We start from the raw sequence: 86,601 nt of genomic DNA, 5'->3' as shown, positions 1-86,601 counted from the left end.
CGGACATCAGTGTCGATTTTGATGGTTTTGGTGATGAGTATTACAACTTAGCCGAAATTACTAATGGTGCCTTGGTTGGCACGGTTGAGGATGTTGAAGACGGTCAAACGATCACTATTACCCTTACCGATAGCCTTAATGTCTCCCAAGTTTATACGACCACAGTAGTTGGCGGAAATTGGACGCTGACAGGTCAAGACTATTCGGGGTTTGCAGAAGGAATCTTAACCGTAGAGGCTAGCGTTACGGATGTTGCGGGCAATACTGTTACTTCTAGCGATATAATCGTTAAGGATACTCTGGCAAGTATCACAGCAAAATTCGATGATGCCGACAACATACTCAACACTGAAGAGGTTCAATCTGTTCGTCTACAAGGTGTTGTTCAAAATGTAGAAAATGGACAGCCTATTACCGTCACAGTTTCGGATAGCAATAATCAGTCTATCACGTTACAAACCGTAATTGTTGCAGGGGCTTGGAGCATCGATGATGTCGATCTGTCTGCATTTGCGGATGGTAACATTACCGTAGAAGCAGTTACCGTTGATATTGCAGGTAATGAAACAACGGGCACAGACTCGACAGGACAAATTAATACCGTACCGCCTGTTATTGATATTGATACCTTGTCTGGTTTCAACATCTTGGATTTCCGTAGCGGCGATTTAACCACCATGCAGGGGACAACCGATGTCTCCGAAGGCTTACCTGTTTACATCGAGATCAATGATGGTACTCAAACGCTGACTTTTGTTGGAATCGTGGATGCGTCAGGTGGCTGGCTAGTCGAGAATATTGATGTCTCTAGCTTAGACCCATCTACTGAGTGGATTATAGATGCGAGAGTGGCCAATTCGATTGGCAATGAAGTCAGCGATGACATGCCAAGTATTATACTGCCAGGTTCAGTCTCATTTTCTGAAAGCACGGTCGGGATCTTCGGAGATCAAACCCAAGTTGCTGACATCAATATTCAGTTTGCTGACGAGTTTGCTTTTAGTGCAAACCAAGTCTCTGCCGAGGGAGTGACGTCTCAAGGTCAATCTATCGCTATTGCATTAGAGTCTGACGGCCAAGTGCTCAAAGCAACACGAACCGATGGAACACTGGTTTTCGAAGCTAAGATTGTTGGAGATACCGTTGAGATCACCTTTTACCAAGCGGTTGACCAACAAGCTGGTGAAGAGTTACTTCAAACGGCGATCATTATCGAAGGTCTTCAGATTGATGACGATGGAACCACTGAGCTCGTTTTAGGCGAATTACCGATCACGATTCTAGATTCCGAACCTTTGCTGTTCGGCGAGTCTTACTCGATGGTTGAAGGTGAAATATCGTCAGGCAACGTTCTTAGCAATGACATTGACCTTGATACTGCTCTAACCATTAGTAGCGTCGAAGTTGGTGGAGTCAGCAAGGACATTTCAGGTGCAACTCCTGCGGTGTTCAATACCGGGGATGGTGTATTGACCGTATTTGCCAATGGCCAGTGGACCTTTGAAGCAAATCGAAATCTAGATCATAACCAAGACCATACCGTTATCTTCAATTACGTTGCCGCTGACTCTAGTGGTGATTTTGGCTCTGCAACGGCGACCATTGATATCACTGATGGTGCGGCAGGACAGATATTGGATGATTCGAAAACGGTGACGGAAGTCGACGTTACCTCCGGTTCGCAAACCATCAATGCTCAATTTACTATATTAGGTGGTTCGGATAACCCAGACCCAGATTCTATACAATTTAGCCCTGAGACTGTCGCGCAACTAGAAGTATTAGGTATCACTTCGGGAGGCGACGCTACAGCACTTACTTATACTCTCAGCGCAGATGGTCTCATTATTACAGCTAAGCAAGGTGATGATGATGTGTTCTCGTTTTCAATGACGACAACGGTCGACGGGAACAATGTACTTGCCGATATTGTATTAGTGATTGAACGCCCACTCGATCATGTTATCACCAGCGATTTACTCACGATTCCGTTGAATATTATTGGTACAGATACTGATGGCACTGCTTTAGAAAACGGCCAAATATCATGGGTGATAGAAGACGGTAATGATCCGAGTTTAGTTCTTGATTCAAATGCTTCAGTCAACGAGTCTGATTTAAGCAATGCTCCTGTCGGTGAAGTCAGTAGCACCGGAACCTTCAGTATCGGGATTGGCAGTGATTACTTAGACAGTGTGTTCTTTGATCTAGCAGACCAACCTCTGCTCTTCAGCGGCGGTGAACAGATTTATTACACGGTTTCTGAGGATGGAACATTATTGACTGGCTACGCAGGGCCAGTAGCTGGTGGTGACGTTGCCTTTACTGTGAGTTTTTCCGCGCCCGTATCCGGTGATGTAGACAGCAGTGTGGATTATGTCTTCACACTGTACAAAGGTTTGGATCAAGCCAATGGCACAGATACCATACCGTTTACTGTTACAGCCCGTGATTCCGATAACGACCAAACTAAACTAGATTTAATCGTTTCTATTACCGACGGTGGTGAGCCAACGATTGGCAGCGGTACGGTTGAATTGTCTGAAACCCCAATTGCGGATACTACTCCTGATGGCGTAAAACAGAGTGCAGTGGTTAATTTGGATATCACGGCATCGCATGATCCTATCGTTTATCTTGGTATTGATGTGACAAACGGTCAAGCCGTTTTGGATAGCGACGGTGAAGCAATCACCCATAATGGCGAGGCTTTATCTTGGAGAGATAATGGTGATGGCAGTTTTGATGCGATATTAAGTAATGGCGATGTCATTATGCAGATTCGTCTGCCATCTGATTATTTCTTAGAAGCTAATATCTCAGGTACCGTTGCCGTTGAGATTGATTTATATCGCTCTATTGATCATGGTGCTGGGTTAAAAGATACCGAATTGAGCATACCGGCCACGGTTGTCGTTATTGATTCAGATGGTTCGCGTTCCACCCAAAAATCAGACATTAAAATATACGATGGTAAGGATCCTGCATTCTCGATTGTAGGCAGCATATCTGTCGATGAAGATGGACTCATTGGTGACAACGAACAAACTGGGACTGAAGAACCAAGCCCATCGATCGCTATTATCCAAGGCTCGGACGATATCGCATCAGTTTCAGTTAATACCGATGCTTTTGACGCATTAGCTTATACCAGTGGTGGGCAAGCCATTTCATTGCAGGCAGTGAATGCCGATGGTTGGTATTACGCTCAAGATACGTCGGGTAACGATATCTTCCGAATTCGTTTTAACAACGATGGCACAACAGAGTTCAATCTATATGCGCCGCTTGATCATGCTACGGGTGATGGTGAAAATAATCTTGCTGTGAATTTTGAATTGGTCGTTACTGATGCCGATGGTGATAGTTCTGATCCGGCTATTTATGTTGTTAATGTTACGGATGCAGTGCCAACTTCTCGTTCTGGTTCCATTGAAATGGTGGAAGGCGATAATCTCAGCGGACAGTTCTTAACAGAAGAATTTGCTGGTGCGGATGGCGCCGTCATTGTTAGTTTTGACTATCGCGGTGATACCTACACTTTTACCGATGTAATTACGTCAATCGAGATTGATCTCATTAATGATTTTGATAATAGCGTCTACGGTCAGTTTACGCTTAACTCTGATGGCAGCTACCAACTGACTACTAATGCCAATGTATCAACTGACCCTACCGATCCTCGATTAATCGATGACATTGATTATTTGGTTCGCGATGCCGATGGTGATGAGGTCACGAGTACTGCTGAGCTTATTCTGGATGATAACGAAGGTTTTATTCGTTATGAAGATTCTGAAACCACAGAAGACAATGACGCGATTATCGTTGTAAGTGTGGCAACCGGCGATGTCGACCAAAGCGAAACCGTTACTGCTATCGAGTTCTCAGAAGCATCGCTAAACGGTGGTAGCTTGTACCTTGATGGGGTGTTGCTTCAAGTTGTAGACGGCAAGGTCACCTTGTCTGGAAGTCAATTGGCAGCGATTGATAGTCAGTTCACTGGGCCTAATGGACAGTTGACTTATCGTCCCGCGCTTCATGAATCCAATACCACCTCAACGGTTATCCTAGCGATCAACGCAATCATTAGCACTGATACGGATCCTAAAGAACTGACGGCTGATGTTGCAGTGTCTGTTTTACCGGTGGCTGATGCACCGGATTGGTCGGCTTCCGTATTCTCCTATCATTCAGTAGAAGATGACTCAGACCCAGTCAGTTTGGACATAACAGCTCAGCTGGTGGATCAAGATACGTCAGAAACATTGAGCTACCAGATTAGTGGGATTCCTGACGGCTTGAATTTGACGTTAAATGGCAACGCAGTCAAAGAAGGGAAATCTTACACACAGGCTCAGATTGATAAAATGGAAATCAGGGCTGACGACAACCTAGCGGGTCGCTTTGAGTTTGAGATTACTGCGGTTGCAACAGAGTCTGGCAATTCATTCGCTGACCCAGATGATAAAACGGCAAGTATTGTACATACCGTTACTGTCGATATTTCACCTGATGCTGATACTCCTCATGTGTCTGTTAAAGACTACAAGGGACTAGAGGATGAAGCTATTTACCTCAAAGACGTTATTGAAGGCGCTTTGGCGGACACCGATGGTTCTGAATCGTTAAGTTATATTATCCAAGTTCAAGATGGCTGGTCTGTTGAAGGTGATGGTACCGCAAAGATAGGCAATAACTCCTATTCAGTCACTGCCGAAGCTATCGCCAATGGTGTTGCTTATATTCAGCCTAAAGAAGACATCAGTTCCTTTACTGAAGATCTGTCAATAGACGTAACAGCAATAGCGACTGAGTCGACGATCGATTCACTTATTCCTATCAATGGGCAAGCGTCAAGTGATACAAAAACCATCAATATCTTTTTGAAAGGTGTTGTGGATGAACCTATCGCGGTAGACGGTGGTAATGGTCATTGGCAATACGACAGTGACAGTAAAGTCATCAGCAACCAATCGGTCTTGAATGAAGATGGGTTAATACAGCTCGACTTCCTCATACAAACGACGGATGACGATGTTTCAGAAGAGATCAACATACTGCTTACTAACATTCCTGAAGGCACTTTGCTGGTGGATGCGTTGGGTGAACCAGGCTCGCTGACGATTGCGTATGTTGATGATGTGACAGGGCCCGTATTCCAAGTTTCTAACGCTCAACTGGATGATCTGTATCTCAAGCCAGTTCTTGATTTTAGTGGTGAATTAGAACTCACCGTTATTGCTATCTCAACTGAGCCCGATGGTGATTCGGGCGAGTTTCCTATGACACTTAAAGTAGAGCTAGCGCCGGTCGTTGATCAAGAAGACGGTCAAGTGGTCAGTACTCAAGGCATCGAAGACAGTCAAATCGGCCTGAACCTTGAACCTTCAGTGAATCAGGATATTGATGGCAGCGAATCCTTGACGGGATATGTCATTGATAGCCTACCTGCAGATCTCACTCTTTATTTTGATGGGAGTGTTATTCAGGTCCCAGCTTCAGGCTTAGATTTGGATACTCTAGTGGACTCAACAACGCCAACGCTTTCGGATCTTCTAAGCAGCGGCAGGCTTTCTGTTACAGCGACAGAAGATTTAAGCGGAACATTCTCAATTCCTATCACCTATGAAGTCACGGATACCTCTCCAACTGGTGCAACGGATATTAAAGATATTACTGGTTCTATTAGCGTGACTGTAGATGCTCGTGTCGAGCTAGATACTCGATTAGAAGGCTCTACAGAGCTGTTACAGAGTACAGACGGCTCGCCTGTTGATATCTCTAACGCCGTGACGTTCGTCGACGCGGATATCGATGGGTCAGAGTACCTCGATTATATTTTGATCGAGATTCCCGACGGCTATTCGTTGATTGTTGAGCACCCTAATGGTGCCGCTCAAGATAGCTCTGGGAATTGGATCATATCTGCGGATGGGTTAACGAGTGACTCTTTCCAAGAACTCGCAGCGTACATTTTAGATAATGCGACGATTTCCAGCCCAAGTGATACTCCGGTACTGGATATTGTGGTTCGTGCTCGTGTGATTGATGGTGATGATGCGAGATATATTGATGCGACTTTCCCGCTGCAAATTACTGGTCATGACGGCGGTGGCGGTTCTTGTGACCCTGTTGGCCCACCAAGCCCGATTCAACCCGATGGCGAAATTAAAACACCTGAAGGGGAAGATATTGATCTCACTGGCTTGCTAAACACCGATGTTGGCAGTGATCCAGACAATGAAATCTCTTTCTATATTCCTGCCGATTCACTTCCTGAAGGCGTTGAGATCTCCGGTGATGGTGTGATTGCTGAATACGATGCTTCTGGTGAGATCGTCGGTTATTCAATCACTGCAGATGGACTTTCGAAACTAACGTTAACGGGCTTGGATGAAGATTTTGCAGGGTGTATTGATTTCACCATAGAGACAATTGAGACCTCACCATGTAGCGGTGATACGGTGACGACGGCCCAAACCATTAGTATCCAAGTTCTGCCTGTGGTCGATGACATTACGGTTGAAGCCGACTCCACAACCATTCAAGAAGACATCGCGACAGACCTTAACCTTGAACTGGTTCTTGGTGATAGCGTTGAAGATGGACAATTAATCACTGGTGAAGGCAATAGCGCTACCGGTAAAGAAACCGTTAACTCTCTAACGGTGAGCATTTCGAATGGAGCGACCTTGTCTGAAACTCCAACTGACACCGGGTTGTTAGTTGATAATGGCAATGGTACTTGGACGGTAACGGATCCTAGCCGCTTGAGTGATGTGTTAGTTACGCCACCTGAGCATTACAGTGGTGAAATTACCCTCACTGTGACAGCAAATATTACCGATGAAGCGGATTGCGTGACAGAAACGGATACGCAAGATAAAACGACGGTCGTGACTATTACTGTTGAGCCAGTCGCTGATGCGGCGAACTTGATAACAGAGGATATTATCGGAGATGAAGATAATTACATTTCGTTGTCATCACTTAGCGCAGAGCTGATTGACCAAGATGGTTCTGAAAACATGTCGCTTTCGTTGAAGGGAGTTCCTGAAGGCGCAGTTGTCGCGATTAAAATCGGAGACAACTATGAGTTGGTTCCAAACAATGGTGCTGATGGCGGTACCTTCGATGGAAACCCTACCTATGAGTGGCAGTTAGATCCAAGTCAGTTATCTAATCTAGTCATTCTGCCACCAAGAGACTTTAGTGGTGACATTAATCTGTCTCTAGAGGCGATTACTCAAGAAATTGGTACGACGGATATCCGTTATACACAATCTGAATTTACTGTAGGTGTTAACCCTATAGGTGACAAAGTTGAGTTCTTCGATTTACCTGAACAGCTCACTGGAAGTGAAGATGATGGCATCGTGATTCCTCTTGATGCCAATAGCTTTGAAACTAACAGTGATGAGTTTTTAGCAATTACGGTAACAGTGAATGGAACTTCGGACCCATCAGGGTTAGTTGGGTTAGACCGAATTCGAATTGGATCAGAAACCAGTTCTTTCACCAGTGTTGGTGGCATCATACAGGCGACGCTCCTCGTTAAAGCAAGTTCTGTTGATGAGCTCGAATTCTTTGCAGGCGATGCGTTTGGTAACCTCGATATTACGATTACCGGCCGAACGGTTGATCAAAATACGGTACTCGGTGAGTTAGTGGTCGACACGGGTGACCCGAGCTCGCAAGACATGACGCTTATTATCACACCAGAGCCTGATGCACCGTTATTGAGCGTTGAATATTCTTCGATCGTGGCAGAAGCAAGTGGCACGATTCCTCTTGGTTTAGACCTTTCTCTTGTAAACCCTGCTGATTCAGAAGTGGGCTTCATTACAATTCATGATATTCCCGCAGGTTTGACGTTCTCACACGGCTCTATGGTCGATGGTCAATATGTGGTGGACTTGGCAGATGTGCCTAACCTAGCGATTACCGGGGGCTACAACAGTGGTGATCAATTTGACCTAACGATAGAGCCGTCTGCAGAGATAGGCAATAACCAAGCGGTCGGGTTACCCCAAACCGTATCGATTGAGTTTGTCGCTGAAGGGGATTCTACGATTACCGCGACAGATGATAACGATCTGTTGATTGGCGGTACAGGCTCTGACAATTTTGTGTTCGCATCTTCAGGCTTAGGGAGTGCAGAAGCACCAAGCTACGATGTGATTCAAGATTTTGATGCGTCTCCAGACACTGATGCAATTGACCTCTCGGGTATTTTGGGAAGCCTAGGGCTTAATACAGGGCTAGGGGCAACACAATATCTAGATTTAGAAGAATCTGGTGAAGGTGTGACCATTTCTATTAAACCTAATGGTGACGAAGACGTTCAACAAAACATCTTGCTAGCTGATGTCACGTACGACGATCTGTATCAAGGTGACAGTAGTAGTGCATTAGAAGCACAAATTTTACAAAAAATGATAGAAGACAATAATTTAACGCTGTAAGTTAGATGTACAGTCTATAAAAGGAAGTTTAGATTGGTAGAACAAAAAGACAGCTGGCTAGCTTGTGTTGAGTGGTTGTGTGAGCATTTTAATGTTCGCAGTCACCCTTCCAAAATAGTGTCTGGCCTACCTTTAAATGAAGGCAGGCTCAATGAATCCCTTTTTCCAAGAGCGATTGAGAAATCGGGGTTAACGCTGAGCCACGTTAAAAAAGAATTATTGAATCAATGTCAGTTCCCTGTTGTTGCTGTTAATTCCGCGACAGGGAGTCCCGTTGTCGTCACTCAAGGCTCCGGTGGCGACTTTCAAGTATTGGATTGTGAAAACAACTCAAGCCAAGAAACATCGTTAAAAGACTTGGTTGCTCAAGTGGAATCGTATGTGTGGCAAGTGGGTGCTCAAGCGCTTGATGATGCGCGTGTTCAATCCCATGAACGTAGCGAGAATAAGTCCAACACCCGTTGGTTATGGCGTGTCGTCAAGGAAGTGAAACCTTGGTATCGAGACCTGTTTATCGCTTCATTCTTGATCAACTTGCTCGCGCTAGTAGTTCCTCTTTTTACCATGAATGTGTACGACCGTGTTGTACCAAACCAAGCGTTTAACACGCTTTGGGTGTTGGCGGCAGGCGTTGGTATTGTCGTTATTTTTGATTGGGTGTTGAGAAGCTCACGAAGCTCTGTGACTGACATGGCTGGGCGCTATATTGATAACAAGTTGTCTTCTCAACTGTTCTCTAAAGTCCTTGGTATGAAGCTGGAAAATCGACCTCAGTCGGTAGGCGCATTTGCCAGACAGCTTCAAGATTTCGATAGTGTTAAAGATTTCTTCACTTCTATTTCTTTGGTTACTTTAGTCGACCTGCCATTTACCTTGCTGTTCCTGTTCCTTATCGGTTGGCTTGGTGGTGCAATGATGTTTGTCCCAGTCGCAATTATGCTGGTATTGATTGTGCTGAGCATTGCGATGAAAGGTAAAGTCGAGAAAACATTCGATGAAACCGCACGTTTGTCGACACAAAGACAAGCCCAGCTGTTTGATTGCTTAACAACCCTTCCGGATATCAAGCAAAACAATGCTGAGGGTATTACCCAGAAGCGTTGGGAACAGACGATTTCGTCGCTCTCTCAATGGCAGACTCAATCTCGTCATTACTCCAATATCGTGACGCACTCTATTCAGTCCAGCCAGCAGATCGTTACCATCACTCTGATCATCTTCGGCGTGTATCAGATCTCTGAAGGCTTGCTGAGTATGGGTGGTTTGATAGCCGTTGTGATGTTGAGTGGGCGCGCTGCAAGTTCGGTGAACCAGCTTTCTCTTCTATTGCTGAGGTTCCAGCAAACACGTTCGGCCGTTGAAGGGCTGAATCAGATTATGGAGCTACCTCAGGAAGAGTCCAAACACCAAGTTATCGACAAAGGAGACTTTGATGGTGGGGTTAGGTTAGATGAAGTGACGTTTACTTATCCAGAGACTCAAAGCCCTGCATTAAAGGAGATTTCCCTAGAGATCAAACTGGGTGAGCGAGTTGGTCTTGTCGGTGCGGCAGGCGCGGGTAAAACAACTCTACTATCGATTGTTGCGCGCCAGTATTTGCCAACAACAGGACAAGCTTTCTATCAAGAAATCGATGGGCAATTATGGCCAACCAGCGTTCTGCGTAGTGGCATGGGTTGGGTAGGGCAAACCACTAATCTTATTTTTGGCAGTGTTTACGACAACGTTACGCTTGGTGCGACCAACGTTGATGAAGAAAAGCTAAGACAAGCTCTTCAACAGTCGGGTTTGAATGGTTACATGGGGCGCCTAAGCAATGGCCTTGAAACACCTGTCGGTGAGGGTGGTCGGTTACTTTCTGGTGGTCAGCGTCAAGCCGTTGCCATCGCGAGAGCTCTGTATCGTTGTCCAAAGTTGTTGATTATGGATGAGCCAACCAGTGCATTAGATAGTCAAGCTGAGATTCAATTCTTCAATGCGCTGCAAAGTATGCCGAGAGAAACCTCAATGCTAATCAGCTCCCATAAGTCTTCATTCTTGATGATGTGTGATCGAGTGATTGTATTGGATAAAGGTCAAATCGTGGCAGAAGGTGAACCTAAAGAAATTCTCTCTTTACAGAAGAAAAGTGTACCTAAAGGTACGAGCCGGTTTAAGACGGTATCTGTGGTGAAGGGAGGTCGTCATGAGTAATGATATTCAATGGACCAACAACCACTTAGCATTCCGCTCTCGAAAGCTGATTTGGTTGAGTGCTCTACTCATTGTATCAATTATCGGTTGGGCTACGTGGGCAACATTAGAAGAAGTCGTGATCGGTGAAGGTAAAGTCGTTCCAAGTCTTTCGGTGCAAACCATTCAGAGCTTAGAAGGTGGACTGGTTCAAGAGATCATGGTGCGACAAGGCCAATCTGTAGTGAAGGGGCAACCTCTAGCTAAGTTAGAAGACACACGTTTTAAGGCGGCGTTTTTAGAGTCGGCTCAACAAGCGGATACCTTGCTTGCTCAGCAATTAAGATTAAAGGCTGAGCTGTCGACGGTCGTTTTAAATAACGATGCGAAAGAGTGGTATGAGCGAGTGGTCTTGGTGCCTCAAGATATTGCGGTTGATGTATCAAGCCACCCTGCGTTAATGAATGCCAAGGCGAACTACCGAGAACGTTTAGGACAGTTGAAGTCTGAACTGGAAGAGGCGGCACTTCGTATCGAGCAACAAGACCAAGCTCGTGTCGATACGTTTAACAATATCCAGACTCTTGAAAGCAGCCTCGAGATTGTGATTCGTGAGCGCAACATGCTGAAAGACGTGGTAGCGAGCGGTGCTGTTGCGGAAGTTGAGCTACTTAAACTCAACCGTGATGTAGTCAAACTCAAAGGTGATATTGCTAGCTCAAAAGTAGCAGCGCAGAAGCAGATAGCTGCCTACTCGGAGTCGATAGCGGATCATCGAAGTATCGCTTTAGATTTTCGTACCAAAGTGCAAGGCCAGTTGAATGAAGTGGCGAGCAAGATAGCGCAGCTGAACGAAAGCCAGCAGGCGATTGCCGACCAACTCAAGCGTACTGAAATTGTCGCGCCCGTTGATGGCACAGTCAAAGAGATCTTTGTGCGTACCATTGGTGGTGTAGTTCGTCCCGGCGAGCCGATCATTGAGATCATTCCATCAAACAGTGACCTGATTGTTGAAGCGAGAATCTCTCCGCAAGATATTGCGTTTGTTCATAACGGGTTAGGTGCAACAGTGAAATTCACGGCCTACGATTTCGTCATTTATGGCGGACTTAAAGGCGAGGTGATTTACGTGAGTGCCGACGCCTTACAAACGGAAGACGGAAACGCCTATTATCGTGCCCATATTCAGTTAAACGAAGACCAGCAACAAAACTCTGCCTTTAGCATTATCCCAGGGATGCAAGTCGCGGTCGATATATTAACCGGAGAGAAAACAGTATTGAGTTATTGGTTAAAACCTATTTTACGAGCTAAGGAAAACTCACTTCGTGAACGATGAAGTGGGTTAAAGCATAAATATAAAAGGAAGTGTAATGCATTCAAAATTCTTACTCTCTTCTTGCTTGCTAATGAGTGGGCTGTCTCAAGCCGCTTCATTAGAAGAGTCCGTGGCCTTTGCCATCGACTATAGCCCAGAGATATTGGCGCAATACTCCCGATACCAATCGGTGGTCAGAGACGGAGACGCGGCGAGTGGTTTGTATATGCCGCAAGTGAACTTGTACGCGGCAGCAGGTTATGAAGAAACGCGCTACAACAGTGGTATCAAACTTGATAGCGATGATAGAGGCCTAACGAGAACGGAAATTGGCGTTAAAGTATCCCAGTTACTATTTGATGGTTTTAAAACCACATCGAATGTCGATCGACTGACGTTCGAAGCAGAAGCTGAGCGTCTAACTCTGATTTCGCGAGCTGAAAACGTATCGTTAGATGTGGTGAGAAATTACCTCGATATCCTAAAAGCAGAGACGCTACTTGAATTGTCTAAGCGTAATGTAAAAGAGCACCAAGAGATCTATCAAGATATCCAAGATAAAAAGAGCAAAGGCTTGAGTAGCAACTCGGATCTGGCTCAAATCTCCGCCCGTGTCGCGACCGCGCAGTCTTCACTTATCGCCGCTCAGAACAACCTGTTTGATTTGCAAACTCAGTATCTACGCTTGGTTGGCAAACCTGCGGTGAACTTGGTTTACCCCCGGTTTGATTACGCTCTATTACCAAGCTCAGCACAGGTCGCACTTGAACAAGCTGTCGAGAATCACCCTGAAATCAAAGCCTCTTTGCTTGATATCGACGCGGCTCGTAAAGAGATGCGCCGCGAGAAAGGGGATTACTACCCAGAACTAAAACTTGAGCTTCATGCCAATAAGAATGACAACGTATCTAACCCGCCAGGCGGTGTCGATGAAGATGCACGTATCATGTTGACGATGGATTATGACCTGTTTAATGGCTTCTCTACCGACTCCAGGGTTGAATCGTCAGCTTGGCGAGTGGAAGAGGCAAGGGCGATCCGATTACGAACAGAGCGTGAGGTTCGAGAAGGTACACAACTGGCTTGGAACGCTTACAAAATGCTTGAGCAGCAAAAATCCTTACTTCAACAGAATGTTGATGCAGCGAAAATTGCAGAGCTTGGCTATATCCAGCAATTCAATGTTGGCAGACGAAGCCTTCTTGATGTACTGGATGCAAAAGTAGAAGTGTTTTTGGCTCGAAGAAACTTCATCAGCACTGAATATGATCAAACGTTAGCGGCTTATCGAGTGTTAAATGCGATGGGTATGTTGACGTATGCGTTGAGGATTGAACATCCAGAAGAGTGGCAAGGGGAGAATAAGTAATGAGATATTTTAAACTAGCGCTACTTAGCTCTATCTTGCTAATGGGATGTGCAGAAACGCCTGATACGACAATGACACGCCACCAAATTGATGACTTAGCGGATAATGACCGAGATGGTGTGATTAACCAGCGAGATCTATGTGCCGATACGCCAGAAGGTGTAACGGTAGACATTAAAGGGTGTGCTAATTGGAAAATTGTCGAAGATATTGAAGTATTAAGTGTGGCATTTGATTTTGATAAGTATGACCTTAAACCTGATCATACCGCTGTATTAAATGAGTTGGTGCGTTTACTAGGAGAGCAGCCTGATGCTTCGGTTACCTTGGTCGGAGATACCAGTGCTGAAGGTACAAACGTTTATAACAAAGCATTGGCCAAGAAAAGAACTGGCGTGATTCGAGACGCATTGATTGATAGAGGCATCAATGGTGAGCGTATCTTCGAACAAGAGTTTACTCAGATAACCAGCTTAACTCAGCACCTTCACAAGCGTAAGCGCAGAACGATTGCGGTGATTAAGACAGAAAGCATGGAAGTGAATCCATCTTGGAACATCTTCACTTCAGAAATGCAGCTCGATAGTAATAGCGATGTTGAGTCTAAAACGTCGATTGATCCAGTAGGAGGCCAGTAATGAAACGTCTATCGAATAAATCGGGCTTACTGCTTGCTGCTGTACCTATGTTGTTCTCTGCATCGACGTTCGCGAATGATGCCAGTGACATTGGTTTGGTCGCGATTGAGCCGAATATGCAGGGGCTTGTAGAAGATCTGCTTAAGAGCCAAGAGATCGACTTAGAAATCTTGTTGAGTGACAGCGTCCCAGAACAGATGATCATGCAGCGCTCGCGTGTTGGTATCACTTCCAAAAAGTGGACTGACAAAGAGATGGCTAGGTTTGATATGCGTTACGGTTATAGGCCAACAGAGCTGATGTTTACCGCTGACGTGATTGCGATTCTAGCCAATGAAAATAACCCTGCGACATCAATCACCGTCGCTGAATTAATTGATGTGTTTGGTTGTTCTAACGATCCTAAACATCCAAAATGGTCAGCAAGTAGTGATATTCGTAACGGTGAAAGCCTAGATACTCATATGTTGCCCTTTGCCATTGATCACAACCTGAAAGGCCATACTACCTTTTCAAGTTGGGTCGAATGTGGAACAGAAGGAGAATATGCCCATACTCAGTTCTTAGCGGATTTACCTGATCTGATTAATAAGATTGAAGACGAAGATGCCGCCATTGGTTACACCGTTTACTCAGATCAGATCTCTGATGTGAAATGGTTGAGCGTGGTTGATAACCTAGGTGTGAACTACGACCTAAACAAAGAAACGATCCTCTCTGGTCGTTACCCGTTAGCAACGGTTTATTACATGTACTTGAATATTCCAGCGCATCGCAAAGGCTTTACGGAACAAGAGGAGTTCTTTGTTGGGCTTACCTTGTCACAAGATCATCAAGTCGTTTTGAACCAATACGGCTTCATCAGCTTGCCGCCAGAAGCTATTCAACGTAACAAAGTCAGATTGTCGCTTGAAGAGCCTGCTATTGAAGGTGGCTACAAGTAATGGGTATGTCATGTTGTAACTGTTGTGGGAGAGTGATATTCTCTCTTTCGTAATGGTTCTCAACGTGACGGATTACGTTATTCGGTGATGAAATTATCTAGCGGGCATGTATGCCCGTTTTTTTTCGCCTAAAATTTGCGACTCGAGCAGTTGTTTGTCGTTTGGTCACGTATAATGGACACTTCATATAGCGCTAAATAAGCCCAGTCGATGAAAATCTTTCAAGTTCTAATCTTGCCTCTAATGCTGTCCCTCAATGCTATTTCATTTTCAGCGCAAGCAACCGAAAGCTGGTGGCTAAGAACAGTATTTAACAGCAGCCCAAGTCTGCCGAATTCTCAAAACTATATTAATGATATCGAGTTGATGGATTGTGGTGAGATCGAAGGTACTTTGTTGTGCAGTGACTTAACCCAATATTACGACCTGGATGTGTATGTTGAACTGGAGTTGGGGGACTCAAGTGTCGAAACGGTTCGCTTAAACCTGCCATATTCGGACCTAAGTTACACAAAGCTTCAGGCATACCTTCGCCAAGATGGCTTTGCTCTCAGTTCAATTCGTATTGGTGAAGATGAATTCGATGTTACAGCTCAACTCGAACAAGCTCGAAATGAAGGTGTTGGTTTCGATAAGGTGGATAAACAGCTGGTCGAATTCATCAACGCGCCTCACGGTTCAGCAGAGCAACTGAGTGTGTGGAATGTGCCTAGCTTATCTTCTTCTAGCTCTACTTCTCCTTGGATTCAGTTACAGAGTGATGGTGACAACTTAACGGTTGAACTTAATCGTTTTTAATTGCTCAAATTTATAGATAGTTTCGTTATTTATTAGGCTAAACAAGCCTTTCAGGAGAACGGCTCGCGGGCAGACAGCAAGTTATAATTCATTTAAGTGTTCGTTTTTCTGCGGCTCTCACATTTTTAATAAGCGTTTAGCTTTGCCATTTGTTATACGTTGAGCCTTCGGTAAAACGAGCTTAGGATACGTTCAGTATTGATAAAGGAGACAACCCATGGTTGCAAGAGTAACGATAGCGCCACAAGGCCCAGAACTTTCTGAGTTGGTGCAAGGATACTGGCGTACAGCAGAGTGGGGCATGACCCCGCAACAACGCCTGACTTTCCTGAAGCAACATATTGATCTTGGCATCACAACTGTTGATCACGCGGATATTTACGGTAACTACCAATGTGAAAAGTTGTTTGGTGAGGCTTTAGCGCTTGAACCAAGCCTTCGTGATGATATTCAAATCGTCACCAAGTGCGATATCAACCTATGTGGTGACCACACTCCAGATCGTAAGATCAATCACTATGACACCAGCGCGCAGCATATTTACCAATCAGTAAATAACTCATTAGAGCACTTAGGTGTTAACGATATCGATGTATTGTTGATTCACCGCCCTGACGTGTTAATGGATGCCGATGAAGTAGCAGAAGCGTTCGCAGAGCTACACAAAGTAGGTAAAGTTAAGCACTTCGGTGTTTCTAACTTTTCACCGCGTCAGTTCGAACTGCTTCAATCTCGACTCGGTAAGCCGTTAGTGACCAACCAAGTTGAAATCAACCCATTGAACTTCGAAGTGGCTCATGATGGCACGCTAGATCAACTGCAGATGAACCGCATTCGCCCGATGGCGTGGTCTTGTCTCGGTGGTGGTAGCATCTTCAGTGGTGATTCAGCGCAAGCGGTTCGCGTTCGTGATGAGCTAGAGGCGATTCGTCAAGAAGTCGGTGCAGACAGCATTGATCAAGTGATTTACGCTTGGGTTCGTCGTTTACCATCTAGTCCAATTGCAATTATTGGTTCTGGTAAGATTGAGCGTGTGAAGACGGCCGTTGATGCACTGAAAATCGAGCTGACGCGCGAACAGTGGTATCGCGTATGGGTGGCATCTAAAGGTCACGGTGTGCCATAGAAAGCAATTCGTATAGAAGTCAAAGCCAGCTAAGTAAGCTGGCTTTTTTGTGTTCGCCTAACATGTTTCTCCAAAACTGTGATTAAGGTGGAATAATTTTCAAAAACACTCATAATGCACTCTGTTTTTCACCAGTTGGATATTTCCATTGAGCACTTCAAAATTCTCTTCAATCGCCCTTAAACCAGAGCTTCTAAATACGTTAGATTCTCTTGGTTATACTGAAATGACGCCGATCCAAGCGTTAAGTCTTCCTACTATCCTAAATGGCAAGGACGTTATCGGTCAGGGTAAAACGGGTTCAGGTAAAACAGCTGCTTTCGGTTTAGGCGTGCTGCAGAACCTACGCGTTAAGCGTTTCCGTGTTCAGTCTTTAGTGTTATGTCCGACTCGTGAGCTTGCAGACCAAGTAGCAAAAGAGATTCGTACTCTTGCTCGTGGTATTCACAACATTAAAGTGCTGACACTATGTGGCGGTATGCCAATGGGCCCACAGATTGGTTCACTAGAGCATGGCGCACACATTCTTGTGGGCACACCTGGTCGTATTCTTGATCACCTAGAGAAAGGCCGCATTGACCTGTCTGAGCTGAACACACTTGTGTTAGATGAAGCGGATCGCATGCTAGAGATGGGTTTCCAAGACGCTTTGGATGCTGTGATTGAAGCGGCGCCAAAAGAACGCCAAACTCTGCTATTCAGTGCGACTTTCCCTAAACAGATCAAATCTGTTGCAGACCGCATTATGCGCAATCCAGAAATGGTGAAGGTTGAATCAACACACGATCACTCAAGCATCCAACAACACTTCTACAAGTTAGAAGGTTCTGAAGCTCGTGATGACGCTCTAGAGCTGCTGTTACTTCATCACCAACCGGAGTCTGCGGTTGTGTTCTGTAACACTAAGAAAGAAGTGCAGAACGTAAACGATGAGCTAAGCCACCGCGGTTTCAGTGTTATCGAACTTCATGGTGACATGGAACAGCGTGAACGTGACCAAGCTTTGGTTCAGTTCTCAAACAAAACCATCTCGATTCTAGTGGCGACAGACGTTGCGGCTCGCGGTCTTGATGTTGATAACCTAGATGCTGTGTTCAACTTTGAATTGTCTCGCGACCCTGAAGTTCACGTACACCGTATTGGTCGTACTGGCCGTGCAGGAAGCAAAGGCGTAGCGATCAGCTTCTTTAGCGAAAAAGAGATGTACCGTGTTGCTCAAATTGATGAGTACATGGACATGCCAATCGAGCCATCTGAACTGCCAGCAAAACCAATTGCTAAGCCGTACTACTCAAACATGGTTACCATCCAAATTGATGGCGGTAAGAAAGCTAAGCTTCGTGCTGGTGATATTCTTGGCGCACTGACGAGCCAAGGCGGCATTGATGGTAAATCAGTAGGTAAGATCAATCTGTTTGCAATGCGTGCTTACGTAGCGGTAGAAAGATCTGTGGCTAAAAAAGCACTGAACAAAATCGAATCAGGTAAAATGAAGGGTCGTCAATTCCGCGCCCGAATCCTGAAGTAATTCGAGACTGAATCCCTTTGCTGCGATATGTCTAATTAACGACATTGCTAATTAATGGCATTGCAGTAAAGGGTGTTCCACAAAATGCCACTTAAGTTTCTTATCTTAGGTTTATCGACCTAGTCCTCTATACCAAAGCATTATTCATCGGGTCTTATCGAATAAAGATCGTTGATATGTTTTCCTTCGCTAAGATACCAAGTCATCGCTTCCTGTCGATTGTCAACCAATATCGTGATTGTGGTTATTGAACCATCATCAAAATAACAAAGCTCATATTCTAAATCGCTTGGATGATCAGGAATAGCGGCCATAGCTTCCCTCCCAAATATCAATCATTTTAAATACGTCAACCCAACTCATTTATAGGGCTCGTATCACGTCAAATGAGTAATAAAATCAAGTTACATCACTGCCATTAATTATTTTTAGTTTAATCATTTGCCTAAATAGCTAGATTAGCAAGTTTGGGTCTCAATTTATCTCAAAGTTTTTACGACCACTGTTTATTAAGACTACTTTTATAAGAGCTAGAATTAGCGTTATAAAAACTGGGCTAACCTTAAAGGGATGAGTTAATCGGTTTGTGGCTTTGTTGAATGTCGTGAGAGGGTAGAATGAGAAAGTGCCGGTGGTTAGTTTTAGTGATCTGTTTTCTATTTACTGGGTGCGGGACCAAGTTCGCCTATAACAATATAGGTTGGTTTGTCGTTAGCTATATAGAAGATTTTGTTTCCCTCTCAAATAGCCAAGAATCAGAGCTTGAAGAGCGATTAGATATATTACAAAAATGGCATAAAGAAACTCAGCTACCTCTGTACATCTCGCAATTAGAAGCGATTCAAAACGTAGATCGGTCGGATATGAATCCCGCTTTTATTGTGGGCCAAAGTGAACAAACGAAAGAGCATATTCGCACAATCGTCAATAAGTTCGCTCCAGATATTTACGCCTTGAGTATGCAGCTTAGCCCTAAGCAAGACAGGGAGTTTTTAAAGAACTTTCGTGAAAAGCAGCAAGACTATTATGAAGAAAGGTTGTCGTTGAACGATGCCGATTCGAGAGAGCGATACCGAAGCAGAATAGAAGAGCGCGCAGAACGGTGGTTAGGTTCAGTATCGAAAGAACAAAAACAGATTATTTTGGCTTGGTCTAAAGAGTGGGTAAATACCAATAGCAGTTGGCGACAATATCAAAACAACACCTATCAAGAGCTAACGACGCTGATGGCAAAGAAGAGCGATCTGCATATTGCTCAGCCGATTATCATGAAGTTGCTTTTAAACAATGAAGCTTATTATCCTGATGAACTTGAGTCACAACTCAACCAAAATATGGAAACATCAGCCAAGTTTTTAGTAGATATGGCCGCGACCAGCAGTAACAAGCAGTGGGCGTATTTTATGAATGAGTTAGAAAGCCTCAAAGGAACGTTGGAGTCATTGCAAGAGTAGAGCGTTCTTTTTAAAGGCTAGCGGTCATTATCGAGCTAGCCTTTCATCACACTTTAAGGTGAATTTCGGAACCTAACCCCTGTTACTCATCAGTAGTTTTGGAATCGAACTTTTGGCTGTCTTCGATATTTTCTGCATTAATTGGAAGCTCGGTTGTTGAATACCGTGGTCACTCTTCAGCTCATCGATCATTAATAACCACAACCTTGCTGTCATTTCTGAATCGGCTAATGCTCTGTGGAAAGTGCCGTCGTTGTCTATGCGCTTGAATCGAACTAGGTCGCCCAATTTATGGGTTGGAGCGTCTTGGATTAGCCGACGAGCAATCAACATTGAGCATACAAACTGTCCGTTGTAATCACGCCCTATATCGTCTAATTCTGCGTCGAGAAAGCGTTTATCAAACGATGCATTATGAGCAACAAGCTGACTGTCTTGAATAAAGTCTGCAAACTCATCCATCACTTCACTGCAACTGGCCGCGGTGTTCAGCATGCGGTTAGTAATGCCGGTGTAGCTTTCAATGAAGCCACTCACACGAACCCCTGGATTCATGAGTTGTTGGAAGGTGTCGACGACTTCGCCGTTAACGAGTTTAACCGCACCGATCTCAATCGCTCGGTCACCCATGTTTGGTGATAAGCCTGTGGTTTCGAAATCGAGAACGATAACGGAATCTGCGGAGTTTGAAGCCATCGTGTTTCCTAATTGCTGTTTGGTAGTATCGCTTTATATGGGGCGTTTGGTGTTGCTATGGGTCAATCAGTTATTTGCTAGTGCCGATAGTAAGTTCAGTGTAACCCGTCGAATCGTCGTGCTCTCTGCTGAAGGTCAAAGTATCGTAGCGGTGAACGATAAGTTCAGTGGTGGTTGCGATAATCGTCCCTTCAAGCAAATGCCCACCAATCACGTTGCCATTCTCATCAGCAACGGATATATGAACATGCTGGTGGTTTGGGGTTAGCGTTGCCATCACCGAGACTATTTCGAACGGAGCTTGAACTAGCTTGGTGTTGTTGGCATTAGCTAAGCGAATATTGAGTTGAGAAACACATCCGACACAAGACGCAATAGAGCCCGCGGAGATATTGTGCGCTGTCACTAGCCTCTGGATCTCTAGCTTTAGGTCTTGGCCGCGGGTTAATCTCGTTGCGATAGGAGTGATCATCTTATTGCCTCAACGTTATATGTATTTCAAAGAACAAAACGAAGCCACATAGGGCTTCGTTTTATTTTCATTTTGGCTAACGCGACTTTTCTTTTGGTTAATGCAACTTTGCATTTTCTGTCGCTGAAATTACTTAGCCTTGTTGCTGTTCTCTTTTCTTCTTAGGAACGAAGTTCAATACTGAAATGGGTACTTCTTTGCGTGGTTCGAAACCTTCAACAACGCGACGTTCAATCAAGTGACCAAGACGCTTTTCAATAATGCACAGGTTTTTGAAGTTATCTTTTGATAGGAAAGAGATCGCTTCGCCAGATGCATCAGCACGGCCTGTACGACCAATACGGTGAACATAATCATCTGCTGGGAATGGCATGTCGTAGTTCACTACGCGGCTTAGGTTGTCGATATCGATACCACGAGCAGCAACACCCGTCGCGACTAAGTATTTTAGGCGACCTTTCTTAAAGTCAGCCAAGATTTTTTCACGAATCGCTTGGCTACGTCCACTGTGGAAAGCTTCCGCTTGAATACCACGTTTCTCAAGTTGAGCAACCAACTTAGCCGCGCCGTGCTTGGTTTCGATAAAGATAAGCGCTTGGTCCCAGTTACCTTCGGTAATCATGTGGCTCAATAGTGCTGACTTACGGTCTTTATCTACCGTTACCAACCATTGCTCAATGTTCGCTTTAGACGCATCAGTCTTGGCAATCGAAATCTCTTCCGCTTCACTGATTGCACTTTTCGCTAGTGCACGCACTGGCGTTGAAAGCGTTGCCGAGAACAGCAGGTTTTGGATGTCTTGTGGTAGACGCGCGATGATCTTGTTGATGTCTTCAATGAAACCCATGTCTAGCATGCGGTCAGCTTCATCTAGAACCAGTACTTCCACTTCATCAAAGTGAACGGCACGTTGTCCGTACATGTCGATCAAACGACCTGGTGTTGCCACAAGAATATCCACGCCTTCAATAAGACGATCTTTCTGGTGTTGGTAAGACACGCCACCGTACATCGCTAGTGATGTTAGGTTTAGGAACTTCGCGTACTTAGTGATGTTCTGTTCAACCTGAACTGCCAGCTCACGCGTTGGTGTCAGGATAACTGCGCGGATACGTTTTTTACGCTGCGTTTCACCTTTGCTTAGCATTTCTAAGATAGGGAGAACAAAGCTCGCAGTTTTACCTGTACCTGTTTGTGCTGCAGCAATAAGGTTCTTACCAGAAAGAACAATCGGAATTGCTTTTTCTTGAATAGAGGTTGGCTTTTCATAGCCTTGTTTTGCAACGGCTTTAACAATAGGTGAGCTTAATCCAAGCTTGGAAAATGGCATAAGTTTCTCGGTATGATTTGGCTAAATAGCGATGGAAAGGTTTAACAATCTTATACAAGGATAAGATTAATGGCGGCATTCTACCATGTTGCTTGCTCACCGCTAGTCACATGCACATAAAAAAATCCAGTGTCGACAAGACACTGGATTTTCAGTTTTGGGTGTTCGCTATTTAGCTTGGGTTTATCGAAAGCGTTTAAGCGATCTCAATCTTCTCTGCTTGGTTCTGTTCTACCATTGACAGAGCAAGTGCTTCCGCAACCTTAATACCATCGATACCAGCAGAAAGGATACCGCCTGCGTAGCCTGCACCTTCACCAGCCGGGAAGAAGCCCTTAAGGTTGATGCTTTGGAAGTCTTTGCCACGTTTGATGCATACAGGAGAAGACGTACGTGTCTCAACACCGGTAAGTAGGCCGTCTGGCGTAGAGAAACCTTTGATCTTCTTCTCGAACGCTGGGATTGCTTCACGAATCGCTTCGATAGCAAAATCAGGCAGCGCTTTTGAAATATCAGTCAGGTGGATACCCGGCGTGAATGACGGTTGTACTTCACCGATTGCACTTGGATCGCGACCTTTCAAGAAGTCACCGATTTTTTGAGCTGGTGCATCGTAGTTTTCACCACCAAGAACATAAGCGCCGCTTTCTAGTTCACGTTGTAAACGGATACCAGCCAGTGCGTCACCTGGGTAATCACGCTCTGGGTCGATACCTACAACGATCGCGCTGTTTGCGTTACGTTCTGCACGAGAGTATTGGCTCATGCCGTTCGTTACTACGCGGCCTTCTTCAGACGTTGCAGCAACCACAGTACCACCTGGGCACATACAGAAGCTGTATACAGTGCGGCCATTCTTACAGTGGTGAACGAGTTTGTAGTCCGCAGCACCTAGGATTGGGTTGCCTGCGTTCTTACCGAAACGAGCTTCATCGATCATCGATTGCTTGTGTTCGATACGGAAACCAACAGAGAAAGGCTTCGCTTCCATGTAAACGCCACGATCGTACAGCATTTCAAACGTGTCACGAGCACTGTGGCCAACAGCCAATACCACGTGACGAGATTTGATCTCTTCACCGTTAGAAAGCGTTAGGCCAGTGATTTGACCATCTTCCATATGAACGTCGTCAACACGAGTGCTGAAACGGATTTCGCCACCAAGTTCAATGATAGAAGCGCGCATCTTTTCGATCATGGTAACCAGTTTAAAGGTACCGATGTGCGGCTTACTTACGTATAGAATTTCTTCTGGTGCACCCGCAGCAACGAACTCTTCAATTACTTTACGGCCGTAGTGCTTTGGATCTTTAACTTGGCTGTACAGCTTACCGTCAGAGAAAGTACCTGCGCCGCCTTCACCAAACTGTACGTTTGATTCTGTGTTCAGCGTACGCTTACGCCAGAAACCAAAGGTATCTTTCGTACGCTCACGAACTTCTTTACCACGCTCAACGATGATTGGGTTGAAACCCATTTGAGCAAGCACTAGGCCAGCGAATAGACCACATGGGCCAAAACCGATAACCACAGGGCGCTCAGTTTGGTTCTCAACCGCTTTAGCAACAAACTTGTACTCCATATCAGGAGTCACTTTTACGTGCGGGTCGCTAATGAATTGTTCTAACAACTCAGCTTCGTTTTCAACGAGAACGTCAAGCGTGTAGATAAGTAAGATCTTTGATTTCTTACGAGCATCGTAGCCACGTTTAAAGATATTAAAAGAGAGTACCTGATCAGAGTTAATACCAAGTTTCGCTTCAATAGCGTCTTGAATAGCAGACTCTTCATGGTCTAGTGGGAGTTTAATTTCGGTTAAACGTATCATTTCGATGTCTCGTTTTTATAGGTGTCTTAGCTAGTTCGTTTCTTTATACAGAGTTTGATGAAAACGCTGATGTTGAAAGAAGCGATAAGCTCACAATGGCGCGCATTTTACGAGAAATTGATTTATCTGTCATACTAATTTGGAAACATGGAGCAAATAGACACGATATTAGAGCCGTATGATGTTGAATTTTGCTTTGGGATGAGTATTATCCCCATTCTTCAATTTTGACTAACTTATAGAGCAGAGCATCATGGCATTTGTCGTAGGCGATAATTGTATTCAATGTAAATACACAGACTGTGTGGCAGTGTGCCCCGCAGATGCGTTCCATGAAGGCCCAAATTTCATGGTAATCAACCCAATCGAATGTATTGATTGTGGTTTATGTGTACCTGAATGTGATGCTCAAGCGATCTTCCAAGAAGATGAGCTACCAGAAGATCAAAAAATCTTTATCGAAGTGAACGCAGAGCTTGCCGAAATCTGGCCGGTACAAACGGAAGTAAAAGCACCAATGGATGACGCTGAGAAGTGGAATGGTGTCGCTGATAAGTTGGCAATGCTAGAAAAGTAATTGTTGAAAAGAACTTAGATAAAAAGGCGTACTGATTTAATCAATACGCCTTTTTTAATATTTGAACATTGTCGACTGGATCGTTAGCTTATGAGACCTAGCTGTGCTGACGACGCATGTTGTCGAGAATGATGCCAGTCGCCATTGCAACGTTCAAAGACTCTGCGCCACCGAATGCTGGAATCGTAATCTTATCTGTCACGTATTTAGCGGCGTGTTCACGAATACCGTGAGACTCGCTGCCCATCAGCAAAATGCCATTTGCAGTGAAGTCAGTCTTATGAACACTTTCGCCTTCCAAAAATGCACCGTAAACCGGTAGATTCGCTTGCTCTAAGTAAGCTGGTAAGTCAGTTTGACTTACGTGTACTCGGCCAAAGCTGCCCATAGTCGCGCTGATAGTTTTAGGGTTGTATGGGTCTGCGCAATCACTGCTCGCAACGATATGCTTGATGCCATACCAGTCTGCTACGCGAATAATCGTACCTAGGTTGCCAGGGTCTGAAACGCCATCAAGTGCAATCATCAGTCCTGTCGCTTCTGGTAGTTCAAACGTTGGGATCTCAACAACCGCAATCGCTGCATTGTTACTTACCAAAGTGCTCGCTTTGGTTAGGTCATCCAGTGAGGCTTCAACACAATCAAACTCAATCAGTGATGCGTGATTTTCAGATAAGAAATCAGCGGTAGCAAAGACGTTCTTCACGACTAAGTCACTATTGAACAGCTCAAGAACGTTCTTTTCACCTTGAACTAGAAACAGGCCGTGGGCTTTACGTTGTTTCTTTTGGCCCAAAGCACGAAGGAGTTTTAATTGGTTTTTTGAAATCATGTTTTTATCCTAGATATAAGCCCGCGCATTATAGAGCAAAGGTTAGCGAACCAAAAGCGTGATGACTCAATGCGATCTACATAAAAAGCAAAAGCAACTCACTTAAAAAAGAAAAGCGCACTAAATAGCGCGCTCTTATGGGATTTACTCACCTAAGTTAAGCTGAACTGACAGCCTAATACGGAGCAGGATAGCGTTTAAATACTGTGTTGATATCAGTCAGGATTTCTTCTGATAGCGGTTTACTAAAAGCGGCTACGTTCTCTTTTAATTGCTCCATGGTCGTTGCACCGATGATGGTGGACGTCACCCCATCAACTTGATTACACCATGCCAATGCCAGTTGGCTCGGAGTAAATCCATGAGCGTTTGCTACTTCAACATAGCCTTTAACCGCTTCGTTGGCAGATTCAGTGTCACGGAAAATGCCTTTACGTTGCATGTAAGTCCAACGGCTGCCTTCCGGTCTTGCGCCATCGATGTACTTTCCACTCAACATGCCTGCAGCTAAAGGTGACCATGGCAGGTAAGCTACATCTTCATGCACACAGTTCTCAATCAGATATGGCCAGTCTTTTGCGTGCAGTAGGCTAAATTCATTCTGAATCGAAACCATACGTGGCAAATCGTGTTTTTCACTCAGCTTGAGGTAAGTGTTAATGCCCCAAGTAGAATCATCTGAAAGCCCGACATGGCGAATTTTCCCCGCCTTAATGCAGCTTGCCAGTGCTTGTAGGATTTCCAACATCTCAGCTTCATGCTGCTTTCGGTCAATATCACTGAATCGAATGTGATTCGGGAAATGCTTACCAAAGTGAGGCGTTGTACGATTTGGCCAATGAAGTTGGTAAAGGTCGATATAGTCTGTTTGTAGGCGTTTTAATGATGCGTCAACGGCTGCGATCACCGCTTCACCCGTTATCGGGCCGCCATCTCGAACCCAAGGAAGCCCTGGCCCGGCAATTTTGCTCGCAATGATCAACTCTTGTCGACGCTGTGGGTTACGCGATAACCAGTTACCAATGATCGCTTCTGTTTTTCCGTAGGTATCTGGAGAAGGTGGAACCGCGTACATCTCTGCAGTATCGATAAAGTTAATACCTTGGCTTAATGCGTATTCGATCTGTTGGTCGGCTTGCTGCTGCGTATTTTGTAGCCCCCAAGTCATGCTGCCAAGACAGATACGGGAAACGGGAATTTGACTACTTCCTAGCTTTGAATATTCCATTGAATTCGGGGTTCCTGTGGTTAGGTTCTCTGGTACTCGCATTATAGTTTTGAAAAGAGGGCGAGTGAGGAATGAAAACGAATATGAATTATTAGCACAAAATGACACGACAAGGTATGGCATCGGGGAGTTTAGTGAGTCATTTCTCAGCGCTGCAAGCTAGTGTGTGCAATGCGTGAAAATACATTCGCGAGAAACTATGAGCCAATTGGTGATCGAGAAGTGAAGAACAACAAGCAATGAGCGAAGGTTTAATGTTCAGCTTGTTTGGGAGTGGGGGAGAGGAGAACAGATCAAAAATAAAAAAAGCTCTACCGGATAGAGCGTAGAGCTTTTTTATAGGGGTCTTAATAGTGCTAGGTATTCATTGAGTTACGAGGTCGCGTTTGTGTCTAATCCACCCTGGATCTGCGCCTGTCTTAGAGCTTCCTGCCTTTGAACTTCTTTCTCAGTTAATACTGGTCGAAGAGTTTCCTCAGAGGCTTGAGGAGAGAAAATGAAATATTTATTAATCGTCATAACTGTGTCTCCGTGTAACGTATGACAGATTCTGCATCAAGGATAAATTGTGATCATCATCCACTTTGTACTTTTGTTAGGCTGAGAGCGGAGGGCGTAGAATGCGTACAAAGCGATCTCTTATCATCCGTATGCAATGTTGAACTGACGAAACCCTCTGTTTTCAAGTATAGGAAGCGCATCTAATTTCGCACAATAATGATTTAGAGCAATTACATACATGGTCAGGGGCGTAAGATGAAAACCCTCGCTACTGACTCTGTGCTCGTATTTATTTAACGATGTATCACTTATCGACATAATAATTAAGTCAGTAAATCAATTACTTAATCCATGGTGAGATGAATTATGGAAAAGCTTGTAGAACGTTTTCTGAATTACGTTACTTTTGATACCAAATCCGATCCTTCTAATCAGCAATGCCCAAGTTCACCGGGTCAAATTACCTTTGCTGAAGCCTTAAAGTTAGAATTGGTGGCATTAGACTTAGTTGATGTGTCTTTAGATGACAATGGATACTTGATGGCGAAACTGCCGTCGAATGTCGATTACGATGTGCCTGCGATTGGCTTTGTGGCGCACATGGATACCGCTCCTGACGCATCAGGCGCCAACGTGAAACCACAAGTGATTAAAGATTACCGAGGTGGAACGATTGAATTAGGGGAAAGTGGCGAGAGTTTGAACCCAAGCCAGTATCCAGATCTTGATTCTTTACATGGTCACGACCTGATTACGACTGACGGCACAACTCTGCTTGGTGCCGACAACAAAGCGGGCATCGCTGAAATCATCAGTGCAATTGCTTACCTGAAAGCGAATCCAGACATCAAACACGGCGACATCTGCATTGGTTTCACGCCGGATGAAGAGATTGGTCGCGGTGCGAACCTGTTTGACGTTGAAAAATTTGGCGCCGAGTGGGCGTACACCATCGATGGTGGCCCAGTAGGGGAGTTGGAATTTGAGAACTTCAATGCCACGAGCGCCGATGTTATCTGTCATGGCGTGAACGTTCACCCGGGCACCGCAAAAGATAAAATGGTGAACTCGATGAACATTGCAGCGCAATTCCAATTGATGATGCCTGCGCAAGAAACACCAGAGTGCACAGAAGGTTATGAAGGCTTCTACCACCTGAAATCGGCGGAAATGGGTGTGGCTCGCTCTGAACTGGGATACATCATCCGTGATTTTGAACGTGAGGGTGTAGAAGCGCGTAAAGCATTCATGCAGCAGAAAGTCGATGAGCTGAATGAGCGCCTTGAGAAAGGCCGTGTTGAGCTGGTGCTAACCGATAGCTACTTCAACATGAAAGAGATGGTTGAACCGCATCAACATATTATTGAATTGGCCAAGCAGGCGATGATTGAGTGCAATGTCGAGCCAATGGTTAAACCAATCCGAGGTGGTACAGACGGTGCTCGTTTATCTTTCATGGGGCTACCATGTCCGAATATCTTTACTGGTGGCTACAACTTCCACGGTATTCATGAGTTCATTACCATTCAAGGCATGGAACAGGCGGTTAAAGTGATTGTTGAACTGTCACAACGCACAGCCGTTCACTACCAAAAATAGCGGCCTTTAGCACGATATCTCTTTGTTTTTTTTGAGAGTATTCAATAATACTCTCTTTAAGCATAAGGGAGTACGCAATGAAAAAGTTAGTTTTACTTTGCACCCACTTAGCCGTGGGTGCTTTTGGTTTTGGGCTGGGTGTTTACGCATTACCTATCTTGATTGAGCCTGATTCTCCTTCCTCAAGTTCTGTTGAAGCGATCAGTGAGCAGGCTATCTACACGGGTGAGTTCACTAAAGATCGACAAGACAGTGACTTCTTGCACTGGGGAGAAGGTATCGTTTCTGTGTCTGAAAGTGCGATCGCTTTTGAAGGTGAATTGGCGCCGGGGCCTGATTACAAGGTCTACCTCTCACCTAAGTTCATTGAAACCGAGCAAGCTTTCAATGACAGCAAGAGCGAGTTACTGAGAGTCGGAGATGTGAAAACATTCGACCGTTTTATGGTTGAGCTTCCCGAAGGTACTGATCTTAATCGATTTAATACGGTTGTGATTTGGTGTGAAACTTTTGGTCAATTTATTACTTCTGCCAAGATAAAATGATAGCCTTAGCTAGGCTAATACCAGATTGTAAACGAGCGCTCAGGAGTTGAGCGCTTTTTCATAGCGAAGTCTCCGCTAATCGTTGTAAAGCTCGTCGTTGTAATGCTAAGGAATAAGTAATGGAAAAAGTGTGGCAAGTAATTGATTTTCTACTCGCTCATAAGTTTATTTTTAGTGCGTTGATTATCACTATTATTTTAATCATTCGCCGAATCACCTTATCTCAAATAAGAGGTGATGTTGCTTTGCTTAGTGAAGACCAACGTAACTGGATGTCACGAACCAAAAACGGCACATTCGCGATTATTGTTGTAACGTTATTTGTGTTGTGGAAATCCGAAATCAGCGAGTTTGCGCTATCTGTCACGGCCATTGCTGTTGCGATAGTAGTGGCTTCAAAAGAGATCATTTTGTGTTTCACCGGTTCTATTCAGCGTGCGAGTTCTCGCTCATTTAGAATCGGCGACTGGATCGAAGTGGGTAAAATAAGCGGTGAGGTGATTGAGCACAATTTGATGGCGACTGTGATTCAAGAAATCGATTTGTATCATGGGCAATATCACTTCACTGGTAAGACAGCCACGCTGCCTAATAGTATGTTCTTCACCTATCCGGTAAAGAACCTCAACTTTATGAAGCGCTATGTTTATCATAACTTTTTTGTGACGGTGAAAGACTTTGTAAACCTATACCCTATGGTGCCGGGTCTTATTGTGAAAATTGAAGAGCATTGCGAAGAGTTTATCGATGTTGCTCGCCGTTACAACGGTGTGATCGAAAAGCACGCTGGTGTTGACCTTCCGGGTTCTGAGCCTCACATCCATATCACAAGCAGTTCGACAGGTGAGCAAGAAGTGCACTTTATGATCTTCTGTCCGACCGAAAAAGCGATTCATTTAGAGCAAGATATTCGTAAAGACTTTATGGAAGCGTACGCGGAAGCATTCCCAACGAGCGCTTAGTTTGCTCATCAGTTTACAGTGACCAAGCTATAGTCTCTAAACTATAAGTCCAAACTATAAGTCCAAACAAAAGAAAGCCGAGAGCGATTAGATCGACTCTCGGCTTTTTTGTTCTTGCTATCTGTTCGTTTAATCTAGGTCAGCCAGTGGCAACCAATCGACTTTTACGCCTGCTTGTTCAAACATATCTTGGCTCACTTTGATTTTATCGCCCCAACGCGAAAGAAAGTCTTCACTTTGCTCTGGGCAGTGTACTGCTGAAATTCCTGTTTGGATGATCTTGGCTGCACAGTTTGGACAAGGAAAGTGAGTCACCCAGATTTCACAGCTGTCCAAATCACGCTTGGCGAATAAGATCGCATTTTCTTCAGCGTGAAGTGTCTTGAGGTACTTCATCTCTCTGTCATCAGTATCCGCACTATCAGACACGCCATGTGGGTAGCCATTAAAACCAACAGAAACAATGCGGTTGTGCTTAGTGATTACGGCGCCGACTTGAGTTGAAGGATCTTTACTCCAAGAACCGACCAATTCCGCCATTTGATAGAAACGTTTAGCCCATTTTGAAATCATGAGAATTCCTTAACAATTAAATGTGAATGCTTATCTGTCTGACAATACATTATGTTAGACAATATCCATAGAGAACAAAAGCTGAGAGATTGATTTACTTAGGAATTGTAGCGTGTTTGTAATTACTTTATAAGCACTTGGTTTCAATTAACATATTGATACACTTTGGCCAGTTATAATTGATATTCCTCGGACAATGGTAACAGAGGTGTTACGTAAATTTTATGCTGTTCAAATACTAATAAGTGACGGTATAACCATGCGTAAAAAGTTGATCCTTACTGCTCTTGCAAGCTCTCTTATTCTTGCTGGATGTGGGCAAGATGCTCAGAATGCCAAGCAAGCGCCTTTACCTCTCGTAGCTGTACAGGATGTTAGCGTCGTTTCTCACCAACAAAGTAAGTCGTACATCGGTCGTATTGAAGCCGTTGAAGACACGGCAATTACTGCACAAGTTTCTGGCTACCTGCAAAGCCGCCATTTCAAAGAAGGCCAAATGGTCGAGAAGGGGCAATTGCTTTACTCAATTGAGCCTTCATCATTTGAAGCAGAAGTAGCAAGCGCGAAAGCGGCTGTTGCTCAAGCGAATGCCAACCTTAAAAAAGCCGAACTTGATTTCAATCGTGGTAAGAACCTACTTCCTAAGGGCAGTATTTCTCAATCTGAATTTGATGCATTAACGGCAAACCTATTAGGTTCTCAAGCACAGTTAGAAGCAAGCCAAGCTCAGTTAAACGCCGCGAATGTCCAACTTTCTCACACCAAAATTATCGCGCCTTTCTCTGGAAGAATCAGTGACACTAAAGTAAGTAAAGGTGACCTAGTTTCACCGTCTTCAGGTGTTCTGACAACTTTGGTTAGCCTAGACCCAATCCATGCATCGTTCAGCATCAGTGAGCGTGAGCGTATTGAGCTGGGTATGGACCGCATCGAAGGCGATGGCAGCAGCGACTCTGCAGGTGTTGAAGTTCAGATCATGCTTGAGAACGGTGAAGCGTTCGAACATCTAGGTCAGCTTGACTTCTTGGGCAACCGTATCAACCTTAATACTGGTACGATCGCGATGCGTGCGATTGCTGATAACCCGAATCAGCAACTACTTCCAGGCCAACACGTTCGCGTTGATCTACGTGAAAAACAACCTATTGATGTTGTGACTATTCCTCGTCGTGCAGTGCAAACCGACCTCGAAGGCGACTTCGTGATGGTATTAGTTGAAGGAGAAGCCGAACCCGTTGCTGAGCGCAGAAACATCGAAATGGGTCGTCAGGTTGAAGGTGGTGTGATTGTTCATTCTGGATTAGAGAAAAACGACGCAGTCATCACTCAAGGCCTACAGCGTGTACGTAATGGTATGTCTGTTCGTATTCAAGCTTCTGCTGAACAAGCTGAGTAAGGGGACTATTTATGTTAAGTCGTTTCTTTATTCAAAGGCCTAAGTTCGCCCTTGTTATATCCATAATCTTAACGCTGGCGGGTGCGATTTCTCTCGCTATCTTGCCAGTGGCTGAATATCCAAAAATTAGTCCACCGTCGGTCAGTGTGTCGGCATTCTACACGGGCGCAAGTGCTGAAGTGGTGGAACAGGCGATAGCCGACCCCATAGAAACGTCGGTTAACGGCGTTGAAGATATGATCTACATGTCTTCTAAAAGCGCTAACGATGGTTCATACAACCTTAATGTGACCTTTGATGTTGGTACTGACCCAGATATGGCTCAGGTCAACGTTCAGAACCGAGTTGCTCAAATCGAATCGAAGCTTCCGCAAGAAGTTCGAATGGTGGGTGTCACCGTTAAAAAGCGTTCACCAGACCTTTTGATGGTATTGAACTTCTATTCGCCAAACGGTGAGTACGACGATCAATTCTTGATCAACTACGTTAACCTAAACATTAAAGACCAACTGGCTCGTGTGAAGGGCATCAGTGAAGTTAACGTGTTGGGTGGTGGTGAATACGCGATGCGTGTTTGGTTAGATCCTGAGAAAATGGCTAACCTCAATATCACCACTTCAGACGTGAATCGCGCGTTGGCAGAGCAGAACGTTCAAGTTGCTGCAGGCCGTATTGGTGCTGCACCTTATAACAACGCACAAGAAGTGCAGTTCAACTTGGTAACAAAAGGCCGATTAGAAACAGCTGATGAGTTTGAAAATGTTGTTCTTCGTGCAACTCAAGACGGTTCAACGGTTTACTTAAAAGACATTGCACGTGTTGAGCTTGGTAAAAAGTTCTACGACGGTAATGGTAAATACCGTGGTCAAGATGCGTCGATCGTAACGCTGTCACTTCAATCAGACGCTAACGCGCTGGAAAGTGGCAAAGCTGTGATGGCGATGCTGGAAAACTTAAGCAAGAACTTCCCAGAAGGCGTGGCGTATGAAGCAAGTTACGACACTACACTGTTTGTTGCTGAGTCGATCAAAGGGGTAGTAAAGACCTTAATCGAAGCCATCTTGCTGGTTATTGCGGTAACGTACCTGTTCTTGGGTAGTGCGCGTGCAACCTTGATTCCTGTAGTTGCGATTCCGGTATCTTTGATTGGTACGTTTGCCATCATGCAGATGACGGGTTTCACCATCAACACGGTAACCCTGTTTGGTTTGATACTAGCGATTGGTATCGTAGTAGATGATGCGATCTTGGTTATCGAGAACGTTGATACCACAATGGCTAAAGACCCAACCATTTCACCGCGTAAAGCCACGCTTATTGCGATGAAAGAAGTAACGGGGCCGATCATTACGTCGACCTTGGTTCTACTTGCGGTATTCATCCCTGTTGCAATGCTTCCTGGTATTACTGGCATCATGTACCGTCAGTTCGCTCTGACTATCTGTATCGCGGTTGTTATCTCTTCAATTAACGCATTAACGCTATCACCTGCATTGTGTTCACTGGTTCTTAAGCAGGGTGGTGGTAACACGGCGCGTTGGTACCAAGCATTTAACCGTGGTCTAGAGTCTGTTACTAACAAATACGGTCAAGTGGCTGGCTTCTTAGTTAAGAAAGGCGTTCTGCTGTTCACTTTCTTCTTTGTGGCTTTGGCGGCTGTGACTTATTTTGCGAAGACAACGTCTACGGCGTTTGTACCTCAAGAAGATAAAGGCATTTTGCTGGTTAACGTTCAGCTTCCTGACGCGGCATCCTTGTCTCGAACCGAAGAAGTGACTAAGCAGCTGCTTGAAATGGTTGAACAAGAGCCGGGTGTTGATGGCGTAACACTGGTTAACGGCTACGCATTTATGACAGGCGCTTCTGCGTCGAATGGTGCGTCAATGTTCATCAAGCTTCACGATTGGGACATGCGTAATGCACTGGATGGTCAACACTCTGCTCAGGCTATCTCACAGCGTATTAATGGTCGTGCTGCGACTGAACTTCCTCAAGCTGTCGTGTTTGCGATGGGGCCTCCTGCAGTTCCGGGCATGGGGGCCGCGTCTGGTTTCGAGTTTGTACTTGAAGATACGCTAGGCCGAAGCCGTACTGATCTTGCTATGGTGATGAATGACGTGATAGCTGAGGCGAGCAAACAGCCTGAGATTTCACACACATTCAGTACTTTCCGTGCGAACGTACCTCACTACTATGTCGATATTGACCGTGAGAAAGCGCAGCAATTAGGTATTCCGTTGTCGGAAATTTTCCAAACACTACAAGGTAACCTTGGTTCGTTGTACGTGAACGACTTCACCATGTTTGGTAAGAACTTCCGCGTAACCATGCAAGCTGACAGTGAACACCGTAGCAGCATGGACGACCTACAACGATTCCACGTTCGTTCGTCTAATGGCGAGATGATCCCGTTAAGCACATTGGTGACTTACGATCAGATCTTCGAACCAGATGTAGCATGGCGTTACAACATGTACCGCAGTGCCGTGATTCAAGGTCAACCTGCAGAAGGTTACTCAAGTGGTGATGCGATTGCGGCAATGGAACGTGTAGCTGCAGAAGTATTGCCTCAGGGGTATCAGTACGAATGGACAGGCATGGCTTACCAAGAAGTACTAGCAGGTAACCAAGCGATCTTTGCTTTCGCACTGGCTCTGATCTTCATCTACCTGTTTATGGTGGCTCAATACGAGAGTTGGACAATTCCGATTGCGATTATCCTCGTGGTACCTGTCGCAACCTTAGGCTCCTTCTTGGCATTGAATCTAACGGGCACTCCGCTGAACCTTTATGCACAAATAGGTTTGGTTCTCTTGATAGCCTTGGCCGCGAAGAACGCAATCTTGATTGTGGAATTCGCAAAGGTAGAGCGTGAAGAGAAAGACGCACCGATTGAAGATGCAGCGGTGAAGGGCGGTACACTGCGTTTCCGTGCTGTGAACATGACGTCTTGGTCGTTCATCTTAGGTATCTTCCCGCTTATCTTTGCTGCGGGCGCAGGTCACGTGAGTCAGAACTCTTTGGGTATTTCACTGATCGGCGGCCTGTTATGTGTGTTACTGGCGGGTACGTTCCTAATCCCTGGCTTCTACGCATTCGTGCAACGTAAGCGTGAGAAAGCACACGGTGGTAATACCAAGCTGGTTCCGCTTGATGACGAATAGGGGATTGAGTGTCTTGTAAGATTCGTCTCTTACAAGACCAACCCTCGGAAAACTAATTCCTTGTAAAAACTAAGGTTTAGCATTGCGCTAAGCCTTTTTTTATTCCACTTATGAATAAAAACGCCTTTTATATAAACAAATGTTTGTCATGTGATAGAGCTAACACTCTAATTTGGGTTTTGTAATAAAATGATGTTTTATTGGTAAGTATATGTTTAATATGATTTTAACAAGGTTCAGCTAACGGTTGTATGCTCGAAAACATTTGCACAATAGTGTGAAGTGTTTCAAAATTACGAAGTTATATTGAAATTTTTTGTGCATTGAGGTTCTTATGAAAGTCATTGATTTATTTAAACACCGAGGCGATAGCATGTCTTCGCAACACTCAGAGTTTATGCAATGGATGTCTCCAGCTCTTAGAGATTACTGGGGCGACTTTCTTAATCGTACGCAAAATAGCCATTTCTTTGCGTGGGTTCGTGATCACCATAAACCTGCTGTCAATGAAGATGCACCAGAGATGCCGATGGAACAGCCGATCGTACTTAAGCCAGAAGCACAACTTGTGTTTGATGAGCTTAATCAACAGATCGGTGAAGTCATCCATACTGGCGACTGGATCAATGTAAGTCAAGACCGTATTAACCAGTTCGGCCTTGTTACTGAAGATATGCAGTGGATTCACACTGAGCCTGAAAAAGCGGAAACAGACTCTCCGTTCAAAACAACCATCGCACATGGTTTTTTAACTTTATCTCTGCTTCCTCGATTGACTGACAGTGTTGACCCTGACAAGTCTCAATTCCCAACAGCGAAGATGGTCGTAAACATTGGTCTTAACCAAGTACGTTTCCCATACCCTGTTAAATCGGGCAGTAATGTTCGTGCTAAAAGTACGCTAACAAAAGTAACGCCAATTAAGAAAGGCCTAGAGATTGAACGCGAAATTCGCGTCGAAATCGAAGGTATTCGTCGTCCTGGCGCTGTGATCGTTTCAGTGATTCAACTTCACTTCTAAACGAACCATATAGATTCCAAAAAAAAAGAGAGAGCTTAATGCTCTCTCTTTTTTTTCATAAGATAAAACTCACTCACTTATTTAATGCGAGTGTAGCCGTACTCTTCGATAAGGTCTTGCCCTTGCTTTGACTTCACGAACTTGATGAAGTCTTTGCTCTCGTCAGAAACTGAGTCTGTCTTGTGCAGCAACAAGAATGGGCGAGCCAATTCATAGCTGTGGTTAGCAATGTTCTTAGATGTTGGCTCTACGCCTTCAAATGTAATTGCTTTAATCGAACGGTCGATTGAACCAACAGAGATAAAACCAATCGCGTGTGGGTTATGGTTAACAATCGTTTTAACCATGCTGTTGCTGTTTACAACCAAGTTATTTGGGTTGATGTCAGACACTAGACGGTCATTAATGATCTTCGTTAAACCAAGCAAGCTTTCGAAGCTATAGCGTGAGCCAGAAGACGCTTCGCGAGTGACAACTGCGATAGGCTGATCTGCGCCACCCACAGCTTTCCAGTTCGTGATTTTGCCTTTGTAGATATCGAACAGCTGCTCACGTGTAACGTTGCTTACAGCGTTTGAGCGGTTAGTTACTACAGCTAGGCCGTCAAAGGCAATTGGAAATACCTTCAACTTCTCGTCTTGTTCGCGGTCGGTTAAATAACGCGAGCTCATACCGATGTCAGAGACACCTTTATTAACCATGGTAATACCTGCTGTAGAACCAATGCCCTGAACCGCAATATAGTTATCAGGGTGAGTCTTGTTGTACTCCTCAGCTAATACATCCATCACTCGTGATACTGAAGTGGAGCCCGAAATAGTGGTTTCTTGTGCTAAAGCAGCATGAGAAGACAGGGCTAAGGATAAAAGAGAGGCAAGCGCGACTCGTAACATAAACAACTCCTAGTTAATAACATTTGTCGCATATGATAGGTCGGTTATATGACACTTTTGTGAAATTCCATACTCTCGATGTATAGCTGTTCGCTTGATGAGTCGTAGCTTTCTGGGTTTCCGAAAGCAAGATTCGTTTCTGGGAGCAGGGCCGGTATTTTGATTACGCTTGTTCGCTAAAATGTTTGTTGAGTCCTAAGCTAAGTAGAGGAATTCACTACTTAGAAGTTTCTATGAAGTTACAAGGGGTGTTATGTCCGTCATTCATATCGAGCTGAATCGTCTTTTAATTGGGGCCGAGAGGCTCTGTACATCTCGAAATCGAAGTTTACCTGTCGAGCTAGGCAAATCCCTATATGAAGAGTGTGAGGGTGGTGTGCTGTTTTCTCAGGCGCATTATCTACTCGACTCATCTCACAGTGATTATACAAACGAGATCGTCTGCGTGACTTTTGATGAGTCGCTGTCTTGTTGGTTAGTGATGGTGCCGCTTGAAGGGGATGTCGAAACCGACTCTGTGAATTGGGGGCCGTATCCGTACCTTCCTAAATCGAAGGATCTTGATGCTATTTTGGCGGAAATAGAAAAAGACCCTAAATCGTACTTCTGGTCATAGTCACTCTGTTTTCACGTTTGCTGGTGGCCTGCTCGCAAAGCTGAATCAATGAGTATCAAAACTCAACCACTGAATCCCAAAGCCAAATCATCTCATCCCACACCCAAGTGGCTTAATATTGAAGCCACTTGGTTTACACCAGTTCCCAACTAAGACGTCCACATCAATCTATCGCTTTGTTTCTTTAAACTTGCGGCTTTACGCTCTGCAGTTGTGCTTGTGCCACTAGCGATCGGAAGTCTTTTGGTGTTTTTCCGTGATACGTTTTAAAGGCCGTGCTGAAGTGAGCGGCACTTTTAAAGCCTGACTCATACGCGATTTGAGTGATCGACTTATCCGATGTTCTTAGCTGAGTGGCTGCATGAGCAATACGTTTTATCTTTAATAAGTTTGAGAACGACAGATCTTCAGCCGATAAGCGACGTTTAAGTGTAGCCGGTGACATTCCCATGTAACTGGCGAGCGTATCCAAAGAGATATTGTTTTCAATGTTTTGCTCGATGTAATGAATGACTCTTTGGGTCACGGTTAACCTTGAAGCTCGAGCAATAATAGCCAATAGAGCTGGGTACTGTTCCACCATCAAAGACAGCAAACTTAAGCCTAATTGAGTGAGTGCGTAGTCATTCTGAGAAGAAGAGTTGGCCAGTGACATGATGAGATCTTTCAACTGACAGAGCTCAGTATCCGTTTGATTGAACTTAATGTACTTGTCTGGGATTCGAGCGGACTCTAAATCGCTGAACTGATTAATGAACTTTTGAAAGATAGCCAAATCAAAATCTAAGCAGGTTGCGCTGAATTCGCCATTTTCAGTGTTAACCGTGATGTCTTTAATCTGACCAGAATTGTAAAGGGTGAAATCTCCCGCTTGCAACGAGGCTTGAGTACCATTGGGCAACACAAAAGAAATGCTGCCTTTCGACACTATAAAGATACCGTTTTTAGAGGCAGGATAACGTTCTCGTCTCCTGGGAATGAAGTTTCTGAACTGAGTAACTGTGATTGATGACATAGTGAGCTTCTTTGACGTTGTAAATTGATTGCTTATTGATTGTTTTTTTTAAGTATTGTTTAAGCATGAGACATTTACAAAAAAGGCGCTAATAATTAGCGCCTTTAGAAGTGAACCTTTGAAGCTTTTGACCTTGATAGCTTTGACCTTGAAAGCCGTAACCTTGAAAGCTGTAGCTGTTAAAGCCTTTAAGCTTCGGTTTCGTTTGTCGTTTCAGGCTCGCTAGGCAAGTCCGCAAATACTTGAGTAGGTTTTGCTACTAAGTTACGGTTTTCCTGATTAACTTCAGAGAGAACTACTTCTAAAACGTCTCCCAGTTTGTATACCATTTCTTTATCGATAGATACAGTACCCATATCACCGTTGCACTCTATTCTTTCTTTATTATTAAGAATGAGAGATCCAGGGATAAATGCAGCAGCACCATTTTCAAGTAAACGTACACGCATACCTGCACGGTTAATATCGAAAATCTCAGCTTGGAAACGAGTTTCTTCTGCTGGAGCATTGGCTAGAGTGCGAGCATACAACCAATCGCCAACATTACGCTCAGCCATGCCGTGGTGACGGCGGTGCAGGGCAAGTTCATCACCGATAGTTTCATCTGGTGTTTGAATTGGCGCTTTACCTAAGATGTGTGCTTTAAGCATACGGTGGTTAATCATGTCGCCATATTTACGAATTGGAGAAGTCCAAGTTGCGTAAATATCTAATCCCATCGCGTAGTGCGGTGCAGGCTCATTGCTGATCTCGCTATACGCTTGGAATTTACGAATACGGTTGTCGTAGTAGCTGTTATCTAAAGAACCTAACCAACGACGTAGAGTAGCAAAACCTTCTAGAGAAATGATTTGCTCTTCAGTGAACGGCGTTTCCGCTTGCGGGTTTACCAGTTCAAGAACGTCGGAGATTTTCTCAGCCTTGAAACCAGAATGGCAGTTAAACACACCTTGGTTGAAGCTCTCTTTTAGTACTCGGCCCGCACAGATGTTCGCGCTGATCATTGATTCTTCAACTAGCTTGTTTGCGCTACGACGCATGTCAGCGTGGATAGCGACAACATCGTTATCTTCGCTCAGTTCAAAGCGGTAGTCAGGGCGATCTGGGAACACAACAGCGTTTGCTGAGCGCCATGCTGAACGTGCTTGAGCAAATTGGTGAAGATCAGAAACAATTGCAGCAATCTCTTCTGATGGTTGCCATTTCTCTGATGCACCTGTTTCTAGCCAGTCTGATACGTTGTCGTAAGCAAGACGAGCATGAGATTTGATGTTTGCAGCGAAGAAGTTAATGTCATCACCGATAACGCCATCTTTAGATACCGTTACTGTGCAGCAAAGTGCAGGACGAACTTCGTTCTCGATCAGTGAACATAGGTTGTCAGCAAGATCACGAGGCAACATTGGGATGTTGCGACCAGGAAGGTAGATAGTGAAACCGCGCTCGCGTGCCACTTTATCCATCGCATCATCTGGAGAGATGTAAGCCGTTGGATCAGCAATTGCGATAGTCAGTTCAAAATCACCGTTCTCTTTCTTCTTCGCGTAAAGCGCGTCATCCATATCTTTTGTGCTTTCGCCATCGATAGTCACAAAAGGGACGTGCGTCATGTCTACACGTTCAAGATCGGCGTCATCGTTGATTAGCCAGTTGTCGATGCCTTCAGGCTCACTGTTTGGTAGATCGTTTTGTGCCAGCGTTACCCACCAAGGTGCAATCTTGTCGTCAGCGTCTGTGATTTTCTCAGAGATCTGAGCCAAGAATCCGTTGTCACCTTTTAATGGGTGTTGAACGATATGAGCAACAACCCAGTCACCTTCTTTAAGCGTTTCAGGGTTTAGACCCTTCATTGCTTTCGCTTTAAGTTGCAGTTTTTTGAGCTGCGGCTGATCAGGAACAACGTTCAATCGGCCTTTGAAAAGCTTAACTCGTGCAATAAAGCGAGTAAGACCTTGTTCAACCAATTCCTCAGGCTCTGCTACTTCGCGCTCTTTCTCTGTGCGAATGATGGCAATCACCTTGTCACCGTGCACACATTTCTTCATGTACGGAGGCGGGATAAAGAAGCTTGTTTTGCTATCAACTTCGAGAAAACCAAAACCTTTTTCAGTGGCTTTGATGGTACCTTCCTTTTTAGGGAGGGTTTCTTGGATTTGCTGCTTGAGCTGAGCGAGTAGAGGATTATCTTGAAACATTTTGACTTTTATCTATCGAGGACAATTGAGCACACTATAATCATTGCGAGGCTTGATTACTACTTAAAGGCGAAGTGAGCGTTAATTAATTGCCCTCTTATTTAACTAGGTCAATTTGCTAGGAGATGGGTGCTGTGACGAGATATTCATCAAGTTTTGACGATATGATAACCAGTATTGATGTAAAAGCGAAAAATATGTGATGTATTTCAATTTTTTCTGGATTTTTTTATGCATTTAGGGAATAATCCGCCTCCCTTAGACGTCCCTAATGGCTTGAAGTGTTTTATTACTGCTTCGTAACTCTGAATGGAATCAGTATCTGATTGGATCAGTATTGGAATTGATAGAGCTCCCGGGACCTTTTGTTTACTTATATATAGTGGGATCCCAATGTCCGAATCTGTAATTCAATTTAATGAATTAGCCCTAAACGATAACATTCTTTCAGCTCTTGATAGCATGGGTTTCGTTTCTCCGACTCCAATCCAAGCAGCAGCTATTCCTCTTCTTCTTGAAGGCCGTGACGCACTAGGTAAAGCACAGACTGGTACTGGTAAAACAGCAGCATTCTCTCTGCCTTTACTTAACAAAATCAACCTGAACCAACACAAACCACAAGCAATCATCATGGCTCCTACTCGTGAGCTAGCGATTCAAGTTGCTGCGGAAATCAAAAACCTTGGCCGTGATATCAAAGGTCTTAAAGTTATTGAAATCTACGGTGGTGCTTCAATTGTTGACCAAATGCGTGCTCTAAGCCGCGGTGCTCACATTGTTGTTGGTACTCCAGGTCGTGTTAAAGACTTACTAACTCGTGACCGTCTACACCTAGATGAAGCACACACATTTGTTCTTGATGAAGCAGATGAAATGCTGAAAATGGGCTTCGTAGATGACGTTACTTGGATCCTAGAGCAAGCTCCAGAATCTGCACAACGTGTACTTTTCTCTGCAACTATGCCTCCAATGGTTAAGACTATTGTTGACCGTTACCTACGTAACCCGGCTAAAGTTGACGTTGCTGGTACTAACCACACAGTTGATAAAGTAGCGCAGAACTTCTGGGTTGTTAAAGGCGTAGAAAAAGACGAAGCAATGTCTCGTCTTCTAGAAACTGAAGAAACTGACGCGTCAATCGTATTCGTACGTACTCGTCAAGACACTGAGCGTCTAGCTGATTGGCTATCTGCACGTGGCTTCAAAGCTGCTGCACTGCACGGTGATATTCCTCAGTCTCTACGTGAGCGTACTGTTGATCACATCAAACAAGGTGTGATCGACATCCTAGTTGCAACTGACGTTGTAGCTCGTGGTCTTGATGTTCCACGTATCACTCACGTATTCAACTACGACATCCCATTCGATGTTGAATCTTACATCCACCGTATTGGTCGTACTGGCCGTGCTGGACGTAAAGGTAAAGCGATCCTACTAGTTCGCACTAACCAAATTCGCATGCTTCGCACAATCGAGCGCGTAACTAAGTCTCAAATGGAAGAAATTCAACTTCCTCTACGTGACCAAGTTGCTGCTGCACGTGTTGCTAAGCTTGGCGCTGAACTTGAAACTGAGAAAGAAAGCAAAGCACTAGAAAACTTTGCAGGTCTTATCTCTACTCTTCAAGAGTCTCTAGAAGTTGATGCTGCTACTCTAGCTGCAATGCTTCTTAAGCGTCAGCAAGGTAAGAGCCCACTATTCTACGTTGGCGAAGACCCAATGATCGCTGCTATTGAGCGTGATAAGAACCGTCGCAAAGAGCGTCGTGAAGATCGTGACAACGGCCGTGACGGTGGTGGTCGCAACTTCAATACTCAAGATTGGGATACTTACCAACTACAAGTTGGCCGTGAGCAAGGCGTTCAGGTTAAAGACATCGTTGGCGCACTAGCAAACGAACTTGGCCTAACTAAAGGTTCTATCGGTGCTATCAAGCTAGACCAAGGTTCTACTTACGTTCAACTGCCAAAAGCAATGAACTCTGAAACTGCTGGTAAGCTAAGCAAACTTCGCATTCGTCAAAAAGAAGCTGGCGCTGTAGTTGTTGATTTCAATGACTTCCGTGAGCCTCGTCGTGGCGGCGGCGGTCGTGATGGCAACCGTGGTGGCAACCGTGGCGGTCGTGATGGTGGCGGCTACCGTGGTAACCGTGAAGGCGGCAACCGCGAAGGTGGTAACCGTGAAGGCGGTCGTGGTGGATACCGTGGCAACCGTGATGGTGCTCGCGATGGTAACTCTGCTGGCGGACGTGATGGCGAACGTCGTTTCGACCGTAACCGTGGTGGCGATCACCGTGGTAACTTCCGTGGCGAACGTGGCCATGGTAACGGCAATGGCGGTGGTAACCGTGGTCGTCGTCCAGAGCGCAACGAAGGTTAATCAACCTGTCGCTTAGACGCTTTAGGTCTAGACACTGAATTTAAAAGCCGAGCGTAATGCTCGGCTTTTTTGTGCCTGCTATTTGAACTTAAGCTTTGGTTAGCTCGATATTCGTAGCTAACTTACTTTAATCAAGCTTCGTTCCTGTAACTATGCTTCGTCCATGAAACTAAGCATCGCGCCTAGAACGAATGTTAGTGCCAAAACTTAGCTGTATCGCGTTCTAAGCCTATACCAAAACATTCTAAAACAAAGAGTGAAGGCTATCTAAGCGTCGTTACAGTGCATCTATTCGTAGAGTTGTGCTCGAAGGCAATCAAAATAAGATCAGATCACTATTCTCAACTTCAGTGAGCTTTTTGATGCAAACACTGAGCAATTGAGAAATCGAGCAAAAAGTTATCGGTAATGATAAGCAGACGAAAGGGAAGGGTGGTTGTTTTTCAAGCGGATCACCTGCATTTGTTCGAGTCGCTTTAATTAACTGAATCAAGTTAAAAATAACGTGAGCACTCGTTTGCGTCACCTGTTCATTAATTTTCTTATTCAACTATTTTTTAATTCCGCTCTCGAAATAAATAATTTAATGACCAAGATCAACTTAATTGTGTTCATTTAGTGATTTTTTCAAAACAAAAGTTGAAAGATTCAAAAATTATTGAATAATGGACTTAACTAAAATTGAAGTAAACACTTCATCCAATTCGTACTGAAACAGGATCCATATCCAATGTCTAATTCGTTTGTTCTGGTTATTAACTCGGGTAGTTCATCCCTAAAATTTGCTGTAATCGATTCTGTTTCTGGTGAAGCAGTATTAAGTGGCCTAGGGGAGTGTTTTGGTCTTGAAGATGCTCGTATGAGCTGGAAATTCCAAGGCGAGAAAACTGAAATTGCCATTCAAGGTGAAGATAACCACCACAAAATTGCCATTGGCAAATTGGTTGGCCTGATGGAAGACCTAGGCTTCACGGCTGATATCGTGGCTATCGGTCACCGTATCGTACACGGCGGTGAGAAGTTCACTCAAACGGTTCGCATTACTGAAGAAGTAACGAACGAAATTGAAAGCCTATCTGACCTAGCTCCACTTCATAACCCAGCAGGTGCTATCGGTATCCGTGCTGCAATTGAAGCTTTCCCTTCTCTACCTCAGTTCGCTGTATTTGATACTGCTTTCCACCAAACAATGCCTCAACGTGCATTCACTGGTGCAATCGCAAAAGAGCTATACACAGACTTCGGCGTACGTCGTTACGGTTTCCACGGCACTAGCCACTACTTCGTTAGCCGTGAAGCTGCGAAGATGGTTAACAAGCCAATCGAAAAATCGAGCTTCATCTCTGTTCACCTAGGTAACGGCGCATCTGTATGTGCTATTAAAGATGGTAACAGTGTTGATACTTCTATGGGCTTCACACCACTTTCAGGCCTAATGATGGGCACACGTTGTGGTGACCTAGACCCAGGCATCATCGAATACCTACTTAAGAAAGGCTGGTCACAAGAGCAAGTATTTAACTCTCTAAACAAGGAGTCTGGCTTCCTTGGCGTGTCTGGTCTTACGAGCGATGCTCGTGGCATCTTAGAAGCAATGGAAGAGGGCCACGAAGGCGCTAAGCTTGCGTTTGAGGTGTTTACTTACCGCGTAGCGAAATACGTTGCTTCTTACCTTGCAACGCTAGATTCTTTAGACGGCATCATCTTCACTGGTGGTATCGGTGAGAACTCTCTACCAATTCGTCGTGAAATCCTAAACAACCTTAAGATTCTAGGTTTCGTTGAAGATGTAGCAGGTAACGAATCTGCTCGCTTTGGTGCTGAAGGCATCATCGGTAAGTCTGAAATGCTAAACGCATTAGCAATGGTTATCCCAACCAATGAAGAATTCGTGATTGCTCAACAGTCGGTAGAACTACTGTAATTTACTTTAAAAACAGATAGTTAAAAGCGAGCTTAGTGCTCGCTTTTTTGATCTTATATGTTGGATAGACCATCGCAAAGCACGCGAATGCCGAGCACTCATCGCTCCCTACATTGACTGCTGCAATTCACTTTTTAGCTCCAAACTAGTGAGGTTAGTGTTGGCTTGTTTATGCCCCAAAAACGCCTAGAATTGAACTTGCAAGGTTTCAGATACAAAAAGTAATAGATGCGACGATCTAGCCCCATCGCCCTCAATGAAATTAAGACTATTGCTTGAATGTAGTGCGCCACTGAATCGGCGATACATGAAAAGCCGATTTGAAGTGCTTTCTGAATACGCTGTCAGAACCAAAACCCGCTTTCTCTGCAACTTGAGGAACAGATAACTTAGTGGTTTCTAGTAGGCGTTGGCTGAGCACCAAGCGTTTATTTTGCAACCATTCACCAAATGTACAGCCATAGGTAGCTTTAAACTGGCGTGTGAAGGTTCTTTTGCTCATCGCACAGCGCTCAGCGACTGCATCTAGTGAGTGAGGCAGATGGACGTTTTGTTCGACATGCTCAATCACAAGGCTAATACTTGTCTCTGTAAGAGGTTTTATGTTGACTGGTGCTGGTATGTATTGCTGCTGTCCACCAGTACGAGATGGCGCAGTCACCATCTTACGTGCGAGATCATTCGCAAGCTCACTACCACACAAACGGCGCACTATATGTAGACAACAATCGAGTGAAGCAGCTACTCCAGCAGAGGTAATGATAGTCTCATGTTCAACAAATAGAGGGTTTTGGTCAAAATCCACCTTAGGAAATTGCTGCTGAAATTGTTCGGAAAACGCCCAATGGCTTGTGGCACGTTTTCCATCGAGAACGCCAGCACATGCAAGTACATAAGACCCGAGGCAGAGTCCTACTAGTAGCTTACCTTTCCCATGATGCTCTATTAGCGCCTCTATAAGTCGCTCACTTGGCTCTGGCAGGTCATTTGGCCAGCTTGGAACAATCACAATATCCGCCTCTTTAATAGCGCTCAAATCTCTATCGATCACCACACCAAATCCAGAGCTTGTTTCAAACTGCAAGCTGTTTTCGCAACAGATCCTCAAGTCAAACCGAACCGGCTGGCCGAAAAAGATATCTTGAAACACCAGACAAGGCACAGAGAGATGAAAAGCACTGATGCCTTCAAAGGCTACCATCGTAATTTTAATTAGCTCGGTTGATTTGTTCACAAGTGTCTCGATTTGCGCGAATGTTGACTTTCAAGACAGTATCACAAGAAACTAGAAAGAAGCATACTAAATCTCATAGAGAACATGGCTTGTTAGTGAGTTTAGAGAGGCATTATGAAGATCCACCACCTACGTAGCGCAACATTTATTATTGAATCTGGCGAAAAATTTATCCTTATTGATCCTATGTTGGGGAAAAAAGGCTCTATGCCTCCGTTTTCAGTCATTAAGGCTAAGGCCGCGAAAAATCCAACCGTTGAGATGCCAAGTAATGCCGATGAGCTACTAAACAAGGTTACTCATACCTTAATTACTCACAGTCAAACACTTGGTATCAAGGCATTACAACATGGAGATCACCTAGATCCGGCAGGTGAGACGTTTTTAACAAGTCGTAATATCCCAGTTGCGACACCAGCCAAAGATAAGGCTTACCTAGAAAAATATGACTTAACGGTAAATTGGGGAATTGAAGACTGGCAAACTATCGACTTTCTAGACGGAAAGCTCACCGCGGTTCCGGCTTTGCACGGCCATGGATGGATTCACAAGGTAATGGCTAATGGTGTTGGATTTTTCTTGGAGCTCCCCAATGAGCCTTCTATTTACATTAGCGGTGATACAGTTCTAACCGATGATGTAAAACGAGCGTTGACTGAGTTGAAACCTGATATCACAGTAGTCGCGGCAGGTCGTGCTCGTATGGACGTTGGTCAACCGTTATTGATGTCTATTGATGAGGTCATGGAGTTTATTCGCCTTTCCCCTAATAAGGTGGTTGCGAACCATATGGAGGCACTCAATCACTGTGCAGTGACTCGACCAATTCTTAAAGAAGCAATTGATAAAAACGGTTTGTCAGATAAAGTCCTTATTCCTGCTGATGGTGAGACCTTGGAGTTTTAGATACCTGAACTAATCCGGTGACTCCCGATTTAAGTAAATAGTCTAAATGATTTCTGTCCAGAGATGTGTTATGCCGCCATGCTTTGGGACAAGAACGCCTCAGTGCTATGACTCTAAAACGCGTGTGCCTCAAAATCCGGCAGAGTTAAACCCATACATATCCTGTTCCAGTTTTTCACCAGATTATTTAGTCGTGAAGATCTCGATACGATTGAAATTAATGTGAGGCGGATGATATAAATGTAATCTTTAAATGCAAGAATTAATAAATTTAGATATGGTACAAATGGATAACTTTCCCACCGTAGGACTTAAAACCTCGTTACCCATAAGCATATTGGCACTTGCCTTATATTACTTATGGGGCGACATGGGTTTTAATGATCTTCGAGGCCTTTTTTGGGTGGTGGCGTTTGTGATGATGCTTACTTTAAAGAAGAGTGAAAATAGCCTCTTTTCAGTAACTCCACAAGTTTCCTCTTTTACTCATCATGTATTCCCAATTACTGTGCTAGCGATTGGCGTGGCTTGTATCACGTTGTTCTATATGGAATTTATCCGGCAATATGTCACGGGACAAGAAGTCGACTATATCGTAGGATTTCTCGTTAGTGGTGAACTGGAAGTAAGCGAGAAACTAAATTATCTTTTCGAAACCGTTATATTAGCTCCGTTATCAGAGGAGTTTTTCTTCAGGTTTATCTTGCTAAGTAGCATATGCTTACTTTTGAGAAACAAGTTTGTAGGCGTAATTTTATCGTCACTCTTATTCGCCTACGGCCATGAAGACCCTGTCGTTGCTTTTTCTCTAGGTATCACTGCATCAATAGTTCTACTGAAATACATGAGTATATATAGCGCTATAATTTTTCATACGATTTATAATTTGTGGATATATACAGTGGAAGTTTTTATCGTACCCGCATTTTTCTTTAATGATTGGGACTTTGCACCAAGTGGGAACATCGGAACAATCGTTTCTATAATGGCATTAGCTGTATCTTTTTTGGCACTATTGATTATTAAACGCAAGGAAAAATCAATACAATAAGGTTTTAGCAACCGCTTCATCACTATATGGACTGAGGCAATAATCAATGAAATCAACACACTTATCAACACCTCGATAGTAAAGTTGCTGACACACTTTTGTCCAAACCCGTGTTAATAGGTGCGATTATAATAGCTTGCCAACCAACGAAGAATTCGTGATTGCTCAACAGTCGGTAGAACTTCTGTAATCTGAACTGAAGTCTAAGCAAGAAAAAGACAATCAAAAGCGAGCCCAAGTGGCTCGCTTTTTGTGTCTAGTAAAGATGCGTCTGAATGTTTTAACAGGGGGATAGCCTACAAGGCGATCGTGAAACAGTTTTAGAACAGAGCTTAAATTGCGACTCATCGGGTGCTCTGGAAGCGCTAAGGTTATTTAGTCCCTGAGCGGTAGTTTGGATCTGTCCAGCATCGAGGTAACTCTTCCCCTGACATAAACATCAGTTCGGACTTTTTAAACATCTCAGGGTCTTGCTGTTCTTCGCCTGCTTGAAACCGACCTTCGATACTGTCTTGAAATAAGTTGGTTAATTTGGTCATTTCAGTTACATCAACGAGGTCACCGGTTTTTTCTCTTTTAGAAACATTTTTTTGCCCTCAATCTAATCGGTCACCCCTAATTATAATTGCTATTTGGAAAATGAGAGTCTTTTCAATTCCGGCACTTCTTGACTAAGCAGACCCCAGAGCTACGCTTATGATCATCGACAACCCAATCGATGAACAAGCTTATCCTCAACAAATAAATGGAGTCGCGATGTCATCTGCCCATATTGCAAACAATCTCAGTGAACTGATTGGCGATACCGATCTTGTTAGAATCAACAGTCTTTCAGATATATCAGGTTGTGAAATTCTTATTAAGTGCGAACACCAGAACCCGGGTGGTTCGATTAAAGATAGAGCGGCACTTCAGTTGGTTATGGATGCAATAGAAGCCGGTAAGCTTAAGCCGGGAATGACAATCGTTGAAGGTACTGCTGGTAATACGGGAATAGGACTTGCTCTGGTCGCTAAATCCCTTGGTTACAAAATGTTGGTGGTGATGCCAAAAGGGCAGGCACAAGAGAAAGAGCGCATGATCTCGCTTTATAATGCTGAACTGTTATTGGTCGACCCTTGTCCTTTTGCAAACCCTGAACATTTTTACCACACGGCTAAGCGGATTGGTGTCGAAAATGAGAGTTATTGGTGGGCAGATCAGTTTGAAAATCTCAGTAATTATCGAGCGCACTATTTAAATACTGGACCTGAGATCTGGCAGCAAACACAGGGGAATATTGATGCTCTAGTTTCAGTGGTGGGGACGGGTGGAACCATTGCCGGAAACTCACACTATCTATCTGAGCAGCAACCCAATCTCGAAACTTGGTTAGTTGACCCAAATGGGTCCGGCATTTATTCGTTTCTACGTAATGGACACTATCAATCAACGGGAAGTTCGTTCACGGAAGGCATAGGGATCATGCGAACGGTTGAAAATTTCAGGCAGGCAAAAATCAATCGTGCAATCACGCTTCCCGATCAGGATTTGGTGACGATATCCCGCCTTGTTGCGGAACATGACGGTATTCTTCTAGGAAGCAGTTCGTCGTTGAACGTAGCAGGTGCGCTATACGCTGCGGCTAGAATGGGGAAAGGGAAAACCATCGTTACATTTAGCTGTGACCTTGCTGAGCGCTCGTATTCGAAGCTGCACAACGAAACGTTTCTGAAAGAAAAAGAGATACAGCTTAATAAAGAAAACCTCTCTCAACTATGGGCTCGTTATCAAGCCGAAGATGGCAGCATGGTCGTCAACGTATAGTCGCTTTAAGTTAGTAACAGCCAGTGGTCTGCCAGCTCTTTCGTTAGCGCTGAACATCCGGTTAGAGCTAAACATCCGTTAGCACCAAATCCGGCACTATTGCTTGTTATTAGGGTAGTGAATCACATTATGAAATACGGCGTTTCCTTCACCGATATTTTTGTAGGCATGGGTCTGGTTGGCATTGAAGCGAACGGCTTGTCCTGCGCGTAACGTATGCCACTCATCATCAAACATCACGGCCATCTCTCCTGAAATGCATAAGATGTGCTCAGTGACGCCTGCGTTATGTGGGGCGGATTCATGCTGGTAATCGGGTGCTAGGGTGAGTTCGAATATTTCAAATCCTAGTGCTTCCTCAAAAGGAAACAACAAACTGACGAAAAAGCCAATGTTGTATTCCTCATGTCTTAGTTCGTTTGCATCTCTGAATAAACTCGTCAGTTCACTGTTTGGGCTAGCCGCGATAAAGCTCGAAAGTGACACCTCAAATCCAGAAGCTATCTGCCAGAGCTTAGCGACTGTCGGGCTGGATTCTCCACGTTCAATTTGTCCTAACATTGCTTTACTCACGCCTGTTGCTTTCGCTGTTTTGTCTAAGCTCCAGCCTTTTTCTTGGCGAAGGCGTTTCAAGTTAACGCCGACTTTAATTTCTGTTTGCATATTTTCTCTACAAGTTTTTCAAAAATTAGTTGTGCGTTATAGCGCACGGGTGCTAAGTTCAGTCTATGGACGTTATAACGCACACAGGAATAAATTAACATGACTAAGCTAAAATTTTCTCACGTCAGTACCGGCTTTATCGCTGTTTTCATTGGTTATGCGAGCGCCGCGGCGATTATTTTCCAAGCGGCAATGAGTGCTGGAGCAACCGAAGAACAAGTGGCGTCATGGTTTTGGGCGTTGGGGGTTGGCATGGGCGTAACCACAATACTGCTCTCGTTTCATTACAAGAAGCCTGTGGTTACAGCGTGGTCGACGCCTGGAGCGGCGTTGTTAATCACATCTCTTGAAGGGCTGACAATGAATCAGGCAGTAGCCGTGTTTTTGTTCAGTTCGATGTTGATCACGTTGGTTGGATTGGTGGGGATATTTGAGAAAGTCCTAAAACAGATCCCAACATCGATTGCCTCAGCGATGCTCGCGGGGATTCTATTGCAATTCGGTTTGGGTTTGTTCACGTCGCTAATGGAAGAGGCACAAGTCGTAGCGGTCATGCTCGCTGTATTTATTCTGGCGAAAGCGCGGTTAGGAAATTTACTGATCCCAAGCATTTTCATCATCGCATTGGTCATGTGTGTGGGTTTTGGCAAACTCGATGTTAGTCAGGTGACTATGGGATTAACGACCCCAGTGTTCATTTCGCCCGATTTTGAGTTCTTTTCGTTGTTTAGTGTTGGTATCCCATTGTTTATAGTGACGATGGCTTCACAGAACTTACCGGGATTTGCGGTTCTAAAAGCGAATGGATACCAAGTTGATTCATCGAAGATCATTACCACCACCGGGGTAACAGGTTTGATCTTCGCACCGTTTGGTGGCTTTGCGTATAACCTTGCAGCGATTACGGGCGCTATTTGTATGGGCCCGAATGCGGATAGTAACCCCAAGACACGTTATATGGCTGGGATCTGTATGGGCGGGTTTTACTTGTTAGCTGGTGTGATGGGGATGTCATTTGTGTCGCTGTTTAGCGCCGTACCCTCCGAGATTGTCATTGCGGTTGCTGGCTTAGCGGTGATGCCCACCTTGATGAATTGCCTTGCGGTATCAATGGCAGACAGTCACTACAGAGAACCCGCACTGCTTACTTTCTTATTCACCGCTTCTGGCACCAATTTACTGGGAATCGGTAGCGCATTTTGGGGTTTGTGCATCGGGTTGTTTTGTTGCTGGTTACATAATTACAAAGCTAAGTCGCGTGGAGCAAACAAGACTTCGCAAACTTCGTCGTAATCAAGCTACCCAAGATTAGGATCAGGTTCGCTGTAAATTAGAAACATCAGCAAGTTGTTTGAGTAGTAAGCCCAGTCATACTCGTGACTGGGCTTGCTTACAAAGGAATAAAGCTACTTAACTTCGTATCTCAGTAGCACTTCATTATCGAGAACGACATTTGTCGACCAGATAAAGCTTGCGCCAGCACCACTGAATTTTTCGATAAAGTTCATGTACGCTTTTTTATTGTTCACGCCAATATCGTCTTCTGAATATACCGATGCTAGAGGCCAAGATGTTGAATCGAACTCTTGGTTCATCCAGTTGGTTGGTGTTTCCCAATGAGCGGCGTAGGCATCTTGACCGTGGTCAGTTCCTTCCGTGGTGCAGCTTTCAGAAAGACGCTTCCCGTCCACTTCACTCAAACAAGTCAGGTCATAAATCGGTGAGGTATAAAAGGTTTGTGCTTGCCAGTCTGGACCTGTCACGGTTCCGTCACTAAAGCTCGCGATAAAGCCACCATCACCAGCGTGGTATGCCTTTCCGCGGTTATCTTCGCTGCCAAGACCTAGGTTTTCTTCCCAATCAATCACTTTCACCGCAATCGTGTAAGGCTTCTTCACCTTAAATTTGACGATGTTTGAGTTAAACGGTGTGAAAGGAACGGTGTCTACCGCGATTAACTTGCCGTTGATATAAAGTTCGAAATAGTTATCGGCAAAAATATAACCTGTTATTTCCTCACCGTCTTGATCCACAACAGCTACCGGTACAGAGCTTTGATCGACTTCGGCTAGGCTGCTTGGCGTGGTGTTTGAGCACTCTTCATAAAGATCAAAGGCTTTCGGCCCTGTCGCAAAGTTGTTCTTGGCTGGAACCGTCCAAACCTTTCCTTCTGAGTCCATAATTTCCCCGACGCCCGCCACTCGGCTACGTCCGTTTGCACACTCAAAGAGATTCGATTCAACAGTGGTCGCCACACCTTGAGTAATACTCGCTGAGCCTTGGTAATCACTGATGTTGCTGACCGAAGGCGTATCTGATGATGGTGAGCAGCCTGTAGCGAGCAAAGCAACCGATGAAAGGGCAAGGGCTTGATATTTTTTGATGATCATTGATTGGGTATCCTAAATGGGTGATTTAAATAAGCGTGGTTCAAAATAAGCCAAGTGCAAGTAAGTTAATTGAAAACAAAGCTATTTCAAACAAATCCGAGCTAAGTAGCTAAGTAGCTAAGTAGCTAAGTAGTTAAGTAAGCCGTGAACTCATAGCTGATAGCTGGAACGACGAAACTAAGCAAGAGCCAAAGCAATTGTGAGGTACCACGCTTATTATTTGATGAGGCATATATTACCCGTACAAATGTAAACAAGCGTAAAGCTGAGTAAGCATGCGCAAAACAGCGCTTTTATAGGATGATCACATCAGCTTGCGCGGAGCTTGAAAAAATACTTAGAACGAAGCGGTTTCAGGTTGTGATTGAGATAGTATTTTGCTACAAAACGCGCATAATCTCGCTATACAACATTTAAAGAAGAATTTACCTATGACTACCTTTCAATACTACTTTCACCAACTGCCTTGCTTCGACTGTAAAAAAACGACAGTAAGTACTGATCTTGGTTGGTTAACGCCTGCGATGAAAGACGATGCTATCGCACAAGTGACAGCAACACTTGCCCAAGGCGAGGTCACTCCTGATCTTTCAGCGGACGTGGTTTGTACGAAAGATGAAGCGCGTGAGTATTTACTACTGAACTTCTTCGGTTATTCAGAAGAAGAGCTAGCAAGCGGAATCGAAGCGGATGATGAAAAAGAAGTGGTAGACGAAATCGCAGAGCTAGTAGAAGAAGGTAAAGACACCATCACCTTCGAACATGAGATTGCTCTTCAGTGCTGTGCAGACTGCGATGTTGAAGACGAGTCAAACTAAGCTCTTGTATTAAGAGTATTAAACTAAGTACTCTTATTAAGGTTCATCATGAAGCTATGATGTTCTAATGATGAAAGGCGTTAGCGAATTGAGTTCGCTAACGCCTTTTTTGTCTCTCTGTTTCTTATCTTTAAGCGGCATTCAATCTTAAGATGTTGTGCTTTCTATGATGCCTTGTTTGCTCAGTTGCGAAAGGATCTCAGCGGTCTTCTCTCTGAATAAATCTCTCAGTAGACGCACAGTCGGGGTGATGGATTGACGACTTGGACACACTAACCACAGCTCGGTAGGGGTCGGCTTAAACTCAGGCATGACTTTAACCACTTCGCCTGAAAGCAGATGACGTGACATGTCTAGACAAGATTTTATTGCCACTCCTCTACCCGCGATACACCAACGTCTTACAAGGTCAGCGTCGTTCGAAGCTCGGTTCCCTTTTAGTTTCACTTTATGATCTTGAGTGCCATCGTTGAATATCCACTCGTCTTGCAATATGTCATGAAGTTGGTAGAGCAAACCATTGTGTTGAGTTAAGTCACTCGGGTGTTTTGGTGTTCCCATTTCAGCCAAGTATTCAGGGGCCGCACACAATATTCTGGGTACATCGCAGATTTTAAAGCCATACATGTTGGCATCAGTCGGGGAGCCATAACGCAGCGCCATATCGACGGAATCTCGGTAGAAGTCGATATTGCTATCGCTGATGCTAGTACGAAGCGTCGCCTTTGGGTATTCAAGCAAGAACTCATCTAACCAAGGTGTGATTAGGTTTCGTCCTAGATCAGAAGAAAGCGCGATGCGAATTTCACCGTCAACAATACCAAGCTCTTCTCTCATGTTGAGTTTCGCTTGCTCCAACATTTTTAAGGCTTGTTCACAATCAGGTAAATAGCGTTCGCCTGCTGAAGAGAGCCTTAGGTGGCGCGTGGTTCTTACAAACAATTCCGCCCCCAGAGCCGCTTCAACACGTTTGACGGCAGCGCTTGCGGTAGCCGTACGCATGTCTAGGTTGGTGGCTGCTGCGGTGATACTACGAAACTCCGCCACTTTCAAAATGACCTGTAAGTCTTCAAGAAGCATATTATCTACCTGTATTGAATTATGTTCTAACATGGTGTTGGGATATTTCCCCATCACAATCTGCAGATGGGTTATCTCTGCTTATCGCTTCTAAGTTAGCTTCAAACACTTAATTGTCAAAATTAATTTGATAATAATTCAAATGTGAGGCTGTTTTTCATTAGTAATTTTCTCACTATCATTTCCCATATCGACAACGTAGCGCAGTACACATCGTATGGACGAAGCCTACGATCTAGGGGATAAGATGACTAAGAAAATCATAATGGGTGTAACGGATTTGTCGTTCCACCGTACGACCGCATCATTGGTTGCCAATGTATTGAAAGCCATGGGCTTTGAGGTAGAGCGCATTTTCTCTCCACATCAGGAGAACTTTGAAAAGCTGAAAACAGGCCAAGTGGATATGCTTTCTTCTGCGTGGTTGCCATCAAGTCACGGTATCTACAAAGTGGGCGTTGAAGAAGTTGAGCCGCTTATCGAGCTTGGGCTTCATTATGAACCTTATGCCTTGTGGGGCGTACCAGACTATGTGCCTGAAGCGGCGGTTTCTGAAGTCTCTGATTTATTAAAAGCCGAAGTGGTCGAGAAAATGAACTCGACCATCCAAGGCATCAACCCCGGCGCTGGCATCACACGCTTCTCTATCCAGATGATGAAAGACTATGGCCTGAGCGATGCCGGCTACCAGTTCTTTCCTGGCAGTGAAGACGATTGTTTCAGTGCCTTTGAAAGTGCAGTGGTAAACAAAGAGTGGGTGGTAGTGCCACTGTGGAAACCTCAGTTTTTGCACTATCGTTACGATATTCGTGAGCTCAAAGAGCCAAAAGGCTTACTCGGAATTGTTGATAGAGCGGTACTTCTTTTAAGAGATGACAAGAAGCATCTGTTCAGCGAGCAACAGATTCAGAAGTTGGATTCCCTACGTTTCTCGAACGACATCATCGCAGAGCTGGATTACAAAGTTTGCCGTGAAGGTAAACCACAAGATCAAGTAACACATGATTGGTTGATTGAGAAAGGCCTTATTTAACCTCTAAGCCGTTGGCAATGCAGTTAGATGTCTGCATTACCCAGATAGCGGTAACACCATTATCAAAAAATATTTGAGAATCATTCAAATATTAGGCGGTTTATCTAGAGTGAGAATTGACTAAGATTAACTCGTCTAATTCAAGGAGAAAGCACAATGTCAGTACCATCAAAAATGAAAGCTATCGGATTTACTCAATCACTTGCGATTACAGAGCAACACAGTTTATTTGAGTTTGAAACGAGTCTGCCAGAACTAAAAAATAATGACTTGCTGGTAAAAGTGAGCGCGACTTCTATCAATCCTGCTGACGCTAAAATTCGTATTCGTAATGCCAAAGACAAAACTCTTGAGCAGCCAAAAGTGCTGGGCTATGACGCAGTCGGTGAAGTTGTTGGCAAAGGTGCTGACGTTGAAGGCTTCAAAGTCGGTGACCGTGTGTACTATGCAGGTGACGTAACTCGTATGGGCGCTAATGCCGAATACCAAGCTGTGGACTACCGTATTACCGCTAAAGCGCCGAAGAGCCTTTCTGATGAAGCTGCAGCCGTTATGCCACTAGCAACGCTTACGGCTTGGGAAGCATTGTTTGACCGCTTGCGTGTTCGTCCTGAAGAGAAAAAGTCTATCCTGATCATTGGTGGAGCAGGCGGTGTTGGTTCAATTACGATTCAACTGGCTAAGCAACTGACCAACCTAAATGTTATCGCAACAGCTTCAAGACCCGAAACTGAACAGTGGGTAAGGGATATGGGGGCGGATTATGTGGTGAACCACCGTAACCTTGTCGAGTCTGTGCGAGAGCAAGGCATTCAACATGTCGACTACATTTTCAATGTTGCAGACACAAAAGGGCACTGGGATGCGATGGTTGAATTGATCGCACCGCAAGGCATGATCAGTTCGATTGTTGAATTTGATGGTGGCATTGACTTGTCAGCGCTGCAAGGCAAATCAGCAGGCTTTGTTTGGGAGCTGATGTTTACACGTTCACTGTTTAACACCGAAGATATCCAGAAGCAGCAAGACATCCTATTCCAAGCCGCGAATCTGATTGATGCGGGCCGTATTAAATCGACGCTAACCTCGACCCTAAATGGCTTTAGTGTGGAAACACTTAAAGATGCACACCAACGTATTGAAAGCAGTGCCTCGATTGGTAAAACAGCTATCAAATACTAATTGCTGATGTTTTAATCCGCCGTTGTTTTGAATTGTTGACGGTTTAAATAGAAGAAGCCCCTGATATCTGATTGCTAGTCAAAAGGTTTCAGGGGCTTTTGTTTGTTTTCAGTTTAGTCAGTTTAGTCAGCTTCTGGTGATGTGATAGGTTTCGATGTTCTGAAGTGAAGCTGTATTAGGTCTAGCTCAAAAGGCGAGGGCTCTTTGTCCGCAATCAAAAAAACGATTTGTTTGATGTCTCGTGCCTTAAGTTCCGGCGCATCGCTCAGTAGCCGACCTCTGAACACAGCTTGAAAATCATTGAAGTGGAACACCTTGTTAAGCCGCACTCCCTTTATCGTAACGAAATCGTGTTTGTATTGAACTCGATTACCATCTTTCGATGTTGTGAGCCTCAGTTGGTAGGTGCGACCATCACCAACGAAAACTAGCTCTGCGCTATCTATTTCATGGGCTGGTGATTCAATGGAGCGCTTTACAGAACTGAAACCACCATTGTTTTCTAACGATAGCTCGCCCCTAAATCGACTCATATCATCAAGATAAATGAGCCCGCCCGTTGAGATGCCACCCATTACATCGTCGTTGGTCGCTGTCCAATTCTTGTGTTCGTTCGGTTGTATAAAATCAATCATACCTATGCCTGCTACAGATACTTGAGACCATAAAAAGGAGAGGCTGAGTACTAGCCAAAAAGGGTGTCTTCGCTTAAGCAATGAAGCCGTTTCGTTCATGATTGTCTCCGTTAGCCGTTAGCCGTTAGCCGTTAGCCGTTAGTCTGTTCGCGTTTTATGGAGAAGGTTCAGTGGCAAGCATACCCATACAATGCTCAATAAATTCAGAGTAATTTGAAGCGTTGTCGTACTCGATTTTCAATGAACCATGAAACATCAGCGTCACTGTTACGTCTTTATAGCTTAGCCAACAGGTATAACCATCATAATCATGCCAAGCCGCCATTTCGCCCACTTGATATTTATTGTCCAGTTGCTCGCCAGAGGTGCGAATGCACTCAAACACTCTGAGAAACTCAATAATGGTGATTCTGTTGTCCATGTATCACTCCCGCTGCGCAGTCGATGAAAAATGCTAAGTGCTTGTATTCGAATTAACTACGGTTTGGTTCTGCATTACGATCACTGTGGGGGGGCGGTTGCTCAATCACTGCAGCTGTTTTGCAAAAGGGCTAAGATAAACAGAAGAAAGGCGTTAGTAGACTTGAGTTTACTAACGCCTTTTTATTTGGTGACTTTTTATTGAGTGCCTTTAGCTGGCTCTATGGAGTTTCAACTCAAACTATCAGTTAGAAATCATAGAGCACAGCGGATGCCTAGAAGTAATGAAACACCGGAGGTTCATGCATTAAGAAGTTTTGATGCGAGATGTTCCAAGCATAAGCGCCTGCTAGCGTGAACACCACATAGTCACCGATGTCGATGTGATCGATATTTTGATTCCGTGCCAGAACATCTTTTGGGGTGCACAACTGACCGACTAGTGTGGCTGTAGTCTGGTCTATTGGGTTTGAAATAGTGGGTTGCTGATTACTTTTCACGATTGCAAAAGGGTGGTCATGGCTTTGCGCTGCCGGAGTACGGAAATGATGTGTGCCTCCGCGAGCAATCACAAAGTTCTCACCGAGATTTTGTTTAATGTCTAACACCTCCATCACGTAGTAGCCACAAGGTGCTGAGATGTAGCGCCCGCACTCAAAACGCAGTGTCCAATCTTGTAGTTGTTCTTTGGCAATCAGAAATTCCAATTTGTCACAAAACTCTACCCACGGAAAATGTTGTTTCTGATCTTGATAATTGATTCCCATACCGCCACCCAAGTTGATCGTAAGATCTTCAAGTGAGTATTCTTCTTTCCATTCCTTCACTACTTGGAAATAGCGTTCCATCAAAGCTAAGTGTCGACCGACTTCAAGCTGGTGTGACATCAAATGGAAGTGAAAGCCATTCAACTTGATTAAGGGGAAATCGCGTAGGTACATCAAGGCATTACTTAACTCACTCTCATCGAGGCCAAACGGGGTGGGCTTTCCTCCCATGGCTAATTTGCTAAGTGTGATGTCACCAATGTCTATGTTCATACGCAGGAAGATCGGAGCAGGTCGATTCAACTTTTGTGTTAAAGAACCAATGCGTTGTAACTCAGTGAGGCTCTCTACATGAATCGCATCAACATCGAGTATAATCGCTTGATCTAACTCACTGGGCACTTTCCCTGGGCCACCAAAGATCAGTGGTTTATTGAGTTGTTGCTGGTGGAGGTGTGCAAGCTCTCCGCCTGATGCTGCTTCGAAACCATCAACATAAGGGGCTAAAGTGCGTAATATCGGCTCTGAAGGATTCGCTTTCGCGGCGTAAAATAGCTCTACGTTTTTTGGCAATACATGGCGCATCTGCTTAATGTGCTGCTCCAATGCATCGAGATCATAAAGATAAGCACATAATGGTTGCGTTTGTTGTTTGGCCAATTGCTGGATTTCTTGATGGATAGAGGCTGAAAGTTGAGGAGAATTAAGCATGGTGAACTCCTTTTGAATGAGTTGGCCACGGTGCTGCAACTTGGGTGTAACCGGACTCTTTATCGGCATTTTGCATCAAACGTGTTGTGAAGTTATTTTTGCTTGGAAAATGACCATCGTTAAGCAATGCCATTAGTTCGGGTTGCTGGCCATTGATAGACGTCCAGCGGACGATAGCGTCTTTTAAAGTTCCCCATAACGTATTCTCAAGTGCCGAGTTACCCTCAGCGATAAAGAAAATGGCCTCGCTGATATTGTTAATGAAGGTGCAATAGCCAATACGGTTCCAACCTTGCTCACGGCTGTAGTACACCGATTGACGAGCACGCTCTGAAAGTTGCTGAAGTGTTTCTGATGGCCAAAATTCGCGTAGTAGCTTGGTACCTTCTAAGTCTCGAATCCATACACAGCAAGGCATGCCTTTTTCAAATCCAATCAACGTATTTTGTAAGTGCGGTTCAAACGCAACCCCATGTTTGAAGTAGTAGTTAAAGACGCCCGGAATCAAACAATGCAGATAGCGCTCAAACCACAGCGTGGCGACATTGTCATATTGGCTTTGTGTTGTTTGCGCTTTTTGTTTGAGTTGAGTGGCGATGCAGCTGTTCCCGTCTGTATCGTAAGCAAAGAGGGCTCCCGCTAACGTTGGTTGCAAAATATCGGTTTCGCTTAAGGTGAAATTCTCTCGATACAAAATACCAAACGACTCGCGAGCTTTAATAACATCAGTTTGTTCCTGCTCGGCAACCGACTCTAGATCCAATGTGGTCGCGTAAGGTTCAGTCATTACCTTGAATACAGGATTACGTAACTGTTCACTCTCTTTGATGGGATGCAGAATCGAGGTTAATTGAACGGCACTATCGAGCTCATACCATGCGTTTTTACGTACGCAGTTAGTTAAACGTACATTGATAGAGAACTTAGCAAACCAATCCATATCTGGGTGGTACAGAGTGCGCACGGATGAAGTGGGTAAGAGTTTTTCACCACCTAATCCAAGCGGGATGATTTTGCCTTGTTGAATGGCCGTTTTGACCACTGGGTTTTGCAAAAGTGTGTAACTTTCCCAAGGGTGGCAAGGGTAAAGCATAGTACCTGCGGAATTGTTTTCATCAGGTGCAAGTTGTTCAAGCATGGTCGTTGGTGAGGTTCGGTCATCTGAACTCAAGACGTCGAGCAACGCGGTGTCGACCTTAAACCAATATAGGGGAACCTTAGCGCCAACCTCAGGGGAACACGCTAGCAGATCATCGATACTGACCCCTGAGCGACTCTTTGGCGTTGGATGAAAAGTATGTCCCCAAAGTAACGATTGCTCTGATGCGATAAACGCGTTGTGATGCTGAGGTGAGTTGTCTGAGTTTAGGAACTGCTCGGTAATCAACAAACTGTTTTCCATTTGCTCGACCAACTCGTGATTGAATGGAATCGTCAGCATTTCTTTTAGGTAACTGAGTAGATGCGTCAGGGTTTGAGTTGCGTCCAATTTGCACCAAGCTGCACCGGGCATTTTAGCCCAAGGTGTATCACTGAGCTTCACTTTCCCCAGTTTACTGGTGTACTCAACGGGTAAAACCATCAGACCATTTTTCTGAGGTTGATCTTGGTGAGGTAGGTGAATGGCCACGCGTTGGTGAGCGTTGTAGTTTCTTTTCAAAGTTTGAGGCAGAGAGGCAGAACTGTAGCGCCAATTAACCTGTTCATTGGGTATCGCGTATTCACGCAAGTAACAGTTCACCACGCCCATGATGGTATTGAGTTGGGCTTTTTCTCGGTTTAGCAGTACTTTTTTACGATTTTGAAGAGCTTGGTCTTCAGCGTAATGTTCACTTGGAGATAATTGAGTCTGTAACATGTTGATGTCCAAATTTTGAATGGATGATCAGCGCGATAGCAGCAATGCCACTGACCAACATAGAAAGTATGAAAGGAAACTCAAGCCAGCCCAAGCTTGATATAAAAGACGCGCTCAACCCAGCCGCAACGCCACCCCATTTAGACATAGCGTCAAAGCGCGAAAATACTTTGCCGCTTTGTCGTCGATCAATTTGGTTTGCTAACGCTTGATGCAAGCCGTGATAACAGCAAACCATGCCAAGTCCGAAAACAATACGAGCAATAATCAACACTTCTTGATAAGGAGTGAGATGCATTGCTGTACTGAGTGAAAGCAAACCAAAGCCTAACCATAAAGTACGCTGCGCTTGATTACGTTCAAACTGGTGGCGATCAACCCATTCTGAGAACAGATGGACTTTTCCTGCAAAGAGCAGATAAACACCATGTGGGAGGGCATATAAAAACCCAATCCACGCTTGGCTTGTCACTCCATATTGCTGCACATAAGGCGAGAAATAGGGGAACGTGACGACCATGGCGAAAGCAAAGCTGAACTGCGCGCCAAACACCCAATAAAGCGTATTTAACGAGTTGGTTTGGCTGCTTTGAGCTTTATTCGATACCTGATCTTTTACAATTCCCTTAGATTTCGCTAAGTCATCGATGGGTAATGTTAAGGTGATCAATAGCGCGAATAGCGGCAAAGCGGACAACCACAGATACGCGTTCAGCGGGTTTGTTTCTGATAAGCTCCAGCCAAGCCCTATCGGAGCAATAATTAGCGCCAGACGGGCAGAAAGCTGAGTTTTATTGAGTGACTTACCGAGTGATTTCGCATCGTTGATTTGGCTGGATAAGTAGCTGTTTGAGGCGGCCATGGTGCCACCAAAGGTTCCTTGAATGATAAGACCAAACACAAACATTGAGAGATTATCGGCTAAGCCACACAGCGCGAAGCCTACTGCAAGCCCGAGTTGAGCACGTAATAGAGAGCGACGTCTGCCATATTTATCAGCAAACTGCCCCCAAAAGCGTGCCGCAACGGCAGTGCAAAAGGTCGGCAAAATGAACAGTACCCCCGCCCAATCCGAAGTAATGTTTGCATCCAGTGTTGGCAATACCATTGGCAAAAACAGCGGCATGCCTAAGGCTGCAAACGCGGCGATAAAGTGGCTTAAAAGTACACAATAGATGAGTTTGGTCATGATGGGTTAACTCACACTCTGCTTGATGTCTTCAAGGTAAGCGTGTTGTGCTTCTTCGCTGGTTAGCAATAAAAAGTTCGATGCTGACAAGCCATAAAATTTATTGATATCGCTTGCACCAGACGCCTCTTTAGACAACAAGCTACCCGAGCTCAATAGATACTTAGCGTATAGGTTGGGTGACTCAAACAACATCTCGTTTGCGAGCTTGGTGTTGTGTCCTTGTTTGTCCAACTGGCTAAGCTGTTGGGAGAGGCTATTGGCGACCACTTCATACAGATAAGCTGACGTGGCGATTCCTTTCGTCGCCATTGCTTCGACAATCGCGGCAATGTCTAACTGCAAAGTAATCGTGGTAAACATCTGACCAAGAGCAAGCTCGTTGTCTACAGTGATACGTTGATCTAAAAGCTGCTCGCACTTTACAGGCGATTGTTGTTCAAACGTTTGGAAACGTTCTGGCCAGATACGCGCTGCATCGTTGTCTTTCATGGCTAAGGTCATCTTGCCTTGCTCATCGAATGCAATGATGGCGTTTTGCTGGTTAGACTCCAACGCGATACCGTAACGAATCCACAATGTAAGGTGCACTTTGCAAAGCAGATCAACGTAATCTTTAAACCAAATCAGCGTATCTTGCTGATAATACTGCTCGGCGAGGTGTTCCAAGAACAAACGTTCATCAGGCATTGGACTGGCAAGAGCAGCCACAGGCACCAGTGCTTTGTCTTGGAAGTAATTCGGCGGGTATTCGCGCACAATGTAAGCAAAGGTTTTATCGTCACCAACGTGGCCGCCATGTTTCTCATTACAATGGAAAAGCGTGCCGTGTAAATCTTGATCTGTTTGCTCTAAGTGCGTCAACAAACGTTCAAACCAATGCCCATCATAGAGCGTGGAGGGTTTGATTAGGCGAATGTTTTTAGTACCCAAAGATCGCATGATCAGCGGCACCTTGATGTGGATCTGTGGTGCGTGATTCACAACCACAGTGCGTACTGACAGGGTAGGAGTCACCTCAAGACACGCTACCGGCGCTTCAATGACACCGTCAGGAAGTCCATCAAGACTTCTTAGTGTTAATGGGTGTGCGGGGAATAACTCATGGCTAAGAGCAAAATCGGCGGGCAGACCCACTTGCTCCATCGTTGGCCAACATTCTGGTTGTGGACTGGTCAATGTAACGAGTGACTTTTCGATTGCGAGCCAACGAAGTTCAAAGCATTGTGCAAATTCTGGCGCAAATTGTTCTAGGTCGTGATCGCTTAAACCGAACTTAGCACGTGCTGTCGGGTAGTAAGGGTGGTCAAGATAGGATGCGATTTGATCGGCACGTAATAGCTTTTGCTCCCAACGTTCTAGTTGAGAAATTGGCAGCATGAGTGCTTCCGAGTACTGACTGAAGGCGCTATCACACAATCCTTTGTGTTTTTCTGCGCATTCGAGTTCTTGCAAATAACCATCTAATAACGAATGCGAGCTTTCGTGAGCACCTGCTTTCAATAATTCGATCCAATCTTGATAGTGCTGCTGTGCTTCAACGACACCATTTCTTTCTACGAACCAACTATCACCTTTCGAGCCATCTGGTTGGCCGTATACCCAACGCTGCATGTAATAGCTCGGAGTAACGGGCAAGTAGAGTGTAAAGTCTGAACCCGCAAAAACAGCCCAAATTTGATTACGAGGATAAGAAGATAACTTGAGTGTACTCGGGAGCTGAGATTCAAATCGGCTTTGAGAAACTAATCCGAATAAATCTTCACGCAAGCAAGTATCGACTAAGCGTTGAGTGAGGTATAACGCGTTTTCATTCATGCTGTTACCTCGTTTGTTGCTGTTAGATTGAAGCGAGAGATTGCCTGTTGTAGCGCGGGTTCTAGTGTTCGACCAGAAGGAGAAACGACCGAAATTCTCGCTAGGTAATCCTTGTTGGAGAAACTTTGTTGGAACGTCTCACCAACCTTCTTAAGCACTTGCTGTTGAGTGACAATATCGCCCTCTTGGTGAATGAAAGAGGTTGATGACCCTTCAATCAAACCGCTTTGTTGCGCCACTACATAGTGCACATGGGCACTGCCATCAATACGAAATATAGGGTCAAGCTTGTGACCCAAGTGAAGATTTAAGATGGTATTGAACCAATTCCCGCCACTGAGGTTATCAAGTAAAAACTCTCGTCCATCACCAATACTTCGATAGTTGATCTCGACCAGTACCGGCCCCGAATCTGTGATGATGAATTCGCTATGGCAGACACCAAACCCCACCCCAAATTTTTGAAGCTGACGTATACATTCTTCTCGGTAGTGAACGCTGTTAATACCATTCCAACTCGCAGCGGTTTCGATGAAGTAAGGTGGCGCAGAGAGTTCTACATCGAACCCCCCAAGTGCGACTAAATTTTCCCCGTCACCAATGGTTTCGACAGTGATAAGCGGACCTTGTAAAAACGCCTCAACCAAAATGGGAGTCGTAGGGTGCTTTTGCCAAAACGTATCGCAATAGTTATCCAGCTCAGCTGCAGACTCGCAGCGCTGCACGTCTAAACTAGCCACGCCTTCCTTGGGCTTCGCAACGACAGGAAAATCGAAATCGAATACAGGAGCGCTCTCTCGACTTAACAAAACACTTTGAGTATTAGGTAACGATTTTTCGTTGAGAACCTGACGAGTTAAGTATTTGTTTTTCGCCTTAAGAGTCACATTCCAATCTTTAGCAGGCACACCAAAGAACTGTGCACAGATTGCGGTGGAAGTTTGTAGGTGGTCGCTGTTACTGAAAACAGCATGAGGTTCTAGCTCTTGCTCTGTGATGATTTCGATGAGTTCAAGAGGGTTGAAGACATCGCATTCCAAAATTTCATCGGGATTAAAGCGGTCATCTTCATTTGCCAGTTTTAAGTGGTTGAGTTTGTGGTCTGTGATCAAAATGACGTGGAGACCCATCGCTTTTGCTGTCGGCACGAAGCCGTGAGTGATCGCATCATTCACGACGTGACTCACGATGATTATCGTAGATTTCATGGGGCTTTCCTAATTTCCAAAACGTTGTTGTCACCTGCTCACAACTCGCTTTCAAGTGCTCTCTTTCGGGGTTAAAAGAAAGAGAATTTTTCTATCTTATTGTTTTTATTGATTCTTATGTCATTAGTTGTGTTGCATATTGCAAAGCAAATATAGATCAACAAATATATATTGCAAATATAAATGATATTTGTTCTTATTCGCAATATTGTTATTTTATAAACTAAAACGGAATTAGAAAATGAACATTAGATTGGCCTTGTCCCCTCTCGCTTTGGCTATTGGAGGTGCATTAACCGCAGTGGCTACCGTGTCGAATGTAATGGCTGCAGAAGAAGTAACGGTGGATGAAACCCTACAAGTTATTGGTCATCAGTACGAAGGTTACGCGGAGCATATGCCTCAGTCAGGAACCAAAACGGATGTCGAATGGTTGGATGTACCGCAGGCAGTATCGGTGGTCACAAAGACGGAAATGGAAGACCGCGGTGCTGTACGTTTGGTGGATGCACTTGATGGTGTCGCAGGGGTTAACAATACCTTGGGTGAGGGAAGCCGAGACCAATTTGTGATTCGTGGTTTTGATGCGCTCAACGACATGTACCGTGATGGTATGCGTGATGACGGGACTCTGCAATCGTACCGAAGTCTAGCGAATATCGAACGTGTCGAAGTGGTAAAGGGCCCTGCAGGCGCACTTTACGGCCGAGGTTCTGCGGGCGGTATCATTAATTTGGTCACCAAACGTGCTAACGGTGATAATTTCACACACGTTAATGGCAGTGTTGGCAGCAATAATCTTTTTGTTGGTCAGGTTGACAGCTCGATGGCGCTTAGTGACAAGGTTAGTGGTCGTATCAACGTGGAAAGTCGACAGTCTGATTCCTATGTAGATCACGTCGACTCTAATGATTTCTTTATCGCACCCACCATTCGTATATTGCCTGCTGAGGGGCATACCATTGATCTCGATGTAGAATATGCGCACCAAGAGCTAGTGCCATATCGTGGTGTTCCATCTAAAAATGGTAAGCCTGTCGATGTCTCTGAAAGCACATTTTACGGTGGCACGAATGACTATCAAGAGTCAGACAGCATTCGTGTTGGCGTTAATTATGAATGGCTTTTGAATAGCGAATGGGCATGGACAAACCGCGCGGCATACAACCATATCGAGTTAGAACAAAAGGGCACACGCCAAGATAAAATGGCAGTCACAGGAAATGAGGTTAAACAAACTGTCAACAACCTCGGTTACGACCCTCGTACCACGACGACTCTTCAATCTGAGCTAGTTTGGGAAACCGGTTCCAATCAAATGATGATCGGCGCGGATTATAATCAGGTCAATATCGATCTCATTTCCGCTTTAGTACGCGACCAAGACTTACCCCCAAAAGATATCTATAACCCTGTTGCTGGTCCAACGCCTAATCCGGGGTTTAAACCTTCCCGCGACAACACCACAACGACCACTGGTATTTACATTCAAGATGTTTATACCTTTGGTGATCTTTCAGTGATCGGTAATGTGCGTTACGACTCGATGGAGCTTGAACAGCAAAAAGCGGGCTCAGCAAAAGAGAATCTAGACGATGACAAAGTGAGCTACCGTGGTGGTTTGGTCTACCGAATCAACGACGATATGTCGGTGTACGCAAGCTTAGCTCGTTCATGGCAATTGCCTTACTCAGGTATCTACATCAACCCTAAATTAGCAGAATTCTTCCACAACGATCTAAAAGAAATTGGCGCAAAAGCTTACCTATTAGATAACGCTTTGATGCTGAATGCAGCGGTCTTCCAAATCGATCAAGAGCAACCAGAAACCAATATAGACGGCGACGTTGTTAACAAGATTGAAGCTCGTCACCAAGGTATTGAGCTAGAAGCTCGCGGTCAATTTACCGAGCAGTGGGATATTTCGGTGGGCTATAGCTACCTCGATGCAGAAAACAAAGAGACAGGCAAAAAGCCGAACGATGTGTCTGATCACCTGTTTTCGCTTTGGAGCACTTATCAGCTAGACGATAACTGGCGTTTAGGTGGTGGCGTGAAATACGTAGGTGACCGTTATGCGGGTAATGATGAAGCGGTAGCGTTGGGTGACTACACCACGGTTGACTTGATGGCAGCGTACACCACGGGTCGTCACAAAGTTCAAGCGAACGCTTACAACGTGCTTAATGAGGAATACATTCTGGGCGCAACCAACGGCACGTCTGGTACTAACCAGATCGGTTACGGAGCGCCAGCCGAATTTATGCTCAGCTACGGCTATCAGTTTTAAAAGCTAATTCAGTTCTAAGAGTTCGTTCATTTCTAAGAGCTAGTTCGACTCTAAAAACGATTGATTTGTTCGCTACGAATGAGTGAACAGTTGGCTTCATTTTGAGGCCGTTTAGCCCATAGGATCAAAGCGCCGAATCGTAAACATGGCCTTTGATCTTAACTTGCCTATTTAGGAGATTTTCATGCCTTACCAGAATTTGGATGGTAAACCCTGTACTCAATCACATCAAAAGTTGCGTCTAAGTGCCCTTGCAATGGCCATCGCTTCAGTGACTTCCATGGACGCATTTGCCGCGTCAGATCCACAAACGACGACCATGGAAACGGTTGTCGTGACGGGCAGCTTGATCGGTAATTCAGAACTTGAGGATGTGAAAGAGTATCCGGGAGCTCGTACTGTTCTGACTAATGAACAAATTAAAAAGACTGGCGCACTCTCGATTGACTCTGCCTTCCAAAGTGTACCGGGCATTAAGGTTCAAGACGAAACGGGCACCGGTGTTTTGCCTAACATCTCAGTGCGTGGTTTGAAAGCGAGTCGCAGTGGGCACGCTCAATTCCTCATGGATGGTGTTCCTCTGACACTGGCGCCGTATGGTCACACAGGACAATCAATTTTCCCTGCAACGCTGTCGATGCTTGATCGTATTGATATTGTGCGAGGCGGTGCGGCGGTTCAGTACGGACCAAACAACGTCGGTGGTGTGATCAACTTGGTGACCAAGCCTATTCCACATGAGTGGCAAACGGAAATCAGTAATCGCTTTACTGTATTCGAGGGTGGCGATACGCCGCTCAACGACTTTTACCTGCGAACGGGTGGTTGGTTAACCGATACGCTGGCACTTCAAGTTGAGGGGAACTTCTTAAAAGGTGAAAGCTTCCGTGAACACTCCGACACGGATGTAAAAAACTTCCAAGCGAAATTGCAATGGTTACTGAGCGATACTCAAGAGTTACAAGCTTTCGTTCAACGTTATGATGCCGACACCCAAATGCCCGGTGCTTTATCGCCAGATGATTATGACAAAGATCGTACTCAGTCGAAGCGTCCATACGATGAATATCAAGGCACTTCAACGCGTTGGAGCCTGAAGTATTTACATGACTTGAATATTGCAGATAGCGCCGAATTAGAAATACTGACGTTTGGCCACCGCTCTGAGCGTTTCTTCCAATGGGGCTTTAACAGCGCTGGCGGTCACTGGGCGGACCCGGCATTACCATCAACCGATATTCGTACGTCACCACGTGAATTTGCTGTTTATGGTGTTGAACCTAAACTCGCGATGTACTTTGACGGAAATACCGTAACGCAAAATGTGATTGTTGGGGCACGCTACGTCAACGAAGATATCGATTACAAGCTGACTCAAACGCCAATTGCTGGTGGTGCTACAACAACCCCACGTGATTGGCACTTAGATACTGACGCTTTTGCTGGTTACATCAGTAACGAAATCGGCCTGTTCAATGATGTACTGAAAGTGACGCCGGGTATTCGCTATGAATCGATTGATATGGCATATAGTGATCTAGGCCAAGGACAGAATAGAAACAATAAGGTGACTGAGTGGTTGCCGGGCTTGACGGTGGCATACCATCTGACTGAACAATGGGTTGGGTACACAAATGCACAGAAATCTTTACGTGCACCACAAATATCTAACATTAAGGTTAATGGTAAAGAGGGCAGTGAGCTCGCATGGAACTACGAGTTAGGTGCACGTTATAACCAAGATTCAACAAGCTTCAATGTGGCGCTTTACCGAATCGATTTTGAAGACCAGCTGCAATGGCAAAGTGCAACTCAAACTTTTCACAACATTGGTAAAACACTTCACCAAGGTGTTGAACTTTCAGGTCGTTACGTGCCTCAAGCGATGCAAGCTTTGAGCCTCGGCGCTGGTTATAACTATTTGGATGCGACGATCGAGGAAGAGGGTGCAAACAAAGGTAATCAACTTCCTTATACGTCTAAACACCAATTTAGCTGGGATGCGACTTACGCCTTTAGCAAGGTAGATACGACTTTGTCTGGTTACTACTTCAGCGAGTCTTACTCTGACAATGCGAATACAAGTGCCGAAGATGCAACGGGCGCGACAGGTAAAGTGCCTGCCTACATGGTCTGGAACTTTAACCTAGGTTCGGATTTGTACAAGGATGAAAACAGTAAGCTGCGCATGAACCTTGCGGTGAACAACTTGTTTGATGAGGACTATTACTTCCGCGGTATTGATACCAGCCCCGTTGGTCGTTATCCAGCCCCAGGACGTTCTTACACTTTGGATCTGAATTATCAGTTCTAATACGTAATTTATTGAAAGTAATAACGAATAAAAGTCGCCAATACTCTTGGCGACTTTCACGGTTCTAGCGTTTAAGGAAAATTAAATATGGAAAACAGCTCTCGCCTTTTGTTTTCGAATCCATTGCTGCTGTCGAACGGACTGCTGTCATTCAATAAGCAGTGTTTATTCAGCAAGATAGCGATAACCTTAACTTTGCTGATTTTAAGCTTGTTTTCATTCTCCAGTTCAGCACAAACCAGGGTCATACAAGATGAGCAGGGTCAGTTTGAGATAGCGACTACTCCGCAACGTATTGTGGTGTTGGAGTTCTCATTTGTAGATGCGCTAGCTGCGGTGGGGGTTTCTCCTGTTGGTGTTGCTGATGACAATGATGCTTCGCGAGTGATTCCGGCGGTACGCGAATTGGTTCAACCATGGGAATCAGTTGGCATGCGTTCTCAGCCTAGCCTAGAAGCCATTGCGGTATTAAAGCCTGACCTGATCATTGCAGATGCAGAGCGTCATCGTACTGTCTATCAAGATCTACAACGCATCGCACCAACTCTGCTGCTCAAAAGCCGCGGCGAGACGTATCAAGAGAATTTGGAGTCTGCGCTCAAGATTGGCATCGCTCTCGACAAGCAATCGTCAATGGAACAACGAATTCAACAACATCAACACGCCATGGCTGAATTCAAAAGTCATTTCTCGCTCAAACAAACCGTCCAATTCGCTGTCGTGTCGGATAAAGGTATGTGGTTACATAGCCCTGCATCTTACGCAGGGGGCGTGCTGACCGCATTAGGTATTGCGAGCCCTATTGTGAAACCAACAGAGAAGGCATATTTACCAACCAGTTTTGAGTTGTTGTTGAAAACCAATCCGGATTGGTTGCTCCTTGGCGCTTACTCTCATCCTAATATTGTTGATGATTGGCAGAAAAATCCGTTATTCAATGTACTAACCTCTGCTAAAAATCAGCAAGTTGTAGAAGTGTCACCAGCACTTTGGTCATTGAATCGAGGCATGTTAGCGGCAGAACAAATGGCGAAAAATCTTGAGCAGATCTTGGACCCATCATGAGTACGATGTCGTTCTCTAAAAGTAAGCGATTCTGGCCAATACTGTCGTGGCGAGTCATATTATTTACGGCATTAGTGTCGTGTTTGGCACTGTCTGGTTACGCGGCCTCTATGACTGGGTGGTCTAATTTCTCTTTAACATTGAGTGACTTGATTCACTACTGGTTTGCGTTTGATGAAAGCAACATGACTCATCAAATATTGGCGACGCTAAGAGCGCCAAGAACTTGTGCTGGGCTATTGATTGGTGCGAGTTTGGCCGTCGCTGGGTTATTGATGCAAGGTTTGACGCGCAATCCACTCGCGTCTCCGTCGATTCTTGGCATTAACGCTGGCGCAGCCTGTTTTATGGCGTTAGCTGCAATAGGCATACCTGTGGTTAGTGATTTAAACCCAATCCTTAATGCGGTTCTTGGTGCATTGCTAAGCGGCGGTGCCGTTATGCTCCTCGGTGGTTTTTTCTCCGAACGTTCTCATCCGTTACGTTTGGTTCTCGCGGGTATCGCCATTACTGCGTTATTGCTCGGACTGACACGAGCGGCGCTGATTCTTGCTGACGACATGGCTTATAGCGTCTTGCATTGGCTTACTGGCTCACTGTCTAGTGTGGATGATGAGCAATGGCAACAGCTTTGGCCGCCTGTAGTGATTGGTTTGGTGTTGGCAATGAGTCTTGCCCGCAACCTCAACTTACTGGCACTTGGCGAAGAAGTTGCAGTGGGGTTGGGCAGCAACATCAGGTTTACTCGCCTCGTGAGTGGACTGACGATCGTGTTGCTTGCCGGAGCAAGCGTCGCTATCGCAGGGCCAATTGGCTTTGTTGGATTGTTAGTGCCTCATTTGGTTCGACCTATTGTTGGGCACAATTATCATTTACTGATTCCTATTTCAGCATTGGCAGGCGCAGCATTAGTGTCTTGGTCAGATGCACTGTCGCGAGCGATTGCTTTCCCGACTGAAACACCCGTTGGTGTTATTACTGCTTTGCTCGGAACACCTTGTTTTATTTTGATAGCGACGAGGAGATCTTAATGCACCATCACACTAAGATAATTTTGTTATCAGGGATTCTCATATTAGTGGCATCCGCAGGTTTGTTTGTCGGAGCAGCTTCGCTTTCTGTTTCTCAAGTCATCGAACATTTGGTCGCGTTTTCCAGCGACGACTTTGTTATCCATCAGTATCGGCTACCACGTATGTTGCTCGCGATAAGCGTGGGCGCAGGGTTAGGGCTTTCAGGGGTATTAGTGCAAGGCGTGATACGTAATCCGTTAGCATCGCCTGATCTTATGGGTATTAGCGCCGGGGCAGGCCTTGCTGCGACAGCGAGTTTAGTTTGGTTCCCCAATGCGCCAGTCAGTGTGCTTCCTGTTGTAGCTATGTTCGGTGGGGTATTGGCTGCAGGGCTGATTGCGGTATTGGCATGGTGGTCAAGGCCAACACCCGCCAAATTGGCGCTGATTGGTATTGCGGTGAGTGCGTTTCTGGCCAGTTGTATCGACTTCTTGCTGGTTACCAACCCGATCGAGATCAACACGGCTATGGTGTGGCTTACTGGCAGCCTTTGGGGACGAAACTGGCAGCAAGTCCCGTTTATTTGGAGCGTGCTGCTCTTGTTGTTACCCATGGCATTATGGTTGGCGTGGCGATTAGATGTGATGGGGCTTGGCGAGGAAAGTGCGACCACATTGGGCACTAATCCAAAACAGATTCAAGCTCTCGCGTTATTGGCCGCTGTATTGCTTGCCAGTGTTAGCGTTTCTGTTGCTGGAACGATCAGTTTTGTGGGTTTATTGGCACCTCACTTAGCACGCTTGTTGTTTGGGCATAATCATAAATTGTTAATCCCAGCATCTGCACTGGTGGGGGCAATTCTGGTTACCAGCGCTGATGGGTTGGCCAGAGGTCTACAACCACCTATTGAATTGCCAGCAGGCGTTCTCACGTCTGTGATTGGCGCGCCTTATTTCATCTTTCTTCTCTATCGTTATCGAGGTTGGTAACCATGCTTAAAACGCAGAATCTTTCCGTCGCGTACGGCAAACAAACGATCATACCGAACCTGTCGGTTTCTATCCCTAAGGGAAAAATCACCGCATTGATAGGACCTAACGGGTGCGGTAAATCTACCTTGTTAAAGACGTTAGTCAGAATTAACAAACCAGTGGCTGGAGAGGTGTTGTTTGAAGACAAACCGCTATCAAGCTATGGCGATAAAGCGCTTGCTCGTTCGTTGTCACTTCTTCCGCAAATCTTGGTAAGCCCTGAGGGGATCACGGTAAGAAAGTTGGTCGAATATGGCCGTTCGCCTTATGTGTCTCATTGGGGGAGGCTAGGGCAGGACGATCAAAGGATTGTCGAACAAGCTATGCGTGATACAGGTGTGCTTGAGTTTGCTGATAAGCCTGTTGAGTCACTGTCTGGTGGCCAGCGTCAAAGAGCATGGATTGCGATGGTAATTGCACAAGATACTGACGTAGTGATGTTGGATGAACCGACCACATACCTTGATATGTCTCACCAGGTGGAATTAATGAACCTGATGCAACAGATGAATGCCAAAGGAAAAACGGTGGTTGTTGTGTTGCATGATCTTAACCAAGCCAGTCGTTACTGCGACCATCTAGTGGTTTTGGAAAAAGGGTGTTTAATAGCAGAAGGCTCGCCTGATGAGGTGATGACCGAAACTATGCTCAGTAAGGTGTTTGATCTCAAAGCGAGCGTGTTTCGTGATCCTATTTCAAATACGCCAATGTGTGTCGCGATTTAGTTATCTATTCTGAACAAAGAGATCACCAAGGCACAAAGAACAGAATACAGGCAAGGAAGCCACATTAGATTAAGTCGTCTAAACTTAAGGTTTGTATGTAGTCAAAGCAGCACAATTTGGGCTCTAAAGACGTTCTCGAAATAAATGCAAATTAGTGCTTTACCTCAACTTAACTTGAGGTATTAGGATATGCAACGTTGCTTACGAGAATACTTTAAGGAGAGAAGAATGATCCAACTTGAACATGTGAATTTAGTGGTAAAAGATATCCCAGAAATGCTGGCTTTCTATAAAGCGGCGTTCCCTCATTGGTATGTCCGTGATGAGGGAAAAGGGGAGTGGTCAGGTAAGCCACGTAACTGGCTGCATTTTGGCGACGAGTACCAATACATAGCAATAAGTGATCACGGTGAAGGTGAAAATAGAGATTTGGCTGGGCATTCTGTTGGTCTCGCACACTTCGCTTATGTGACCAATAATATCGAAAGTGTCACTCAACGCCTTGTTGATGCGGGCTTTCCAATTGCCAAACCCGGTGCCGAAGAACCTTATCGAAAAAATGTCTACTTTGTGGATCCTGCAGGCTTTGAGATCGAGTTTGTTGAGTATTTGAGTGATGATCCTAAGTTACGAAATGCCACGAGTTAGTTACGTAATACGCCGCTTTATTAAAGTTGGTTAGCTGAATGAAAGCGCGCTAGAGAGCATTTATAGAAAAGGGCATTGTGGAATAATCCGCAATGCCCTTTTTAGGTCTATGCAATAGCTGATTATTTAGCTGATGTTTAGCTCAGTTGTTGGGTTGTTTATTTAGCCTTAAAAGGCACCAACAGTTGTTTGCCAAACACATTAATCAGCGCGCCAGTCACAATCAGGCCACCGCCTAGATAAGTCCAAACCGATGGAATTTCATTAAAGATCCACACGCCTAACAGTGCCGAGAAGACAATCTGGACGTATGAGTAAGCCGAAGCTTTACCCGCCGCTTGAGTCTGCATCGCTTTGGTCAAACCGTATTGGCCTATCTGAGTGAAAATACCGACTAACACGAGCATCACGGTTAAGAATAGACTTGGCCATACAAAGTCGTTCCAAATAAGGACTGTCGATATTGGCAGAGCAACCAGTGGGAAGTAGAAGATGATGACAGAGCTGTCTTCCGTCTGGCTCAGCTTTCTCACAATCACATAAGCAATTGAGCTACCAAACGCACCACATAACGCCACCATAATGCTAAATAGCGGTAACTCGCTGCTCGCGCCGCTGTTCATGCTTGGTTGAACCATCACCAATAATCCCGCTAGGCAGAATGCAATGCAGATCATGGTCGACTTTTGGACGCGTTCTTTCAGGAACAGTACGCCAAGTAACGCGGTAAAGACAGGATGCACGTATTGCAGAATGGTTGCTTCTGCTAATGGCAAAGTGGTCACAGCGTAGTAAACACACATCAAGGCTGCGGTACCAACAGCGCCACGAACAAACAACAGAGGTTTGTTGTTGCCCCAAATAGAAATACGTTTGCGCTTCACATCGATATAACTGATGATCAACGACACCAAAGCCCTTGCTGCAACAATTTCAAATACAGGTATGCCGTAATTGCTAACGTATTTCACACAAGCTGACATCAGTGCGAATCCAAAAGCAGAAAGGATCATGAACCTAACCCCAACAGGGATCAGTGAAAAAGAGAAAGAAGGCATAAAAATATCAATTGGTTGAGGGGAAAAGGAATCATAACGTAGTTTAGAAGAGCCGACCAAAGTCTTTGTCCTGTTCTGGTCAACTTGATTCAATTAATTCTCATTTCAGTTCTGTTCGTTTTTATCTCACATAAGATCGGCGACAGCTCAGTTTTATAAAATCATCATCAACAGAAGGTGACGCTAATTCAACTCTGATTTATCCGTCGTTTTAATTGTCGTTCTTATTCATATCATTCTTGTGAATTTATAATGAGAGATATGTTCTATGAAACCAATCAATACCCTACTCATATCCGCACTTGCCGTTTGTTCTTTTAGCTCAGCTACTTATGCTGACACTATTTTGCATGCTTTCAATTGGAAGTATTCGGACGTAACGGCCAACGCCGATCAAATTGCACAAGCTGGCTATAAGAAGGTGCTTGTGGCACCTGCAATGAAGTCTAGCGGCAGCCAATGGTGGGCGCGTTACCAACCTCAAGACCTTCGTACCATTGATTCACCTCTCGGCAACAAACAAGATTTAGCTGCAATGATTGCCGCACTCAAAGGTGTGGGTGTTGATGTGTATGCCGATGTGGTGTTGAACCATATGGCGAATGAAAGCTGGAAGCGAAGTGACTTGGATTACCCAGGCACTGAAGTGCTAAACGATTATGCGAGCCGTTCAAGTTACTATGCTGATCAGACTCTGTTTGGCAGCTTAGCGCAAGGTTTTGTCTCGGCTAACGATTTCCATGCCGCAGGTTGTATTTCAGATTGGAACGATCCTGGTCACGTTCAGTACTGGCGTTTGTGTGGTGCCGATGGCGATGTAGGTTTACCTGACCTTGATCCAAACAACTGGGTGGTTTCACAGCAACGTTTATATCTGAAAGCGCTAAAAGATATGGGGATCAAAGGTTTCCGTATTGATGCGGTAAAACACATGAGCCAGTACCAAATCGATCAGGTATTCACGTCTGAAATTACTGCGAACATGCATGTGTTTGGCGAGGTGATTACCAGCGGTGGAGCAGGGAACAGCGGCTATGAGTCGTTCTTAGCGCCGTACCTGAATAATACTAATCACTCCGCGTACGATTTCCCGCTGTTTGCGTCGATTCGAACTGCATTCTCTATGGACGGTGGCTTGAACCAATTGCATGATCCAAAAGCGTACGGCCAAGCATTGGATGACAATCGCTCAATTACTTTTGCGATCACACATGATATTCCAACCAATGACGGTTTCCGTTACCAAATTATGGATCCACAAGACGAGCAGCTTGCTTACGCTTACATCCTTGGCAAAGATGGCGGTACGCCGTTGATCTACAGCGATGACCTACCGGATTCTGAAGACAAGGATAACGGTCGTTGGGGCAATGTTTGGAATAGTTCGAATATGAAGAATATGCTGAGCTTCCACAATGCGATGCAAGGTAAATCGATGACGATGATTTCGAGCGACCAATGTACTTTGTTGTTTAAGCGTGGCAAAGAAGGCGTTGTTGGTATTAACAAGTGTGGCGAAACCCGTGGCGTGACGGTTGATACCTACCAGCATGAATTTAATTGGAATGTTCAATACAAAGACGTATTAAGCAGCGCGACAGAAACCATTTCTTCTCGCTACCATACCTTCAATTTACCACCACGCAGTGCGCGTATGTTTAAGCTTTAATGTTTGCTCAACAAAGTGAAACATAATGGGTAGATAGCATAAGCCGCAGTATTTGCTGCGGCTTATTGTTGTGTAAACGAGTCGTTTAGCGATCGGCGCGTTTTTACGAGCCAAATGTTTAGAAAGGCGAACGACTATTGGCAATGGCGAGCTGTTGGTAAAGCTCCGCCACTTCGACTGGGTTGAACTCGTCTTTGTAAGTTAGCTCACTGAGTCGGTGTGTGATGTTTTGCAGTTCATGCGAACGTTGTTGAGCACGCTGCTGATAGCGTTTGAATGCTTGCTCTGTACCTTCAAAGTTAGAGGCAATGCTTTGTGCCAATACGTAAGCGTTCTCAATGCCCAAGCTGAAACCGATACCCATGGTCGGCAGCACTGCGCAACAAGAATCTCCCAGCAGAACAGCATTGCCGCGATACCAAGTATCAAATGGGGCAACATCGGTGAGTGGGGAAGGCAAGATCTTCGATTCAGGTGTATCTCGAATCATATCCAGTAAATAGCTCGGATAGTGAGAGAATTGCTCTAACACAGTTTGCTTAGAAAGCGTTTCACCTTCTTGAACGGCACACGCGGCAAACCAGTATTTACCTTGAGTTTCTCGATCGTAGGTGTAGGTTACGATTCGAGATTTATCACCCGCAAAAACATAACACTCATCATCGCTGATTTCTGATGCTTTGAAATCAATCTCACCACGGCAGCAATAAACGTTTGGTTGTCTTAGTGACACATCAGGCGCGACAAACTTTCTAACTTGAGAGAACACACCGTCGGCACCCACAATAATATCCGCATCAATGGGTTCGCCGTTGATCAGAATTTGCGGCTCATCGTCGTTTTGAACAACAGTGCAGGTTTGGTTAGTGATGATGCAGTCATCTCCTAGCTCATTTAATAGCAGTTGGTATAAACGGCTGCGGTGAAATAAACCAATTAGCGCGTTAGCTTTACTCGGAGAGTCACTCATATTAAGTGTGTTGATGGGCAACCCTGTCGCCGTTAATGTCGAGATGGTATCGACTTGATTACACGCAGCTTTGACTTTATCGACACCAACCAGTGCCGCAAGCACTTGCATGCCTTCTGGCCACATAATGATGCCAGTACCGTCAGCACGTGGTTGTGCTGCTTTTTCGTATATTCGAGCTTTAATACCAAATTTACGCAATGATAATGCAAGTGCCAAACCATTCAGCCCCGCACCAATAATTGCGACTTTTAGACGTTGTTGTTCCATGACTTTCTCCTAAAAATAAGATGCCAATATCTGTGTACTGGTTCATAGGGCGTAAGATAGGTCATTCGAATCGATAAATAAACGTTATAAATTATAAGGTTAATGCAGTTTTAAAAAATGAGGCATCAATCCCCTAATAATCTTGAATAACACCAAACCAATGGTTCTGATGGGATAGTGATTTAAGCAACTCGATCTCTTTTGCTGTCTCTTCCCTAAGCCATTCAATAAGGTCATTGATGATAGGCGTGTGAGTACGCTGGTGCATGAAGTAAGTCCAAGCACTGTGTTGGATTTTTGCATTTCTAGGGCAGTACAAGAAGCCTCGTTGGAGATCTTGTTGAACTAACAACAGATCCGTGACCGTAACCCCTTCACCGGATAGACAGGCACTGAGCGCCATATCTAAAGACAAGAAGCTGGTATTTCTGACAGGTTTCTTTGGTGGGAATTCAACATCGGCCAGCCACACTTTCCAGTCGTGATGATCTAAGGTTGGATGCAGCCTTGGCAAGGTTAAGATTGAATCAAGGTCGGTGTCTTTGGTGGGTAAACTAGTAGAGCAAACCGGCGCCATGAACTCTTCACGCAAGAAGGTAATGTCAGGTGCCTTGTCATAGCGTTTTTTGAAACGCGTGTGGAAGATCAGTAGATCATACTCACTACTATTAATCGATTCGTCTTCCTCAATCACAGGAACAATGACTATCTCATGATCTTGATAACGCTCGTTTAATTCCCGAACTTTGGAGATCAATACTCGCGTCGCGAAACTCAGAGTCGCTTTGATCACGATACGCTTCTGCTTGGGCTCACTCCAAGAGGCGATAACAGCTTCGATATTACCGTAGCTTTCTCGCAAAGCGACATACAAATCATGACCTTGTACCGTTAATTCTATGGCTCGATGCTTACGAATAACCAGTGATGCGTTTAACTCATCTTCAAGCTGTTTGATCTGTCGGCTGATCGCACTTTGTGTCACATGCAGCTCTTCGGCAGCCAGAGTAAAGCTCATCAGCCTTGCGGCAGCTTCAAAGGCTTTTAAGCCATTATGTGATGATGGCAAGCTAGGATATGGGGTCATAATTCGTTCGCATGAGTTTATGGAATGTTAGAGTCGCAAATTTATCAATTGAACGCTAGCCTCATCGATCGTATTTTGGGCGAAATTACCTGAGGCGCTCATGAAAAAAATACTCACTCTTGCATTCCCTTTGATCATTTCACAGCTGATCTCTATGGCTTTAGTCCTTACTGATGTTTGGATGATGTCGCGTATCAGTGTGTCAGCCCTTGCGGCTGGTGGCTTAGGTGCCTCAATCTACTTTTTCATCTTCATTATTGCGAGCAGCACCGTGGGTTGTGTCGCGAATTTGATTGCGATCGCTTATGGTCAGCGAGTAGCTCGCCCTGAGTTTGGTAATACTCAAATTAGATTGGCGGTGAAAGGCGCAACCATGTTGGCATTCGTGCTCAGCGTGACCTTAATGGCCAGCTTCTGGTTTGCTCCGTTGGTATTAGAAGCAGCCAAACAGCCACCAGAAGTGATCACTTTAGCCATGGAATATGTCCATGCTTTGAAGTGGGTAATGTTGCCTTCGCTTATCTTGTTGGTACTTCGTGGCTTAACCAGTGCGTTTGGCAACGTGCGCTCCATTCTTGTGATGTCGATTATCACCGTAATTCTGAATGTGCCAGTGAGCTACTTTCTCACCTTCCAATTAGACATGGGCTTAACAGGTTTAGGGCTTGGTACGGCTATCGCGGCATTTATCGTGATGGTTGGATATACGGTTTGGGTATTTAAGCGTGACGAGTTTAAGCAGTTCGCCCCTTGGCTAAATACAGAAGAGTATTCAATCAAGTTGATGAGCCCATTGTTGTTGATGGGTCTACCTATCGGCTTGGCTGCTTTACTTGAGCATGGCTTGATTTACGGTGGCACCTTGATGGCGGGCACGATCAGTATTGCTTCGTTAGCCTTGCACCAAATCTTGCTGCAATGTTTAAGCTTTACTTGGAACTTCAATTTTGGTTTCTCACAAGCTGCGGCGATTTTGGTTGGCCGTGATTTTGGCGCGGGTAACTACGAAGGAATAAAAAGAACCTCGATTCAAAGCTTCATATTGGTGTCGGTGTTGAGTGTGGCGTTGTCGGCCGTGTTCATTATATGGCCTGAGATGATCGCTTCTATCTTCAAGTTAGACGATGGCACGGGTGCAATGACTTCACTACTGGCTTCTGTGATTTGGGTCGTTGCTTTGTGCTTTATTGTTGATGCTTGGCAACTACTGGCGATTAACCTGCTAAGAGGCATGAAGATTGTCTCTATGCCAACCGTGATGACTGCCATCGGTTACTGGGTATTTGGCTTGCCTGCGGCTTGGTATTTGATGCCTAAGTTCGAATTGGCAGGGATTTGGGGCGGAATCGGTGTTGGCTTAGGCGTGACAGGTATTCTGCTGCTTATCCAATTGATGCGTGTCATTCAAAAGAACAACCAATCTCCAGATTTGTCGAATCATGCTTATACGTGATTTGCTTGTGATGCTCGCCTTTACCATGGAACCTTGAACGATAAACGTTGTATTGCTGACCGAGAACTATCAATTACCAACAATGACCTATAAGCCCTAAATTGCGTACTTCGTAATTTAGACCTTGGTCTTACAGAAACCGAGCTAAAAGGTGACTAGAATGATTTGAGTTGCTCACCGTTTTATCAAGGAATACACAAATGGAAGTTGGATTGTTCTGGGCTGAAAAAGGAATGTTAGTGCTTGGCGCACTGTTTGTTTTGACGAGCATGATGCAGTATGGAAGACGCAGTAGCGATTGGAAAGGCGTGATTACGATGTTCTACAAGCGTATCCCAATGAACATCGCCGAATACAAATGGTATCGCCTGGGGATCGCGTTGTTGGTATTTGCTGTGATCATACGTTTCGCATTACTGATTTTATGGCCTTCATATCAGTTCTAGTTCTCTTGCATTAGCTTTGTTGGATAGCTCTCTATCATGGCTACATAAAGCCGTTCAATGAATGAGTCAGTCGAGCCTTAATAAACCCGCTTGTTAAGGCTGCTGTTAAATATAATAGTGCTATTACTCAACAGCAAGGATTGGCTATTACCTTTGTAGCATATTGTTTTTCATGAAGAATAATGCGAAATAATAGCTTACCCACCTGTTTCATCATTCTTACTAATAATCTGCACATAAATCCATTCACCCCGTACCTGATACCATAATGTTCTGTTACACTCGGTCGAATTAGCTTTAATTTGTCAGTGGTGCATTTATGTCGTTCCCAGTTCTTATATGTGATGATTCTGCGTTAGCAAGGAAGCAGATGGCTCGGTCACTGCCTAGTTCTCTAAATGCAGATATAACTTTTGCTGTTCATGGGCTTAATGCACTTGAAGAGCTCGCTAAAAACCAATTCAAATTGATGTTCCTCGACCTAACCATGCCGGAATTAGACGGCTATGGCACATTGGAAGAGATGCAACGTTTAGGCGATACCACGCCAGTTGTCGTTGTTTCTGGTGACATACAACCAAAAGCACAACAGAAGGTGCTGGATCTTGGCGCCAAAGCATTTTTGCAAAAGCCGATCGATAAAGAAGCGCTAAAAGCCATTTTACGTGAGCATGTCGAGCCGCCAAAACAACCTCAAATCATTACCCCAACCGCTTTAGAACTGCCAATACTTCGCAGACGCGATATCTATATGGAAGTCGCGAACGTAGCGATAGGCCGTGCCGCTGATGCACTGGCTCGTCACTTTAATGTGTTTGTTCACCTACCGCTGCCGAACGTTAACATCTTCGAAGTGAGTGAATTGCACATGGCACTTCGTGACCTAGCGGATAACGACCAAGTGTCGGGTGTTTGCCAAGGCTTTAGTGGAGAAGGCATTGCAGGTGAAGCGCTAGTTTTGTTGAGTGATTCCAGTGTGAGCGATCTTAAGAAGCTCATGAAGGTGCCAACAGAAAGCGAGCAGCTAGAAGAATTAGAGTTGTTGATGGATGTATCGAACATCTTAGTCGGCTCTTTCTTGAATGGGTTAGGGGAGCAATCAGAAGTTCGTTTCTTCCAGAGCTCTCCTGTGCTGCTAGGTCAACACATCTCGATTGATTCGGTGATTGAAAATACCAGCGGCTCATTTAAAAAGACCATGACGTTCGAAGTCAGCTACAACATTGATGGCACTTCTATCCGTTGTGACCTTCTGTTTATGTTCGTTGATGAGTCTCTGCCTCTTCTAGACAACAAATTGGCCTACCTAATGGAGGAGTTTTAATATGCTGAATCTTCCTGCTGAATTTGAACAGTTCCACTGGATGGTCGACATGGTTCAAAACGTCGATATGGGGCTGGTGGTCATTAACCGTGATTTTCAGGTACAAGTCTGGAATGGTTTCATGACGCACCATAGTGGTAAGCAATCGCATGATGCGATCGGTAAGTCGATCTTTGAACTGTTCCCTGAGATCCCAGAAGAGTGGTTTAGGCTCAAAACCAAGCCAGTCTATGACCTAGGTTGCCGTAGCTTCATTACATGGCAACAAAGGCCTTATCTGTTTAAGTGCCGCAACGTGAGGCCAGTAACTCAGCAAGCCGACTTTATGTATCAGAACGTCACGCTTAACCCGATGCGTTCTCCAACTGGGCAAGTGACATCCTTGTTCTTGTCGATTCAAGATGCGACTGCTGAAGCTCTGATGTCTCAGAAAAAGGCTTGACGTACCTTAAGGTGAAAATTGAATCGCCTTATAAGAGCACTCTGAAAACCAAATAAAAATGGCCAAGGTTAATCCCCTTGGCCATTTTTGTATCTGATCCTGTAGTAATGAGTTCGAACTAAAGAAAGGCGTTCCGTGTTCGTTAACTTTAGTCGAGTTGTTGTTAGGCTCTATCAACAGCGGCTTGTATCCGCTGGGTTCTCATAAATAAGCGCATCTAACCTGCCATATTTTGTGGACTTTACCCCGCTCATCCAAGTTTCGAACGTGCTAATCGATCTTGCCTTTGTACTTTATAAATTTCAGGGCTAATGAAAGAGGGCTGAGATCGGCACTCGAAGCGAAAAAAGTCAGAAAAAAATGAAATTATTTAAGAAAAAACGCATTTTTTGATTCAAGAAAAGTGTGATTTTTATGTGATTAAAGGGCACTTTTTTCACAAATTTGCCTTATCGAAGATTTTTTCGCCGAATTTGCAAGGGAAACGTTTGCGCAATAAACCGACAGCGTTTGCGTGAATATGTTGTTAAGTTATTAATTACTATGAATTTAGTAGGAAATGACGGGCGGGAAGCTTTTACCAGATATGGAATCTTTGAGAGGATAGCACAAAAAAAAATGAAATATCAGACTTGCTGTTAGTAAATCACAGCCTATAATGCTGAAAACCGGAGCGTCTGCCAACGCTCCGGTTTTTTTGTGTCCGAAACTCAGTAAAGCGTCTGCCAACGCTTACCGAAAACGCACGACACGTAATATGATTACAGGACAAATTATCATGCGTATCGAACAAGAACTTAAGTTAGGTTTCAAAGATGTACTCTTCCGTCCGAAGCGTTCTACCCTTAAAAGCCGTTCTCAAGTTGAATTAACCCGCGATTTTACATTCAAGCATAGCGGTCGTCAATGGTCTGGTACTCCAGTAATTGCAGCGAACATGGATTCGGTAGCAAGCTTTGAAATGGCAGCTGCTCTAGCAGAGCACGGTGTTATGACTGCAGTACACAAGCACTACACAGTAGAGCAGTGGGCTGAGTTCGCAAAAACAGCAGACAAGAAAACGCTGAACAACGTATTTGTTTCAACAGGTACTTCTGAAGCTGAGTTTGAGAAAACTAAGCAAATCATGGCGCTTAGCGACGAATTCGTATTTATCTGTATTGATATCGCTAACGGCTACTCAGAGCACCTAGTTGAGTATGTACAAAAAGTACGTGCTGAATTCCCGACTAAAGTTATCTCTGCTGGTAACGTTGTAACGGGTGACATGGTTGAAGAGCTAATCCTAGCTGGCGCAGACATCGTTAAGGTTGGTATCGGCCCTGGTTCTGTTTGTACTACACGTGTTAAAACAGGCGTAGGTTACCCTCAACTTTCTGCAATCATCGAGTGTGGCGACGCAGCACACGGTCTTGGCGGCATGATCATCGGTGACGGTGGCTGTTCATGTGCGGGTGACGTATCTAAAGCGTTCGGCGGCGGTGCTGACTTCGTAATGCTAGGCGGCATGCTAGCAGGTCACTCTGAGTCAGGCGGCGAAGTTGTAGAGCAAGACGGTAAGCAATTCATGAAGTTCTATGGAATGTCGTCACAGTCGGCTATGGACAAGCACTCAGGTGGTGTTGCTAAGTACCGTGCTGCTGAAGGTAAAACTGTTTTACTTCCGTTCCGTGGCTCTGTTCACAACACAATTTCTGACATCCTTGGTGGTGTACGTTCAACTTGTACATACGTAGGCGCAGCAAAGCTTAAAGAGCTAACTAAGCGTACAACTTTCATCCGTGTACAAGAGCAAGAGAACAACGTATTCGGTAAAGAGTAACGTTTAAAACACTTGTTTAAAATTCTAAGAATTGAGCCACTTTAAAGTGGCTCTTTTTTTACGTGAAATTGATAAAATCAATGTCATTAAACCTGCGCGCTAATAATCTGTCTAATTTTCAGAAGACGTTGGATTTAGAATGTGACTAACAGATTTAATGATCGCAGGAACTATGATGGTTATTAGTACTAACGTGAATAATGATGCCTCAAACCAGTGCCAACCTAATATACTTGTAGTATAAAAGTAAGCGCCTAAAGAGAGTGGTAGCGTCAAATTAAACACGATTAACGCAACTCCTGCCCAAACCATACCAAACTGATTCTCAAGTCCTGAAAAACCTATAGATAGATAGCACGTACCAGATATTGTAACAAGTAAAGCACTAAGGCAGCCTGATCTCATTTTGTTGCCTAGAATATCAACGAAAAAAGCAAAACTATCAGAACGCCTAATTATTTGAATTAGCATTCAAAAATTAATATTACTTTCAAATGCTATTAGTCTTTGTAAAACTCATTTATCGTCTCTTTAGTTGATTGTCACATGATTGTTTTTTCATTTGGTATCTTGAAAATAAGTTTATGCTTTGTAGTCGAAGTTTAATTCATGCCTAACATATGCTTTATACCAATCCGGAAAAT

Annotated in this window: 67 protein-coding genes; 40 read left to right on the top strand and 27 right to left on the bottom strand. The window is 44.7% G+C overall.

The features are described 5' to 3' along the window. The 9 genes from AB4323_RS12990 to dbpA form a co-directional block, all read left to right on the top strand. A partial coding sequence (locus AB4323_RS12990) for an RTX toxin (RefSeq protein ID WP_372152658.1) occupies positions 1-8,468 on the top strand: 8,468 nt, incomplete at its 5' end. A gap of 33 nt (positions 8,469-8,501) precedes the next feature. Beyond that, positions 8,502-10,661, top strand: a complete 2,160-nt coding sequence (locus AB4323_RS12985; protein ID WP_372152656.1) for a type I secretion system permease/ATPase — start codon at positions 8,502-8,504, stop codon at positions 10,659-10,661. Continuing rightward, on the top strand, positions 10,654-11,979 hold the full coding sequence (locus tag AB4323_RS12980) for an HlyD family type I secretion periplasmic adaptor subunit (protein WP_017059471.1): 1,326 nt from the start codon (positions 10,654-10,656) through the stop codon (positions 11,977-11,979). Before AB4323_RS12985 ends, AB4323_RS12980 begins: the two co-directional genes overlap by 8 nt. 34 nt (positions 11,980-12,013) lie before the next feature. Next, positions 12,014-13,327 carry a TolC family outer membrane protein gene (locus AB4323_RS12975; protein WP_372152654.1) on the top strand — a complete coding sequence of 438 codons (1,314 nt, stop codon included), beginning with the start codon at positions 12,014-12,016 and terminating at the stop codon, positions 13,325-13,327. After that, positions 13,327-13,965: an OmpA family protein gene (locus AB4323_RS12970; RefSeq protein WP_372152652.1), complete on the top strand. Its 639-nt coding sequence runs from the start codon at positions 13,327-13,329 to the stop codon at positions 13,963-13,965. Before AB4323_RS12975 ends, AB4323_RS12970 begins: the two co-directional genes overlap by 1 nt. After that, entirely contained in the window at positions 13,965-14,909 is a 945-nt protein-coding gene (locus AB4323_RS12965) for a PstS family phosphate ABC transporter substrate-binding protein (protein ID WP_102333940.1), read from the top strand. Before AB4323_RS12970 ends, AB4323_RS12965 begins: the two co-directional genes overlap by 1 nt. A 210-nt stretch (positions 14,910-15,119) precedes the next feature. After that, positions 15,120-15,707, top strand: coding sequence for a hypothetical protein (locus AB4323_RS12960; RefSeq protein ID WP_017071598.1), 588 nt, complete (start codon positions 15,120-15,122; stop codon positions 15,705-15,707). 217 nt (positions 15,708-15,924) lie between these two features. Next, complete coding sequence (locus AB4323_RS12955; protein ID WP_017064347.1) at positions 15,925-16,833, top strand: aldo/keto reductase family oxidoreductase; 909 nt, start codon at positions 15,925-15,927, stop codon at positions 16,831-16,833. A gap of 148 nt (positions 16,834-16,981) precedes the next feature. Next, positions 16,982-18,361 (top strand): ATP-dependent RNA helicase DbpA, encoded by a 1,380-nt coding sequence (gene dbpA / locus AB4323_RS12950; protein ID WP_372152650.1) that lies wholly within the window; start codon positions 16,982-16,984, stop codon positions 18,359-18,361. A gap of 140 nt (positions 18,362-18,501) precedes the next feature. Here dbpA and AB4323_RS12945 read toward each other — a convergent pair whose 3' ends face one another. Then, the gene (locus tag AB4323_RS12945) at positions 18,502-18,675 is read right to left on the bottom strand and encodes a hypothetical protein (RefSeq protein WP_017059478.1); all 174 of its coding nucleotides are present in this window, start codon (positions 18,673-18,675) and stop codon (positions 18,502-18,504) included. Positions 18,676-18,978: 303 nt separating this feature from the next. On the opposite strand from AB4323_RS12945, the gene AB4323_RS12940 reads away from it, so the two are divergent. Continuing rightward, positions 18,979-19,815 carry a DUF6279 family lipoprotein gene (locus AB4323_RS12940; protein WP_371724967.1) on the top strand — a complete coding sequence of 279 codons (837 nt, stop codon included), beginning with the start codon at positions 18,979-18,981 and terminating at the stop codon, positions 19,813-19,815. Positions 19,816-19,887: 72 nt separating this feature from the next. Here the strand turns inward: AB4323_RS12940 and AB4323_RS12935 are convergent, their stop codons facing one another. The 4 genes from AB4323_RS12935 to AB4323_RS12920 form a co-directional block, all read right to left on the bottom strand. Then, on the bottom strand, positions 19,888-20,511 hold the full coding sequence (locus AB4323_RS12935) for a PolC-type DNA polymerase III (protein ID WP_372152648.1): 624 nt from the start codon (positions 20,509-20,511) through the stop codon (positions 19,888-19,890). Between the two features lie 70 nt (positions 20,512-20,581). Then, positions 20,582-20,983, bottom strand: coding sequence for a PPC domain-containing DNA-binding protein (locus tag AB4323_RS12930; RefSeq protein ID WP_372152646.1), 402 nt, complete (start codon positions 20,981-20,983; stop codon positions 20,582-20,584). A gap of 133 nt (positions 20,984-21,116) precedes the next feature. After that, a complete protein-coding gene (locus tag AB4323_RS12925) occupies positions 21,117-22,313 on the bottom strand; it encodes a DEAD/DEAH box helicase (protein ID WP_102320726.1) in 1,197 nt (398 codons plus the stop codon). A gap of 196 nt (positions 22,314-22,509) precedes the next feature. Next, positions 22,510-24,141 carry an NAD(P)/FAD-dependent oxidoreductase gene (locus AB4323_RS12920; protein WP_372118883.1) on the bottom strand — a complete coding sequence of 544 codons (1,632 nt, stop codon included), beginning with the start codon at positions 24,139-24,141 and terminating at the stop codon, positions 22,510-22,512. Between the two features lie 253 nt (positions 24,142-24,394). Here AB4323_RS12920 and fdxA point away from each other — a divergent pair, with 253 nt between their 5' ends. Beyond that, positions 24,395-24,718, top strand: a complete 324-nt coding sequence (fdxA, locus tag AB4323_RS12915; protein WP_010431058.1) for a ferredoxin FdxA — start codon at positions 24,395-24,397, stop codon at positions 24,716-24,718. Between the two features lie 97 nt (positions 24,719-24,815). On the opposite strand, the gene AB4323_RS12910 is transcribed toward fdxA, so the two are convergent. The 3 genes from AB4323_RS12910 to AB4323_RS12900 all read right to left on the bottom strand — a co-directional run bounded on the left by AB4323_RS12910 (position 24,816) and on the right by AB4323_RS12900 (position 27,297). Then, positions 24,816-25,550, bottom strand: coding sequence for an RNA methyltransferase (locus AB4323_RS12910; protein WP_065584752.1), 735 nt, complete (start codon positions 25,548-25,550; stop codon positions 24,816-24,818). Positions 25,551-25,725: 175 nt separating this feature from the next. Further along, a complete protein-coding gene (locus AB4323_RS12905; RefSeq protein WP_032545660.1) occupies positions 25,726-26,778 on the bottom strand; it encodes an aldo/keto reductase in 1,053 nt (350 codons plus the stop codon). Between the two features lie 372 nt (positions 26,779-27,150). Further along, complete coding sequence (locus AB4323_RS12900; RefSeq protein ID WP_017059486.1) at positions 27,151-27,297, bottom strand: hypothetical protein; 147 nt, start codon at positions 27,295-27,297, stop codon at positions 27,151-27,153. A 348-nt stretch (positions 27,298-27,645) separates the two neighbouring features. On the opposite strand from AB4323_RS12900, the gene pepT reads away from it, so the two are divergent. From pepT to AB4323_RS12885, 3 genes are all read left to right on the top strand, one after another. Continuing rightward, the gene (gene pepT, locus AB4323_RS12895; RefSeq protein WP_372058160.1) at positions 27,646-28,878 is read left to right on the top strand and encodes a peptidase T; all 1,233 of its coding nucleotides are present in this window, start codon (positions 27,646-27,648) and stop codon (positions 28,876-28,878) included. Between the two features lie 77 nt (positions 28,879-28,955). Next, on the top strand, positions 28,956-29,423 hold the full coding sequence (locus AB4323_RS12890; protein ID WP_372052339.1) for a DM13 domain-containing protein: 468 nt from the start codon (positions 28,956-28,958) through the stop codon (positions 29,421-29,423). Between the two features lie 119 nt (positions 29,424-29,542). Next, a complete protein-coding gene (locus tag AB4323_RS12885) occupies positions 29,543-30,385 on the top strand; it encodes a mechanosensitive ion channel family protein (RefSeq protein WP_372152644.1) in 843 nt (280 codons plus the stop codon). A 129-nt stretch (positions 30,386-30,514) separates the two neighbouring features. On the opposite strand, the gene AB4323_RS12880 is transcribed toward AB4323_RS12885, so the two are convergent. After that, entirely contained in the window at positions 30,515-30,958 is a 444-nt protein-coding gene (locus tag AB4323_RS12880; protein WP_017059490.1) for a dCMP deaminase family protein, read from the bottom strand. Between the two features lie 259 nt (positions 30,959-31,217). Here AB4323_RS12880 and AB4323_RS12875 point away from each other — a divergent pair, with 259 nt between their 5' ends. The 3 genes from AB4323_RS12875 to AB4323_RS12865 all read left to right on the top strand — a co-directional run bounded on the left by AB4323_RS12875 (position 31,218) and on the right by AB4323_RS12865 (position 36,539). Next, positions 31,218-32,354, top strand: a complete 1,137-nt coding sequence (locus AB4323_RS12875; RefSeq protein WP_065584750.1) for an efflux RND transporter periplasmic adaptor subunit — start codon at positions 31,218-31,220, stop codon at positions 32,352-32,354. 11 nt (positions 32,355-32,365) lie between these two features. Beyond that, positions 32,366-35,518, top strand: a complete 3,153-nt coding sequence (locus AB4323_RS12870; protein WP_017064360.1) for an efflux RND transporter permease subunit — start codon at positions 32,366-32,368, stop codon at positions 35,516-35,518. A gap of 334 nt (positions 35,519-35,852) precedes the next feature. Then, a complete protein-coding gene (locus AB4323_RS12865) occupies positions 35,853-36,539 on the top strand; it encodes a MaoC family dehydratase (RefSeq protein ID WP_102428002.1) in 687 nt (228 codons plus the stop codon). 77 nt (positions 36,540-36,616) lie between these two features. Here the strand turns inward: AB4323_RS12865 and AB4323_RS12860 are convergent, their stop codons facing one another. Further along, the gene (locus AB4323_RS12860) at positions 36,617-37,432 is read right to left on the bottom strand and encodes a phosphate ABC transporter substrate-binding protein (protein WP_017064361.1); all 816 of its coding nucleotides are present in this window, start codon (positions 37,430-37,432) and stop codon (positions 36,617-36,619) included. Between the two features lie 253 nt (positions 37,433-37,685). On the opposite strand from AB4323_RS12860, the gene AB4323_RS12855 reads away from it, so the two are divergent. After that, positions 37,686-38,048: a DUF3024 domain-containing protein gene (locus AB4323_RS12855; RefSeq protein ID WP_017059495.1), complete on the top strand. Its 363-nt coding sequence runs from the start codon at positions 37,686-37,688 to the stop codon at positions 38,046-38,048. A 184-nt stretch (positions 38,049-38,232) separates the two neighbouring features. On the opposite strand, the gene AB4323_RS12850 is transcribed toward AB4323_RS12855, so the two are convergent. Together AB4323_RS12850 and rnb are read right to left on the bottom strand one after the other, a co-directional pair. Further along, the gene (locus tag AB4323_RS12850) at positions 38,233-39,063 is read right to left on the bottom strand and encodes an AraC family transcriptional regulator (RefSeq protein ID WP_017064362.1); all 831 of its coding nucleotides are present in this window, start codon (positions 39,061-39,063) and stop codon (positions 38,233-38,235) included. A 188-nt stretch (positions 39,064-39,251) separates the two neighbouring features. Beyond that, entirely contained in the window at positions 39,252-41,258 is a 2,007-nt protein-coding gene (rnb, locus tag AB4323_RS12845; protein WP_372152642.1) for an exoribonuclease II, read from the bottom strand. A gap of 309 nt (positions 41,259-41,567) precedes the next feature. Between rnb and AB4323_RS12840 the strand changes: the two genes are divergently transcribed. Continuing rightward, the gene (locus AB4323_RS12840; protein ID WP_080582207.1) at positions 41,568-43,637 is read left to right on the top strand and encodes a DEAD/DEAH box helicase; all 2,070 of its coding nucleotides are present in this window, start codon (positions 41,568-41,570) and stop codon (positions 43,635-43,637) included. 730 nt (positions 43,638-44,367) lie between these two features. Then, on the top strand, positions 44,368-45,561 hold the full coding sequence (locus tag AB4323_RS12835; protein ID WP_017068414.1) for an acetate/propionate family kinase: 1,194 nt from the start codon (positions 44,368-44,370) through the stop codon (positions 45,559-45,561). A gap of 268 nt (positions 45,562-45,829) precedes the next feature. Here AB4323_RS12835 and AB4323_RS12830 read toward each other — a convergent pair whose 3' ends face one another. Further along, on the bottom strand, positions 45,830-46,795 hold the full coding sequence (locus tag AB4323_RS12830; protein WP_372152641.1) for a GlxA family transcriptional regulator: 966 nt from the start codon (positions 46,793-46,795) through the stop codon (positions 45,830-45,832). Positions 46,796-46,909: 114 nt separating this feature from the next. Between AB4323_RS12830 and AB4323_RS12825 the strand changes: the two genes are divergently transcribed. After that, positions 46,910-47,701, top strand: coding sequence for an MBL fold metallo-hydrolase (locus AB4323_RS12825; RefSeq protein WP_017068423.1), 792 nt, complete (start codon positions 46,910-46,912; stop codon positions 47,699-47,701). 253 nt (positions 47,702-47,954) lie between these two features. Next, entirely contained in the window at positions 47,955-48,752 is a 798-nt protein-coding gene (locus tag AB4323_RS12820) for a CPBP family intramembrane glutamic endopeptidase (RefSeq protein WP_017064369.1), read from the top strand. Between the two features lie 371 nt (positions 48,753-49,123). Here the strand turns inward: AB4323_RS12820 and AB4323_RS12815 are convergent, their stop codons facing one another. Further along, positions 49,124-49,291: a hypothetical protein gene (locus tag AB4323_RS12815; protein WP_017062447.1), complete on the bottom strand. Its 168-nt coding sequence runs from the start codon at positions 49,289-49,291 to the stop codon at positions 49,124-49,126. Between the two features lie 217 nt (positions 49,292-49,508). Between AB4323_RS12815 and AB4323_RS12810 the strand changes: the two genes are divergently transcribed. After that, positions 49,509-50,558, top strand: coding sequence for a cysteine synthase A (locus tag AB4323_RS12810; RefSeq protein ID WP_372100347.1), 1,050 nt, complete (start codon positions 49,509-49,511; stop codon positions 50,556-50,558). 96 nt (positions 50,559-50,654) lie between these two features. Here the strand turns inward: AB4323_RS12810 and AB4323_RS12805 are convergent, their stop codons facing one another. Next, positions 50,655-51,221, bottom strand: a complete 567-nt coding sequence (locus AB4323_RS12805) for a helix-turn-helix domain-containing protein (RefSeq protein ID WP_017070515.1) — start codon at positions 51,219-51,221, stop codon at positions 50,655-50,657. A 99-nt stretch (positions 51,222-51,320) separates the two neighbouring features. On the opposite strand from AB4323_RS12805, the gene AB4323_RS12800 reads away from it, so the two are divergent. Next, a complete protein-coding gene (locus AB4323_RS12800; protein ID WP_102333938.1) occupies positions 51,321-52,514 on the top strand; it encodes a benzoate/H(+) symporter BenE family transporter in 1,194 nt (397 codons plus the stop codon). Positions 52,515-52,627: 113 nt separating this feature from the next. Here AB4323_RS12800 and AB4323_RS12795 read toward each other — a convergent pair whose 3' ends face one another. Next, positions 52,628-53,611: a hypothetical protein gene (locus AB4323_RS12795; protein WP_102333937.1), complete on the bottom strand. Its 984-nt coding sequence runs from the start codon at positions 53,609-53,611 to the stop codon at positions 52,628-52,630. 431 nt (positions 53,612-54,042) lie between these two features. Here AB4323_RS12795 and AB4323_RS12790 point away from each other — a divergent pair, with 431 nt between their 5' ends. Then, entirely contained in the window at positions 54,043-54,429 is a 387-nt protein-coding gene (locus AB4323_RS12790; RefSeq protein ID WP_102333936.1) for a hypothetical protein, read from the top strand. Positions 54,430-54,576: 147 nt separating this feature from the next. Here AB4323_RS12790 and AB4323_RS12785 read toward each other — a convergent pair whose 3' ends face one another. Further along, on the bottom strand, positions 54,577-55,509 hold the full coding sequence (locus AB4323_RS12785; protein ID WP_372100343.1) for a LysR family transcriptional regulator: 933 nt from the start codon (positions 55,507-55,509) through the stop codon (positions 54,577-54,579). A 265-nt stretch (positions 55,510-55,774) separates the two neighbouring features. On the opposite strand from AB4323_RS12785, the gene AB4323_RS12780 reads away from it, so the two are divergent. Then, entirely contained in the window at positions 55,775-56,542 is a 768-nt protein-coding gene (locus AB4323_RS12780; protein ID WP_102333934.1) for a glycine betaine ABC transporter substrate-binding protein, read from the top strand. 156 nt (positions 56,543-56,698) lie between these two features. Beyond that, positions 56,699-57,724 carry a zinc-binding alcohol dehydrogenase family protein gene (locus AB4323_RS12775; RefSeq protein ID WP_102333933.1) on the top strand — a complete coding sequence of 342 codons (1,026 nt, stop codon included), beginning with the start codon at positions 56,699-56,701 and terminating at the stop codon, positions 57,722-57,724. A gap of 122 nt (positions 57,725-57,846) precedes the next feature. Here the strand turns inward: AB4323_RS12775 and AB4323_RS12770 are convergent, their stop codons facing one another. From AB4323_RS12770 to AB4323_RS12740, 7 genes are all read right to left on the bottom strand, one after another. Further along, on the bottom strand, positions 57,847-58,458 hold the full coding sequence (locus tag AB4323_RS12770) for a CIA30 family protein (RefSeq protein ID WP_372152639.1): 612 nt from the start codon (positions 58,456-58,458) through the stop codon (positions 57,847-57,849). 55 nt (positions 58,459-58,513) lie between these two features. Further along, positions 58,514-58,780, bottom strand: a complete 267-nt coding sequence (locus AB4323_RS12765) for a DUF3081 domain-containing protein (RefSeq protein WP_017062438.1) — start codon at positions 58,778-58,780, stop codon at positions 58,514-58,516. 274 nt (positions 58,781-59,054) lie between these two features. After that, positions 59,055-60,257 carry a type III PLP-dependent enzyme gene (locus tag AB4323_RS12760; protein WP_372058154.1) on the bottom strand — a complete coding sequence of 401 codons (1,203 nt, stop codon included), beginning with the start codon at positions 60,255-60,257 and terminating at the stop codon, positions 59,055-59,057. Next, positions 60,250-62,115, bottom strand: coding sequence for an IucA/IucC family siderophore biosynthesis protein (locus tag AB4323_RS12755; protein ID WP_372152637.1), 1,866 nt, complete (start codon positions 62,113-62,115; stop codon positions 60,250-60,252). The genes AB4323_RS12760 and AB4323_RS12755 overlap by 8 nt, the downstream gene beginning before the upstream one ends. Continuing rightward, on the bottom strand, positions 62,087-63,304 hold the full coding sequence (locus AB4323_RS12750; protein ID WP_372152636.1) for an MFS transporter: 1,218 nt from the start codon (positions 63,302-63,304) through the stop codon (positions 62,087-62,089). The genes AB4323_RS12755 and AB4323_RS12750 overlap by 29 nt, the downstream gene beginning before the upstream one ends. 6 nt (positions 63,305-63,310) lie before the next feature. After that, the gene (locus AB4323_RS12745) at positions 63,311-65,122 is read right to left on the bottom strand and encodes an IucA/IucC family protein (RefSeq protein WP_372152634.1); all 1,812 of its coding nucleotides are present in this window, start codon (positions 65,120-65,122) and stop codon (positions 63,311-63,313) included. Then, complete coding sequence (locus AB4323_RS12740) at positions 65,119-66,330, bottom strand: acetyl-CoA carboxylase biotin carboxylase subunit family protein (RefSeq protein ID WP_017092039.1); 1,212 nt, start codon at positions 66,328-66,330, stop codon at positions 65,119-65,121. Before AB4323_RS12740 ends, AB4323_RS12745 begins: the two co-directional genes overlap by 4 nt. A 241-nt stretch (positions 66,331-66,571) precedes the next feature. Here AB4323_RS12740 and AB4323_RS12735 point away from each other — a divergent pair, with 241 nt between their 5' ends. The 7 genes from AB4323_RS12735 to AB4323_RS12705 all read left to right on the top strand — a co-directional run bounded on the left by AB4323_RS12735 (position 66,572) and on the right by AB4323_RS12705 (position 75,416). Continuing rightward, complete coding sequence (locus AB4323_RS12735) at positions 66,572-68,620, top strand: TonB-dependent receptor (protein ID WP_372152633.1); 2,049 nt, start codon at positions 66,572-66,574, stop codon at positions 68,618-68,620. A gap of 184 nt (positions 68,621-68,804) precedes the next feature. Continuing rightward, a complete protein-coding gene (locus AB4323_RS12730) occupies positions 68,805-70,934 on the top strand; it encodes a TonB-dependent receptor family protein (RefSeq protein WP_372152631.1) in 2,130 nt (709 codons plus the stop codon). Between the two features lie 87 nt (positions 70,935-71,021). Next, a complete protein-coding gene (locus AB4323_RS12725) occupies positions 71,022-71,999 on the top strand; it encodes a Fe(3+) dicitrate ABC transporter substrate-binding protein (protein WP_372106332.1) in 978 nt (325 codons plus the stop codon). Continuing rightward, complete coding sequence (locus tag AB4323_RS12720; protein ID WP_029235209.1) at positions 71,996-73,030, top strand: iron ABC transporter permease; 1,035 nt, start codon at positions 71,996-71,998, stop codon at positions 73,028-73,030. Before AB4323_RS12725 ends, AB4323_RS12720 begins: the two co-directional genes overlap by 4 nt. After that, positions 73,030-74,001, top strand: coding sequence for an iron ABC transporter permease (locus tag AB4323_RS12715; RefSeq protein ID WP_017064389.1), 972 nt, complete (start codon positions 73,030-73,032; stop codon positions 73,999-74,001). Before AB4323_RS12720 ends, AB4323_RS12715 begins: the two co-directional genes overlap by 1 nt. A gap of 2 nt (positions 74,002-74,003) precedes the next feature. Further along, the gene (gene fecE / locus AB4323_RS12710) at positions 74,004-74,768 is read left to right on the top strand and encodes a Fe(3+) dicitrate ABC transporter ATP-binding protein FecE (RefSeq protein WP_102488903.1); all 765 of its coding nucleotides are present in this window, start codon (positions 74,004-74,006) and stop codon (positions 74,766-74,768) included. A 228-nt stretch (positions 74,769-74,996) separates the two neighbouring features. Continuing rightward, positions 74,997-75,416, top strand: coding sequence for a VOC family protein (locus AB4323_RS12705; protein WP_017072063.1), 420 nt, complete (start codon positions 74,997-74,999; stop codon positions 75,414-75,416). Positions 75,417-75,574: 158 nt separating this feature from the next. Here AB4323_RS12705 and AB4323_RS12700 read toward each other — a convergent pair whose 3' ends face one another. Then, a complete protein-coding gene (locus AB4323_RS12700) occupies positions 75,575-76,474 on the bottom strand; it encodes a DMT family transporter (RefSeq protein ID WP_372152629.1) in 900 nt (299 codons plus the stop codon). Positions 76,475-76,742: 268 nt separating this feature from the next. On the opposite strand from AB4323_RS12700, the gene AB4323_RS12695 reads away from it, so the two are divergent. Next, positions 76,743-78,143, top strand: coding sequence for an alpha-amylase family protein (locus tag AB4323_RS12695; protein WP_229647343.1), 1,401 nt, complete (start codon positions 76,743-76,745; stop codon positions 78,141-78,143). Between the two features lie 118 nt (positions 78,144-78,261). Here AB4323_RS12695 and AB4323_RS12690 read toward each other — a convergent pair whose 3' ends face one another. Both AB4323_RS12690 and AB4323_RS12685 read right to left on the bottom strand, forming a co-directional pair. Next, positions 78,262-79,383 (bottom strand): FAD-dependent oxidoreductase, encoded by a 1,122-nt coding sequence (locus AB4323_RS12690; protein ID WP_372152627.1) that lies wholly within the window; start codon positions 79,381-79,383, stop codon positions 78,262-78,264. 133 nt (positions 79,384-79,516) lie between these two features. Next, on the bottom strand, positions 79,517-80,470 hold the full coding sequence (locus tag AB4323_RS12685) for a LysR family transcriptional regulator (RefSeq protein ID WP_372152625.1): 954 nt from the start codon (positions 80,468-80,470) through the stop codon (positions 79,517-79,519). 100 nt (positions 80,471-80,570) lie between these two features. Here AB4323_RS12685 and AB4323_RS12680 point away from each other — a divergent pair, with 100 nt between their 5' ends. The 5 genes from AB4323_RS12680 (at position 80,571) to AB4323_RS12660 (ending at position 85,957) form a co-directional block, all read left to right on the top strand. After that, positions 80,571-81,923 (top strand): MATE family efflux transporter, encoded by a 1,353-nt coding sequence (locus AB4323_RS12680; protein ID WP_017062432.1) that lies wholly within the window; start codon positions 80,571-80,573, stop codon positions 81,921-81,923. 200 nt (positions 81,924-82,123) lie between these two features. Further along, entirely contained in the window at positions 82,124-82,369 is a 246-nt protein-coding gene (locus AB4323_RS12675; RefSeq protein WP_010430578.1) for a hypothetical protein, read from the top strand. A gap of 319 nt (positions 82,370-82,688) precedes the next feature. Then, entirely contained in the window at positions 82,689-83,693 is a 1,005-nt protein-coding gene (locus tag AB4323_RS12670; RefSeq protein WP_029236531.1) for a response regulator, read from the top strand. 1 nt (position 83,694) lies between these two features. After that, complete coding sequence (locus AB4323_RS12665) at positions 83,695-84,135, top strand: PAS domain-containing protein (RefSeq protein WP_017062430.1); 441 nt, start codon at positions 83,695-83,697, stop codon at positions 84,133-84,135. 778 nt (positions 84,136-84,913) lie between these two features. After that, positions 84,914-85,957: a GMP reductase gene (locus AB4323_RS12660; RefSeq protein ID WP_017062429.1), complete on the top strand. Its 1,044-nt coding sequence runs from the start codon at positions 84,914-84,916 to the stop codon at positions 85,955-85,957. Positions 85,958-86,601: the final 644 nt, after the last annotated feature.

Source organism: Vibrio sp. 10N.261.52.C11, assembly GCF_041471405.1.
Lineage (GTDB): Bacteria > Pseudomonadota > Gammaproteobacteria > Enterobacterales > Vibrionaceae > Vibrio > Vibrio crassostreae_C.
Note: the sequence above shows the minus strand (reverse complement) of the source record. Positions and strands in the feature narration are given on the sequence as shown.

What these genes read in the sequence shown, in the direction of transcription:
- AB4323_RS12935 (WP_372152648.1), bottom strand. Translation starts at nt 20,511, where the DNA reads ATGGCTTCAAACTCCGCAGATTCCGTTATCGTTCTCGATTTCGAAACC.
- AB4323_RS12875 (WP_065584750.1), top strand. Translation starts at nt 31,218, where the DNA reads ATGCGTAAAAAGTTGATCCTTACTGCTCTTGCAAGCTCTCTTATTCTT.
- AB4323_RS12760 (WP_372058154.1), bottom strand. Translation starts at nt 60,257, where the DNA reads ATGCTTAATTCTCCTCAACTTTCAGCCTCTATCCATCAAGAAATCCAG.
- AB4323_RS12965 (WP_102333940.1), top strand. Translation starts at nt 13,965, where the DNA reads ATGAAACGTCTATCGAATAAATCGGGCTTACTGCTTGCTGCTGTACCT.
- AB4323_RS12720 (WP_029235209.1), top strand. Translation starts at nt 71,996, where the DNA reads ATGAGTACGATGTCGTTCTCTAAAAGTAAGCGATTCTGGCCAATACTG.
- pepT (WP_372058160.1), top strand. Translation starts at nt 27,646, where the DNA reads ATGGAAAAGCTTGTAGAACGTTTTCTGAATTACGTTACTTTTGATACC.
- AB4323_RS12775 (WP_102333933.1), top strand. Translation starts at nt 56,699, where the DNA reads ATGTCAGTACCATCAAAAATGAAAGCTATCGGATTTACTCAATCACTT.
- fecE (WP_102488903.1), top strand. Translation starts at nt 74,004, where the DNA reads ATGCTTAAAACGCAGAATCTTTCCGTCGCGTACGGCAAACAAACGATC.
- AB4323_RS12785 (WP_372100343.1), bottom strand. Translation starts at nt 55,509, where the DNA reads ATGCTTCTTGAAGACTTACAGGTCATTTTGAAAGTGGCGGAGTTTCGT.
- AB4323_RS12680 (WP_017062432.1), top strand. Translation starts at nt 80,571, where the DNA reads ATGAAAAAAATACTCACTCTTGCATTCCCTTTGATCATTTCACAGCTG.
- AB4323_RS12705 (WP_017072063.1), top strand. Translation starts at nt 74,997, where the DNA reads ATGATCCAACTTGAACATGTGAATTTAGTGGTAAAAGATATCCCAGAA.
- AB4323_RS12810 (WP_372100347.1), top strand. Translation starts at nt 49,509, where the DNA reads ATGTCATCTGCCCATATTGCAAACAATCTCAGTGAACTGATTGGCGAT.
- AB4323_RS12850 (WP_017064362.1), bottom strand. Translation starts at nt 39,063, where the DNA reads ATGTCATCAATCACAGTTACTCAGTTCAGAAACTTCATTCCCAGGAGA.
- AB4323_RS12825 (WP_017068423.1), top strand. Translation starts at nt 46,910, where the DNA reads ATGAAGATCCACCACCTACGTAGCGCAACATTTATTATTGAATCTGGC.
- AB4323_RS12905 (WP_032545660.1), bottom strand. Translation starts at nt 26,778, where the DNA reads ATGGAATATTCAAAGCTAGGAAGTAGTCAAATTCCCGTTTCCCGTATC.
- AB4323_RS12765 (WP_017062438.1), bottom strand. Translation starts at nt 58,780, where the DNA reads ATGGACAACAGAATCACCATTATTGAGTTTCTCAGAGTGTTTGAGTGC.
- AB4323_RS12695 (WP_229647343.1), top strand. Translation starts at nt 76,743, where the DNA reads ATGAAACCAATCAATACCCTACTCATATCCGCACTTGCCGTTTGTTCT.
- AB4323_RS12750 (WP_372152636.1), bottom strand. Translation starts at nt 63,304, where the DNA reads ATGACCAAACTCATCTATTGTGTACTTTTAAGCCACTTTATCGCCGCG.
- AB4323_RS12730 (WP_372152631.1), top strand. Translation starts at nt 68,805, where the DNA reads ATGCCTTACCAGAATTTGGATGGTAAACCCTGTACTCAATCACATCAA.
- AB4323_RS12910 (WP_065584752.1), bottom strand. Translation starts at nt 25,550, where the DNA reads ATGATTTCAAAAAACCAATTAAAACTCCTTCGTGCTTTGGGCCAAAAG.
- AB4323_RS12735 (WP_372152633.1), top strand. Translation starts at nt 66,572, where the DNA reads ATGAACATTAGATTGGCCTTGTCCCCTCTCGCTTTGGCTATTGGAGGT.
- AB4323_RS12975 (WP_372152654.1), top strand. Translation starts at nt 12,014, where the DNA reads ATGCATTCAAAATTCTTACTCTCTTCTTGCTTGCTAATGAGTGGGCTG.
- AB4323_RS12865 (WP_102428002.1), top strand. Translation starts at nt 35,853, where the DNA reads ATGAAAGTCATTGATTTATTTAAACACCGAGGCGATAGCATGTCTTCG.
- AB4323_RS12685 (WP_372152625.1), bottom strand. Translation starts at nt 80,470, where the DNA reads ATGACCCCATATCCTAGCTTGCCATCATCACATAATGGCTTAAAAGCC.
- AB4323_RS12665 (WP_017062430.1), top strand. Translation starts at nt 83,695, where the DNA reads ATGCTGAATCTTCCTGCTGAATTTGAACAGTTCCACTGGATGGTCGAC.
- AB4323_RS12925 (WP_102320726.1), bottom strand. Translation starts at nt 22,313, where the DNA reads ATGCCATTTTCCAAGCTTGGATTAAGCTCACCTATTGTTAAAGCCGTT.
- AB4323_RS12930 (WP_372152646.1), bottom strand. Translation starts at nt 20,983, where the DNA reads ATGATCACTCCTATCGCAACGAGATTAACCCGCGGCCAAGACCTAAAG.
- AB4323_RS12740 (WP_017092039.1), bottom strand. Translation starts at nt 66,330, where the DNA reads ATGAAATCTACGATAATCATCGTGAGTCACGTCGTGAATGATGCGATC.
- fdxA (WP_010431058.1), top strand. Translation starts at nt 24,395, where the DNA reads ATGGCATTTGTCGTAGGCGATAATTGTATTCAATGTAAATACACAGAC.
- AB4323_RS12670 (WP_029236531.1), top strand. Translation starts at nt 82,689, where the DNA reads ATGTCGTTCCCAGTTCTTATATGTGATGATTCTGCGTTAGCAAGGAAG.
- AB4323_RS12700 (WP_372152629.1), bottom strand. Translation starts at nt 76,474, where the DNA reads ATGCCTTCTTTCTCTTTTTCACTGATCCCTGTTGGGGTTAGGTTCATG.
- AB4323_RS12805 (WP_017070515.1), bottom strand. Translation starts at nt 51,221, where the DNA reads ATGCAAACAGAAATTAAAGTCGGCGTTAACTTGAAACGCCTTCGCCAA.
- AB4323_RS12800 (WP_102333938.1), top strand. Translation starts at nt 51,321, where the DNA reads ATGACTAAGCTAAAATTTTCTCACGTCAGTACCGGCTTTATCGCTGTT.
- AB4323_RS12790 (WP_102333936.1), top strand. Translation starts at nt 54,043, where the DNA reads ATGACTACCTTTCAATACTACTTTCACCAACTGCCTTGCTTCGACTGT.
- AB4323_RS12715 (WP_017064389.1), top strand. Translation starts at nt 73,030, where the DNA reads ATGCACCATCACACTAAGATAATTTTGTTATCAGGGATTCTCATATTA.
- AB4323_RS12835 (WP_017068414.1), top strand. Translation starts at nt 44,368, where the DNA reads ATGTCTAATTCGTTTGTTCTGGTTATTAACTCGGGTAGTTCATCCCTA.
- AB4323_RS12940 (WP_371724967.1), top strand. Translation starts at nt 18,979, where the DNA reads ATGAGAAAGTGCCGGTGGTTAGTTTTAGTGATCTGTTTTCTATTTACT.
- AB4323_RS12780 (WP_102333934.1), top strand. Translation starts at nt 55,775, where the DNA reads ATGGGTGTAACGGATTTGTCGTTCCACCGTACGACCGCATCATTGGTT.
- AB4323_RS12955 (WP_017064347.1), top strand. Translation starts at nt 15,925, where the DNA reads ATGGTTGCAAGAGTAACGATAGCGCCACAAGGCCCAGAACTTTCTGAG.
- AB4323_RS12660 (WP_017062429.1), top strand. Translation starts at nt 84,914, where the DNA reads ATGCGTATCGAACAAGAACTTAAGTTAGGTTTCAAAGATGTACTCTTC.
- AB4323_RS12980 (WP_017059471.1), top strand. Translation starts at nt 10,654, where the DNA reads ATGAGTAATGATATTCAATGGACCAACAACCACTTAGCATTCCGCTCT.
- AB4323_RS12725 (WP_372106332.1), top strand. Translation starts at nt 71,022, where the DNA reads ATGGAAAACAGCTCTCGCCTTTTGTTTTCGAATCCATTGCTGCTGTCG.
- AB4323_RS12840 (WP_080582207.1), top strand. Translation starts at nt 41,568, where the DNA reads ATGGAATCAGTATCTGATTGGATCAGTATTGGAATTGATAGAGCTCCC.
- AB4323_RS12860 (WP_017064361.1), bottom strand. Translation starts at nt 37,432, where the DNA reads ATGTTACGAGTCGCGCTTGCCTCTCTTTTATCCTTAGCCCTGTCTTCT.
- AB4323_RS12820 (WP_017064369.1), top strand. Translation starts at nt 47,955, where the DNA reads ATGCAAGAATTAATAAATTTAGATATGGTACAAATGGATAACTTTCCC.
- AB4323_RS12745 (WP_372152634.1), bottom strand. Translation starts at nt 65,122, where the DNA reads ATGAATGAAAACGCGTTATACCTCACTCAACGCTTAGTCGATACTTGC.
- AB4323_RS12920 (WP_372118883.1), bottom strand. Translation starts at nt 24,141, where the DNA reads ATGATACGTTTAACCGAAATTAAACTCCCACTAGACCATGAAGAGTCT.
- AB4323_RS12815 (WP_017062447.1), bottom strand. Translation starts at nt 49,291, where the DNA reads ATGACCAAATTAACCAACTTATTTCAAGACAGTATCGAAGGTCGGTTT.
- AB4323_RS12890 (WP_372052339.1), top strand. Translation starts at nt 28,956, where the DNA reads ATGAAAAAGTTAGTTTTACTTTGCACCCACTTAGCCGTGGGTGCTTTT.
- AB4323_RS12960 (WP_017071598.1), top strand. Translation starts at nt 15,120, where the DNA reads ATGAAAATCTTTCAAGTTCTAATCTTGCCTCTAATGCTGTCCCTCAAT.
- AB4323_RS12885 (WP_372152644.1), top strand. Translation starts at nt 29,543, where the DNA reads ATGGAAAAAGTGTGGCAAGTAATTGATTTTCTACTCGCTCATAAGTTT.
- AB4323_RS12770 (WP_372152639.1), bottom strand. Translation starts at nt 58,458, where the DNA reads ATGAACGAAACGGCTTCATTGCTTAAGCGAAGACACCCTTTTTGGCTA.
- AB4323_RS12855 (WP_017059495.1), top strand. Translation starts at nt 37,686, where the DNA reads ATGTCCGTCATTCATATCGAGCTGAATCGTCTTTTAATTGGGGCCGAG.
- rnb (WP_372152642.1), bottom strand. Translation starts at nt 41,258, where the DNA reads ATGTTTCAAGATAATCCTCTACTCGCTCAGCTCAAGCAGCAAATCCAA.
- AB4323_RS12690 (WP_372152627.1), bottom strand. Translation starts at nt 79,383, where the DNA reads ATGGAACAACAACGTCTAAAAGTCGCAATTATTGGTGCGGGGCTGAAT.
- AB4323_RS12870 (WP_017064360.1), top strand. Translation starts at nt 32,366, where the DNA reads ATGTTAAGTCGTTTCTTTATTCAAAGGCCTAAGTTCGCCCTTGTTATA.
- AB4323_RS12945 (WP_017059478.1), bottom strand. Translation starts at nt 18,675, where the DNA reads ATGGCCGCTATTCCTGATCATCCAAGCGATTTAGAATATGAGCTTTGT.
- AB4323_RS12755 (WP_372152637.1), bottom strand. Translation starts at nt 62,115, where the DNA reads ATGTTACAGACTCAATTATCTCCAAGTGAACATTACGCTGAAGACCAA.
- AB4323_RS12795 (WP_102333937.1), bottom strand. Translation starts at nt 53,611, where the DNA reads ATGATCATCAAAAAATATCAAGCCCTTGCCCTTTCATCGGTTGCTTTG.
- AB4323_RS12675 (WP_010430578.1), top strand. Translation starts at nt 82,124, where the DNA reads ATGGAAGTTGGATTGTTCTGGGCTGAAAAAGGAATGTTAGTGCTTGGC.
- AB4323_RS12970 (WP_372152652.1), top strand. Translation starts at nt 13,327, where the DNA reads ATGAGATATTTTAAACTAGCGCTACTTAGCTCTATCTTGCTAATGGGA.
- AB4323_RS12880 (WP_017059490.1), bottom strand. Translation starts at nt 30,958, where the DNA reads ATGATTTCAAAATGGGCTAAACGTTTCTATCAAATGGCGGAATTGGTC.
- AB4323_RS12900 (WP_017059486.1), bottom strand. Translation starts at nt 27,297, where the DNA reads ATGACGATTAATAAATATTTCATTTTCTCTCCTCAAGCCTCTGAGGAA.